The sequence below is a fragment of the Photorhabdus asymbiotica genome, from assembly GCF_003634575.1.
In the GTDB taxonomy this organism is placed as follows: domain Bacteria; phylum Pseudomonadota; class Gammaproteobacteria; order Enterobacterales; family Enterobacteriaceae; genus Photorhabdus; species Photorhabdus asymbiotica.
Genome location: NZ_RBLJ01000004.1, coordinates 57,672 through 173,014, shown reverse-complemented (window position 1 = coordinate 173,014; position 115,343 = coordinate 57,672). Strand labels below are relative to the sequence as shown.

At 40.2% G+C, this 115,343-nt stretch carries 109 protein-coding genes, 7 tRNA genes, 1 pseudogene, 1 riboswitch and 1 other annotated feature (2 of these 119 cut by a window edge); of the genes and pseudogenes, 61 read left to right on the top strand and 56 right to left on the bottom strand.

Features of this window, described 5'->3' with window-relative positions:
- The 5 genes from BDD30_RS16650 to artM all read left to right on the top strand — a co-directional run.
- Nucleotides 1-805, top strand: partial view of a LysO family transporter gene (locus tag BDD30_RS16650; protein ID WP_041382103.1) — the 3' portion only. 95 nt of this gene lie to the left of the window's left edge; only the last 805 of its 900 coding nucleotides appear in the window; its start codon lies off the left edge, out of view; its stop codon occupies nucleotides 803-805.
- A 301-nt stretch (nucleotides 806-1,106) separates the two neighbouring features.
- Entirely contained in the window at nucleotides 1,107-1,835 is a 729-nt protein-coding gene (artP, locus tag BDD30_RS16645; RefSeq protein ID WP_015834986.1) for an arginine ABC transporter ATP-binding protein ArtP, read from the top strand.
- A gap of 19 nt (nucleotides 1,836-1,854) precedes the next feature.
- Complete coding sequence (gene artJ, locus BDD30_RS16640; protein ID WP_015834987.1) at nucleotides 1,855-2,589, top strand: arginine ABC transporter substrate-binding protein; 735 nt, start codon at nucleotides 1,855-1,857, stop codon at nucleotides 2,587-2,589.
- Nucleotides 2,590-2,602: 13 nt separating this feature from the next.
- Entirely contained in the window at nucleotides 2,603-3,319 is a 717-nt protein-coding gene (artQ, locus tag BDD30_RS16635) for an arginine ABC transporter permease ArtQ (protein ID WP_015834988.1), read from the top strand.
- Nucleotides 3,319-3,987: an arginine ABC transporter permease ArtM gene (artM, locus tag BDD30_RS16630; RefSeq protein ID WP_015834989.1), complete on the top strand. Its 669-nt coding sequence runs from the start codon at nucleotides 3,319-3,321 to the stop codon at nucleotides 3,985-3,987. Before artQ ends, artM begins: the two co-directional genes overlap by 1 nt.
- Nucleotides 3,988-4,050: 63 nt before the next feature.
- On the opposite strand, the gene rlmC is transcribed toward artM, so the two are convergent.
- From rlmC to BDD30_RS16615, 3 genes are all read right to left on the bottom strand, one after another.
- A complete protein-coding gene (rlmC, locus tag BDD30_RS16625; protein ID WP_015834990.1) occupies nucleotides 4,051-5,184 on the bottom strand; it encodes a 23S rRNA (uracil(747)-C(5))-methyltransferase RlmC in 1,134 nt (377 codons plus the stop codon).
- 24 nt (nucleotides 5,185-5,208) lie between these two features.
- Nucleotides 5,209-5,721 carry a type III secretion system chaperone family protein gene (locus BDD30_RS16620; RefSeq protein ID WP_015834991.1) on the bottom strand — a complete coding sequence of 171 codons (513 nt, stop codon included), beginning with the start codon at nucleotides 5,719-5,721 and terminating at the stop codon, nucleotides 5,209-5,211.
- 85 nt (nucleotides 5,722-5,806) lie between these two features.
- Nucleotides 5,807-6,121, bottom strand: coding sequence for a YbjC family protein (locus tag BDD30_RS16615; protein ID WP_015834992.1), 315 nt, complete (start codon nucleotides 6,119-6,121; stop codon nucleotides 5,807-5,809).
- A 194-nt stretch (nucleotides 6,122-6,315) separates the two neighbouring features.
- On the opposite strand from BDD30_RS16615, the gene BDD30_RS16610 reads away from it, so the two are divergent.
- The 6 genes from BDD30_RS16610 to BDD30_RS16585 all read left to right on the top strand — a co-directional run bounded on the left by BDD30_RS16610 (nucleotide 6,316) and on the right by BDD30_RS16585 (nucleotide 13,760).
- Nucleotides 6,316-6,576 (top strand): GrxA family glutaredoxin, encoded by a 261-nt coding sequence (locus BDD30_RS16610; protein ID WP_015834993.1) that lies wholly within the window; start codon nucleotides 6,316-6,318, stop codon nucleotides 6,574-6,576.
- Nucleotides 6,577-7,080: 504 nt separating this feature from the next.
- Nucleotides 7,081-7,689: an undecaprenyl-diphosphate phosphatase gene (gene ybjG, locus BDD30_RS16605; RefSeq protein ID WP_041382105.1), complete on the top strand. Its 609-nt coding sequence runs from the start codon at nucleotides 7,081-7,083 to the stop codon at nucleotides 7,687-7,689.
- A gap of 978 nt (nucleotides 7,690-8,667) precedes the next feature.
- Nucleotides 8,668-9,966, top strand: coding sequence for an HAAAP family serine/threonine permease (locus tag BDD30_RS16600; protein WP_041382107.1), 1,299 nt, complete (start codon nucleotides 8,668-8,670; stop codon nucleotides 9,964-9,966).
- A 755-nt stretch (nucleotides 9,967-10,721) separates the two neighbouring features.
- On the top strand, nucleotides 10,722-11,039 hold the full coding sequence (locus BDD30_RS16595; protein ID WP_231849140.1) for a Cro/Cl family transcriptional regulator: 318 nt from the start codon (nucleotides 10,722-10,724) through the stop codon (nucleotides 11,037-11,039).
- 849 nt (nucleotides 11,040-11,888) lie between these two features.
- Nucleotides 11,889-12,227: a hypothetical protein gene (locus tag BDD30_RS16590; RefSeq protein WP_015834997.1), complete on the top strand. Its 339-nt coding sequence runs from the start codon at nucleotides 11,889-11,891 to the stop codon at nucleotides 12,225-12,227.
- Between the two features lie 678 nt (nucleotides 12,228-12,905).
- On the top strand, nucleotides 12,906-13,760 hold the full coding sequence (locus tag BDD30_RS16585) for a hypothetical protein (RefSeq protein ID WP_015834998.1): 855 nt from the start codon (nucleotides 12,906-12,908) through the stop codon (nucleotides 13,758-13,760).
- 73 nt (nucleotides 13,761-13,833) lie between these two features.
- Here the strand turns inward: BDD30_RS16585 and BDD30_RS16580 are convergent, their stop codons facing one another.
- Nucleotides 13,834-15,036, bottom strand: coding sequence for a serine hydrolase (locus tag BDD30_RS16580; protein WP_015834999.1), 1,203 nt, complete (start codon nucleotides 15,034-15,036; stop codon nucleotides 13,834-13,836).
- Between the two features lie 307 nt (nucleotides 15,037-15,343).
- Between BDD30_RS16580 and BDD30_RS16570 the strand changes: the two genes are divergently transcribed.
- Complete coding sequence (locus tag BDD30_RS16570) at nucleotides 15,344-15,964, top strand: glutathione S-transferase family protein (protein ID WP_015835000.1); 621 nt, start codon at nucleotides 15,344-15,346, stop codon at nucleotides 15,962-15,964.
- 6 nt (nucleotides 15,965-15,970) lie between these two features.
- Here BDD30_RS16570 and BDD30_RS16565 read toward each other — a convergent pair whose 3' ends face one another.
- Complete coding sequence (locus BDD30_RS16565; protein WP_015835001.1) at nucleotides 15,971-16,798, bottom strand: SDR family oxidoreductase; 828 nt, start codon at nucleotides 16,796-16,798, stop codon at nucleotides 15,971-15,973.
- Between the two features lie 321 nt (nucleotides 16,799-17,119).
- Nucleotides 17,120-17,243 (top strand) — a sequence feature (His leader region).
- Nucleotides 17,244-17,269: 26 nt separating this feature from the next.
- Here BDD30_RS16565 and hisG point away from each other — a divergent pair.
- Genes hisG through hisIE form a run of 8 tightly spaced genes read left to right on the top strand, consistent with a single transcriptional unit; the run spans nucleotide 17,270 to nucleotide 24,355 of the window.
- Nucleotides 17,270-18,169: an ATP phosphoribosyltransferase gene (gene hisG, locus BDD30_RS16560; RefSeq protein ID WP_041382112.1), complete on the top strand. Its 900-nt coding sequence runs from the start codon at nucleotides 17,270-17,272 to the stop codon at nucleotides 18,167-18,169.
- A gap of 6 nt (nucleotides 18,170-18,175) precedes the next feature.
- Nucleotides 18,176-19,492 (top strand): histidinol dehydrogenase, encoded by a 1,317-nt coding sequence (gene hisD / locus BDD30_RS16555; protein ID WP_015835003.1) that lies wholly within the window; start codon nucleotides 18,176-18,178, stop codon nucleotides 19,490-19,492.
- 2 nt (nucleotides 19,493-19,494) lie between these two features.
- Nucleotides 19,495-20,598 carry a histidinol-phosphate transaminase gene (gene hisC, locus BDD30_RS16550; RefSeq protein ID WP_041382114.1) on the top strand — a complete coding sequence of 368 codons (1,104 nt, stop codon included), beginning with the start codon at nucleotides 19,495-19,497 and terminating at the stop codon, nucleotides 20,596-20,598.
- Complete coding sequence (gene hisB / locus BDD30_RS16545; protein WP_015835005.1) at nucleotides 20,598-21,665, top strand: bifunctional histidinol-phosphatase/imidazoleglycerol-phosphate dehydratase HisB; 1,068 nt, start codon at nucleotides 20,598-20,600, stop codon at nucleotides 21,663-21,665. Before hisC ends, hisB begins: the two co-directional genes overlap by 1 nt.
- Nucleotides 21,665-22,255: an imidazole glycerol phosphate synthase subunit HisH gene (gene hisH / locus BDD30_RS16540; RefSeq protein ID WP_041382116.1), complete on the top strand. Its 591-nt coding sequence runs from the start codon at nucleotides 21,665-21,667 to the stop codon at nucleotides 22,253-22,255. Before hisB ends, hisH begins: the two co-directional genes overlap by 1 nt.
- A 5-nt stretch (nucleotides 22,256-22,260) precedes the next feature.
- Nucleotides 22,261-22,998 (top strand): 1-(5-phosphoribosyl)-5-[(5-phosphoribosylamino)methylideneamino]imidazole-4-carboxamide isomerase, encoded by a 738-nt coding sequence (gene hisA / locus BDD30_RS16535; RefSeq protein ID WP_015835007.1) that lies wholly within the window; start codon nucleotides 22,261-22,263, stop codon nucleotides 22,996-22,998.
- Nucleotides 22,980-23,756, top strand: coding sequence for an imidazole glycerol phosphate synthase subunit HisF (gene hisF / locus BDD30_RS16530; RefSeq protein WP_015835008.1), 777 nt, complete (start codon nucleotides 22,980-22,982; stop codon nucleotides 23,754-23,756). Before hisA ends, hisF begins: the two co-directional genes overlap by 19 nt.
- Nucleotides 23,750-24,355 (top strand): bifunctional phosphoribosyl-AMP cyclohydrolase/phosphoribosyl-ATP diphosphatase HisIE, encoded by a 606-nt coding sequence (gene hisIE, locus BDD30_RS16525; RefSeq protein WP_015835009.1) that lies wholly within the window; start codon nucleotides 23,750-23,752, stop codon nucleotides 24,353-24,355. The genes hisF and hisIE overlap by 7 nt, the downstream gene beginning before the upstream one ends.
- A 155-nt stretch (nucleotides 24,356-24,510) precedes the next feature.
- Here the strand turns inward: hisIE and yiaY are convergent, their stop codons facing one another.
- On the bottom strand, nucleotides 24,511-25,662 hold the full coding sequence (gene yiaY / locus BDD30_RS16520; RefSeq protein ID WP_041382118.1) for an L-threonine dehydrogenase: 1,152 nt from the start codon (nucleotides 25,660-25,662) through the stop codon (nucleotides 24,511-24,513).
- Between the two features lie 301 nt (nucleotides 25,663-25,963).
- Here yiaY and BDD30_RS16515 point away from each other — a divergent pair, with 301 nt between their 5' ends.
- From BDD30_RS16515 to BDD30_RS16505, 3 genes are all read left to right on the top strand, one after another.
- Nucleotides 25,964-26,455, top strand: coding sequence for a YbaK/prolyl-tRNA synthetase associated domain-containing protein (locus tag BDD30_RS16515; protein WP_015835011.1), 492 nt, complete (start codon nucleotides 25,964-25,966; stop codon nucleotides 26,453-26,455).
- A gap of 715 nt (nucleotides 26,456-27,170) precedes the next feature.
- The gene (locus BDD30_RS16510) at nucleotides 27,171-27,791 is read left to right on the top strand and encodes a beta/gamma crystallin domain-containing protein (RefSeq protein WP_015835012.1); all 621 of its coding nucleotides are present in this window, start codon (nucleotides 27,171-27,173) and stop codon (nucleotides 27,789-27,791) included.
- 925 nt (nucleotides 27,792-28,716) lie between these two features.
- Nucleotides 28,717-29,346 carry a beta/gamma crystallin domain-containing protein gene (locus BDD30_RS16505; protein ID WP_041382120.1) on the top strand — a complete coding sequence of 210 codons (630 nt, stop codon included), beginning with the start codon at nucleotides 28,717-28,719 and terminating at the stop codon, nucleotides 29,344-29,346.
- A gap of 197 nt (nucleotides 29,347-29,543) precedes the next feature.
- On the opposite strand, the gene gndA is transcribed toward BDD30_RS16505, so the two are convergent.
- Nucleotides 29,544-30,950, bottom strand: coding sequence for an NADP-dependent phosphogluconate dehydrogenase (gndA, locus tag BDD30_RS16500; protein ID WP_041382122.1), 1,407 nt, complete (start codon nucleotides 30,948-30,950; stop codon nucleotides 29,544-29,546).
- A 249-nt stretch (nucleotides 30,951-31,199) separates the two neighbouring features.
- Between gndA and BDD30_RS16495 the strand changes: the two genes are divergently transcribed.
- The 3 genes from BDD30_RS16495 (at nucleotide 31,200) to BDD30_RS16490 (ending at nucleotide 33,620) form a co-directional block, all read left to right on the top strand.
- Nucleotides 31,200-32,771, top strand: a complete 1,572-nt coding sequence (locus BDD30_RS16495; protein WP_015835015.1) for a TerC family protein — start codon at nucleotides 31,200-31,202, stop codon at nucleotides 32,769-32,771.
- 199 nt (nucleotides 32,772-32,970) lie between these two features.
- Nucleotides 32,971-33,141: a hypothetical protein gene (locus BDD30_RS23725; RefSeq protein ID WP_158307073.1), complete on the top strand. Its 171-nt coding sequence runs from the start codon at nucleotides 32,971-32,973 to the stop codon at nucleotides 33,139-33,141.
- Nucleotides 33,142-33,182: 41 nt separating this feature from the next.
- Entirely contained in the window at nucleotides 33,183-33,620 is a 438-nt protein-coding gene (locus tag BDD30_RS16490) for a GNAT family N-acetyltransferase (protein WP_015835016.1), read from the top strand.
- A 112-nt stretch (nucleotides 33,621-33,732) separates the two neighbouring features.
- Here BDD30_RS16490 and BDD30_RS24760 read toward each other — a convergent pair whose 3' ends face one another.
- From BDD30_RS24760 to apbC, 5 genes are all read right to left on the bottom strand, one after another.
- Entirely contained in the window at nucleotides 33,733-33,855 is a 123-nt protein-coding gene (locus BDD30_RS24760) for a hypothetical protein (RefSeq protein ID WP_282958049.1), read from the bottom strand.
- 153 nt (nucleotides 33,856-34,008) lie between these two features.
- Nucleotides 34,009-35,841 (bottom strand): outer membrane assembly protein AsmA, encoded by a 1,833-nt coding sequence (asmA, locus tag BDD30_RS16485; protein ID WP_015835017.1) that lies wholly within the window; start codon nucleotides 35,839-35,841, stop codon nucleotides 34,009-34,011.
- Nucleotides 35,842-35,896: 55 nt separating this feature from the next.
- The gene (dcd, locus tag BDD30_RS16480) at nucleotides 35,897-36,478 is read right to left on the bottom strand and encodes a dCTP deaminase (RefSeq protein WP_041382125.1); all 582 of its coding nucleotides are present in this window, start codon (nucleotides 36,476-36,478) and stop codon (nucleotides 35,897-35,899) included.
- A 54-nt stretch (nucleotides 36,479-36,532) separates the two neighbouring features.
- A complete protein-coding gene (gene udk / locus BDD30_RS16475; RefSeq protein ID WP_015835019.1) occupies nucleotides 36,533-37,174 on the bottom strand; it encodes a uridine kinase in 642 nt (213 codons plus the stop codon).
- A gap of 326 nt (nucleotides 37,175-37,500) precedes the next feature.
- Nucleotides 37,501-38,613: an iron-sulfur cluster carrier protein ApbC gene (apbC, locus tag BDD30_RS16470; protein WP_015835020.1), complete on the bottom strand. Its 1,113-nt coding sequence runs from the start codon at nucleotides 38,611-38,613 to the stop codon at nucleotides 37,501-37,503.
- 220 nt (nucleotides 38,614-38,833) lie between these two features.
- Between apbC and metG the strand changes: the two genes are divergently transcribed.
- The 6 genes from metG to sanA all read left to right on the top strand — a co-directional run bounded on the left by metG (nucleotide 38,834) and on the right by sanA (nucleotide 46,003).
- Nucleotides 38,834-40,861 carry a methionine--tRNA ligase gene (metG, locus tag BDD30_RS16465; protein ID WP_015835021.1) on the top strand — a complete coding sequence of 676 codons (2,028 nt, stop codon included), beginning with the start codon at nucleotides 38,834-38,836 and terminating at the stop codon, nucleotides 40,859-40,861.
- 202 nt (nucleotides 40,862-41,063) lie between these two features.
- Nucleotides 41,064-41,492 (top strand): CidA/LrgA family protein, encoded by a 429-nt coding sequence (locus BDD30_RS16460; protein WP_041382127.1) that lies wholly within the window; start codon nucleotides 41,064-41,066, stop codon nucleotides 41,490-41,492.
- A 2-nt stretch (nucleotides 41,493-41,494) separates the two neighbouring features.
- A complete protein-coding gene (locus tag BDD30_RS16455; RefSeq protein ID WP_015835023.1) occupies nucleotides 41,495-42,190 on the top strand; it encodes a CidB/LrgB family autolysis modulator in 696 nt (231 codons plus the stop codon).
- A gap of 147 nt (nucleotides 42,191-42,337) precedes the next feature.
- Nucleotides 42,338-43,222, top strand: a complete 885-nt coding sequence (gene cdd / locus BDD30_RS16450; protein ID WP_015835024.1) for a cytidine deaminase — start codon at nucleotides 42,338-42,340, stop codon at nucleotides 43,220-43,222.
- Nucleotides 43,223-43,428: 206 nt separating this feature from the next.
- A complete protein-coding gene (locus BDD30_RS16445) occupies nucleotides 43,429-45,126 on the top strand; it encodes an NAD-dependent malic enzyme (protein ID WP_015835025.1) in 1,698 nt (565 codons plus the stop codon).
- Nucleotides 45,127-45,262: 136 nt separating this feature from the next.
- Nucleotides 45,263-46,003 carry an outer membrane permeability protein SanA gene (sanA, locus tag BDD30_RS16440; protein ID WP_041382129.1) on the top strand — a complete coding sequence of 247 codons (741 nt, stop codon included), beginning with the start codon at nucleotides 45,263-45,265 and terminating at the stop codon, nucleotides 46,001-46,003.
- Here sanA and yeiB read toward each other — a convergent pair.
- The 3 genes from yeiB to BDD30_RS16425 all read right to left on the bottom strand — a co-directional run bounded on the left by yeiB (nucleotide 45,975) and on the right by BDD30_RS16425 (nucleotide 49,158).
- Nucleotides 45,975-47,120: a DUF418 domain-containing protein YeiB gene (gene yeiB, locus BDD30_RS16435; protein WP_015835027.1), complete on the bottom strand. Its 1,146-nt coding sequence runs from the start codon at nucleotides 47,118-47,120 to the stop codon at nucleotides 45,975-45,977. The genes sanA and yeiB overlap by 29 nt on opposite strands.
- Nucleotides 47,121-47,144: 24 nt before the next feature.
- On the bottom strand, nucleotides 47,145-47,801 hold the full coding sequence (folE, locus tag BDD30_RS16430) for a GTP cyclohydrolase I FolE (RefSeq protein ID WP_041382131.1): 657 nt from the start codon (nucleotides 47,799-47,801) through the stop codon (nucleotides 47,145-47,147).
- Between the two features lie 169 nt (nucleotides 47,802-47,970).
- Entirely contained in the window at nucleotides 47,971-49,158 is a 1,188-nt protein-coding gene (locus BDD30_RS16425) for a YbfB/YjiJ family MFS transporter (RefSeq protein WP_015835029.1), read from the bottom strand.
- Nucleotides 49,159-49,741: 583 nt separating this feature from the next.
- Here BDD30_RS16425 and BDD30_RS16420 point away from each other — a divergent pair.
- The 3 genes from BDD30_RS16420 (at nucleotide 49,742) to moeB (ending at nucleotide 52,836) form a co-directional block, all read left to right on the top strand.
- Complete coding sequence (locus BDD30_RS16420) at nucleotides 49,742-50,488, top strand: SDR family NAD(P)-dependent oxidoreductase (protein WP_015835030.1); 747 nt, start codon at nucleotides 49,742-49,744, stop codon at nucleotides 50,486-50,488.
- 354 nt (nucleotides 50,489-50,842) lie between these two features.
- Nucleotides 50,843-52,084, top strand: a complete 1,242-nt coding sequence (moeA, locus tag BDD30_RS16415) for a molybdopterin molybdotransferase MoeA (protein ID WP_041382133.1) — start codon at nucleotides 50,843-50,845, stop codon at nucleotides 52,082-52,084.
- Nucleotides 52,084-52,836, top strand: coding sequence for a molybdopterin-synthase adenylyltransferase MoeB (gene moeB, locus BDD30_RS16410; protein WP_015835032.1), 753 nt, complete (start codon nucleotides 52,084-52,086; stop codon nucleotides 52,834-52,836). The genes moeA and moeB overlap by 1 nt, the downstream gene beginning before the upstream one ends.
- A 66-nt stretch (nucleotides 52,837-52,902) precedes the next feature.
- Here the strand turns inward: moeB and BDD30_RS16405 are convergent, their stop codons facing one another.
- The 6 genes from BDD30_RS16405 to BDD30_RS16385 all read right to left on the bottom strand — a co-directional run bounded on the left by BDD30_RS16405 (nucleotide 52,903) and on the right by BDD30_RS16385 (nucleotide 58,083).
- Nucleotides 52,903-54,498, bottom strand: a complete 1,596-nt coding sequence (locus BDD30_RS16405) for an ABC-F family ATPase (RefSeq protein ID WP_041382135.1) — start codon at nucleotides 54,496-54,498, stop codon at nucleotides 52,903-52,905.
- 225 nt (nucleotides 54,499-54,723) lie between these two features.
- Entirely contained in the window at nucleotides 54,724-54,954 is a 231-nt protein-coding gene (locus BDD30_RS24310; RefSeq protein WP_071823731.1) for a GNAT family N-acetyltransferase, read from the bottom strand.
- A 276-nt stretch (nucleotides 54,955-55,230) separates the two neighbouring features.
- Nucleotides 55,231-56,388, bottom strand: coding sequence for an iron-containing alcohol dehydrogenase (locus BDD30_RS16395; RefSeq protein ID WP_015835035.1), 1,158 nt, complete (start codon nucleotides 56,386-56,388; stop codon nucleotides 55,231-55,233).
- A gap of 52 nt (nucleotides 56,389-56,440) precedes the next feature.
- The gene (locus BDD30_RS16390; RefSeq protein ID WP_015835036.1) at nucleotides 56,441-57,478 is read right to left on the bottom strand and encodes an NADP-dependent oxidoreductase; all 1,038 of its coding nucleotides are present in this window, start codon (nucleotides 57,476-57,478) and stop codon (nucleotides 56,441-56,443) included.
- Nucleotides 57,479-57,600: 122 nt separating this feature from the next.
- Complete coding sequence (locus tag BDD30_RS23720) at nucleotides 57,601-57,777, bottom strand: hypothetical protein (RefSeq protein ID WP_015835037.1); 177 nt, start codon at nucleotides 57,775-57,777, stop codon at nucleotides 57,601-57,603.
- Nucleotides 57,778-57,813: 36 nt separating this feature from the next.
- The gene (locus BDD30_RS16385; RefSeq protein WP_015835038.1) at nucleotides 57,814-58,083 is read right to left on the bottom strand and encodes a TetR/AcrR family transcriptional regulator; all 270 of its coding nucleotides are present in this window, start codon (nucleotides 58,081-58,083) and stop codon (nucleotides 57,814-57,816) included.
- A gap of 1,088 nt (nucleotides 58,084-59,171) precedes the next feature.
- Between BDD30_RS16385 and BDD30_RS16380 the strand changes: the two genes are divergently transcribed.
- Complete coding sequence (locus tag BDD30_RS16380; RefSeq protein ID WP_015835039.1) at nucleotides 59,172-59,582, top strand: hypothetical protein; 411 nt, start codon at nucleotides 59,172-59,174, stop codon at nucleotides 59,580-59,582.
- 218 nt (nucleotides 59,583-59,800) lie between these two features.
- Here BDD30_RS16380 and BDD30_RS16375 read toward each other — a convergent pair whose 3' ends face one another.
- A complete protein-coding gene (locus BDD30_RS16375) occupies nucleotides 59,801-60,364 on the bottom strand; it encodes an LOG family protein (RefSeq protein ID WP_015835040.1) in 564 nt (187 codons plus the stop codon).
- A 330-nt stretch (nucleotides 60,365-60,694) separates the two neighbouring features.
- On the opposite strand from BDD30_RS16375, the gene rhtA reads away from it, so the two are divergent.
- The 3 genes from rhtA to BDD30_RS16360 all read left to right on the top strand — a co-directional run bounded on the left by rhtA (nucleotide 60,695) and on the right by BDD30_RS16360 (nucleotide 62,805).
- A complete protein-coding gene (gene rhtA, locus BDD30_RS16370; RefSeq protein ID WP_015835041.1) occupies nucleotides 60,695-61,588 on the top strand; it encodes a threonine/homoserine exporter RhtA in 894 nt (297 codons plus the stop codon).
- A 283-nt stretch (nucleotides 61,589-61,871) separates the two neighbouring features.
- Entirely contained in the window at nucleotides 61,872-62,378 is a 507-nt protein-coding gene (gene dps, locus BDD30_RS16365) for a DNA starvation/stationary phase protection protein Dps (RefSeq protein WP_015835042.1), read from the top strand.
- A gap of 205 nt (nucleotides 62,379-62,583) precedes the next feature.
- Nucleotides 62,584-62,805, top strand: coding sequence for an alkylphosphonate utilization protein (locus BDD30_RS16360; protein ID WP_015835043.1), 222 nt, complete (start codon nucleotides 62,584-62,586; stop codon nucleotides 62,803-62,805).
- Between the two features lie 60 nt (nucleotides 62,806-62,865).
- Here the strand turns inward: BDD30_RS16360 and dinG are convergent, their stop codons facing one another.
- Nucleotides 62,866-64,995 carry an ATP-dependent DNA helicase DinG gene (dinG, locus tag BDD30_RS16355; RefSeq protein WP_015835044.1) on the bottom strand — a complete coding sequence of 710 codons (2,130 nt, stop codon included), beginning with the start codon at nucleotides 64,993-64,995 and terminating at the stop codon, nucleotides 62,866-62,868.
- A 282-nt stretch (nucleotides 64,996-65,277) separates the two neighbouring features.
- Between dinG and BDD30_RS23715 the strand changes: the two genes are divergently transcribed.
- The 6 genes from BDD30_RS23715 to BDD30_RS16320 all read left to right on the top strand — a co-directional run bounded on the left by BDD30_RS23715 (nucleotide 65,278) and on the right by BDD30_RS16320 (nucleotide 72,697).
- Complete coding sequence (locus BDD30_RS23715; protein ID WP_167319321.1) at nucleotides 65,278-65,439, top strand: hypothetical protein; 162 nt, start codon at nucleotides 65,278-65,280, stop codon at nucleotides 65,437-65,439.
- Between the two features lie 47 nt (nucleotides 65,440-65,486).
- On the top strand, nucleotides 65,487-66,323 hold the full coding sequence (sseA, locus tag BDD30_RS16350) for a 3-mercaptopyruvate sulfurtransferase (protein WP_015835045.1): 837 nt from the start codon (nucleotides 65,487-65,489) through the stop codon (nucleotides 66,321-66,323).
- A 599-nt stretch (nucleotides 66,324-66,922) separates the two neighbouring features.
- Complete coding sequence (locus BDD30_RS16340; RefSeq protein WP_015835046.1) at nucleotides 66,923-68,053, top strand: lipase family protein; 1,131 nt, start codon at nucleotides 66,923-66,925, stop codon at nucleotides 68,051-68,053.
- Between the two features lie 523 nt (nucleotides 68,054-68,576).
- Nucleotides 68,577-69,692 (top strand): lipase family protein, encoded by a 1,116-nt coding sequence (locus BDD30_RS16330; RefSeq protein WP_015835047.1) that lies wholly within the window; start codon nucleotides 68,577-68,579, stop codon nucleotides 69,690-69,692.
- 346 nt (nucleotides 69,693-70,038) lie between these two features.
- Nucleotides 70,039-71,115 carry a lipase family protein gene (locus BDD30_RS16325; protein ID WP_041382138.1) on the top strand — a complete coding sequence of 359 codons (1,077 nt, stop codon included), beginning with the start codon at nucleotides 70,039-70,041 and terminating at the stop codon, nucleotides 71,113-71,115.
- A 469-nt stretch (nucleotides 71,116-71,584) separates the two neighbouring features.
- Nucleotides 71,585-72,697 carry a lipase family protein gene (locus BDD30_RS16320; protein ID WP_015835049.1) on the top strand — a complete coding sequence of 371 codons (1,113 nt, stop codon included), beginning with the start codon at nucleotides 71,585-71,587 and terminating at the stop codon, nucleotides 72,695-72,697.
- An 85-nt stretch (nucleotides 72,698-72,782) separates the two neighbouring features.
- On the opposite strand, the gene dusC is transcribed toward BDD30_RS16320, so the two are convergent.
- A complete protein-coding gene (gene dusC, locus BDD30_RS16315) occupies nucleotides 72,783-73,715 on the bottom strand; it encodes a tRNA dihydrouridine(16) synthase DusC (RefSeq protein ID WP_015835050.1) in 933 nt (310 codons plus the stop codon).
- An 83-nt stretch (nucleotides 73,716-73,798) separates the two neighbouring features.
- The gene (gene rhlE, locus BDD30_RS16310) at nucleotides 73,799-75,133 is read right to left on the bottom strand and encodes an ATP-dependent RNA helicase RhlE (protein WP_015835051.1); all 1,335 of its coding nucleotides are present in this window, start codon (nucleotides 75,131-75,133) and stop codon (nucleotides 73,799-73,801) included.
- Nucleotides 75,134-75,436: 303 nt separating this feature from the next.
- Between rhlE and BDD30_RS16305 the strand changes: the two genes are divergently transcribed.
- From BDD30_RS16305 to BDD30_RS16285, 5 genes are read left to right on the top strand one after another with little or no spacing between them, the layout of a single operon-like run.
- Nucleotides 75,437-76,123, top strand: coding sequence for a transcriptional regulator (locus tag BDD30_RS16305; protein ID WP_015835052.1), 687 nt, complete (start codon nucleotides 75,437-75,439; stop codon nucleotides 76,121-76,123).
- A gap of 16 nt (nucleotides 76,124-76,139) precedes the next feature.
- Nucleotides 76,140-77,132, top strand: a complete 993-nt coding sequence (gene hlyD / locus BDD30_RS16300; RefSeq protein WP_015835053.1) for a secretion protein HlyD — start codon at nucleotides 76,140-76,142, stop codon at nucleotides 77,130-77,132.
- 9 nt (nucleotides 77,133-77,141) lie between these two features.
- Entirely contained in the window at nucleotides 77,142-78,878 is a 1,737-nt protein-coding gene (locus tag BDD30_RS16295) for an ATP-binding cassette domain-containing protein (protein ID WP_015835054.1), read from the top strand.
- A complete protein-coding gene (locus BDD30_RS16290; protein ID WP_015835055.1) occupies nucleotides 78,875-80,032 on the top strand; it encodes an ABC transporter permease in 1,158 nt (385 codons plus the stop codon). Before BDD30_RS16295 ends, BDD30_RS16290 begins: the two co-directional genes overlap by 4 nt.
- A gap of 12 nt (nucleotides 80,033-80,044) precedes the next feature.
- The gene (locus BDD30_RS16285) at nucleotides 80,045-81,151 is read left to right on the top strand and encodes an ABC transporter permease (protein WP_015835056.1); all 1,107 of its coding nucleotides are present in this window, start codon (nucleotides 80,045-80,047) and stop codon (nucleotides 81,149-81,151) included.
- On the opposite strand, the gene BDD30_RS23710 is transcribed toward BDD30_RS16285, so the two are convergent.
- The 9 genes from BDD30_RS23710 to moaA all read right to left on the bottom strand — a co-directional run bounded on the left by BDD30_RS23710 (nucleotide 81,128) and on the right by moaA (nucleotide 87,727).
- The gene (locus tag BDD30_RS23710; protein WP_170152967.1) at nucleotides 81,128-81,289 is read right to left on the bottom strand and encodes a hypothetical protein; all 162 of its coding nucleotides are present in this window, start codon (nucleotides 81,287-81,289) and stop codon (nucleotides 81,128-81,130) included. The genes BDD30_RS16285 and BDD30_RS23710 overlap by 24 nt on opposite strands.
- 8 nt (nucleotides 81,290-81,297) lie before the next feature.
- Nucleotides 81,298-81,420, bottom strand: a complete 123-nt coding sequence (locus tag BDD30_RS24755; RefSeq protein ID WP_282958048.1) for a hypothetical protein — start codon at nucleotides 81,418-81,420, stop codon at nucleotides 81,298-81,300.
- Between the two features lie 75 nt (nucleotides 81,421-81,495).
- Nucleotides 81,496-82,650, bottom strand: coding sequence for an MFS transporter (locus BDD30_RS16280; protein ID WP_015835057.1), 1,155 nt, complete (start codon nucleotides 82,648-82,650; stop codon nucleotides 81,496-81,498).
- A 109-nt stretch (nucleotides 82,651-82,759) separates the two neighbouring features.
- Nucleotides 82,760-84,007, bottom strand: a complete 1,248-nt coding sequence (locus BDD30_RS16275; RefSeq protein ID WP_049795210.1) for an 8-amino-7-oxononanoate synthase family protein — start codon at nucleotides 84,005-84,007, stop codon at nucleotides 82,760-82,762.
- Nucleotides 84,008-84,637: 630 nt separating this feature from the next.
- A complete protein-coding gene (locus tag BDD30_RS16270) occupies nucleotides 84,638-85,348 on the bottom strand; it encodes a Bax inhibitor-1/YccA family protein (RefSeq protein ID WP_015835059.1) in 711 nt (236 codons plus the stop codon).
- 180 nt (nucleotides 85,349-85,528) lie between these two features.
- Nucleotides 85,529-85,984, bottom strand: coding sequence for a molybdopterin synthase catalytic subunit MoaE (gene moaE, locus BDD30_RS16265; RefSeq protein ID WP_015835060.1), 456 nt, complete (start codon nucleotides 85,982-85,984; stop codon nucleotides 85,529-85,531).
- 3 nt (nucleotides 85,985-85,987) lie between these two features.
- On the bottom strand, nucleotides 85,988-86,233 hold the full coding sequence (moaD, locus tag BDD30_RS16260) for a molybdopterin synthase sulfur carrier subunit (RefSeq protein WP_015835061.1): 246 nt from the start codon (nucleotides 86,231-86,233) through the stop codon (nucleotides 85,988-85,990).
- Nucleotides 86,233-86,709 carry a cyclic pyranopterin monophosphate synthase MoaC gene (gene moaC, locus BDD30_RS16255; protein ID WP_015835062.1) on the bottom strand — a complete coding sequence of 159 codons (477 nt, stop codon included), beginning with the start codon at nucleotides 86,707-86,709 and terminating at the stop codon, nucleotides 86,233-86,235. The genes moaD and moaC overlap by 1 nt, the downstream gene beginning before the upstream one ends.
- Nucleotides 86,710-86,746: 37 nt before the next feature.
- Entirely contained in the window at nucleotides 86,747-87,727 is a 981-nt protein-coding gene (gene moaA / locus BDD30_RS16250) for a GTP 3',8-cyclase MoaA (protein ID WP_015835063.1), read from the bottom strand.
- A riboswitch (molybdenum cofactor riboswitch) is annotated at nucleotides 87,717-87,862 on the bottom strand. It overlaps the preceding gene by 11 nt.
- A 272-nt stretch (nucleotides 87,863-88,134) precedes the next feature.
- On the opposite strand from moaA, the gene yvcK reads away from it, so the two are divergent.
- Complete coding sequence (yvcK, locus tag BDD30_RS16245; RefSeq protein ID WP_015835064.1) at nucleotides 88,135-89,043, top strand: uridine diphosphate-N-acetylglucosamine-binding protein YvcK; 909 nt, start codon at nucleotides 88,135-88,137, stop codon at nucleotides 89,041-89,043.
- On the opposite strand, the gene uvrB is transcribed toward yvcK, so the two are convergent.
- The 5 genes from uvrB to bioB form a co-directional block, all read right to left on the bottom strand.
- Nucleotides 89,044-91,053: an excinuclease ABC subunit UvrB gene (gene uvrB / locus BDD30_RS16240; protein ID WP_041382142.1), complete on the bottom strand. Its 2,010-nt coding sequence runs from the start codon at nucleotides 91,051-91,053 to the stop codon at nucleotides 89,044-89,046.
- Nucleotides 91,054-91,809: 756 nt separating this feature from the next.
- Entirely contained in the window at nucleotides 91,810-92,490 is a 681-nt protein-coding gene (gene bioD, locus BDD30_RS16235) for a dethiobiotin synthase (protein WP_015835066.1), read from the bottom strand.
- A complete protein-coding gene (gene bioC, locus BDD30_RS16230; RefSeq protein WP_015835067.1) occupies nucleotides 92,483-93,250 on the bottom strand; it encodes a malonyl-ACP O-methyltransferase BioC in 768 nt (255 codons plus the stop codon). The genes bioD and bioC overlap by 8 nt, the downstream gene beginning before the upstream one ends.
- Entirely contained in the window at nucleotides 93,234-94,385 is a 1,152-nt protein-coding gene (gene bioF / locus BDD30_RS16225; protein ID WP_041382144.1) for an 8-amino-7-oxononanoate synthase, read from the bottom strand. The genes bioC and bioF overlap by 17 nt, the downstream gene beginning before the upstream one ends.
- Nucleotides 94,385-95,422, bottom strand: a complete 1,038-nt coding sequence (bioB, locus tag BDD30_RS16220) for a biotin synthase BioB (RefSeq protein ID WP_015835069.1) — start codon at nucleotides 95,420-95,422, stop codon at nucleotides 94,385-94,387. Before bioB ends, bioF begins: the two co-directional genes overlap by 1 nt.
- A 95-nt stretch (nucleotides 95,423-95,517) precedes the next feature.
- Here bioB and bioA point away from each other — a divergent pair, with 95 nt between their 5' ends.
- Nucleotides 95,518-96,789, top strand: coding sequence for an adenosylmethionine--8-amino-7-oxononanoate transaminase (gene bioA, locus BDD30_RS16215; protein WP_015835070.1), 1,272 nt, complete (start codon nucleotides 95,518-95,520; stop codon nucleotides 96,787-96,789).
- A gap of 236 nt (nucleotides 96,790-97,025) precedes the next feature.
- Here the strand turns inward: bioA and pgl are convergent, their stop codons facing one another.
- Complete coding sequence (pgl, locus tag BDD30_RS16205; RefSeq protein WP_015835071.1) at nucleotides 97,026-98,015, bottom strand: 6-phosphogluconolactonase; 990 nt, start codon at nucleotides 98,013-98,015, stop codon at nucleotides 97,026-97,028.
- A gap of 146 nt (nucleotides 98,016-98,161) precedes the next feature.
- On the opposite strand from pgl, the gene BDD30_RS16200 reads away from it, so the two are divergent.
- Nucleotides 98,162-98,980, top strand: coding sequence for a pyridoxal phosphatase (locus BDD30_RS16200; RefSeq protein WP_015835072.1), 819 nt, complete (start codon nucleotides 98,162-98,164; stop codon nucleotides 98,978-98,980).
- Between the two features lie 120 nt (nucleotides 98,981-99,100).
- Here BDD30_RS16200 and modC read toward each other — a convergent pair whose 3' ends face one another.
- From modC to BDD30_RS16180, 4 genes are all read right to left on the bottom strand, one after another.
- Complete coding sequence (gene modC / locus BDD30_RS16195; protein WP_015835073.1) at nucleotides 99,101-100,165, bottom strand: molybdenum ABC transporter ATP-binding protein ModC; 1,065 nt, start codon at nucleotides 100,163-100,165, stop codon at nucleotides 99,101-99,103.
- The gene (modB, locus tag BDD30_RS16190) at nucleotides 100,159-100,854 is read right to left on the bottom strand and encodes a molybdate ABC transporter permease subunit (protein WP_041382146.1); all 696 of its coding nucleotides are present in this window, start codon (nucleotides 100,852-100,854) and stop codon (nucleotides 100,159-100,161) included. Before modB ends, modC begins: the two co-directional genes overlap by 7 nt.
- 17 nt (nucleotides 100,855-100,871) lie before the next feature.
- Complete coding sequence (gene modA, locus BDD30_RS16185) at nucleotides 100,872-101,642, bottom strand: molybdate ABC transporter substrate-binding protein (protein WP_015835075.1); 771 nt, start codon at nucleotides 101,640-101,642, stop codon at nucleotides 100,872-100,874.
- A gap of 248 nt (nucleotides 101,643-101,890) precedes the next feature.
- Complete coding sequence (locus BDD30_RS16180) at nucleotides 101,891-102,025, bottom strand: AcrZ family multidrug efflux pump-associated protein (protein WP_071823733.1); 135 nt, start codon at nucleotides 102,023-102,025, stop codon at nucleotides 101,891-101,893.
- Nucleotides 102,026-102,208: 183 nt separating this feature from the next.
- Between BDD30_RS16180 and modE the strand changes: the two genes are divergently transcribed.
- From modE to gpmA, 4 genes are all read left to right on the top strand, one after another.
- Nucleotides 102,209-103,000 (top strand): molybdenum-dependent transcriptional regulator, encoded by a 792-nt coding sequence (gene modE, locus BDD30_RS16175; RefSeq protein ID WP_041382148.1) that lies wholly within the window; start codon nucleotides 102,209-102,211, stop codon nucleotides 102,998-103,000.
- A gap of 91 nt (nucleotides 103,001-103,091) precedes the next feature.
- Complete coding sequence (modF, locus tag BDD30_RS16170; protein ID WP_015835077.1) at nucleotides 103,092-104,567, top strand: molybdate ABC transporter ATP-binding protein ModF; 1,476 nt, start codon at nucleotides 103,092-103,094, stop codon at nucleotides 104,565-104,567.
- 174 nt (nucleotides 104,568-104,741) lie between these two features.
- Nucleotides 104,742-105,569, top strand: coding sequence for a CPBP family intramembrane glutamic endopeptidase (locus tag BDD30_RS16165; RefSeq protein ID WP_015835078.1), 828 nt, complete (start codon nucleotides 104,742-104,744; stop codon nucleotides 105,567-105,569).
- A gap of 172 nt (nucleotides 105,570-105,741) precedes the next feature.
- Nucleotides 105,742-106,494 (top strand): 2,3-diphosphoglycerate-dependent phosphoglycerate mutase, encoded by a 753-nt coding sequence (gene gpmA / locus BDD30_RS16160; RefSeq protein ID WP_015835079.1) that lies wholly within the window; start codon nucleotides 105,742-105,744, stop codon nucleotides 106,492-106,494.
- Between the two features lie 80 nt (nucleotides 106,495-106,574).
- On the opposite strand, the gene aroG is transcribed toward gpmA, so the two are convergent.
- From aroG to nadA, 3 genes are all read right to left on the bottom strand, one after another.
- Nucleotides 106,575-107,627: a 3-deoxy-7-phosphoheptulonate synthase AroG gene (gene aroG / locus BDD30_RS16155; RefSeq protein WP_041382150.1), complete on the bottom strand. Its 1,053-nt coding sequence runs from the start codon at nucleotides 107,625-107,627 to the stop codon at nucleotides 106,575-106,577.
- Nucleotides 107,628-107,887: 260 nt separating this feature from the next.
- The gene (gene pnuC, locus BDD30_RS16150) at nucleotides 107,888-108,613 is read right to left on the bottom strand and encodes a nicotinamide riboside transporter PnuC (RefSeq protein WP_015835081.1); all 726 of its coding nucleotides are present in this window, start codon (nucleotides 108,611-108,613) and stop codon (nucleotides 107,888-107,890) included.
- 189 nt (nucleotides 108,614-108,802) lie between these two features.
- Nucleotides 108,803-109,834 (bottom strand): quinolinate synthase NadA, encoded by a 1,032-nt coding sequence (gene nadA / locus BDD30_RS16145; RefSeq protein ID WP_015835082.1) that lies wholly within the window; start codon nucleotides 109,832-109,834, stop codon nucleotides 108,803-108,805.
- Between the two features lie 254 nt (nucleotides 109,835-110,088).
- Here nadA and BDD30_RS23705 point away from each other — a divergent pair, with 254 nt between their 5' ends.
- Nucleotides 110,089-110,238, top strand: coding sequence for a hypothetical protein (locus tag BDD30_RS23705; protein WP_158307075.1), 150 nt, complete (start codon nucleotides 110,089-110,091; stop codon nucleotides 110,236-110,238).
- 388 nt (nucleotides 110,239-110,626) lie between these two features.
- Nucleotides 110,627-110,800 (top strand): hypothetical protein, encoded by a 174-nt coding sequence (locus BDD30_RS23700; protein WP_158307076.1) that lies wholly within the window; start codon nucleotides 110,627-110,629, stop codon nucleotides 110,798-110,800.
- A 268-nt stretch (nucleotides 110,801-111,068) separates the two neighbouring features.
- On the opposite strand, the gene BDD30_RS16135 is transcribed toward BDD30_RS23700, so the two are convergent.
- Nucleotides 111,069-111,941 carry a phage tail protein gene (locus BDD30_RS16135; RefSeq protein WP_041382153.1) on the bottom strand — a complete coding sequence of 291 codons (873 nt, stop codon included), beginning with the start codon at nucleotides 111,939-111,941 and terminating at the stop codon, nucleotides 111,069-111,071.
- Between the two features lie 535 nt (nucleotides 111,942-112,476).
- Nucleotides 112,477-112,794, bottom strand: a complete 318-nt coding sequence (locus tag BDD30_RS16130) for a hypothetical protein (protein WP_015835084.1) — start codon at nucleotides 112,792-112,794, stop codon at nucleotides 112,477-112,479.
- A gap of 638 nt (nucleotides 112,795-113,432) precedes the next feature.
- Between BDD30_RS16130 and BDD30_RS16125 the strand changes: the two are divergent.
- A pseudogene (locus BDD30_RS16125) lies at nucleotides 113,433-113,561 on the top strand (type II toxin-antitoxin system HicA family toxin); the annotation flags it as partial.
- A gap of 72 nt (nucleotides 113,562-113,633) precedes the next feature.
- Nucleotides 113,634-114,041, top strand: a complete 408-nt coding sequence (locus BDD30_RS16120) for a type II toxin-antitoxin system HicB family antitoxin (RefSeq protein ID WP_041382157.1) — start codon at nucleotides 113,634-113,636, stop codon at nucleotides 114,039-114,041.
- Nucleotides 114,042-114,178: 137 nt separating this feature from the next.
- Here BDD30_RS16120 and BDD30_RS23695 read toward each other — a convergent pair.
- From BDD30_RS23695 to BDD30_RS23665, 7 genes are all read right to left on the bottom strand, one after another.
- Nucleotides 114,179-114,318, bottom strand: a tRNA-Lys gene (locus BDD30_RS23695).
- 36 nt (nucleotides 114,319-114,354) lie between these two features.
- A tRNA-Lys gene (locus tag BDD30_RS23690) sits at nucleotides 114,355-114,494 on the bottom strand.
- A 36-nt stretch (nucleotides 114,495-114,530) separates the two neighbouring features.
- Nucleotides 114,531-114,670 (bottom strand) — tRNA-Lys (locus BDD30_RS23685).
- Nucleotides 114,671-114,706: 36 nt separating this feature from the next.
- Nucleotides 114,707-114,846: transfer RNA gene (locus BDD30_RS23680), tRNA-Lys, on the bottom strand.
- Between the two features lie 36 nt (nucleotides 114,847-114,882).
- Nucleotides 114,883-115,022, bottom strand: a tRNA-Lys gene (locus BDD30_RS23675).
- 36 nt (nucleotides 115,023-115,058) lie between these two features.
- Nucleotides 115,059-115,198 (bottom strand) — tRNA-Lys (locus BDD30_RS23670).
- Nucleotides 115,199-115,234: 36 nt separating this feature from the next.
- A tRNA-Lys gene (locus tag BDD30_RS23665) sits at nucleotides 115,235-115,343 on the bottom strand (it continues 31 nt past the right edge of the window).

Genomic DNA, 115,343 nt, shown 5'->3' with positions numbered 1-115,343 from the left:
CCTCAACGCGATGGTATATGTTATTCTGTTTGTCATGGGGGTAAGCCTTGCTTTACTGGAAGATTTAGGCCGTAACCTCTTCTCTATTTTTCAGTATGCAACTGTATTCTTCCTATGTATTTTTGCCGCCAATATGCTGGCATTATTCCTTCTTGAAAAACGTGATCCATGGATTACCGGCCCACATAAACAGGAAAAACCCCCTTCCCGCTTACATATGGTTTTTGAATCACTGAGATTATGTGGCGTTCTGATTTTGGGTTTCCTACTTGGACTAACCGGCTGGTCATGGCTATATTTCGCCAGTCGTGCCAATGAAATTGCTCTGGTTATTTTACTGTTACTAGTAGGTATTCAATTACGTAACAGCGGTATGAACCTGAAACAAATATTGCTGAACCGCCGAGGTATGATTATTGCAATTATTGTCGCAATCAGTGCGCTTGCTGGTGGTGCAGTCGCGGCATTGATCCTTGGACTGCCAGTGAAAACAGGTTTAGCACTTGCTTCCGGTTATGGCTGGTATTCCCTCTCCGGTATCTTGCTTTCTGATGCTTATGGGCCTGTAATCGGCAGTGCCGCATTCTTTAATGACCTCGCGCGTGAGCTGGCAGCCATTATGTTAATTCCGGCTTTGGTTAATCGATATCGCTCAGGTGCAATAGGGTTAAGTGGTGCGACTTCTATGGATTTCACCCTGCCAGTATTACAACGATGTGGTGGTGTCAGTATCGTTCCGGCAGCTATTGTTCACGGTTTTGTCTTAAGTTTACTCGCTCCTTTACTGATAGCATTCTTTACTTAACCAGAATTTCAACCACAATAATATTTGACGTCATAAATTACGATTTGAGGGCTTGATCGCTCAGTAGTAAACAATAACTATTCACCTTAATTGCTTATTAATTGGCGTCCTACTCAATCTCCTCAGTATGAAAACAGCATAAATAAGCTTTTGTTAAAGGACTGTGTAAATAGCGAATAGAACTAGTTAATCAGATATGTAATTGAAATATCAATTAGAAATATTATCTGTATAAAATATTGCATAATTATGCCAACGGGTTTAGCATCACACTAAATCACTGACTATTCAGAAATAAAGCATGAGTATTCAATTAAAAAGCATTGATTGCTATTACGGTGTACATCAAGCACTGTTTGACATTAATCTTAAGTGTTCTCCAGGGGAAACAGTGGTTTTGCTAGGACCGAGTGGCGCTGGTAAAAGCACTTTATTACGGGTATTAAACTTGCTGGAAATACCGCGTTCCGGCCAGTTGAATATCGCTAATCATCAATTCAATTTTGAACAAACACCCGGACCAAAAGAGATTCGTTCTCTACGTCAGAATGTAGGTATGGTTTTTCAGCAATATAACTTGTGGCCCCACCTAACTGTTATGAATAATCTAATCGAAGCGCCTTGCCGTGTACTCGGTTTATCCAAACAACAGGCTCTGGCAAAAGCGGATAAAATACTTTCCCGCTTGCGCTTAAATGATTTTGCTGGCCGCTTCCCACAACATTTATCCGGAGGGCAACAACAACGGGTTGCTATTGCCCGAGCCTTGATGATGGAACCACAGATTTTACTATTTGATGAGCCCACTGCCGCATTAGACCCAGAAATTACCGCGCAGGTTGTGAATATTATCCGTGAATTATCCGAAACGGGTATTACACAGATTATCGTCACTCATGAAGTGGAAATTGCCCGTAAAGCCGCAAACCGTGTCGTATATATGGAAAACGGTCGCATTATAGAACAAGGTGATACCAGCCATTTTACTCAACCACAAACTAAAGCCTTTGCTAATTATCTGTCACACTAACTATTAATAGGATATAGCGATGAAAAAATTACTTTTTGCAACCCTCTTGGGTACAGTGACTTTATCTGCAACCGCCACGGAAAAAGAGACCATTCGTTTTGCTACGGAAGCCACTTATCCCCCGTTTGAATTCATTGACGCAAACAATCAAATTCAAGGTTTTGATATAGATCTGGCGAATGCCCTCTGTACGAAAATTAATGCCACATGCACTTTCACTAACCAATCATTTGATAGTCTAATTCCAAGCCTGAAATTTCGTCGCTTTGATGCTTTAGCCGCTGGAATGGACATCACACCTGAGCGTCAGAAGCAGGTTGATTTTACTGATACGTATTATGATAACTCAGCGGTATTTATCGCAATTAAAGGCAAAATTTCCAGCGTTGCAGAACTGAAAGGCAAACAAGTGGGTATCCAGAACGGAACAACTCACCAAAAATACTTAATTGAACAACAGAAAGAGATTAAAACTGTTCCTTATGATAGTTATCAGAATGCAATTCTGGATCTGAAAAACGGTCGTCTGGATGCTATCTTCGGTGACACTGCCGCTATAAATGAGTGGCTGAAAAAGAATGACAACTTAGAGACAGTGGGTAATAAAGTCACTGATCCAAATTACTTTGGCATCGGCTTAGGCTTTGCGGTTCGTAAAGGCAATAAAGAGCTACAGAATAAGCTGAACAAAGCATTAACTGATATCAAACAAGATGGCACTTATGCCATCATCTATAAAAAATGGTTTGAATGATAACTAAATCTCAATGAATGAATTTCAATCTCTAATCAGCGCCGCCGGTATTACCGTCGGCCTTGCCATTTCTGCATTAGTGCTTGGCCTAATTTTGGCAATGATCTTCGCTGCCTGGGAATCAGCACGCTGGAAACCCTTCGCCGCGCTTGGCACCTGCTGGGTTACTCTGTTCAGAGGATTACCGGAAATTTTGGTTGTGCTGTTCGTCTACTCCGGCGTATCACAATTCCTGATAATGTTAGCTGATGGCTTTGATGTTTATCTCATTTTCTGGCATCCCAGGATTCAGATAGACATTCAAGATTTTTCTGTCAACCCATTCCTTTGTGGCGTCATTGCACTTTCCCTGCTCTATTCTGCCTATGCATCCCAGACACTGAGAGGCGCAATAAAAGCAATTCCTGCCGGCCAATGGGAAGCAGGGCTGGCATTGGGTCTTGGTCGCGCTGAAATATTTTTCCGCCTGATAATGCCCCAAATGTGGCGACATGCTCTACCCGGACTTAGCAATCAATGGTTAGTTTTACTGAAAGATACCGCGTTAGTATCGCTTATCAGCGTTAATGATCTGATGTTACAAACCAAAAGTATTGCAACACGAACTCAGGAACCCTTTACCTGGTATATGATTGTGGCGCTTATCTATCTGGCTATCACCCTGATCAGTCAATTTATTCTGAAGAAAATCGAGATGCATACTACTCGCTTTGATCGGAGTGCTTCCTGATGCTTGAGTATATTCAACAAATTTTGCCCGGGCTGCAAATCAGCCTGAGTTTAACTATTGCGGCTCTTTTTGTCGCTTTCACGCTATCCCTGCTGTTCACTATAATTTTGACCATGAAATTGCCAGTACTGACACAACTGGTAAAAACCTACATTACTCTATTTACCGGTACACCTTTGCTGGTGCAATTCTTTCTGGTTTATTACGGACCAGGACAATTTCCATCCATAAAAGAGTATCCGTTGTTTTGGCAGCTACTGTCTGAACCCTGGTTCTGTGCAATGGTGACGCTAGCGCTTAATAGTGCTGCCTATTCTACTCAGCTATTTTACGGTGCAGTAAAAGCAATCCCTGCTGGTCAGTGGCACTCCTGCCAAGCGTTGGGCATGTCTAAAGCACAATCTATGCGGATTCTGCTGCCATATGCCTTCAAACGGGCGTTGTCTTCCTATTCCAACGAAGTCGTATTAATTTTCAAAAGTACGTCTCTTGCAAGCACCATTACTCTGCTGGAAGTGATGGGATACAGCCGAATCTTGTTTGGCCGTAATTATGATGCAATGGCTTTCGTTGCCGCAGGTGTGATTTATCTGTGCGTTAACGGTATCTTGACTTTACTGATGAGGATGATTGAGCGCCGCGCACTGGCTTTTGAGCATCGCAATTAAATGTTTGGCTATCACGGGGATGGAGCATTTCTACAGCCTCATCCCCTTCTTCACAATATAAAATCAGCCACGATTTAACACCAATAATGTTAAAACTTCATAGTGCTCAGTATGAGGGAACATATCAAATAACTGTATCTTTTCTACACGATAATTAGCCAACGCAGCGATATCTTTCGCCATCGTCTGAGCATTGCAGCTTGAATAAAGAATATAACCAGGCACCATTCTGCTGAGATAATCACACAATTCTTTACCAATTCCCCGACGAGGTGGATTTACCAAAACCAACTCCGGTATCTGCTCTTTTGCTATAGCAAAACGTGTTGAATCCAAAGCCTGAAATTCGATATTTTCCAAACCCAGTGTTTTGGCCGAATCACGGGCACAATCAATCGCTTCAGGACTGATTTCTATTCCAGTTAAACGCGTGTTTTTATCTGCACAATGCAGCCCAAAACCACCAACGCCACAAAACAGATCCCACATGCTATTAATTTTTAGCTCACGGGCCCAACGCCCTGCTGTCGCATATAATTCAGCAGCGATTTTCGGGTTAGTCTGGAAAAAGCTGTGTGGGCGAATGTAAAGAGGGATACCATTAAATTCTTCTTTCAGTACTTTCTGCTCGGTAAAAAGGATCTCCTTTTCACCTTCCAAAATCGCCATATGGATTGGCTGAATATTGGCGGAGATAACAGTAAGCTGTGGCAATTGCGCTCTCAATTGGGGCAAAGCACGTTTCAATTGAGCGATTTTCGTTTCAGAACGCAGTACAAAGCGCAGCATCATTTCACCGCTATTACGGCTTTCTGTCAGTAACAAGTATTTTAGTTCACCCCGTTTACGGGCAACGTTATACGGCGTTAATCCAGCACAGGCAATGAAAGATTTAACAACATCGAATACATGCTGAAAATGCGGTGGATAAAGGGGACAGTTACACAGATCAACCGCGATTCCATCGCGATGCAACATACCTAACAATGGACGTTCCACGCTGCCACTAACGACCATTTTAGCTTTATTGCGAAAAGTACTTTGTTCACTGGCAATCGGGGACAACCATTGGCCAACGATGGTTTGGGCCAATAACTGTTTTAAATTCCGCTGCTTATCTTCTAACTGCTGAAAATAGGGTTTTTCAAGCCACTGACAGGAGTGACAATGCCCTGAGGAATACTGTGCACATTGCATTATTGAATGACCGTGTTGGAAATATTAGTGCAAAGTAAAAGTCGGTGCTTTAGTAGAAACCTGTGATTCTTCGTCCTCTTCAATGTCACCTTCAACTTCAATATCACGGTTAATGTACAACAGGTTATTACTGTGAATTTCAAAAATCACACCCGCAATTTGCTCTTCACTTTGTTGTAAGAAATGAGAAAACTGAGAAAAGGTGAGTCCGGCAGAAACCAAAAAAGACTGACATACGACTAATTTCGGTAAATTTTCATCCTGAATATCAAGAAAAGCCTTAATAGTCAGTGAACTTGCGTTAATCTGACTTAGATTAGCCATTAGGGGAATAATTGCTGTTGGCTTAACCTCAGCCAAAGCAGAAAACAAGATGACATTATCGAGTAAATCAATTTTAGCATCGAATAAGCCATCAATATTCTGCATATGAGGTAGATGCAATGCTTGGCACGAATCACACTCAAAGTAGGAAATTTTGAGCTGATCCAACCACTCACGCAATACTGGTAAGTCAGGAATGACAAGTGAACCCATCTAACAACCCCATACACCGGAAAATGAAAAAGCGCTATAGCTTACGAAATAATTCTTTACCGCGCTATCACCAATAACTGATAAATTATTTTTCTTTACCGTTATCGATACCTTTCGACTTATTTTTACTCTCTTTTTTATGATCAATTCCCAGAAAAGAGAGACCATACACTGCACGCCAGATGATGTTGACCGCAGCAGGAATCAAACAACCAATTCCTACGAAAATCATAACAATATGTGCTTCTGGAGTCATTAGTAGATCTGTTAAGATAACAACATCATTGATAGTCAAATATGCCAGGAGCAACCACCCAATGCCAATAACCTCCAGCAGGATAACCTGTTTTGGCATATCTGCCAACGAACTCATACGACGCTGTCGATTACTTTTCTTCATTAGTATCTCACTTACACTTACAACCTTGGTGTAGCATTATACTATCGTAAATCAATTGCCAACATCGGTATGATTAATTAAAACAAAAGGCAATTCCTGCTTTTTTTTACCGATCTATGCAGGCATAGTGACTATCAATGAACATGAGCAACACATCAATCAAGATTATTTTAATATAACTAAGAGGAGTTTATATGTTTACTGTGATTTTCGGCCGTCCTGGCTGCCCGTATTGCGTCCGCGCGAAAGAACTGGCTGAAAGACTGAAAGAACAGCGTGATGATTTTGACTTCAACTATGTTGATATCCACGCAGAAGGTATCACTAAGGCTGATCTAGAAAAAACTGTTGGTAAACCCGTGGAAACTGTTCCACAGATTTTCGTTGATGAGCAACACATTGGTGGCTGTACAGATTTCGAAGCATATGTAAAAGAACATCATTTATTACAATAACCGAACTTCGCACTTTGCTTTTTCGCTGTGAAAACAGCCACTGATTAACGACAACTTACTGAGTTGATTTGTGCAAAAAATGCTATTTTCATCAAACTGAAAAAGATTCGTATTTTTTTCTTAATTGCGAAGAACTTTCTTGCCAAATCGTAGTCTGAGTTAATGCCACTGCTTTTCTTTGATATCCCCATATTGAGGAACCCGATAGCTCATCCATTTTGGTTCAAGGCTATCGGGTTTTTTTATCACCTGAAGAATCTGACTTTCACAAACATATAACCCATTCCTCAAATTAAGCCGAACAAGGACATATTCATATAAATATCAACACGTTAACTAATTTCATCATTACTACTACCCAACATTTTCCTGGTGGAAATATAAACCAAAAATAAATAACACCAAATAATTATGACAATTACTCTTTACTCATACAGTTACCAACTTTACTCTTTCACGCCCAATTGTCGTTATGCACACACGTGACTGGATGTGAGGCCCGATTTGTTAGAGCAAATAAACCATAATCTGTTTACTTTTTTCAATGCCACACCTGAATCATCATCAATAGTGATTGCAATAGCGGTTTTTGTTGCGAAATATCTGGTTCTGATTTTTCCTCTGATATTGGCAGGCTTTTGGTTCTGGGGTTCAGAACGTGCCCTTCCCCATCACCGGGTTATCGTCAGTAAAACCACCATTGCTTTTTGTTTTGCTATGCTAACCTCATTCTGTATCGGTTTACTCTGCCCTCACGACCGCCCTTTTGCAGAAAGTTTCGGTTATAACTTTCTTCTCCACGCACCGACAACCTCATTCCCGAGTAATCACGGAACAGCTGCCTTTACGTTCGCTTTATCTTTTCTGTTCTGGTATAGGATCTTGCCAGGTTTGTGTTTGATGGCAATTACGTTGTCTATCGCATGGTCCAGAGTCTATTTAGGTGTCCACTGGCCGATGGATATGGTTGGCGCATTTCTCGTCAGTCTGATGGCATGTGCTGTTACACAAATGATCTGGCTTTGGTCTGGTGAAAATTTACAAAGAACATTGAATAACCTGTACCAACGCTGCTGCGCTTTCCCTATCCGTAAAGGCTGGATAAAAAATTAATGCATACTACCAACTTGAGCTCACGAAAGTACTAATAAAGTACTAATATTGATACATAATTGTATTCTTTATCAGCAACACAAATGCGAATTAATTATTCCGAACTAGCAAACTCTACTCCAATCAGGACCTTTTTATTAGAAGTTATTGGTTCATTTTACCCTCGAAAATGTACATTCGTTAAACAACAGAATAATATTGTGGACCATATTTAACATCTATCCGCCCTTAAAATTCAGCCTAAATCTTTTCATCAGTCAAGAAATCTGTACTAAGCCACTATATAACTAGATATATAACGATAGGGGTTATTAATACTTGATCGAAAAATCAATCGCTCATATTTTACGCTCATTATTAACGCTATCAATCTGTATTCTGACTTTATATATATTTTTCACAAAGATACAAATATGGCATATAAGATATAAATATTTTTATATCCAGTAACAAATTGATATTTATCAATTTATTAATTCTTACTTCTATTTTTCATTTCTATTCATTAAAATGTAAACAAAAGATAAAGAAATAGCAAAAACATAAGAAAATAATGAGAGTTGAGTAACAACTCAATTCAGGTTATAATTTGACCTCATTAAAACTAGTAATATTCAGGCAACAATTACACTAAATCTCGTAACATTATGACTATACGAGATTTATTCGGCGTTTGAGACTATGATCACAGTACTATTCACTAAAAATCGCTATCTTGCCATCATCAAAAGTCTGGAGTTAAAATTTTCAGACTTTCTTTCAAAAAAGAAAGTAAAGCGAAAATTTTGGTTTGCTAATTTAAAGTTTAATTTTCGACCAATATGCCAATGTGGTAATAAAAACGAATAAATAAAAACCAGACATATTTGGAGAATTTATTCTTTATAAAGAAAAAGTTAAACCACATGCATTTATTGAATGCTTGTGGTGCTGAAATTTTGTTTTTTAATTTACCGCGTTATTCTCGGAGATATAATTATGGATATGACTCAAACAGGTACGATCGCACCGAAGGCTGCCAGCCCAAGCGATTATAAAACCTGGCGTAAATCAGATACAGTATGGATGCTTGGTTTATATGGTACTGCGATTGGTGCCGGTGTATTGTTCTTACCAATCAACGCAGGTATTGGTGGCCTGCTGCCTCTGCTGGTGATGGCATTACTGGCTTTCCCAATGACATTCTTTGCTCACCGCGGGATGTGCCGTTTCGTTCTGTCCGGTAAAAATCCAGGTGAAGATATTACTGAAGTGGTAGAAGAGCACTTTGGCAACCTGGCAGGTAAACTCATCACCCTGCTCTACTTCTTCGCCATCTACCCGATACTACTGGTTTACAGTGTAGCTATTACTAACACCGTAGATAGCTTTATTGTTCACCAATTACATCTGCCCTCTCCGCCCCGTGCCCTATTGGCTCTGATTCTAATTGTTGGTGTAATGACCATCGTTCGTTTCGGTGAACAAGCTATCGTTAAGGCAATGAGCGTACTCGTATTCCCCTTTGTTGCCGTTCTGATGTTACTGGCATTTTATCTGATCCCTAACTGGAACACCGCAATCTTCGAAAACATCTCTGTTTCTGCCACGGGCACAGGCCATGGGCTGCTGGTTACTCTGTGGCTGGCAATTCCGGTAATGGTGTTCTCCTTTAACCACTCACCAATCATCTCTGCATTTGCAGTAGCAAAACGTGAAGAATACGGCGAAAACGCTGAGAAAAAATGCTCCCGCATCCTGTCATATGCTCACATCATGATGGTTGTAACAGTTATGTTCTTCGTATTCAGTTGTGTACTAAGCCTGTCTCCAGAAAACCTAGCAGAAGCTAAAGCACAGAACATCTCTATTCTGTCTTATTTGGCTAATCACTTTAATACCCCAGTGATTGCCTACATTGCTCCGTTTATTGCATTCATAGCGATCACCAAATCTTTCCTTGGTCATTATCTGGGTGCTCGTGAAGGCTTTAACGGTATGGTGGTCAAGACACTACGTGACCAAGGTAAAACCATTGAACCAAATAAACTGAACCGTATCACATCCATTTTCATGTTAGTAACAACTTGGATAGTTGCTACCCTGAACCCAAGTATCTTGGAAATGATCGAAAGATTAGGCGGCCCAGTTATCGCAATGCTGCTGTTCATCATGCCAATGTATGCAATCCGCAAAGTTCCTGCCATGCGCAAATATAGCGGCAAACTGAGCAACATATTTGTTGTCTTTATGGGTTTGGTAGCTATTTCCGCTGTTCTCTACTCTCTCTTTGCATAATAAATTTCCGGTTGCTGTTCTCTTCAGCGGACAGCAACCGCCGTAGATCTACTACGCATAGAATCAAGAGACTTATAGATGTATGACTCTTGGAATATTAAATAAATATTTATATTATCAATAACATTAATTAATATCAGATTCTCCTGATATAACTGTTCCTCATATTAAAACAACCAATGATAACTCTATTTATGCTCTAGTAAGCTTTTTACAGAACAGACGAATAATTATCATAGAAAAGTTTCCTTGTAAAAAAGACACATAACAACTCATTCATATTGATAATTATAGAAATTTGAAAAAAATAAAAAAATATCATTTCACACAGATAAAAATGTAATTACATTTTAATTATCACACTAATCATTCCAATATAAATATATTATCAACAGCATCTTAATTCCATCTAATTATACAGAATGTAAGAAATTACAACTATTTCACATTTACAGTTTATTTCCTTTTTGTGGCAATATAATTATATTTATCAATTAATTAAATTATTTTCTTAAATTTAATTGACAACCTACAAATGGCACCTATAGTTATATGTGTCAGACAAAATGTTATATGCCAATTAAAAATGTCAACTGTCCTATATTTTTAGTGCAAAAAATATTTCTTATGTAGATTGCTTTTTATAGTAGCAGTACCAACCATCTTATATTTCTCAAGCTAACGGTTTTCCGTTCTTTTTTTGAGAAAATATAAGTTTATTTATCAATAAATTACAATATATTATGGAGTTTATTATGATGATTAACGATATGCACCCTTCTTTGGTCAAAGATAAAGATATGATGAATGATATGGTCTTACGTAGCTGTAAAGTTATTAGCATGAAAGTTATGCCTGATAATGTCATGCAAGTCATGGTAACTGTATTACTCCTTGATGGCGGCTCTGAAGAGATGCTTTTAAAATGGAATCTTATGGACAACAGAGGTATGGCTATTTATAAGATTCTGATGGAAGCTCTTTGTGCTAAGAAAGATGTAAAAATAGGAACCGTAGGAAAAGTAGGACCTCTCGATCGTGATTATATCAATTACGTAGAATTATCTATGTAAAATAACTATCCGTTATTAAATGTCTGTGCCAAATAGTAGATTCCTAATAAAAACTTAATCTGATTTCAGGTAAACTGGTTCGTCGTAAAATACAGTACAGTTATAAACAGGAATCAGGCACAACATTTCTCTGGTAGAATAAAGCTAATTTTCATAAAGATGCTTTCCTACCAGATTTAGGGCAGAACGTAATCTCAACGTTCTGCCCGTCATTATTGTATTCAATGTTATTTAAAAAACAAGATAGGATAATATCCACCTTTTACACATCATTAATATTTCATAATGAAAAAATAACTTTAATGATATATTAACACCATTAAGAAAATAAAATTATTTTATTTGATATAATTATCCATGAAACATATCATAACTATTAATCACCAAACTTATAATTATATAAGCACCTAAAACATAAACAACTTCCTAATATCTGAACAAAATATACTCTAAGAAATACAGATTAAAGAGACAAATAAAATAATTTCTCATGTACTTCAATTCCTATATGGTGTTTAGGTCTACGACTTATTAAACAGTAATGCCCCGCAATAATAACGCCTATGGGAATAGATTATTAATTCTCCCTTTCAGATAAACAGCGGTAAATATCAATGTTATTTTTTGATTATCACTATGCATTTGATTATTACATATCTAACTCTTTAGGGGAAATATATTATTGGCAACATTTTAATAGCATCAATAATTATATAACACAGATAAACTTTTAATATAGATTACAATTACCAATTATCTTATATTTCTTCGGCGGACAATTTATTGCTCCGCATTTCTAAGTAATAAAAATTTATTTTTTCAACTACATTAAATTATAGGATTAATACAATGAACTATGCACATCCTTCTTCAAACGGTGAAGTGGCAACAGAAACTAAAACCGAAACTACTCAGGCTCCTAATTACTATTTCGCAGTCGGTACAGTAAGTTCAGTCCAAGCTGCACCTGATCAAAACCAATTGCAGATTACTGTTACTATGCAATTCCCTAACGGCAAATTTAACTATCTCTTATGGTGGAATGCTCAGGACTACAGAGGTGCAGCTCTGTATCATCTTCTTCTGAACGCTTGTAGTAATAACAAACGTGTAAATATAACTTCTTCATCAGCAGTTTCTCCTGGTGGATACAATTATATCTACAACGCAACTCTGTTGGCTTCTTAAGATAATAAATAGCTACGTCAAATACAGTATTGTTACAATATATACCCAATAGATTTCGAGTTGCAGCGCGGCGGCAAGTGAACGAATCCCCAGGAGCATAGATAACTATGTGACTGGGGTGAGTGAAAGCAGCCAACAAAGCAGCAACTTGAAGGATGAAGGGTATAAATTTGGCATAGTATTTCCTTGGTAGAATGAGGCTGATGTTTATTACAAGCTAAAAGACAATTTCTATCAGACACTATTCTCTCCAGGCAGAACTGTAATATCATAGTTCTGCCTGTTTTGACAGAATCTTTCCAAATTCAATACCATAAACAATACCTTATTTTCAATAATAAAAATCTTTATTGCATAAATTCATATGTAATTAAATAAATATCCATTTAAATAAAAACACCAAAAGTAATAGAAAAACCAATTGCAATATATTTATATAAAACATACTTAATAACCTAAAAACAATATAATAAAATAATTAAATCAGTTCTATTTACAACTCTTAGACATTAACTCCTTATGAATTGACCTTCTATTAAACATTACCTATAAAATGGTAAAAAAATCCAATCCAGGCCCATTTTCTTGACAAATATCAATAACGCTTACTACTATTTTTAATGTTTTTAAATGTCTATTTTATTCCACCCATCAATCTTTATAATAATAGGTGATTAAATGTCAGAAAAAAATCGATGTATTGAAAAACCATCCTCAGGTTACGCTACAGATCATTTTTATGATGGAGCATGGCACCGAGCCGTCAAATTCGTTGAGGGAAATGTTGAATTTTTTGATATTTACGATTTAATTTTTGAGGGAATTACTTATCAATCCCCCCCTGTATTACCTTCAGAAAATATGATTATCGTTCCCATAGCAAAAGACGAAATCTCCTGGAACAGTAAAATAGAAATATATGGTGCCGTCGGCATCGGGGAAAGTGAGAAAATTTTTACTGATGGTGATGCTGTACGACCTTATGCCGGTGAATTTGACCTCTCAAATCCTCAAGAACCATTTATCATTTTCGGAGGAGGCAATGTCAACCGTTTTTCCAATTATGTAGCAAACATCAATGGGATTGAGTATGAGAGCTTGATTATAGACCCACAGAAAAATTCAATATCATTATTACGCCCCCTTAAAGCTGGGAAACTTATCGTATTTGGTAAAACTGAAACAGGTAAAAATGTCATTGTTTTTGAAAAAGAAACTGAAGGTGAAAATAAACCGCTTAACGGCTGGGTAGAATTCCACGACGTAGCAACCTGTATTCTATTCAGAAGTGGTGATTTGACAGGATTCGCGACTAGTTATGAATTCAGGTACGAAGGGACATCAACCCGAGCTTATCAAGGTTTATCGCCTACGCATATTCGATATGAGAATATCGGCCACCATGTTAACACTGAAGTCGAATTATGGGCTTATTGGGAAGATCAGCCTAATGGCGTTCTGTTATTCAAAGGTCGGTATCATGGCTCTTCTGTAAAAAGTAGTGGACATTGTTCTCTGGACAGAAAAAGATAGCACAAGGCGAGCGCGGCAAAAATGCCGCGCACCAGACCAGAAGCCTTACCTTTCCACATAAAATTACGTTAAATCAATCAAAAATTGCATTAAACCAACTGCTAACTTTCATGACGATAAAATCCCAAATACGGCTGAAAAAACCACCTTCTTCAACAGTTTCTTTAACAACTAAGGGGCGATGTCCAATAACTTTATCCCCCAATTGAAAATTAATCACACCTACAACCTGATTTTTTGCCAAAGGTGCTTCTAATGGTGTCTGATTCAGCGTGTAACTGGCTTTCAAGTTTTTCAGTTGACCTCGGGGAATAGTGATTGCTGCATCTTTTTCCACCCCAAGAACAACATCTGAGCGATCACCATACCAAACTTTTTCTGAAACAAATGATTCACTGGCTTTAATTGGTGTCACCGTTTCATAAAAACGGAATCCCCATGAAAGTAATTTTTCGCTCTCTGCGAAACGAACCCGATCACTTGGCGCACCCAGCACAACAGAAATAAGTCTCATTGGTCCTTCTGTCGCTGAAGCAACCAGATTATAACCAGCACCACTGGTATATCCTGTTTTCACCCCATCCACATTGATACTTTTATTCCATAGCAACCGATTACGATTAGGCTGTTGGATTTTATTGAAAGTGAACGCCTTCTCTTTATGAAGAACATACTCATCAGGAACATCACGGATCATCGCCTGGCTTAATACCGCCATATCACGGGCAGTACTGAATTGCCCTTCAGCATCCAATCCATGAACCGTTTGAAAATGGGTGTTAGTCAACCCAAGTGATTTTACATAATTATTCATCAGACTAACAAACGTATCCTGACTACCTGCCACATAATCAGCTAAAGCAATGCTAGCATCATTACCGGACTGAATAACAATGCCACGATTCAGGTCAATCACTTTTACCTGGTCACCCGGCTTCAGAAACATCAGAGAAGAGCCTTTCAATACCGGATTACCCGTTGCCCAAGCATCCTTTCCCACGGTAACAACATCTTCCGGTGTGATTTTTCCTGCTTTTATCGCTTGACCAATCACATAGCTGGTCATGATTTTTGTCAGACTTGCTGGATCAAGCCGTTCATCAGGATTATTGGAAGCCAGAATTTTACCGCTGTCATAATCCATCAACACATAAGCTTTAGCATCCACCGAAGGAACCAGCGGTTCATCCGATGCATAAGCATGAGTATTTGCGACTAATATCACCGCCAGTACAGCAGTAACACATTTCACCGTCATAGCCAGATTTTTCTTCATTAACGTTCCTCCCTTCTGCTTGCAAGAACAATGTCAAATTTCTATTAATATATACCCAATAGATTTCAAGTTGCAGCGCGGCGACAAGTGAACACATCCCCAAGAGCATAGATAACTCTGTGATTGGGGTAAGTGAAAACAGCCAACAAAGCAGCAATTTGAAGGATGAAAGGTATATGATGTTGTACGATAAGAACCCCCTTTAACAGTGTAAATATTGTTCTTACCATCAGTTTTAATTTAAACTGATGATAAATGGTAGATAACAATAAATAACTGCCTAATATTCCCATTCAAGGAGAAACCAATGCTGACCGTTTGGGGCCGTAAAAACTCTTCTAATGTAAAAAAAGTACTCTGGTGCCTAAAAGAGCTTAATGTACCGTACAACCAGATAGATATTGGCAGTAAATTTGGCAAGCTGGATGATCCACAATATCTGAAAATGAATCCAAATAAACAAATTCCCTGTTTACAAGAAGGTGATTTTATTCTGTGGGAATCTAACGCGATCGTCCGCTATCTGGCGGCGAAATTTGGTGAGAATATTCTTTATCCGCAAAACTTACAAGAGAGAGCAAATGCAGATAAATGGATGGATTGGGTCGGTTCACATTTATTTCCTCATATCAAACAACTAATGATCGGTTTTATTCGCACACCTGAAGCAGAGCGGAATCAAAAACAAATAGAACAAACACTCACTGAAATCGAAAAACTGATGGAAATAGTAGATAACACTTTAGCAGAACAAGAATATCTTTCTGGCGATAAGTTTGGCATGGCTGATATTGCATTAGGGCCGATGATTTATCCTTGGTTTAATGCCCATATCAAACGCCCATCTCTGCCAAATATTGAACGCTGGTATCACCTGATGACAGAAAGACCAGCGTTCAGAGAAATTGTCATGATTGAGTTAAGTTAATAAAAATCAACTCATTGGCATCCATCTTGGATCGGGATATTGATATTTAAATCCTAGCTCCTTACAAATACGGCTACCATCAACAATCTTACTCTCCACCTGAGTTTCTTCCCTGGCAAATTCAGGTGGAATTAAATTAAGCTGACCACTGACCTTAGGATAAAATTCCGCTTTGGTTGGATGAATAGGCGCACATAAATTATAAATATGCCCGCCTCTTGGCCTTTGAAGTAATAAATTAATCGCTGAAATAACATCATCCTGATGAACCAAATTTACAGGCTGATCACCACCTTTAACTTCTTTCTTCCCTGCCAAAAAACGCCCAGCATGACGACCACTTCCCACCAACCCCGACAAACGCAGAATATCAACGGAAATATTTGGCAATTTATGCAACCAGTTTTCCAATTCAACCAATGCCTGAGCTGATAGTGTTTCAGGGCAAAAAGGAGCATCTTCATTGAGTTTACCGGCAACAAGTCCATAAACAGAAGTGGAACTGGTGAAAATAACCCTCGGCACAGAGTATGACAAGGCTGTATCAACAATTAACTGAACCGCCTTGACATAGTTATAACTGCCACCAGCAGTACGACTTGCCGGTAAAGTGATAATCAGCACATCAGCTGTCATCAGTTGTTCCAAATCATCAGAAGCACAATTAATCTGAGGTTCCAGTTGTAACAGATAACATTCAATACCACACATACGTGCTGCTTCTACGCCATCTGGCGTTGTTTTACTACCAACAACCTGCATACCGTTACAACTCAATGCCTTGGCTAATGGCATCCCCAACCAACCCAGACCGATAATGGAAACTTTTTTCATCACCACTCCTTCATATGCCTGATATTGCCTTGATTATGCTAACAATATAAACATTAAGCTACTGTTATTATTGATCCTGTATTTTTCTCATGGAAAACAATATCTCAAGTAAAAACAAGATATTATTAAAATATAAATTTCTTTTAAAAAAATAGATTGCTTTTAACCTGCCAAATCGTATAGGTTGAATAGCAAGCAAAAAATTTAACCCATGCTGGCCAACCGCAAAACAGCCGGCAACAAACAGTAACTAATAGAAATACATAACAGTTAATAAAATTAATAGAAAAGAGAAGCCATTATGATCCGCATTCAGTTCAACCATCATCACCATCATCCTGATTAGTCTTTCAGGCTGTTGTGTACTGGAAGACGTTTAGCGGGTCTTCCGGTGGCATGAATGCGATAAAAACCCTCGGAAGAATCCTTCCGAGGGTTTTTTTATGTTTCCAATTTTCAATGGGGATAAAAATGTTAGATAAATCACGTTTACGTATAGCAATGCAAAAATCTGGCCGGTTGAGTGAAGATTCCCGTGAGTTGTTATCTCGCTGTGGTATTAAAATCAATCTGCAACAACAGCGCCTAATTGCATTCTCAGAAAATATGCCAATCGATATCCTACGGGTACGTGATGATGACATTCCAGGGTTGGTCATGGACGGCGTCGTTGATCTGGGCATTATTGGTGAAAACGTCCTGGAAGAAGAATTATTAAATCGTCGTGCTCAGGGAGAAGATCCACAATATTTCACTTTACGCCGTCTCGATTTCGGCACTTGTCGTCTTTCACTGGCTACCCCACTGGATCACAACTATACCGGTGTCGAATGTCTGCAAGATACTCGTATCGCCACTTCTTATCCTCACCTGTTAAAACGTTATCTCGACCAGAAAAAAATCCGCTTTAAATCTTGTCTGCTAAATGGCTCAGTAGAAGTAGCACCTCGTGCCGGATTAGCAGATGCCATCTGTGATCTCGTTTCAACGGGGGCAACACTGGAAGCAAATGGTCTGAGGGAAGTGGAAGTTATCTACCGTTCAAAAGCCTGTCTTATTCAACGTGATGGCGAAATGCCCGCCGAGAAACAGCAATTGATTAATAAACTGATGACTCGCATTCAAGGGGTCATTCAGGCCCGTGAATCCAAATACATTATGTTGCACGCACCCAGTGAGAAACTCGAAGAGGTGATTTCTCTGCTACCCGGAGCAGAACATCCAACGATTCTACCGCTGGCTGGTGATCAGAACCGCATTGCCATGCACATGGTGAGCAGTGAAACGCTGTTCTGGGAAACGATGGAGAAACTTAAATCCCTTGGCGCAAGTTCCATTTTGGTTCTGCCAATTGAAAAAATGATGGAGTAAATAAAGATGATTACTCGTTTCAAGACCCCAATTCGTTGGCAGGAATATAATGGTAAACAACAACAAGCTTTACTGACACGCCCTGCTGTTGTTGCTTCTGAAGAAATTTCCCACACAGTGGAACAGATTCTAGACGCGGTAAAAGAACGTGGCGATGACACCCTGCGAGAACTTAGTCTACATTTCGACAAAACCGTTATTGAAAACATCCGTATTTCACCAGAAGAAATAGCAGCCGCTGATAACCGCCTCAATAACGATATTAAACAAGCGATGCAGCAAGCAATGCATAATATCCGCACTTTCCATGAAGCTCAGAAACCGGTAAAAATTGAAGTAGAAACTCAGCCAGGAGTTTATTGCCAGCAAGTAACACGGCCTATCGATTCTGTCGGGTTGTATATTCCCGGAGGTTCAGCACCATTACCGTCTACAGTTTTAATGCTCGGAACGCCTGCCAAAATAGCAGGTTGCCGCAAAATTGTGCTTTGTTCTCCGCCCCCTATTGCAGATGAAATTCTCTATGCTGCCAAATTATGCGGAATTACAGAAATATTCCAGATTGGCGGTGCCCAGGCCATTGCAGCTATGGCGTTCGGAACAGAATCCGTACCTAAAATAGATAAAGTTTTCGGCCCTGGTAATGCTTATGTTACTGAAGCTAAAAGCCAAATTAGTCAACGAATAGATGGTGCTGCTATTGATATGCCAGCAGGCCCGTCAGAAGTGCTTATTATTGCCGATAAGGATGCAAATCCAGTATTTGCTGCCGCCGATTTACTTTCACAAGCAGAACATGGCCCAGATTCACAAGTCATATTGATAACGCCTGATGAAAAATTAGCCAAAGCAGTTATAAAGGAAATCGAAAAACAACTATCCCAGCTCCCCCGTAATCTGATAGCGGTTAAGGCATTAGAACATAGCCGGATTATCGTGACAGAAAGCCTGCAACAATGTGTGGAAATCAGTAACTTCTATGGCCCTGAGCACCTGATTATTCAGACTCGTCAGCCAGAACAACTGGTTGAAAAAATCACCAATGCGGGGTCTGTTTTCCTCGGTGACTGGTCGCCAGAATCTGCGGGAGATTACGCTTCAGGAACCAACCACGTCTTGCCAACCTATGGCTACACCTCAACTTATTCTAGCCTTGGTCTGGCTGATTTCCTGAAACGTATGACTATTCAGCAACTGACTCCGAAAGGGCTATTAAATCTATCTCAGACCATCGAAACACTGGCACAGGCAGAACAACTCACCGCTCACAAAAACGCAGTGACTTTACGTGTAGCTGCTCTGAATATTGCAGACAAGGAGTGAACATGGATAATATTTTTGATGTCAATCTATTAGCACGGGAAAAAGTCCGCAAATTAATACCTTATATGTCTGCCCGCCGCCTTGGCGGTAATGGCGATGTTTGGTTGAATGCCAACGAATATCCACTGGCCCCTGATTTCCAGTTCACAGAACAAACATTAAACCGCTATCCTGACTGCCAGCCGGTATCTGTCATCCACCACTATGCTGCCTATGCAGGTTTACAACCTGAACAAGTACTTGCCTGTCGTGGTGCCGATGAATCCATTGAACTCCTGATCCGCGTCTTTTGTGAACCTGGACAAGATGCTGTTTTGTTCTGCCCTCCAACTTATGGTATGTACAGTGTCAGCGCTGAAGCTTTTGGTGTCGAACAAAAGAAAATTGCCACTCAGGAAAATTGGCAACTGGATATCAAAGAAATTGAAAATAACCTCGACCGAGTAAAACTAATCTACATTTGTAGCCCTAATAACCCAACAGGGAATCCCATTAATCCGGCTTCACTGCGCAAAATTTTGGAACTAACCACCAACCGCGCAATCGTCGCGATTGATGAAGCCTATATTGAATTCTGCCCGGAAAATAGTATCGCAAGCTGGCTAAAAAACTATCCGAATTTAGTGATTTTGCGAACCCTCTCGAAAGCTTTTGCTTTGGCTGGTTTGCGCTGTGGATTTACTCTCGCCTCTGTGGATATCATCGCCCTGTTATTAAAAGTCATTGCGCCTTATCCGCTTTCTACTCCTGTTGCACATATTGCAGCACAAGCACTGACAGCAGAAGGTATCGCCATTATGAAAAAACGGGTTATTGAAATTAAGGAGAACCGTGACTACTTGCAACAGGCCCTGAATAAATTGGCAATCGTTGAAAAGATATGCCCCAGTGAAACCAATTACATACTCGTGAAATTCTATGATGCTGAGACAGTTTTCAGAACATTATGGCATAAGGGGATTATCCTGCGTGACCAACGCAAACAGCCTGGTTTGGATGGTTGCCTGCGGATCACTATAGGCACTCGTAAAGAGTGTGAACAGGTGGTTGAAGCCATTAGCGCCCTTTCCACTAAAAACAAACAACCAAAGGAAATAGAAAGCTGATGAACCAGAAACTACTTTTTATTGACCGCGATGGCACACTGATTACTGAACCACCAACAGATTTTCAAGTTGATCGCCTGGACAAATTAGCACTGGAAGCTAACGTTATTCCCGCATTGCTTGCCCTGCAAAAATCAGGTTTCAAGCTGATTATGATCACCAATCAGGATGGCCTTGGTACAGAAAGCTTTCCATTGGCAGGGTTTGAACCCCCACACAACCTGATGATGCAAATTTTTAACTCTCAAGGGATCAATTTCGATGAAGTTTTAATCTGCCCTCACAAACCCGCAGACAACTGCAATTGCCGTAAGCCAAAAACAAAACTGGTTGAAAAATATCTGGCAGAGGGTTTGATGGATACGGCTAACAGTTATGTCATTGGTGATCGGGAAACCGATCTGCAACTAGCTGAAAATATGGGTATTCAGGGGTTGCACTATCAGCCGGAAAATCTTAGTTGGTCAGCCATAAGCGAACAACTGACTTGTCAAGATCGCCATGCTCACATTCAACGTGTCACCAAAGAAACATCCATCGACATTGAAGTTTGGCTAGATCGCGAAGGTGGCAGCAAAATCAATACTGGTGTTGGTTTTTTTGATCATATGCTGGATCAGATTGCAACCCATGGCGGTTTCCGTATGAACATTCAGGTTAGAGGCGATCTCTGTATTGATGATCATCACACCGTTGAGGACACCGGACTAGCACTCGGAGAAGCGTTAAAACTAGCTTTGGGAGATAAACGAGGCATCTCCCGTTTTGGTTTTGTATTACCAATGGATGAATGCCTTGCTCACTGCGCTCTCGATATCTCCGGTCGCCCACATCTTGAATATAAAGCTGAATTTAAATATCAACGAGTCGGTGATCTGAGTACTGAAATGATCGAGCACTTCTTCCGCTCACTCTCTTATACCATGGCCTGCACACTGCACTTGAAAACAAAAGGCAATAATGATCACCACAGAGCAGAAAGCCTGTTTAAAGTCTTTGGCCGGACATTACGTCAGGCAATTCGGATAGAAGGCGATACACTGCCAAGTTCCAAAGGGGTTTTGTGATGAAAGTCGTCATTCTTGACACTGGCTGCGCCAACTTATCATCTGTGGCTTATGCCATCCGCAGATTAGGTTATGAACCAGAAATCAGCCGAGAAACAGCAACGATCCTGGCAGCAGATAAATTACTTTTACCCGGCGTTGGTACTGCCGGGGCAGCAATGGATCAACTAGAGCAACGGGAACTTATACCGTTGATTAAAGTACTGAACCAACCTGTGTTAGGTATTTGCCTTGGAATGCAGTTATTCGCTACCACCAGCGAAGAAAGCAATAATGTAACGATGCTTGAACTTATTGATTCACCCGTCAAAAAGATGGCTACCGATCGGCTTCCGTTACCACATATGGGCTGGAATCAGGTATTACCCAAAGCGGGACATCCGCTATTTCGGGGCATTGGAGACTATGCCTACTTTTACTTTGTTCATAGTTACGCGATTCCAGTCAATGCACACACCATTGCTCAAACCGAATACAGCAATACTTTCAGTAGCGCAATCGCCAAAGACAATTTCTTTGGTGTGCAATTTCACCCTGAACGTTCGGGCACCGCTGGAGCCAAGTTATTAAAGAACTTTTTGGAGATGTAAACGCAATGATTATACCGGCATTAGATTTGATTGATGGCAAAGTAGTTCGGTTACATCAGGGAGATTATTGTCAACAACGGGACTATGGAGATGATCCCCTGTCCTCTTTTCAACAATATGAACAACAAGGAGCAAAATTGCTCCATCTGGTCGATCTGACGGGCGCTAAAGAACCGTCAGCTCGTCAAATTCCTTTACTCGGTAAGTTACTTTCAGCTGTTTCTATTCCTGTTCAGGTCGGTGGCGGCATTCGTACAGAAGAAGATATAAAAGCACTACTTGATGCCGGCGCTAAACGGGTTGTTATCGGTTCCACCGCAATAAAACAGCCCGCATTGGTTACCCAATGGTTTCAACATTATGGTTCAGAAACCATTGTGCTGGCACTGGATGTTCGCATCGATGATGCAGGTATGAAGCAAGTCGCTATCAATGGCTGGCAAGAAAATTCAGCAGTCACTTTGGAACAAGTTATTGAACAATATCTACCTTTTGGATTGAAACATGTACTCTGTACCGACATTTCCCGCGATGGTACCTTGAATGGCCCAAACATTGCATTATATCGAGAAATTTACCAACGCTATCCACAGATTGCATTTCAGGCTTCCGGTGGTATTGGAACATTAAATGATATCGCATCTCTACCTACCAGCGGTGTAGCCGGAGCTATTATTGGCCGTGCATTACTTGATGGAAAATTTACACTGACGGAGGCAATCCAATGCTGGCAAAGCGCATAATTCCTTGTCTCGACGTCCGTGATGGACAAGTAGTTAAAGGTGTTCAATTCCGTAATCACGAAATCATCGGCGATATTGTTCCTCTCGCTCAGCGCTATATGAAAGAAGGCGCAGACGAATTAGTTTTCTACGACATCACCGCCTCATCGGATGGACGAGTGGTAGATAAAAGTTGGGTATCCAGAGTTGCAGAAGTAATTGATATTCCTTTCTGCGTTGCTGGTGGTATTAAGACTATCGAAGATGCAGGACAAATTCTCTCATTTGGTGCAGATAAAATCTCCATCAACTCCCCTGCACTTACTGATCCAACTTTGATTACACGCTTAGCAGATCGCTACGGCGTTCAATGCATAGTCGTCGGGATTGATACTTGGTTTGATGAAACTACTGGCTGCTATCAGGTGTATCAATTCACTGGCGATGAGAAACGTACAACAGCCACTCAATGGCAAACTTTTGATTGGGTAAAAGAAGTACAACGCTGTGGTGCAGGTGAAATCGTGTTAAATATGATGAATCAAGATGGTGTACGCAATGGCTACGATCTGGCTCAGCTAAAACAAGTACGCGACATCTGCCATGTTCCTCTCATCGCCTCTGGCGGTGCAGGAGCACCAGAACACTTCCTTGACGCCTTTAAACAAACAAATGTCGATGGTGCACTAGCCGCATCGGTATTCCACAAACACATTATTAATATTAGTGAATTAAAACAGTACCTTTCACAACAAGGCGTGGAGATAAGAACTTGCTAACCACACAAAAAATCGAAAAACTGGATTGGGAAAAAGTCTCCTACATGATGCCGGTTATCGTGCAACATGCTGTATCCGGGGATGTCCTAATGATGGGCTATATGAATAAAGAAGCACTGGATGTCACTATCAGTTCAGGCAAAATCACTTTCTTTTCCCGCAGTAAACAACGTCTGTGGACCAAAGGTGAAAGCTCCGGCCATTTTCTTAATTTGGTCAACATCTATCCTGATTGTGACAATGACGCTCTGTTAGCACTCGCTGATCCAATCGGTCCTACCTGCCATTTTGGTACACACAGTTGCTTCTCTCCGGCACAAACCGACTCGGGTTTTCTCTTTCAACTTGAGAAATTGCTAGCTAGCCGTAAAACAGCCGACCCAAACAACTCATACACGGCAAAGTTATATGCCAGCGGCACTAAACGAATCGCGCAGAAAGTCGGTGAAGAAGGTGTAGAAACTGCTCTGGCAGCTACGGTTAATAACAAGGAAGAACTAACGAATGAAGCAGCTGACCTGATGTACCACTTGATGGTTCTGCTGCAAGATCAAGATCTGGATCTCAGTTGTATTATTCGCCGATTAAAGGAAAGATAAGCCAGAAGCCAAGCAGAACCGGTAACTTTGCTCCAGATGGGAACGCGAGGTCAGATATTAGGACAGCAGAGAAACTGACCCAGTTATCCACAAATACTCTGGGTCAGTTTGACGATCTGTAGATAATTACGTCCTATGAAATGAAGATTTACAGATCACATGGCAGCTTTGAAAATGGCAACGATTTCTTCGTGGGTAGCCTGAGCGGGGTTAGTCAAACAACATATATCTTTCAAGGCATTATTTGCCAACATTGGCAAATCTTCCAATTTGACATTCAACTCCGCCAAACCAGCCGGAATGCCAATATCTTTTAGCAATTTACGAATTTCATCAATACACGCTGCCGCCCCTTGCTGATCATCCATGGCTCTTACATCTACCCCCATTGCCGCAGCAATATCTTTCAAGCGACCAGCAGATACTTTGGCATTAAATTCCTGAACATGTGGCAATAAAACCGCATTACATATACCGTGTGGTAAATCATAGAAACCACCCAATTGATGAGACATGGCATGAACATATCCCAGTAATGCACTATTAAACGCCATACCCGCCAAAAATTGGGCATAGGCCATGTTTTTACGCGCTTCGAGATTACTTCCATCTGCTACTGCTTGACGTAAGGATTGGCTGATCATAGTGATCGCTTTCAATGCACAAGCATCCGTTATTGGATTGGACTCTTTAGAGAGATAAGCTTCAACCGCATGGGTCATTGCATCCATTCCCGTCGCGGCAGTTAAACTTTTCGGCATTCCTACCATCAATTCTGGATCATTCACAGACAAAACAGGTGTTATATTTTTATCAGCGATAACCATTTTAATATGGTGCTCAGCATCAGTAATGACAGAGAAACGTGTCATTTCTGACGCAGTACCCGCAGTAGTATTAATGGCAATTAACGGCAAGTGTGGTTTAGATGAACGATCAATACCGACATAATCCCGAATATCTCCGCCATTAGCTGCTAGCAATACAATGGCTTTTGCACAATCATGCGGTGAACCACCACCTAATGAAATAACGCAATCACTATTATTCTGACGCAATATAGCCAGACCTTCAGAAACGTTAACCGTCGTCGGATTAGGGTTTGTACCATCGTAAATCGCACTTTCGATACCCGCATTAGCCAGCAAAGATTGAATTTTTGCTACTATTCCAAGTTCATTTAAAATACGGTCAGTCACAATCAATGCTTGCTTGTAACCATAACCTTTCATCGAATTTACCGCTTCAACCAGACAGCCCTCTCCAATCATATTTACTAATGGCATAAAAAATTTAGTCGTCATCATTGGCAATTCCTTAATATTAAATAGTTCTAATATGTAAATATATAAAAAAAACACAAAACTAAAAATTCACCTCATAGGACTATAAATATTTTTCTTGAAGCAAATATAAATAATAGCTCTATTTAAACCATATATCTCAAAAAACTATAAATATGTATTTCAGTAAGATCAGATGATATCCATTCAGATACATATCTTATAATCTTTTTATTTGGTAATATGTCTGGATGAAAATATAATTAATACAATAATTATGAAAACTCATAGATCAATTCATTACATTATTACTTAGGAGTTTATTTTGTCCTCTAACGAAATATTTAGCAATCTAACTACATTACTGGATGAGAATCACGCCTGTTATAGAGTCATTGAACATCCAACCGCAGGACGCTCTGAAGAAGTTGCAAAAATCCGTGGCACACATCTTGGACAAGGAGCAAAAGGACTGGTTTGCCATGTCAAAGGAAAAGGGTTCCGTCAATATGTGCTCGCTGTCCTTCCTGCGGATCAACAAGCTGATCTCGCTTTACTGGCAAAACAGATTGGAGGTACTCGTGCATCACTGGCAAGCCCCAAAGAAGTCTCTGAACTGACCCAATGTGTATTTGGCGCCATTCCACCGTTCAGTTTCCATCCGGATCTGAAACTGGTTGCTGATCCTTTACTGTTTGAACGTTTTGATGAACTGGCTTTTAATGCGGGAAGCCTTGAATGCTCGGTGATTCTCAACACCAAAGATTATCTCAGGATTGCACAACCTAAACTGGTGAATTTTCGTCAGGTAGAATAAACATTATTGAAAAAAGTTAAAATAGTAATAGACAGGGAACAAAGACATCATAAATTAATTCCATTTCTAACTTGAAATAAATACATGATCATCTAACTCAATTAATCAAAAGCTAATGAAATAGCCTATAAAAATAGGCTATTTGAGATATTATCCTAAGTATATACTCAATAGATTTCGAGTTGCAGCGTGGCGGCAAGTGAACGCATCCCCAGGAGCATAGATAACTATGTGACTGGGGTAAGTGAAAGCAGCCAACAAAGCAGCAGCTTGAAAGATGAAGAGTATATTCATTTAAAATGTTAACTATCCTACTTCCCTGTAAATTTATATCATGAGGTAGGGTAAATATATTATTACAAACACGTTATATACACGTTAAATGCATAGATATAGTTATCAAATACTACGAATATCTAATTATTCAATATTTATCCATATATTCAAAAGCATCAATTACATTTCGGAATAATTTTCCATTCGAAGAAAAGTGTTTTTTGATAATAATTCTCAATTACGTTAATCTCGGCGATTTTATTTTAAATATCGGCACGAAATGATTTATCAATTATATTAATGTTATATTGCCAATAATTTAATATATCTGCTCGTTATATTTTATTAATACAAAATTCTCATAATCATTGTATTCTAAAACCGCTTTCAGAAAGAAAGATTATACTTTTTTAAAATAAAATTTAAGGAACAGAAAAATATGACACATAAGCTAGTGACAGGTGCAACTTTCTTCGATAGAAAATATTTTCTGGGCGAGGCGCATCATTATCCAGAAAACGATAGCATTATTCCACTTCCCTATGATCTCAATGATAGATTTCGTTCAGTAAGAATCGGAACACTATCAAAAGTTTACGCATGGCGTCACCTTAGCGATTGGGAACCTGGTCAACGCTATCGTGAATGGGAATTTGATCACCCAGATATTGATAGAGAAATTAAAGGATTATCTAAGTTTAAAGTAGCATCAAAAGATACATGCCTGGTTGCATTAAGAGTCATTGACGATACCTACTCAGGCATAAAATTCTCCATGTACACGAATACCCATTGCGTAGGTCCGGTTGAAACGACAACTGATGATGATTATGCACTTGTTGGCATACTCCCATTTAATACAGAATTAGTCACTGCCATCGCAATAAGAAATACCAGTACTGGAGTATATATTAATAACGGCTCATTCTATTTTTATCGTGATTCAAATGGTGTTGTTACTATTGATGAGAAAGCTAATTTCCCTAAAAATCTGAGAATAGTCAATGTAGGTAATAATCGCTTTGACATTCATATTATTAGCACCGAGTATTCTAACTAATCCGGGCATAATATAACGATAATTAACCATCGTTTTCAGACAGGCTACGTTCTGAAAATTTAAGCTGCACCGTTGCGGCATAGTATCAAGAACCGCAACGGTGTATTCTATTATTCTTGGGTTTTTTCGATACTACAAATAATCTTTTATTTATCACAATGTAAGGAAATAAGGGATTATGAATAATCCCAAAAAATAGAAAAACTAGGTTTTTAATAATCATTCAACAATTGCTATTAATTACTTTCTAATAAAAATAAAGTGGCTCACCTGTTTAATATCTTCAAATAAGAAATACTAAAAATAATTATCATGACCTATTTCCTTTCAGATAGATATTTTTCTAACAATTAATTCCATAAATTATATAAAAACTCAACCATTCAATCACTAAATGTTTTTCTCAAGGTATTTTCGCAATATTATCAACAAATAACAATTTGATAATCTCTGATAGAAATACCGAGCATGAAAAACATTCATAATTGGATTATAACATAAGCGACAAATCAAAAAATCATCAAAAATATCAAATTTTCATATTATAAACCGTGCATTGTATTAGCATGATTAGAAAGACATTATTCATTGTTTTTTTGACTAACTTTACTTTATACATTTTTGTGCTATTTTTAATATAACTTAATTGAATATCATTATTTTTAAAATGGGAATTGAACCTCTAAAGATGAGGAATGAATGTATTATCAGAGATAAATATCACATCAATAAACACAAATTAATTCGTATAAACACTAGGAAAAAGTAAATATTATAAATTTAACATAACCAGGTATGCTTTCAAGAAAGTATTTCAAAGTGACTTAATAATTATAATATTGTTTTTTTGATAAATTATATATACCCAATAGATTTCAAGTTGCAACGCGGTATATTGCTAAAATCAACTTTGAGGAGTAGAAAGATGGTAAAAGAGTTAATTACAGGTGTAACCTTCTTCGAAGGAAAAAACTATCAAGGTAAATCACATGATTACCAAGAGCTAGATAAAATTATATCGCTTCCTTCCCACCTTAACGATAAATTCCTTTCAATGAAAGTTGGAAAATTATCTAAAGTTCAAGCCTGGCGTCACTATAACGATCCAGAGAATAGATATTATGAATGGGTAGTCGACACCCCAGATATTGATAAAGAAATTAGAGGATTATCTAAATTCAGAGTCATGCAGAAAGATATCAGACTGATTGCTCTAAGAATCATTGACGATACTCATTCAGATATCAAATTCTCCCTAACTACTAAAATATACAATGGAGAAGGACAAGACAAAATTGAAGTTAATACTACGACAGGTGAAAATTATGCTGTCATAGATGAACTTCTTGTACAGGAAAAGTTAGTAACTTCAATTTACGTAAGAAATGTCAACACCGGAGAATATATTGGTAACGGGTCATTCTATTTTTCTTATGATATACATGGTATCGCAACCATTGATGAAGGTCTCAATTTCCCAAGAAACCTGAAACTGGTCCATGTCGGTAAAAACCGTTTTGATTTCCATATCATCAATACCACTCCCATTGCTTAATGGGATAACACAATGATCTACTGTCTCTTTTGGGTTGGTCATATTCAAATTTAAGCCACACCGTTGCGGTAAATGTTTGCTATAACCGCAACAGTGTGTTTCTAAATTATTACCGAGGGCAATGCTAGCTACACTATCTCTGAAGGAGTGCTACAATCTCCTTGCCCATTACCTCATTTTAAATGTGATAACCTAGCTCACTCCATCCATTCAGTATGAAAAACACCTTCTTTATCAGTTCGCTTGTAAGTATGAGCACCAAAGTAATCACGCTGTGCCTGAATCAGATTTGCTGGCAATACAGCAGAACGATAGCTGTCGTAGTAAGAAATAGCAGCGGAAAAAGTGGGGGTCGGGATACCATTCTGCACACCATAAGACACAACATCACGCAATGCCTGTTGATATTCATCAGCAATTTTCTTGAAATAAGGTGCCAGCAATAGGTTAGCGATATCTGCATTTTCACTATATGCATCAGTAATTTTTTGCAAAAACTGAGCACGAATAATACAACCTGCCCGGAAAATCCCGGCGATTTCACCATAATTCAATGCCCACTGATATTCATCAGATGCCGCTTTCAACTGCTGGAAACCCTGTGCATAAGAAACAATTTTACCCAGATATAACGCACGACGTACTTTCTCAATAAATTCAGCTTTATCACCTTTGAATGGTTGTGCTACCGGCCCGCTCAAAACTTTCGCAGCAGCAACACGCTGATCTTTCAAAGAAGAAATATAACGTGCAAATACGGATTCAGTGATCAAAGTAACTGGAATGCCTAAATCGAGAGAACTCTGACTAGTCCATTTACCTGTGCCTTTGTTTGCCGCTTCGTCCAAGATAACATCAACCAAATATTGGCCTTCTTCATCCTTCTTACGGAAAATGTCAGCCGTAATTTCAATCAAATAGCTGCTCAGTTCACCGTTATTCCAGTCGGTGAAAATCTCGGATAGTCCTTCATTACTCAGGTCCAGAGAATTTTTCAATAAAGAATAGGCTTCAGCAATGAGCTGCATATCACCATATTCAATCCCATTATGGACCATTTTCACATAATGCCCGGCACCATCCGGACCAATATATGCCACACAAGGCTTACCTTCAGCCTTAGCCGCTATCTCTTGCAAAATTGGAGCAACTAAATCATATGCCTCTTTCTGGCCACCAGGCATAATTGATGGGCCTTTCAATGCGCCCTCTTCGCCTCCGGAAACCCCAGTACCGATAAAATTAAAACCCTGAGCAGAAAGTTCCCGGTTACGGCGGATAGTATCCTGAAAATAAGTATTACCACCATCAATTAAAATGTCACCTTTATCCAGATGTGGTGTCAATGAAGCAATAGTTTTATCAGTTGCTTCACCAGCTTTAACCATTAGCAGAATACGACGCGGCTTTTCCAGTGAATCGACAAATTCTTCGATAGTGTAATTTGGAACTAATTTTTTCCCTGGATTCTCGGCAATGACTTCGTCAGTTTTATCACTGGAACGATTAAATATAGATACGGAATAACCACGGCTCTCAATATTCAGTGCCAGGTTACGCCCCATTACCGCCATACCGACAACACCAATCTGCTGCTTGGACATGAATAACTCCTGTCTGATGATGATACTGCCTACCAATAATAATTATTAGTGGGCAATCTGTTAATGTGATCACATGTTAACTCAGGATTAGGCTAAGTGGATAGTTCATTGGTGCAATCGATACCGTAGTACCTCATTTTTCGAAAAAAACTTCATCAGATGAAAAATCAACTATTGAAATTTTATGAGTCAACACCCATTATTCATAGTTCGGCATAAGCCGTCATATTAAAAGGTAAAACAAACTGTATGGAATGGATCGCTGATCCAACGATATGGGCCGGACTGGCCACACTTATCGTTCTAGAAATTGTCCTTGGAATTGACAACTTAGTCTTTATTGCCATTCTGGCAGATAAACTTCCTGAAAAAGAGAGAGATAAAGCACGTATTACAGGGCTAACCTGCGCGCTGCTGATGCGCGTCGTACTACTTTTTAGTCTCTCCTGGCTGATAACACTCACTAATCCATTAATTACGCTTTGGGAACATCCATTCAGTGCCCGTGACCTGATTATGTTAGTGGGTGGCCTTTTCCTGCTATTCAAAGCCACTATGGAGTTGAATGAACGGCTGGAAGGGAAGGATGCGCACTCAGGACAACAACACAAAACTTCTAAATTTTGGACGGTTGTCGTTCAAATAATTGTGCTTGATGCCGTATTCTCACTGGATTCAGTGATTACCGCCGTCGGTATAGTGGATAATATCGGTGTCATGATCGCGGCAGTAACCATTGCGATGTTCCTGATGATACTGGCAAGCAAGCCGCTAACAACCTTTGTCAATGCCCATCCGACAATCGTGATTCTCTGTCTAAGTTTCTTACTGATGATTGGTTTCAGTCTGGTAGCAGAAGGCTTTGGTTATCACATACCAAAAGGTTACTTGTATGCTGCTATCGGCTTCTCAATTATGATTGAAGCACTAAACCAATTCGCTCAGTTTAACCGCCGCAGATTTCTTACTGCTTCCCGCTCACTACGTGAAAGAACCGCAGAAGCCGTTTTACGTATCCTTAGCGGTAAACATGAAAATGCAGAATTGGATAATCACACATCCAATCTAATTTGTGACAATCAAGAAGTGTTTGATCCACAAGAACGCCAAATGATTGCCAGAGTGCTGGGTATGGCTCAGAGGAATGTCAACAGTATCATGACCTCCCGCCACGATGTGGAGTATCTTGATATTAATGCCCCAGCAGAAAACCTGGCGCAAATACTGAGTAAAAGTCCTCACACACGCATTGTCGTAACAGATGAAAATACCAGTGATGAACCACTAGGTGTTGTCCATGTTATTGATCTACTCAACCAACAACTTAACCAACAGCCTTTTGATTTACAGTCGCTAATAAAACAACCTCTGATTTTCCCAGAGCATCTTTCACTTCTTCAAGCATTGGAGCAGTTCCGCCGGGCACAAACTCATTTTGCATTTGTCGTTGACGAATTTGGTTCTGTGGAAGGCGTGGTTACTCTGACAGACGTCATGGAAACTATCGCGGGTAATTTGCCGGTAGATGGTGAAGAAACGGATGCCCGCCATGATATACAAGCTACTGAAAATGGTTGCTGGATTGCCAATGGTTATATGCCACTGGATGATTTGATCCTTTATGTTCCTTTGCAACTGGATGAAAAGCGTGAATATCAAACTCTGGCAGGTTTATTAATGGAACATTCACAACATATTCCACAACAAGGTGAAAAATTACAGATTGGTAATTACTTGTTTGAACCACTGGAAGTTACCAGCCACCGGATTAATAAGGTGAAAATTACACCTCTCATTTCAGAGGAAGAAAATAAAGAATAATTCAGTGCTATTGCTCACTAAGCGTATTTCCCACCACTGAATTTTTCCTCTCAGGCAAAATAAAACCCGGTCAGTTTAAACTGTACCGGGGTATTTTTAGCTTTTGTTATCAACACCATACTATTGGGTATATACCCAATAGATTTCGAGTTGCAGCGCAGCGGCAAGTGAATGAATCCCCAGGAGCATAGATAACTATGTGACTGGGGTGAGTGAACGCAGCCAACAAAGCAGCAACTTGAAGGATGAAGGGTATAGTTCATCTCATAACAACTTGACTCAAGTACTCAATATTAAGCAACCTGCAATTGTAGGCATGGAAAAAGCAGCCCGTGAATTATCACTTCGCAATTCAGCAAACTTCATATAGACTACCGAATAATATTATTAGTTGATTCAAAAGGATATGACATGAATATCGTCCTTACAGATGTAGATAAAGACAATTATGAAGATGTCTGTGACTTAACTGTAACCGAAGACCAGGAGGAATATGTTGCAGATAATACATGGTCACTGGTTGAATCAAAATTCAACCCATCATATCAAACACGCGCAATTTGCTTAAACGGCAAATCTGTTGGATTTTTCATGTGGGTACCTGAAACAGACAGAAGAATATCGATTTGGCGTTTTATGGTAGATAAACACCATCAAAACAAAGGTATTGGACGCAAAGCAATGCAGTTAGCCCTTAATGAAATTAAGCAGACAGACGGATTGGAAGAAATCGAAATCTGTTACAACCCAAATAATCTTGTCGCGAAAGACTTTTATGCCAGTTTTGGTTTCGTTGAAGTCGGCATGGATGAAAACAATGAAGAAATGCTAGCAATTATTAAAATGTAAACTGGCAACTCCCATTGGCAAATTGGCTCTTCAGGCAACCATAAGAATATATTTTAGGCGTCCAGCTAAGCTGAGTAGTTAACTGTCATATATGAACTCCACTCACAGCTTCTTAGCGATACACTAAAGCAAGCATATACCCTTCATCCTTCAAGTTGCTGCTTTGTTGGCTGCTTTCACTTACCCCAGTCACATAGTTATCTATGCTCCTAGGGATGCGTTCATTTGCTACCACGCTACAATTCGAAATCTATTGGGTATAACCCGTTATCTTTCAAGTTGCCTCTTTGTTGGCTGCACTCGCTCACCCCGGTCACATAGTTTGCTATGCTCCCGGGGATTTACTCCCTTGCCGTCGCGATGCATCTTGAAATCCATAGGGTATAGGCTAATTGTTATTACGTTCAACCCAATTGGAAATTGCCTGTTTTGCTTTATTTTCCAACTCATTACGTAGTAATTGCTCAATATCAAGATTATATTGCAAATTACTCCAATTACCGTAAATCCTTAATGGTACTTTCAACTGTCTCAGCCGGCGAACCAGCTCATTATCCGCGCCCCACTCTTGGGTTATCTGTACTTTTAAGGCGACATCAACATTTTGTTTAAGCAAATTCGCTTTACCCTGACCGTTAATATTCAACAAATCAGATACAGCATAAAGCTGATTGATTTTTATATCACCCCGGTTAAGCACAGTTTTAACATCAAGCTTTTTAGCACTAGTAAAATTACCCATATTATCCGGAATATTTACTTTATTCGTTACACGGGCAACAGATTGCTGGATTAATTGTGGAATATTCAGCCCATGCATTTTGGCATCAACTAAACTAAAATTAAGATCACCCTGCCAAATATGTGAAATAGCATAATCATCGTATCCTTTACCAGAAAGATCACCGTTTAGATTGAATTTACCACTAAATACCAGTGGTAAAGAGAATGCTTTTAGTACGGGTTCCAATTCTATATTTTGCAGTAAAGGCTTTGTGTGCAATCTAAGCTGATCACCTGTTGCATCCAGAGTAGTTGGAATAGAGAAATGACCACCAAACAATTTCCCACTCAGGGAAGAAATTTCAGCAATACCCTTATTACTGGCCGCCTTAAATATCAGGTTATCGATCTCCATTCCCCGATAAATAAATTTATCTGCATCAATGGTAACATTGGCGTTAAAATTATTCAGAAATTTAGCGCCATAATCGGGCTGCTCAAGGCTTGAAACTGCAATCACCGGTTTGGCTGAATTATTTTCTATCCGATAATGGCGTTTAACTTCCGCATCATTTTTAGCAAGCAGATCCCATCCCACCAGATTATCTAAATTCAGCTTCTTAGAAGATAAATTGATTTGATAATCAGGATATGTCGTCAACATTGCCTTTATGCTGCCATACAACTCACTTTCATTAGCAGTGAAATTAAGCGCTTGTAAGGAGATTGTTTGTGGCTCATCGATGGTTTCTTCCTGATAAACTGCATTAACTTTTCCTGAACCACTGATCCCTCCCGTAGGTATACCAACCCCCTGAAGTTGATAATCAAAAGAATCAATATTACCGGCAACACGATGGGGATAATCAGAAATATCTACGTTCGCACTTAGATTAAAAGCCAGTTCTTGCTGATTCTTATTAACCTTACTACTCAACTCCACACTGATATAATTTTGGTTATTCCGTTCCATTAGCAGATTAATATCGCGGACATTTAACTGGGAATGATCATCATCCTGCCAGATAAGCAAACTATCAGCGATCTTAATTCTGTCAATATCCAGTTTCCAGCGTTCACCTTTAGCTACGGGATTTACTGCCTTCCCTTTCGGTGCAACAGGCACATTCTCTTTTTTCTGAGACTTGCTCTCCGGGGTTAATTGCAACACCGCCCCTTTCAGCATGACTTCTTTAACCGCAAGCTGATGCGAAAGAAGTGGCCACAACTCAACATCCAAACGCATATTTTCTGCCGTCACCGTTGGCTGCGTCGCATCTGGCGCAGTCAATGACATACGTCCGGTAATAATGCTAAGTTTTGGCCAGACATGCCAGCGCATACTATCTTGCATGACAAGATGGTAACCACTCTTCTTTTGCACTTGTTTGACCATATAAGCACGAAAGTCATTCGGGTTTACTAACATGACTAATGCTGCCAAACCGGCAATAATCACAACCAGCAAAATAACTAGTGTCGTTAGTAATCTCTTCATGACTTCCTCAGCTGATGTCAAAGCGGTAAATGTAACTCAGTAACCATTCGAAGTATTAATCTTTATCAATACGGCTACCTACCGCGCCTTGCTGGTTTTTATACTTTGCATCCTGACGACGGTTATATGGACGATCAGCCGGGCCAGACAACGGTTCAAAACTCAAAGCCCCAATCACCATACCCGGGCGTAACGCCAGAGGCAACTTACCAGAGTTATAGAATTCGAGAACAATCTGACCATGCCAACCCGGATCGATCCGATGTGCCGTCACATGTACCATTAATCCAAGGCGGGCAAGAGAAGAACGTCCATCGAGCCAACCTACTAAATCATCGGGCAAAGTAACAGATTCCAGAGTGACAGCCAGTGCCAACTCTCCAGGATGAAGGAAAAAAACCTCATTATCAGGCAAAATAATTTCATCGCTCATCACGCGATCAAGAGCAGCACTGACTTCATCTTTTGGGCCACTCAAATCAATATATGCGGCAGTATGACCCCGGAAAACACGAAACTGATTTCCAAGACGAACATCAGCAGTTGCCCCGTTAATTCGCTCAATCGGCGGACGTGGAGAAATGACCAGTTTACCTTCATCAAGCCATTTAATAATGTCGCGATCACAGAGTCGCATTATTTCCCTCTCAAATACGATGATGCTTATCAATGCCTGACAAGCAAAGTTTTATTATTCGCAGAACTGACCAATTTTGGCTTTCAACACATCAATCGCTACTCGATTTTTACCCCCGCGCGGCACAATAATATCTGCATATTGTTTTGATGGCTCAATAAATTGCAGGAACATTGGACGCACAGTTTTATGATATTGCTCAATAACAGAATCCAAAGAACGTCCCCGTTCATTAACATCCCGTTTAATCCGGCGCATAAGACAAATATCCAACGGCGTATCAATAAAAATAGAGAAGTCCATCTCCTGGCGCAAGCGCTTATCTGTCAATAACAGAATACCTTCCAGAATGATAACTCTTTTTGGGGCAAAATGAACTGCCTCTGGTTTGCGAGTATGAGAAACATAATCGTATTGTGGTAATTCAATTGATTTACCGGCTTTCAAAGCTTGCAGGTGAGAAAAGAGCAAATTGTGATCCATTGAGCTTGGATGGTCATAATTGGTCTTATAACGCTCTTCCATTGATAGATCGCTTTGATCTTTATAGTAGCAATCTTCCGGTATAATACCGATATTGTGATCACCTACCTGAGCGCGTAATTCACGGTAAAGCGTATTAGCTATGAGACTTTTACCTGAGGCAGATGCACCGGAAATTCCTACAATTGTGCACTGGTGTGCTTCGTCAGCCATAATAGAGATAACCTGATTCTAGAAAAAATGGGGAACAAAGCACCTATGGGTGCTGAGTCGGGCGAGATTATAGGGAGTTAATTGTATCTGTTCCAGTGTAAACAAGATTAAGTCTCATTTTTTTCGAAGCGTTTCGCATAAAAACCATGTAACAAGTACAATTTGAAAAGAATTCTTATCTCCATCACACAAAAAACGGGCAATGAAAAGACCAATTACCCGTTGCTATCAGCCAAATACGACTATCCCTTCATCTTTCAAGTTGCTGCTTTGTTGGCTGCTTTCACTTGCCGCCCCGCGCTGCAACTTGAAATCTATTGGGTATATCAAACTGCGCGGAATGAAATCTCCGTCGGTATCTTCTCTCCCTGCCAATACATCTGTGCAGAAATATTTGCTGCAATTTCACGGTAAATATCCGTGAATTCACTATCAGGATCACTAATAACAGTCGGCTGACCACGGTCTAGATCTTCACGTAACGAAATATGTAGGGGAATTTGTCCCAGCAATTTGCAGTTATATTTAGCGGCTAATTTTTCCGCTCCTCCCGTACCAAAGATAGGCTCCAGGTGACCACAGTTACTGCAAATATGCGCACTCATGTTTTCAACAATGCCCAATACAGGAACCTTCACTTTCTGGAACATCACAATACCTTTCATCGCATCAATTAATGCAATATCTTGCGGTGTTGTTATCACTATTGCACCTGTTACCGGGATATTTTGTGACAAAGTAAGCTGAATATCACCGGTTCCGGGAGGCATATCAATAACCAGATAATCAAGATCCGGCCATAATGTATCTTGCAGCATCTGCATCAATGCCTTACTGGCCATCGGGCCACGCCATACCATCGCATTGTCATCTGTCACCAAATAACCAATGGAGTTAGTGGCAAGACCGTGAGTCATGATAGGTGCCATATGTTGCCCATCCGGGGAAGTTGGGCGCTCTTTAGTAGTTCCCAACATACTCGGAACAGAAGGACCATAGATATCTGCATCTAAGATACCGACTTTTGCCCCTTCCTGAGCCAATGCCAACGCCAGGTTTACGGCAGTACTGGATTTACCCACCCCACCTTTACCTGAACTGACCGCTAAAATATTACGGACACCATTAATTCCTGGCAAATCGTTAGCACGGCGTAACGTGCTGATATCATGAATTAATTTCCATACAACAGATTTCGCTCCAGTTGCCGCTTGCAATTTTTGGGTTGTCGCCTGTTTCAACGTTTCAAAACCACGTTGCCAAACAAACGGCATGACCAATTCAATATGTAGAACACCATCAAGCATCGTACAGCGATGCAGTGCTTTTAAAGTGATCAGATCGTGTTCCAATGTCAGGTGTGTAAAGGCAGCAAGTATTTTTGTTACCTGAGATTTCAGCAGGTCAGGATTGGTCTGCTCGGGGGATTGTGAGTTCATCCCGGCTCCTTTGATTATCGTTATTACCTAAAAACCATCTTTTCATCATAACAGAACCCAATGAGTTCGGATAAGATCAGGCGCAAAAACTCATTTCCAGTTCACTGATTCGATTTTTATTCAATAAAATCCGCTTAGATTAAACACTACCCTAGCGACAATTTTTTTGATCGGGTAACATCGAATTCCCTTTTTCACTTATGGAAGTCAAATCCTTATTATGTCTCAAGTCGCAAACAAATTATTGGTGACATGTGCGTTACCATATGCTAACGGTCCAATCCATCTCGGTCACATGCTGGAACATATCCAAGCAGATATTTGGGTCCGTTTTCAGCGAATGCGCGGCAAAGAGGTTCACTTTATCTGCGCCGACGATGCTCATGGAACACCAGTCATGCTGAAAGCTCAGCAAATGGGTATTGCTCCTGAAGAGATGATCGCCGCCGTGAACCAAGAGCATCATCAGGATTTTATTGGCTTTTCAGTTAGCTATGATAACTATCACTCCACGCACAGCAAAGAGAACCAAGAGTTATCAACTAAGATTTATTTGGCGCTGAAAAAGAACGGTCATATTAAGAGCCGTACTATTTCTCAGTTATATGATCCTGAGAAAGGTATGTTTCTGCCAGATCGCTTTGTAAAAGGCAGTTGCCCGAAATGCAAGGCAGAAGATCAATATGGCGATAACTGCGAAGTTTGCGGTTCAACTTACAGTCCGACTGAGCTGCTTAACCCACGTTCTGCTGTCTCCGGTGCGACACCAGAAATGCGTGAAACAGAACACTTTTTCTTCGATCTGCCCGCATTCAGTAACATGTTACAAGCATGGACCCGCTCCGGTGCGTTACAGGAACAAGTTGCTAACAAAATGCAGGAATGGTTTGAGTCCGGTTTACAACAGTGGGATATCACCCGTGATGCCCCCTATTTCGGTTTTGAAATTCCTGATGCACCGGGCAAATATTTCTATGTCTGGCTGGATGCCCCTATCGGCTATATGGGGTCTTTTCAAAACCTATGTGACAAACGCGGAAATCTGAGCTTTGATGATTTCTGGGCAAAAGATTCTACCGCCGATCTTTATCACTTTATCGGTAAAGATATTGTCTATTTCCACAGCCTATTCTGGCCTGCCATGCTAGAAGGCAGTGGTTACCGTAAGCCAACAAATGTATTTGTTCACGGTTATGTCACCGTCAACGGTGCAAAAATGTCCAAATCCCGCGGTACTTTTATTAAGGCCAGCACTTACTTGGATCATCTGGATGCAGACTGCCTGCGTTATTACTATGCAGCCAAACTCTCTTCCCGCATCGATGATATTGACCTGAATCTGGAAGATTTTGTCCAGCGTGTTAACAGCGATATCGTTAACAAAGTTGTCAACCTGGCATCTCGTAACGCAGGTTTCATTAATAAACGTTTTAGTGGCAAGCTGGCGGATAAACTGGCTGATCCAGCGCTTTACCAGAAGTTTATTGATGGTGCGAAAGTTATCGAAGAAGAGTTCAATAACCGCGAATTCAGTAAAGCAATCCGTGAAATCATGACTCTGGCTGATTTGGCAAACCGTTATGTGGATGAACAAGCTCCATGGGTTGTGGCAAAAGAAGAAGGTCGTGATGCAGATCTTCAAGCGATATGTTCGATGGGAATCAACCTGTTCCGTGTTCTAATGACGTTCCTAAAACCTGTTTTGCCAAATCTGGCAGAACGTGCCGAAGCGTTCCTGAACACAGAATTAACCTGGGGTAACATCGAACAACCGCTATTGAAGCATCAGATTTGCGCCTTTAAAGCACTATTCAACCGTATTGATATGGACAAAGTGAATACTATGGTTGCTGCATCTAAAGAAAACATCAGCACACCACAAAAAGTCAGCGGCCCACTGGCAGAAACTCCTATTCAGGACACTATCACCTTTGATGATTTCGACAAAATCGATATGCGCGTTGCTCTTATCAAACAAGCTGATTTTGTCGAAGGCTCAGATAAGTTGCTGAAATTGATACTGGATCTTGGTGGCGAAATCCGTCAAGTATTTTCTGGTATCCGCTCCAGTTATCCTGATCCAAAAGCACTGGAAGGCCGTTTGACCATCATGGTTGCTAACCTGGCGCCACGTAAAATGCGCTTTGGTGTTTCTGAGGGCATGGTAATGGCAGCTGGACCTGGCGGAAAAGACATTTTCCTACTCAGCCCTGACAGTGGCGCACAACCGGGTATGCAGGTGAAATAACAGTAAATTCATCTCTCTGATATATCTACAAGCAGGGAGCAGCAATGGTCCCTGCTTTTTTTAACAAGCCTACGCAATCCCCCCCCCACCTAAATTCTAATTGAGAGCGAAACGAACTTTTAGGGTAAGTCATCTGTGATTTATGGCACATTTTCAGCGTTAATTGTATGATGAATACCTCACTGGAATTAGGAATTTTGTTATGTCATTTCGTGAAGTACTGATTATAGGTTGGCAGTACCTGCGAGCATTTATATTGATTTATCTATGTCTGCTGGCCGGCAATGCTATCTCTGCCCTGCTCCCTATCTCTATCCCCGGCAGTATCATCGGTATGTTGATATTGTTCGTCTTACTCGCTTTCCAGCTCATCCCCGCACACTGGGCAAAACCAGGTTGTAGTCTGTTACTGAAAAATATGACTCTGCTGTTTCTGCCTATCGGTGTAGGTATTATGAATTACTACGATCAGATCAACCAACAGCTACTACCGATTGTCCTTTCATGCCTAATCAGCACCGCCGTTGTTATGATTATCGTCGCTTACAGCTCCCATTATGTTCATCGTGAACGCCCGATTATTGGCTCCGTATCAAAGGTTAAGACTAAGCAACAGAAACAAGAGAAATAAAAATGTTAAGTCATATTTGGTGGTCACTACCACTGACATTGTTTGTATTCACCGCCGCAAGAAAACTCTCACTACGGTTCAAAATTCCTCTTCTCAATCCTTTATTGGTTTCTATCACGGCACTTATTCCAATATTGTTAATAACCAATACTCCCTATGATCACTATTTCGCTGGTAGCCGAATTCTGAATGATCTGCTCCAGCCCGCAGTGGTTGCTCTGGCATTTCCTTTATATGAACAGCTACACCAAATTCGGGCCCAATGGAAATCCATTATCAGTATCTGTTTTATCGGCAGTATCGTTGCCATGGTGACAGGTACCGCCATTGCACTGTGGACAGGTGCCACGCCTGAAATGGCAGCTTCTATACTGCCTAAATCAGTCACGACACCTATCGCAATGGCCGTAGCAGATGCTATCGGTGGTATTCCTGCAATTAGCGCGGCTTGTGTCATTTTTGTCGGTATTCTTGGCGCCGTATTTGGTCATAACCTGTTCGATATTTTGCAGGTGAAAACCAAAGCATCCCGCGGTTTAGCAATGGGAACAGCATCGCATGCTTTAGGTACCGCTCGTTGTGCAGAAGTTAATTTTGTTGAAGGAGCATACAGCTCATTGGCACTGATGACCTGCGGTATCATTACTTCACTGACTGCCCCTTTTGTGTTCCCAGTGCTGTTATACTTATTTGGCTAGCTTATAGTAAAAGTAAAAAAAATTTGACGCAGATCTCCCATTTAGTGGCATTAATTACAAGAATTTCATCAGCTATATGATATTACTCACATTAAAAGCCTAACCAGACAGCCTAGAATGATCTTAAATTAATTTGGAGATCATTCTATGCAAGCTCGTTTTCATTCTGTCTGGATGCAATTGCCATCTAAACTACAAGATGCACTTTTACCCCATGTAGGAAATGATGATTTTCCTGCCATGCTTACTGCTGAACAAGCCAAATCAGTTAAGAAAGCTTGCGGCTTTGACGATAACACATTGGCTATTTCTCTTCTGCCATTAGCAGCAGCATGTTCCCTCACGCCGATATCGCATTTTAATGTCGGCGCAATTGCCCATGGAGAAAGTGGAAACCTCTACTTTGGTGCCAATATGGAATTTGCCGACGTGCCGTTACAGCAAACAATTCATGCTGAACAATGTGCTATTACTCACGCTTGGTTGCGGGGTGAGAAAAAACTGACATCTATTACCGTGAATTATTCTCCATGCGGACACTGCCGTCAGTTTATGAATGAACTTAATAGTGGCACACAATTAGAGATTCATATGCCACAGCAGACACCTTTAACATTAGGTTATTATCTACCAGACTCCTTTGGCCCAAACACTCTAGGCATGACCACCTTGTTAATGGACCCAGTTCATCACGGTTATCAATTAGACTCCACGGATAAGCTAGTCCTGACTGCATTAGATGCAGCAAACCAGAGCCACGCTCCATATAGTCATTCATACAGTGGCACCGCTCTTCTAGGAAAAGATGGAAAAATCTATCCTGGACGTTATGCAGAAAATGCCGCATTTAACCCAAGCTTACCCCCATTACAAGCAGCGCTGATTCTGATGAATATTTCTGGTGGTGATTGTCTGACTATCGAAAGAGCCGTGTTGGTTGAAGGAAAACACAGCAAAGTATCCCAGCGGAATTCAACTCAATCTACACTTGCTACATTGGGTTGCAGTAAATTTGAGTACTACACTTTTTGAATTCAGAGAGCTTTTCCCTCTATTCAGATAGAGGGTTTTCCTCTATTAAAACAGTTAACGTAACATTTTATTAGCTAAATTTGGATGTTATCTCTCATTTTTACTCATAATACCTCTAACTAAGTAACATTTACTGTACATATTTTTCCTATCTCTTAGGATCTGTAGCTGACCTTATTATCCATTTAGTTCAAAGAGTAAGATTCATGGAACTGGAACACGAAAGTAAACGTCCATTATATATTCCCTATGCCGGCCCAATTCTGTTGGAATTCCCCCTGCTGAATAAAGGCAGTGCTTTTACTAAAGAAGAACGCAGCAATTTTAACCTTTATGGTTTATTACCTGAAGCTGTCGAAACTATCGAAGAACAAGCTGAACGCGCCTATCGACAGTATCTTGATTTCGAAAATGATGCCGACAAACACATTTATCTGCGCAATATTCAGGACACTAACGAAACGCTGTTCTACCGCCTGCTGGACGCACATTTGAACGAAATGATGCCAATCATCTACACCCCAACAGTAGGTGAAGCCTGTGAACACTTTTCCGATATTTATCGTCGCGCTCGGGGCTTGTTCATCTCATACCCAAATAAAGAACATATTGATGACATGCTGCAAAATGCGACTAAACAAAATGTAAAAGTTATCGTTGTCACCGATGGCGAACGTATTCTTGGCTTAGGTGATCAAGGTATCGGCGGAATGGGTATTCCTATCGGTAAACTCTCCCTGTATACCGCCTGTGGTGGCATTAGCCCGGCCTATACGCTGCCAGTCGTACTTGATGTGGGAACGAATAACCCACAACGCCTAAATGACCCACTATATATGGGCTGGCGCCATCCGCGCATTACTGGTCAAGAATATGATGAATTCGTCGATGAATTTATTCAGGCCGTTAAACGACGCTGGCCAAACGTATTGTTGCAATTTGAGGATTTTGCGCAAAAAAATGCCATGCCGTTACTCAACCGCTATCGTCATGAAATTTGCTGTTTTAATGATGATATCCAGGGAACGGCTGCTGTTACTCTGGGTAGCCTGATTGCAGCCAGCCGCGCTGCTGGTCGTCAATTGAAAGATCAAACTGTGACTTTCCTGGGAGCCGGTTCCGCCGGTTGTGGTATCGCAGAACAGATCGTTGCCCAGATGAAATCTGAAGGTTTAAGTGAAGAACAGGCTCGCGCCCGTATTTTTATGGTCGACCGCTTTGGTTTACTGACAGATAAGCTGCCAAATCTATTGGATTTTCAGAACAAACTGGTACAAAAAAGTGATCCATTGGCTGAATGGGATGTGAACAGCGATTCAATCTCCCTACTCGACGTTGTTCGTAACGCCAAGCCAACTGTCTTGATTGGCGTTTCAGGTCAGTCAGGTTTGTTTACCGAAGAGATCATTCGTGAGATGCACAAACGCTGCGAACGTCCAATCATAATGCCACTATCTAACCCGACTTCCCGTGTTGAAGCCCGCCCCGAAGATATTATCAGCTGGACCGATGGTGCCGCCTTGGTTGCAACAGGAAGCCCGTTCCATCCGGTAAAATATAAAGGTCAGGAATATCCAATCGCTCAATGTAACAACTCCTATATCTTCCCTGGAATTGGCCTGGGCGTTATTGCATCAGGAGCCAAACTCGTCACTGATGGTATGTTAATGGCGGCAAGTCGAACACTGGCTGATTGTTCACCATTGGCTCAGAAAGGTGAAGGTCCATTACTACCACTAATTGATGATATTCAGGCAGTTTCACGCAAAATTGCTAAACAAGTTGCAAAAGAAGCACAAATACAAGGTGTTGCAACTGTTACATCAGATGGTGCGCTGGATGAAGCTATTGAACGCAATTTCTGGAAACCTGAATATCGCGTGTATAAACGCACTTCATTCTGATTTTCAGTATTAAAAATACCTAACAAGCCTGTCAGTCTTACTGTCAGGCTTTTTTCTATCGAGAAAACTTGCTTCGGCATTTCAGGTAAAGTAGCCTCTATTGGATTCAATCATTGATGTATATAAAGGCAAAAGCATGTGGAAGCGCCTGATAATTGGTCTGTTATTCATCACCGGGATGCTGATATTGACAGCCATTGTACTTGATCGCTGGATTAGTTGGAAAACGGCCCCCTATATCTTTGATGACCTCAAACAACTTCCTGAGCGTGAAGTAGGTATGGTGCTTGGTACTTCTAAATATTACCTCTCTGGGGCACCCAATCAGTATTATATGTACCGTATTCAGGGAGCTGTGAATGCTTATAACAGTGACAAAATCAAATATCTGTTGCTAAGTGGTGACAATGCTCAACAAAGTTATAACGAACCGATAACTATGCGCAGGGATTTGGTAAGAGCGGGTATTCCTGCTACAAACATCGTTTTGGATTTCGCTGGTTTCAGAACACTTGATTCAATCGTCAGAACCCGTAAGGTTTTTGATACCAATGATTTCACGATTATCACTCAACGATTTCATTGCGAACGTGCCCTGTTTATCGCTATGCATATGGGAATTACCGCTCAGTGCTATGCAGTTTCTACACCTAAGAATATGATCACTGTTCGGTTACGCGAAATAATTGCTCGACTTGGTGCCTTAACTGATCTTTATATTCTAAAACGTGAACCTCGTTTCCTGGGTCCTTTGATCCCAATCCCCTCCCCACATAAAGTACCGGAAGGTATAACGGGTTATCCAGCAGTGTCCCCACAAGAGTTAAGCGAAATGGATAAAGCCCAGCCTAAGAAAACCGGGCCAACACAGCCGTAACATCACGCCAGCACCGTTCTAACGGTCCTTGTTGGTGACGACGTAACCACCAGCATGAAAAAAGAATATTCACCGCCCAAATGATCGGAATAAATGCAAGTAATTCCAAGCGACTAAATTGACCAAATAGCTTAAAGTGATAAAACAGTGCTGTGCAAATTAAGGTTTGCAACAAATAATTACTCATAGCCATTCGCCCAACCTGCCTGAGCCAATAATTAATTCGCCAACCTGAAATCACCGACCAAAAACCATATATTAAAGCCATATAACCCAGTGCCTGGAAAGGTACTACCAACTCGGAAAGAATATAGCCGACAATACCTGATCCAAAGTAATCCCAGCCATACACATATTGGATCACTACAGAGAGTATCTGAATGGCTACACTAAGTGGTATTAGCAATAACGCTACATTTCGGTAATGGTTCACTGAAAACTCACCTTTTAGCCAACCATTACGCACTAATCCAGCCCCACATAACATAATGCCGATAAGCTGCCAGCCATACTGAGCAAACATCATGATCATCATCGATATAACTTGATTGAAACGTTCTTCTATTGCCAGCCAGCCACCACTTATTTTCCAGAATGTTTCGTATAGCATATGGAATTCCGTCGGCTGCCAGTTGTCATTAGGTTCGCCTCTAGATAAAAACCCAAGAATAAATAACAGCGCTAATCCAACCAAATAAAAAATAGCGCCTTTCATAAACAACCTGTTGCTAGAGTTATTTTGGCTAATCAGATAAAAACTGAAAAAACCCGTCAAACTGTAAGAGAGCAAGATATCGCCATCCCACAGTAAAATACCATGCAACACTCCAATCAAAGCAAGTATGGTCAATCGCGGATAGTTCCAGATTTTGCCCCTTGGCAATAGTAACTCCAATGTTGCGCCAAATAAAAAGGCAAAAATACACAGGAATTTTCCCTGAGCAAAAACGCTGAGCACAGACCAAATCAGCAAATCAGATGAGGAAGCCGAGCCATTATATTCCGGGTTCAAATAAGCAGCAGATGGCAAAGCAAAACCGGAGATATTGAGTAGCAATATTCCCAGAACCGCCAGACCACGAATACTATCCAGTGTATCAATTCTCTGGCGAGTCATTCTGATATCCCTATGTAGAAATCACTAATGGCGAGTCGTGCGTAAAAACTCCTGACGGGTATTCTGACTGGATTTAAACAACCCTCCCAGAGATGTCGTTGTCGTGGTACTGGTTGCATCACGGATGCCTCGAGCCTTCACACAATAATGGACCGCATCAATAGATACTGCGACATTATTGGTACCAAGCAGCGTCTGTAATGCAATCAGGATCTGTTGTGTCAAGCGTTCTTGTACCTGCGGACGCTGTGAAAAAAACTGCACGATACGGTTAATCTTAGATAACCCAATGACTTTATCTTTTGGGATATAGGCAACAGTAGCTTTACCATCAATAGTCACAAAATGGTGTTCGCAGGTGCTGGTTAACGTGATATCACGTACGGTCACCATTTCATCCACTTTCATTTTGTTTTCTATTAAGGTGATTTTCGGGAAATTGCTGTAATCCAACCCTGAAAAAATTTCGTCAACATACATTTTCGCAATACGACCGGGGGTATCCGCCAAACTGTCATCACTCAGGTCAAGATTCAACAGTTTCATAATTTCCGTCATATGCTCTTCAATGCGTACTTTGCGTACTTCCGGTGCCAGTGTCTGACCACGTAAAGGAGTCTCAAGGCCACGAGCTTCCAGCGCTGAATGCACAAGCTCAGCTTCTTTACTTAGAGATGACATTATTTTCTCCAAAGATATTACTTTCCATTATCTGGCGGGTAGTAAAGTTGATGTTTGAGTCATGAATCCCATAACCAGGTAATCATGATTCATTGGTAACTATTGCATACACTGTAAATGAGCACGTGGTGATTATCCAGTGATTGCTTTTCATTATTATGTGAATTTTTTACACATGCTCTTCACCGGTCAGTTTATTCTTGTTGCAAACCAATAACCCAGCAATAACCAAGGTAATTAATGCGACATACAACGCAGGTTCCAATTTTCCGGTTATCGCAGTTGAAACCGCTGACAACATTGGTCCAACAAGCTGACCGATAGCATATCCGGTAGTTAATAACCCAGCCATATAACGGCTATGTTCTGGTGCTAATTCACGTCCATACTGAAACGCCATTTGCACCACGCACATAAAACCACCACCAACCAATAAAGAGCCCAACGCCAGACCACCTATTCCCGGCACAATCTCAGACAAAAGAATACCTATTGCCTGAATCCATAAAGTGATCGCCAGCCGGATCTGAGTTGTTAGCATATGACGAGTCAAAATAGCGAAACCAATACCGATTACCGCAGCAGCACCAAATATCGGCCAGACAAACTGAGCAAACAAACTGCCAGGGAAACGCTCACTTGCCATTTGCGAAAGAAAAGTGGCAGGTAAAATATAACCAAATCCGGCTAAACTGTAGCTCCATACCACTCGTTTAATAGCAGGTGTCAAAATCAGTTTTTTCACCTCAGTCTGAGAACGGTGTAGTTCACCGCTACGAGGCAAATGCTGACTAACATAAACACTCAGAATCAGCGCCAAAATGCCATACAGTATCCATGCTTCCGCAGCATTCAATTGCCATGCTTGAATACCTACCGCAAAGATACCACTGATAAATATCCCCACGCCGGGTCCTGCAAATACAGCAACCCCCAACGTAGAACGATTTAATCTAGCTAACTGCTCATTAGCCCATGCAGCCGCCAACACTAACGTCCAACCACTTGCCCAGCCGATAAAAAAACGGGCAATACTGTGTAATACTGGCCCATCTAACAGCGCAGAAAACAACGTGATAATCACCGCGCCCCATAATCCTGTCCAGAGTCGGTATTCAATAAATCGACTCGCGCGCATCGCGTCATAAGACCCCGCCAAGTAGCCTAAATAGTTAAAGGCCGCGACGATCCCCGCCTCGGTCAGACTTAATTGGGATTCTGCAATCATTAAAGGAACTTGAGGCGTGAAGGTAAAGCGCCCGATCCCCATAGCGACAACTAGTGCTAAAAACCCACTCATTGCGATATGGAAAGCCTGACGGCTGCGGTCCAGCTGAGAAGAAATTGGATTGTTCATAGTGATGGAAACATTATTTTTAATTTATTTTCCATAAGCTATAACAAAAATCAAAAACAATAGACACTTTGAACTAACAAAATTCCCCTTAAAAAACGTAAATTATTTCTGCCTACAATTTAAAGAGCAAGTAAGCTATGAATTACAGCACCGGAAAGAACAGAGTATAAATAGATTTCGAGTTGCAGCGCGACGGCAAGTGAACGAATCCCCAGGAGCATAGATTATGTGACTGGGGTGAGTGAAAGCAGCCAACAAAGCAGCAACTTGAAGGATGAAAGGTATATATTATTTCTCATGTTATGCATCACGAATTCTCCTAATTAAATTAAATCCACATAAAATCACATTAAGCTTTTAAACATAATATTAACTAGACCTCAGGAGCATAGATAACTATGTGACCGGGGTGAGTGAGTGAAGCCAACAAAGAGGCAACTTGAAAGATAACAGGTATATATGACTGGGGTAAGTGAAAGCAGCCAACGAAGCAGTAACTTGAAGGATGAAAGGTATGGCAAACCTGTCTATAGGAGAGGTATGATTCGTCAAGCTACGTACTAATATTATTGAGGAGATTTTTATGCATAAAGAATTCCAAGGTAAGACAGCAATTATTACTGGCGGTGGGACTGGTATCGGACGAGCTATCAGTATTATGCTAGCAAAGCAAGGTGCGGCAGTAGCAGTGATCTATTCACAAAGTGAACTTGAAGCGTTGGAGACAACCGAATCTATTATTAGGGACGGGGGACAAGCCATAGCAATAAAAGCAGATGTTGCCGACGAATCAGCAGTAAAAGCCATGATAAACACTGTCGTGGAAAAGTTTAACGGAATTGACTATCTAGTTAATAACGCAGGGACAACAAGGCAACTTCAATTTGAAGATCTTGAGGCTATATCTGACGATATTTGGGATGCCATTATCGATGTTAATGTGAAAGGCACATTTCATTGCTGCCGGCATGCAGCCCCCTATCTTAAAGCAAAGGCAGGGAGTGCTATCGTGAATGTCGGGAGTATCGCTGGCGAAACTGGCCTTGGTTCTTCTATTCCCTATGCAGTTTCCAAATCAGCGGTTCACGGACTAACAAAATCCTTGGCTCGAGCACTGGCTCCATCAGTAAGGGTTAACTGCGTGGCCCCTGGAGCAGTCGAAACAAGGTGGTGGAAAGGAAGAGAGGAGAAAATGCAGACGCTCTGTACTCATTTGCCTTTAGAACGCATCGCAACACCAGAGGATGTTGCAGAAGTCACTTTGATGTTATTAAAAGCAGAAGCAATGACAGGACAGATCATAAAGGTTGAATGCGGCCAAACTTTATAAAACCTCGCCTGTTTTTTTAACCTGACTATTACAACCGCAAACTCCAAGATACCAGGTTAATCGCAATATTTTATACCCTATGGATTTCAAGATGCATCGCGACGGCAAGGGAGTGAATCCCCGGGAACATAGATAACTATGTGACCGGGGTGAGCGAGTGCAGCCAACAAAGAGGCAACTTGAAAGATAACGGGTATATATATTTGCCACATGTTGCGGCGTTTTGAGTAACCAATACCAATATCGCCGCGTTTATGGAGCAAATGAAACCTCACCAAAGTTAAATATCGCTAACACATACGATGATCTCTGCCATAATGATGCAATTACAAAATGCTATCTGGGAGTATCATTATGGATCACTGTCGTACCTCTGAATTGATCTCTTTGCAACAGGCGCTAGAAAAACTGCTGACGCAAACCACATCACTGACTGACACAGAAACTGTCAGCCTTACCCAATCATCAGGGCGTGTTACTGCTACAGATATTATTTCTCCTATTAATGTTCCACCTTTTGCTAACTCAGCAATGGATGGTTATGCAGTACGCTATGCCGATTTAAACGGTAATAAGCCACTGCCTATGGCAGGAAAAGCCCTGGCAGGAGCACCTTTTCAGGGAGAGTGGCCTACAGCAACCTGCATCCGAATTATGACCGGTGCACCTATTCCCTCAGGTGCTGATACTGTCATTATGCAGGAGCACGCAGAAATTGCTGGTGATGGTGTCGTTTTCACTCAACCGGTAAAACAGAGCCAGAATATCCGTTTAGCCGGCGAAGATATTACTAAAGGTGCCGTGGTACTGCCGGCAGGCAATAAATTATCCACGGCTCAATTGCCACTACTTGCATCTTTGGGGATCGCCAAAGTCGAAGTAGTCCGCAAATTAAAAGTTGCTATTTTCTCTACCGGAGATGAATTGCAAGCTATCGGTCAACCGCTTAAAGAAGGCCAAATTTATGACACCAATCGTTTTGCCATTCGCTTAATGCTGGAAAAACTGGATTGCGACATCATTGATTTAGGTGTTATTGCAGATACCCCTGAAGCATTGCGCAATACTTTTGAAATAGCGGATCAAGAAGCTGATTTAGTTATCAGCAGTGGAGGAGTTTCTGTCGGTGAAGCAGACTACACCAAACAAATTCTGGATGAATCGGGCGAAATCAGTTTCTGGAAATTGGCAATAAAACCGGGCAAACCTTTTGCTTTTGGTAAACTAAAAAATTCCTGGTTCTGTGGCTTACCCGGTAATCCAGTTTCAGCCGTCCTCACCTTCTACCAATTGGTTCAACCTTTAATCGCTAACCTGTCTGGTTTTACTGCATGGCAACCGTCAATGCGTATGCGTGCTAAGGTCACTACACCATTGAAAAAGACACCAGGGAGAATGGATTTTCAACGTGGTATTGCTTCGGTGAATCAACAAGGTGAACTAGAAGTTCGTACAACAGGACATCAAGGCTCTCATATATTCAGCTCATTTAGCTTGGGTAACTGCTTTATCGTTCTGGAGCGCGAACGTGGACGAGTAGAAATTGGCGAAAATGTCGAGATCGAATTGTTCAATCACTTACTGAAAAACGAATAATGACCATTGAACTGACAGACGAAGAAACCCTGCGCTATAACCGTCAGATTATCCTACGCGGGTTTGATTTTGACGGCCAAGAAAAGCTGAAATCATCGAAAATACTGATAGTCGGTGCCGGTGGCTTAGGTTGCGCAGCATCCCAGTATTTAACCGCAGCAGGCGTAGGAACAATAACACTGCTAGATTTTGATACTGTCTCTCTCTCAAACTTACAACGGCAGATTCTACATCGAGACGAGCGCATCGGGATGGCCAAAGTCCAGTCGGCGCAAATAACTCTTCAAGCAATAAACCCACACGCCACAATCAAAACTGTTAATGCGTTACTGGAAGATCAAGCGCTGGCGGAACTTATCGGCCAGAATGATGTTGTATTGGATTGCTCTGATAATGTGACGATCCGCGAACAACTAAACCGTCTGTGTCTCGTAAAAAAAATACCGCTGGTTTCCGGGGCAGCCATTCGTATGGAAGGACAGCTGACTACATTTACTTATCAACCAGATTCCCCTTGCTACCGCTGCTTGAGCCGGTTGTTTGGTGAAAACAATCTAACGTGTGTAGAAACGGGCGTTATGGCACCACTGGTAGGTACCATCGGTACATTACAGGCAATGGAAACTATCAAACTCCTTACCGGATACGGCAAGATAGGCAGCGGAAAGGTTTTACTGTTTGACGCCATGACTATGCAATTTCGCGATATTAAATTACTTAAAGATCCAAATTGCGAAATATGTAGTTGTTGATCCATCTGTTAATGGAAATAACGTGCCCCAATTACTTAAACCGGGGCATGTTATTTAACAAAGATATTACCCAATAATTCCCTGACTTCTCAGATACTCATCATAAGTACCTTTAAAATCAATGACTTTATCAGATTTGATTTCCAGAACACGGCTCGCTAATGAACTGACAAATTCCCGATCATGAGAAACAAATATCAAAGTCCCTTTATACAATTCAAGAGCAAGGTTCAGGGATTCAATGGATTCCATATCTAGGTGGTTTGTTGGTTCATCCATTATCAGAATATTTGGCTGTTGCATCATCAGCTTGCCAAATAGCATCCGGCCCTTTTCACCCCCAGATAATACTTTAACTTTCTTCTTAATATCATCCTGACCGAACAATAAACGCCCTAATACACTGCGAACAGATTGTTCATCATCACCTTCTTTCTTCCACTGGCTCATCCAGTCAAAAACCGTCAGGTCGCAATCAAAATCGCTGGCATGATCCTGAGCATAGTAACCAATGCTGCTATTTTCAGACCACTTAACCGTACCATTGTTGGGTTCTGTTTCACCAACCAAGCTTTTTAGGAAAGTCGTTTTACCTATGCCGTTAGCGCCAATAACTGCCATTTTCTCGCCAACTTCTAACAAAAGGCTGAGATTTTTAAACAAAGGACCATTGTCATAGCCTTTAGTCAAACCCTCTAATTCCAGAGCATTACGGAACAATTTCTTATCCTGCTCAAAGCGAATATACGGATTTTGACGGCTGGAGGCTTTCACTTCTTCCAATTGGATTTTATCAATCTGGCGGGCACGAGAAGTCGCCTGTTTTGATTTGGAAGCATTAGCACTGAAACGGCTGACAAAAGACTGCAACTCTGCAATTTGTGCTTTCTTCTTCGCATTATCAGCTATCAAACGTTCACGCGCCTGAGTGGCAGCAACCATATATTCATCATAATTACCGGGGAACAGACGTAATTCACCGTAATCAAGATCTGCCATGTGAGTACAGACTGTATTCAGGAAATGACGATCATGGGAAATAATGATCATGGTACTGTCTCTATCATTCAACACCTGCTCCAACCAACGAATAGTATCAATATCCAGGTTGTTAGTTGGTTCATCCAACAATAGAACATCAGGATTAGAAAACAGTGCCTGAGCCAGCAATACACGCAATTTCCAGCCCGGGGCCACTTCGCTCATTAAGCCGTAATGCTGTTCTACCGGAATACCAACACCCAACAGCAACTCTCCGGCCCGCGCTTCGGCACTATAACCATCCATCTCACCATAGGCGACTTCCAAATCCGCAACACGATAGCCATCTTCTTCACTCATTTCTGCCATCGCATAAATACGGTCACGTTCCTGCTTTACCTGCCACAACTCCGTGTGCCCCATAATCACAGTATCCAATACAGTGAACTCTTCGAAGGCAAATTGATCCTGACGTAGTTTACCAATACGCTCATTGGGGTCCATGCTGACATTACCTAAAGTTGGTGTCAGATCGCCACCAAGAATTTTCATAAAGGTGGACTTACCAGAACCATTAGCACCAATCAGACCATAACGGTTACCGCTACCAAACTTGACAGAAATATTTTCAAACAGGGGCTTACTGCCAAATTGCATGGTGATGTTGTTTGTACTTAACACAGCATTCGCTCTTAAATTTAGAAACAAAAGGGAAATCGGAAAAATCGATAGCGGCGCATTATGCCACAACAATAATGAGAGGTCGCGGGAAGTTTTGAACATTCTTTAAACTAAAGAAGGCGTAACATAAGGTTATGTTGTGAATGTAAGAAACATAATGCACATATCACACAGCGTAGTACAAATCAGTATTTCCATTAATTTAATAACCAGATTCGCACCACCCTATTTATCTCTATTTAATTGACTTCCTGAAAAAACTACCCGCTCAGTTTCCATAAATCCAAGTGATAAATGAAGATTCTGTGATTCTTCATTATTGATATCGGTATCAGATGCCATTTCAGTACATCCACGATCATTAGCCCAACTATTAATACATGTAACAAGTCGAGCCACCAAACCTTTCCTTCTTAATTCTGGGATAATATATACCCAATAGATTTCAAGATGCATCGCGACGGCAAGGGAGCGAATCCCCGGGAGCATAGATAACTCTGTGACCGGGGTGAGTGAGTGCAGCCAACAAAGAGGCAACTTGAAAGATAACAGGTATATACCCTTCATCCTTCAAGTTGCTGCTATATCTTAGAGACACTTTATCAAGATTATTTTCGATATCTATTCATTTATAAATTTTTAGGGGATAGCACTGCCAGATACTACGCGGAGACTTCAATTTCTTATTTTATTGTAGATAAGCCCCGGGCCAACCCGAGGCATTCTTTCAGCTCAAAGACTTTCTTGTAAGATACGACGGCTAATGTCCAACGTAATATCTCTATTTTCGCCCAATTGGGTCATTCCATGTGCTTCCAGCTGTTTCACTACACGATCAATGTCATCAATACTGAGGTTGTAATCCGACAAGTGAGTCTGAATCCCCAGATTTTCGAAGAAACTGCGGGTATGTGCAATAGCCTGATCAATACGCTGTTCTTCATTTCCGCTGGTGATACCCCAAACACGTTCACTATATTGGAGCAATTTGTCACGTTTATTTTCCCGGCAAACTTGCAAAGTCGCAGGTAAAATGACAGCAAGTGTTCGTGCATGATCAATATCGTAAAGCACGGTTAATTCATGACCGATAAAATGTGTGGACCAATCATGCGGTACTGCTACACCAATCAAGCCATTGAGAGCCATGGTAGTCACCCACATCAGATTAGCCCGGATATCGTAGTTATCGGGGGAACTTATCGCCTGCGGACCAATTTCAATTAATATCCGTAATAATCCTTCAGCAAACCGGTCCTGTACCATGCCATTAGCAGGGTAAGTCAGGTACTGCTCCATTACATGTACAAAGGCATCAACCACTCCGTTAGCCACCTGACGTAACGGGAGAGTATAGGTCTTTGTTGGGTCCATAATTGAAAATTGAGGAAAAACATACGGGCTCATAAAGTCCAGCTTAACTTGTTTCGCCTTATTGGTAATAACTGAACCATCGTTCATCTCTGAACCCGCTGCCGGCAAAGTTAAAACTGTACCAAACCGGAGCGCACTCCGAATAATAGCTCCTCCCTCTTCTAAAATACGCCAAGGTTCCCCTTCAAAATTCACAGCAGCCGCCACGAATTTAGTGCCATCAATCACAGAACCGCCACCGACAGCAAGTAGGAAATCCACTTCACTATTTCGTATCAATTCAACAGCTTTCATCAACGTTTCGTAGGTCGGGTTAGGCTCAATACCGCCAAACTCCTGGATAGTTCGGCCAGCCAATGCACCCCTGACCTCATCCAATGTCCCGGTTTTCTCAGCACTGCCACCACCGTAGAGAATCAGAACCCGCGCATCCTGAGGAACCAAGTCGTCAAGACGGCTAATAGTCTCTTTACCAAAAACTATTTTAGTTGGGTTGTAATACTCAAAATTTTGCATAATTATCTCGCTAAATTAGTCGGATATAATCTTTTAATATTCCCCACAGAATTTAATTATCAGGACCAACACGGACAACTAACTTGCCGAAATTATGACCTTGCAACAGACCAATAAACGCTTCCGGAGCATTTTCCAAACCTGTCACTATTTCTTCACGATATTTGATCCGCCCTTCAGCGCACCAAGTGGACATATCGCGCCAGAATTCATCAAAACGCCGAGCATAATGATCAGAAATAATGAACCCCTCCATTCGAATTCGCTTCTGTAGCAATTGCCCCATTAATAAAGGCACACGATCTGGCCCTTTCGGAATACGAGTCGCGTTATAGAACGACACCATTCCACAAACCGGAACACGAGCAAAGATATTTAGCAACGGCAAAACTGCGTTAAATACCTTCCCTCCTACATTTTCAAAATAAATATCGATACCTTTAGGACAAGCACGGCGCAATTGGTCAGCAAAGTCTGGATCATGGTGGTCAAGACAAACATCAAATCCCAACACATCAACAGCATAACGGCATTTTTCTGCACCACCAGCAACGCCAACGACGTAACAGCCTTTAAGCTTACCGATTTGCCCAACCGTAGCCCCCACCGGACCCATTGCAGCAGCAACAACCAATATCTCCCCCGCTTTAGGTTGACCAATATCTAATAGACCCATATAAGCGGTAAAGCCAGGCATACCCAGCACGCCTAATGTATAGGACGGGTAAGAAGGCGATTGTCCTAAATTGGTAAGAGCACCACCGTCGGAAACGGCATAATCCTGCCAACCACTATCCGCCAGTACCCAATCACCGACCTGATATCCCGAATGGTTAGAAGATACTACTCGGCTTACCGTTGAACCAACCATAACATTATCAAGCTCTACCGATGGAGCATAAGAGGCTTCATCATTCATCCGTCCACGCATGTAAGGGTCCAGGGAAAGAAAAACACTGCGTAACAGAATTTCGCCTTCTCTGAGCTCTGGAATAGGTTGCTGTTCTAAACGAAAATTAGATGGTGTAGGAAAACCGTGCGGACGTGAAGCTAATACAATACGGCGATTTATTTGTTGTGTTTGAGACATTTATATTTTCCTTCAACATAAAGTTAGTATCATTGAATTACCTAAAAAGCAGACCAGTCGTCTAACTCTTAGGTATAAGAAACACTCATAAATAGTGGTATCTCCAACAGAATTTTTATCTTTTATGCATCCAGTATGCATCCAGCAAACGCTTCGTAAGTCACCAAAGCACTCTGTAATGGTGCACTACTCTGCGTGATCTTTGCCATCAAACTGGCGCCTAACCCAATCTGGTATAGCGTTTCAGCCAATGGAAAAGTTTCTTCAGCAGTACAATCCACCTTCAGGGGCAACACCATCTCCCAAAGGTTCCAACCAACCCTGCCAGTACTGCATTAGGTTTTCCTTCGAAGTCCACTCTTCACGCGCCATGATGTTGTCCATCTTTGCGAGAGAAAATACGTAAAGTAATCTTCAAGCATAGCGGTACCAAATATCCCTCTTGACGCAAGATAATAATAAAATAAACCTTTTGGCACTTCTGCCACTTTCCAAATTTCATTAAGTCCGACCGCTGCAAGACCTTTACACCCAATAATTTTTTGAACGATTTCTAGAATATGCTGACGGATATCTTGGGACTGTTTACTCATTTGTATAAACATAGCCTACACATTATTAGACCCATCGTCTATGATCAGGCTAAAATTTTACTGCCTATAAATAAAAATATAAAATTACATTCTAATTTAACTTATTACCATATTACCACTGATTTATAACTTCATTCTGAAATATAATTACTGTTTAAAATTCCATTAATAAATTAATTCGTTAACAACGGAAGATTTTGATTTTTACTTTTAACATAATAGCGGGCAGTTCCTTGCTTATTAATATCGTAAATTATAAACAATAAAAAACAAATAGGGCACATTATCCTATTTCAAAAATATTAAATACTAATGACACTATGTTTACATTAATTTCCATTTTTCTAAAATTTTTATCAAATATGCAACAATACCTACAGTTAATATAATTTGGCATTATTATTCAAACTTCTTTGAATCAATAAATTTATAATCAATAACCAATCCTTATCAAATTAATATATATGATTATCGTTGCGCCTAATAAATACAATTATTGCCCAGTTATACTCATCCAACATCACAATGCATTAACATTTCACCCGTAAAATTGCAAACCAATGTTCGATGTATAATAAAATTATTATTAATTAACCATAAACTTAAAAACCTACATTTATTTGCCATTACAATCGTTCTATATATTATTTATTAAAAACATAGATATATTTTATCATCTATATTTATGTTTTTAATTATAAACATATAATTAATCTCTTATTATTTTATAATAAAACTCAAAGGGCAAAAAAATTGACATTCATCTCAAAGAAAAGGTATCTTTTGAAAACACCGAAATTATAGAAATTTTTATTTGCATAGTTAATAGATAGTTTATTTTAGTTTTTTAAATTAGATAAGAATTATCACTAACTATAATTAAGATGGCTACAACAGTGAGCAGGAAACCCCAAATAAAAATAAATTAAGTTTAAGGAAGAATTATGAAATGGAATTCCAATAAAGCAGTAAAAAATTAGCCATAAAATATGATCTAGAAGGTCGGTTCCACTCAAGATATTTAGTTAACCCAATGGGTTAGATTTTAATCTTGGCATTTATTAAACACATTTTTAAAATTAATCATAAGAGGTAATACCATGTCAGAGATCGAAGCTATTACATTAAAAGCACCAATCAGCGTTATTGCAAAAGTAACTAATAAATCAGTATATAAACTCAAACTTATCCAAGACTCTATTCGCTTGGATCAAGGTGAGTGGACAACTCTTCCTCCTCAAGTAATTAATAGAAGCAATGATAACACTCCAGGAAAAGCTATTTGGAGAAGTGACTCAAATAGTATTCTGAGTGGTGTTGCAGGACGTTGTACTTATGTATTTGTAGATAGCAAAGGCGAAATCTATAGCATTTATATTACATGGAGTAACCCTCTGATTGGAAGCAGCAGCTACTCAATATCAACAGACTATGAAGGTGATGATTTACATCTGTCCTACACAGCAGACGTTGGTAATAACCCAGTAGTAGAATATACTATTGTAACCTAATATTTAATAATTTATATTAACAACCATTCCTGTAAAGAATATTTAACATTTATTCTACAGGAATGGTTTATTTATTTTAAAATATTCCCTATTTCAATCAAAAACTAATTTACATTATTCTATCCGTTGCTAAATGATGCCTTATTTCACAAGCGGGTTCTATTTATATTATTTCCCTATAACCCCATCAATACCACTTTTTTATTATTGAATTGTCATCAATAGGTTTTTACAGATGGTGCCTGGTAAGTGTTAAAACGATTAAGTAAGATGACTGGATCTTGTTCGATTATTGCCATATGACGATATTTTTCATGTAAAAATTGTTCATCAGCCATTCTATTAATCATAGCAACCAGTGGATCGTAAAAATTATTAATATTCAGAATACCACAAGGCTTAGTGTGCAACCCAATTTGGCTCCAAGTAAATACTTCACTAAACTCCTCTAACGTACCAAAACCACCAGGTAAAGCAACAAAAGCATCCGCGAGTTCAATCATCTTATTTTTACGCTGATGCATAGTTTCAACAATGTACAATTCCGTCAGGTTCTTGTGTGATATTTCCCGCTTTTCCAACAATGTTGGAATAACACCAATAACCTTACCGCCCTCTTTTAGAACAGTATCAGCAACAGTTCCCATAATGCCCACACTGGCCCCACCATAAATTAAAGTCATATCTCGCTTAACTAATTCCTTCGCAAAGATAATGGCATTTTCTTTATAGATTTCAGATGCACCAAGACTTGAGCCACAATAAACAGCAATACTTTTCATTATCTAAGTTCCTGTTACTTTGTATTTACTATAAAAAGCACAATTATACATTGTCATAACTATTATACAACTCATTTATGTATAGATATAATATAACTTAAAAAATTAATTATTAGTCATTGATGAATTATCAATATTTCATAATACAATTTAATTTTTTATAGAATGATCCCCTAATACTGAAAAATAATTTTACTATTTGATATAACATAATATAATGAATGAAAAATATTTATTTAAAATTATATTCTTCAAACCTATTGAGTTATCTGCGTTTCACTGAGAAGATTATCAACCAGATCATTTGATTTTAATTGAGGTTTTGCCCGGATGTCTTCTTCCAAGCTCCAAAGGAATGCTTTTCCGTTAATACCTGTAATATTGTTATTATTCTCCATGGCATCAATTCAGAGTGGTGCTTCCCTTGCCAAAACTCTATTTCCAGTCATCGGTGCACCTGGCGTTACTGCTTTGCGACTGAGTCTTGGGACTATCATTCTATTTCTTATTTTTAAACCTTGGCGCCTACATTTTCGCCGAGACTCAATGATGCCACTGCTAACCTATGGTATTGCTCTCGGGGCAATGAATTATACGTTTTATATGGCACTGACGACGATTCCCTTAGGTATTGCCGTTGCTCTTGAGTTTACTGGTCCACTGGCAGTAGCCATGTTCTCATCACGCCGACCAATAGATTTTCTCTGGGTTGCGTTAGTTATTGCTGGTCTGGCTTTCCTATTACCCATTGGTAATAATATTGATAGGTTGGACCCTGTAGGGATTATCTATGCACTCAGTGCTGGTGTTTGCTGGGCACTGTATATTATTTTCGGTCAACGCGCGGGGGCAGGTTACGGAGCGGCAACAGTTTCTATCGGATCATTTATCGCTGCCCTGATATTTTTCCCCGTCGGGTTAATACAAACAGGACCAGAACTGCTATTTGATATGTCAATTATGCCTCTGGCACTTGCAATCGCTATTCTGTCTACTGCGTTCCCATACACACTGGAAATGATTGCTCTGACCCGTTTACCCGCACAAACATTTGGTACTTTGATGAGTCTTGAACCAGCCCTTGGCGCTTTATCTGGTATTGTTTTTCTCAATGAACATCTAACTACAGCTCAATGGTTGGCCCTATTTTGTATTATTTTTGCCTCTATCGGTTCTACGTCAACCATTAAAGGGAAACCAAAAATCGTAGAAGTCGACAAATAATTTCATTTAGTCGAAGTAAAATGAAAACCGGAGCAATTTAAGATAATTCTCCGGTTACTTATATATCCTTCATCTTTCAAGTTGCTGCTTTGTTGGTAGCTTTCTCTCACCCCAGTCACATGGTTTCATTGTTAATATGTGAGTTATAATTCTTACTGACAATTTGTTTATAAGAATGATCTATTAATTTAATAGGAATAAGCTATGTGATTCAATATTAATATCAAGTTATATTCATTCTCACAAATGAGAAACTCATTATTAATACTAAGGGAAAACTATTATGGATACAGCCAAATTAATTAAAACAAAATCATCAACACTACTTTATTCTCGTAATGATGTTGACGATGATATTAAGCAGGAAACAATTGAAATTCTGAACCATATGGTGATCCATTTTATTGATCTTTCCCTGCTCACCAAACAAGCACATTGGAACATGCGCGGTAGAAATTTTATTGCTATCCACGAAATGCTGGATAACTTCCATACTACTATTACTGAACATATAGATACTTTCGCAGAAAGAGTTGTACAATTTGGTGGAGTAACACTCGGAACTGTACAAGCAGTCAATAAACATACTTCACTGAAAAGCTACCCAACAAATATCCATAACGTACAAGATCATTTAAAAGCACTGGCTGATCGTTATGCCATTGTTGCTAATGACATCCGCACAACTATTGATGAAATTGAGGACGAAAACACCGCAGATATGCTTACTGCTGCCTCTCGTGACCTCGACAAATTCTTATGGTTTATTGAAGCAAACATTGAGCAATAAAATTAAGAGGCCATCATATAAGAGCCCTACGTCACCCACAGGACCAGCTAACAACGTGGTCCTGTTTATCCACTCAAGACTCCAGCATTGCAAAACATCATAAAATTCCCGTCATACAGACAAATTTCGTTATATCCTTTAAAAATAAACACAAATTGTCTATAATCTATGCTTATTTTCATAAGTAACTTGAGGAAATAATAAAATGGATGCCGAAGTAAAAGACAGTAATGGTACTGTGCTCAATGATGGTGATTCTGTACAAATCATCAAGGATTTGAAAGTAAAAGGTACATCAGTGACTTTAAAACGCGGTACTGTGATTAAAAATATCCGCCTAAATCATCGTGAAGATGAAATCGAATGTAACGCAGACAAAATCAAAGGGTTGGTATTGAAAACCTGCTTTCTAAAAAAAGTAGGATAAACCGCCCCTTCTGTCGATTTTATAAAGGATAAATAACTTGCAAATTTTCGTGCAAGTTATTTATCCTTTCATTTGTCTGATTTCAGCTTCCGAAAGAATTTTCGGTTGTTCAATAGGGAAAACCGGCAGAGCATTTAGCAACCTCAGCCCATATTTTTTACTCAGCAAACGCCGGTCATAGATAATCACATCACCATAACATTCGTGGCTGCGAATAAGCCTTCCTACCTGCTGAATAAGACTGAAAGAAGCACTTGGCAAACTTTGTACTTCAAAGGGGTAACGTCTAAGCGATTTCAACCACTCACCTTCAGTAATAATGACCGGATTGTTAACTGGGGGAAATGTGATTTTATGAATGTGAACCTGAGACAGATAATCACCCTTTAAATCCAGACCTTCAGCAAAAGATTGCAACCCAACTAACACACTACATTGCCCTTCATTTATACGCTGACAATGTGTTTCAACTAATCGGTAACGCGGCTGATCCCCTTGAACAAGTAGCATCAAACGTAAATCCATCACATAAGTGAGAAAGGTATCCATCGCCCTCTGACTACTGAACAGAATCAACATTCCTTTATGCTGCTGACTCAACAATTGCGTTCTGAAATAACGAGCCATCTCTTCCAAGTGAGCAGTTTCATTGTCAATTGTCGGCTCCAGCGACATTTGGGGAATAACCAGTTTTCCCTGCCGCACATGATCAAAAGGTGATGATAACGTGACAAAACGATCACCTGCTTTTTCAGTTAATCCAGTCAATTCCTGAATACGGGAAAAACTGTTCAGAGAACGAAGCGTTGCTGATGTCACAACCACATGGGGAATATTACGCCAAAGCAGTTGATTGAGCTGTTCACTGACTCTGATACCCGCGCAATAGAAATAGAGGTGTGACTGGTTTTTTCCATAGCGGCGTCTCAACCATTTTGAGACCGGTGCACCAGATGACTCTTCCAATGAAGCCAACCGCCATAATTTGGTCATATTTTCAAAGTATCCAAGCGTGCGACTCGTATGCAAAATAGACCGATGCAAGCTGCCAATATCCTGTTTAGCTGTTCGCTCAGTCAAATCATTAAGTATCGTTTCTGCCAACCCACGTAAACCATCAGTCAATTTGAACAATTGCTGACAGCAAAGTAGCAAGTTATCCGGTAACTTACCCATCTCAAACAAATACTCATCTATTTCACTTTTTTCAGGTAAAAGTGTCTGAGTGACAGTAGCAAGCTCTTTAAAATATTCCCTTATTTTTTCACTATGTTCATTAAGACGACTAGCATTAGCCAGACGCGGAGGCTTTGCTGGATGGAATTGCACCAGATATTGCTCAACATGGCGAATAAAAGTATCCAACTGACCATTAAGCTGAAACAGAGTAATTTCCCCTTCAACTTCCAGCGCATCTCGCGCAACATCAGGTATATGATGGCCTTCATCAAGTACTAATAACAAATTCCTGGCATCGGGTAGTACCGATTCATTCTCCAGTGCCGCCATCACCAACGCATGGTTAGCGACCACCACATCCACATTTTCGATCTCACGGCGAGCAATAAAAAATGGGCAACGATGATAATATTGACAATTACGACCAAGACAGTTTGCTTTATCTGTGCTCACTTTCGACCACAAAACATCAGACAAAGCCAGTTTATGGTGATCACGCAATCCATCCCAAGCAAAAGTTGTGTAGTCACTGTGCAATCTGCGGCACAGTTCCTTTTCTTCACTATTAGCAAGTTCTGTTTTGTCCTCAACCAAAAACATTAAATCTATCTGTTCACCATTGTGTGCACAGATGGCTTCAAGATTACGTGGACAAACATAACGCCCACGCCCAAACGCACCTGTAAATTTCAAATCAGGAATAATTTTGCGCAATAAAGGAAGATCTTTACTGTAAATCTGATCCTGTAAAGCGACATTAGCGGTACTAATGACCAAAGGCTTGCTTTCTGCTCTGCTAACCGCAATGCCGGGGATCAAATAGGAAAGGGTTTTACCAATTCCGGTCGGCGCTTCAATAATTAAATGGCGCCCTTCCTGACCAGCAAGGTTTTTTGCAACTTCAGCAATCATCTGCCTTTGTGGAGCACGGGAAATAAAGCCATCAATATGTTGAGGCAACGCCTTATACCACTGGCTTATCTGATTTTTTATTGAACTAGAAAGTGCCATTGAATTCTGCTGTCATAAAACCGATGCGCCATTTTCCCACAGAGCAGAAATGAAATCAGCTCAATATCGAGATTATAAGATCTAGTGAATAACTAGATACCAAATTCAGTAAATTATCATGCCAATAAGAGCCTGACTAAATGCTCTGACAGTATAGGATAATGATATTAATTTCATCGATTCAAAGCGTTACTCATTATCCATAAAGTAAATTGGTTATTGCCTTGTCAGCTATTCAGAACCCTATATACTTCCTATTTTCTAGATCACCAGAGAATAATAATGAAAAAACCACTTATCACGTTCATCGCTATCCTTTTTGCATTTGGTTCAATTGGCGGCGTATTCTTAGCGGGCCTCAACATGTATACCCGCTCAACGACACCGATAGAACCACCAACCAATCAACAGCAAGAGACAACCACAGCGCCGGTACAGCAATAATAACGGACCGCGATACTATTTTAACTTTTGTATAAATGAGGACTCCCATGAATAATTCACACTTCGTTAGTGCTCAATGGCTAAAAGATCATCTTGATGATGAGAATCTCGTCATCATTGATGCAACGGCACCACCGCCACCTCAACAAATCGATTGTCGTCAGCTCTGGCTAGATACACACATTCCCGGTGCCCAATTTTTTGATTTGGATAAAATTGCAGATCATCAAAACGGATTGCCTCATATGTTGCCAGATCCGCAAACGTTTAGTCAGTCTGTTGGGGCAATGGGTATTAGCGAAAACCATTTAGTCGTCATTTATGACCAAGGTAATATGTTCTCCGCCCCTCGCGCATGGTGGACATTTAAGGTATTAGGCAGCCACAACGTTCGTATTCTTGACGGAGGTCTACAGAGCTGGCAGCAAGCGGGATTTCCAACAGAATCAGGTGAAGTGACTCGCAGTCCTCAAACTTTTCATACCAATTTCGATGCCAGCCGGGTGAAATCACTGGAACAAATTCTGGCTTCACTCAATGATCCACGAATTCAAATCGTGGATGCCAGAGCAGCAGACCGTTTTCAGGCTAAAGCACCTGAACCACGCCCTGGATTAAGAATGGGCCATATTCCTGGTAGTAAAAATGTTCCGTGGACTATGCTGGTAGCAAATGGTCATTTTAAATCAGCAACCGAAATTGCAGATATTTTCCTCCAGCAACACGTTGATTTAAACAAACCTATTATTACTAGTTGTGGCTCAGGTATGACAGCCGCTGTTTTAGTACTGGGTTTAGATATAATCGGTAAAAAAGATGTTTATTTATATGACGGTTCGTGGGCTGAATGGGGAGCAGATGATATCCTGCCACTGGAGAAATAATTAACACCAAAGGGCATATTTACCTTATGCCCTAGAATAAATAAACGGCAGGACATTAGCTTTAGAAATAGTATAACCACTATTTAGCACAAACATTCTGATATGCATTTTTGGCAATCAATAACATCCTATCCAATAATTTCCATATCGTTATTATTCAATCTATTAATTAGTGTTATTTTTATCAAACAAAGTTACATAAAATAATTAAACAAGTATATTTGTAAATTTAAATATTATTATCATTAACTTAAAATTCAACTCTATATTTTATTTAAAAATAATATTAAGCTATTACTCCAACAAGAGTTATTGTTGCAAGACATTCTTGTTAATGAGTCATAGGTATGGACAGCAGGTAGAAACAAAAATAACAAATAAAATATCCTAGTGAAATAGGTTATACCCAATAGATTTCGAGTTGCAGCGCGGCGGCAAGTGAACGAATCCCCAGGAGCATAGATAACTATGTGACTGGGGTGAGTGAAAGCAGCCAACAAAGCAGCAACTTGAAGGATGAAGGGTATAAGAGAGTTGAATATTAATGTTTTAACCAGGACATAATATCATTATTTATATCATAAAAATGGAGAATGAAAATGACTATTTCCCTTCAAGATCAAAGAATAAATCTTGCGCTAAGCTTTATTAGTGGATCAGGAAGTATAATCACCGAGCAATCAGAACCAACTCTCGTTGCAGAAAATATTAAAGAATCATTGGAAAAGAGTATAATTACAGCTAATAGATTCTCTATCGTTTGGGGACCTGCTGTTTTTCGTATTGATAATGGAAAAAATACTAAGGATAACAAGGACGACCACGTTTTATTTATTGTAAAAAACCGTAGATTTCCATATGACTATCGAATCGTTATTCGCGGATCATGGTCTGATGTTAATTGGCAAATTGAAAACTTTGCTGTACACGAAACGGTAAACTGGTCACTTTGGGACTCCAATATTCCCGCAGATTTCAAAGACGCTAAGATTTCTTATGGAACACACTTAGCATTAGACTACATTGTTAATCAAGCAAAAAGTAATAATACCCCTGGCTATGGGGAATCACTGATTGATGCAATTGATAAAATTTCCCAAGAAAAGGGAATACATAATATTACTATTACAGGTCATAGTTTAGGGGGTGTACTGGCTTCTACCCTTGGATTATACCTAAAGCGGTTGTACCTTAATAAAGGAAAAAATAATATCCGTATTAATGTCTGTGCTTTTGCCAGCCCAATTACTGGCAATAATGTTTTTTCGTCCTACGTTAAATATATTTTTAATTCCATATCTATAAAAAGTTATAAAAGTCATTTTTTACGGATCTATAATCGCAAAGATATTATTTCTTTAATCTGGCATCTCGATGGATTAGCACAAATTCCTACTATCTATGAACCATTGATTAAAATTGATGAAGAATTAATGAATAAATTTCAAAAAATTGTCCTTATTGTAAAAGATAAAGATTATACAAAACTTACTCCAGATTTACCTTTTACTGCACCGCTGTTAGAATCATCCCCAGATTTAAATAATCAGGTGGTTTTTCAACATATTAAAGCATATGCTAATCAATATGGTATGAATTTAGTTGAAGTTAATGACGGAACTAAACCACCTATTGATGATATTGTTGTTATTAATGGTAATTTATCTCAAGATATTATCGCCTATTTATCACGTATACCTCTACCTGGCGACAATACCAATATTGCATAATTTAGTTTATATTTATACTCAATAGATTTCGAGTTGCAGCGCGGCGGCAAGTGAACGAATCCCCAGGAGCATAGATAACTATGTGACTGGGGTGAGTGAAAGCAGCCAACAAAGCAGCAGCTTGAAAGATGAAGGGTATATTTGTTATCCGAAAAAATGGAGCTTTTATTAACGGCTCCATTAAATACGATAATATTTACTTAAATATAATAATAAAATCATTCCCCTCCAAATAACACCAATTCATTATCATTTATTTAGATATCCATAATAATATCTACGTGTAATTATTCAACATATAGTCATTATTATTTGATTTTAATTTCAATATAAATAATTTATATTTCATCAAATAAAATAATATCGAAAATTCCCACACGTTTATTTGACAGATTTAAAAGATATTATTAACTTTAAGTTTAATACTACTTTTTACCTGAATAGAAGATTAAAAACATTGATTCTTGATATTTAAACCTAAGCATCGACTTAACATTTATCATATAAAAAATAGGGAGTAAAAATGACTATCTCTCGTGAAGACCAAAAAGTAAATCTTGCGCTAAGCTTCATTATTAACTCTGGAGGTATAAAAACTGTCAAACCAGAACCCGGCATCGTTTCAGAAAATATTCAAAAATCATTGGAAAGCAGTAAAGCTACAGCGAATAAATTCTCTATCGTTTGGGGTCCTGCTGTATTCCGTGTTGACAGTATTGACCGGAAAAAAAGTATTATAGATAAAAAAGATGATCATGTTTTATTCATTGTGCAAAATCGCCATGACCCAAGTGACTACCGCGTTGTCATTCGAGGATCGTGGTCTGATATTAACTGGCTTAACGAAGATGTTATCGTCTGTAAAACTAAAGACTGGATACTATGGGATTCAAACTCACCCAAAGAGGCGAAGATTGCTTATGGAACAAACATGGCATTGGATTACATTATCAATCAAATGAAAAGCAACAACCCTCCGGGTTATGGAGAATCGCTCACTGATGCAATTGATAAAATTGCTCAGAAAGAAGGAATACAAAACATTACTATCACAGGTCACAGTTTGGGAGGAGTACTGTCTGCTACCATTGGTTTATATCTAAAGAGGCGGTATCTTGATAAAGGAAACAATAATATTCGTATTAATGTTTGTGCTTTTGCAGGTCCAACTGCTGGTAATGAGACTTTCGCATCCTACTCTGAATCTATTTTCAATGAAATATCAGTAGCCGGTTATAAAAGTCATTTTCTGAGAATTCATAATAGCATCGATGTTGTTCCCCTGGCCTGGCATATAAAAGGTTTGGAGGAAATTAAAGCTATCTATCCCGTATTAACTGTAACAGTTAATGGACTTATCATTTCTGTCCTTGATAAGAATTACACTCAAATTTTCCCGGATTTCCCTATTCATTCACAGATTCCAATATTACCAATAGCGTCGTTTGATGATTTACTGGTTAATATTGGAAATCAACATACTAAAGCCTATACCAAAGAGTATGGCATGAGTTTCATCACTATTGATGATAATTCAAAGATACCGACTGATTACGACATTGTTGTAGTTAATGATAGCCTATCCGAAAGTATTATTGATCTCTTCAAGTTTTTAACCAAGGGTAAAATAGTATTATAACCAATAGATTTAGAAATGGGGCCTTTATTAAAGGTTCCATTCTATTGTAATAAATTACTTAAACAATCACTATATAACCTCCCAAATATGTAATGGTATTTTTGTGAAATTATTTTACACATCATTTTTATCACTTATCTTTAATTTTAAAATAAATAATTTACATATTGTCAAATAAAACAATATTAAAAAATCCTTTGTATACATTTGACAGATACAAAATTCATTATTAAATTTAAACTTAACTGTACTTTTTATTTAAAAAAAATGCAAAAGACTAAGCCGTGATGTTTGAACCTAAACGCAAAATCAACATTTATCATATGAAAAATTTTTGGGGGTAAAAATGGCTATATCTTGTGAAGATCAAAAACTAAATCTCGCATTAAGCCTTATTATTAATTCTGGAGAAACCGATAAACCGGACAAAAAAAGCACCATCAAGACAGATATTTATACATCACTTAACAATAGTAAGGCAACAGCAGGGAAATTCTCTATCTGTTGGGGACCTGCTATATTCCAAGCTGATAAAAAATCCCATGATAAAAGATATGACCATGTTTTAATGATTGTGAAAAATTGCAATGATTCAAGTGATTATCGCCTTGTCATTCGGGGAACGTGGTCTAATATTAACGCGTTTGATGAAGATCTTAATGTATTAGAAACTGTAGATTGGTTAAAATGGGACCCAAAAGCACCTAATAATGCTAAAATTTCTAAGGGAACAGACAAAGCATTAAACTATATTCTCAGCCAAACAAAAGATGACTGTGGAGAATTGATAACTGATGCAATTGACAAAATTGCCCAGCAAAAAGGAATTCAGAATATTACCGTCACAGGACACAGTCTGGGTGGTGTAATGGCTTCTACCCTTAGTTTATATCTTAAAAGGTACTACATCAATAATAAAAATATACGTATTCACGCTTGTACCTTTGCAGGCCCAACTGCTGGCAATGATATTTTTGCATCCTATTCTGACTCTTTTTTTAAAGGAACATTAGACTCTGATTCTTATAAAAGTAATTTTCTAAGAATTCATAATATCAATGATATCGTTCCATTGGCATGGGCTAAAAATGATTTAAAGACAATTGAGAAACTCTATCCAAATCTAGCAGTCATAATTGGTGTTAAGTTCTACATCCATAAAACCCGCCATATACACTATACTCAACTCTCCCCAGAGTTATCTTTTTCAAAGAAGTTAGATAAATCTCTAAACATCCCTGAAAGTATCATGGACCAACATATTAAGGCATATCCCCACTGTTATAACATGTCCTACAAAGAAATTAAGGATAACTCAAAGGTACCTACTGATTGCGATATTGTTGTAGTTGACAGTGACTTATCTAAACATATTCCTAACTGTTGCACATCTCTAATTAAAGATGAGAGCGATGTGACATAACTTTACCATGTCATATATATTTTTTTAATTCATCATAAACGGAACCTTTATTAAAGGTTCCATTCTATTGCAATAAATTGCGTTTAAATAGAATAAGTAAATTATTTATTCCTGTATATCACTAAAATTACGCCAATTCACTATCACTCGCTTTTGTAGATACCAATTTAAATTATTTTCCATAGAAAATATCACCTACGCTTTCTCCACATTATCATTACTAAGAATTAACATAATCTTACAAAAGCATAGCGTAATTTTTATCGCTTATTTTAAAGCTCATAATAGATAATTTATTTTGTTAAACAAATTAACATTAAAATACTCTATACTCCAATGTAGCTAAATTAAAGGTTTTTACAAACTTTAATTTTGTTTTTAACTTTGATTGAAAACAAAAAATTGGTTATTAATCTCCAAACCTAAACATTAAATTAACATTTGTCATATAAAAAAGTTGGAAATAAAAATGACTATTTCTATTGAAGATCAAAAGATAAATCTCGCATTAAGCTTTATTAGTAGCTCAGGAAGTATATTAACGTACAATCCAGAACCCACTATTGTTGCGGAAAATATTAAAAAGTCATTAGAAAGTAGTAAGATAACAGCAAATAAGTTCTCCATCGTTTGGGGACCTGCTGTTTTCCGTGTCGGTAGTGTTGATGTTAATAAGAAAAAAAGTGTTATAGATAAAAAAGATGATCATGTTTTATTCATTGTGAAAAACCTCAAAACCCCAAATGATTATCGAATTGTTATTCGAGGATCATGGTCCGATGTGAACTGGCGTGATGAAAACTTTAATGTAGGTACAACTGAGAACTGGTCAATTTGGGATACCAAGGCCCCTAAAGATGCTAAAATTTCGAAAGGAACCCACATTGCTTTAGACTATGTTATTAATCAAATAAAAAGTAATAACACACTTGGCTATGGAGAATCACTGATTGATGCAATTGATAAAATTGCTCTGGAAGAGGGAGTAACAAATATTACTCTTACAGGACACAGTTTAGGTGGTGTCTTAGCCTATACTGTTGGCCTGTATTTAAAGAGGCGGTACATTGATAAAGGAAATAATAATATCCGTATTCATGTTTGCACTTCTGCTAACCCAGCTACTGGTAACGATATTTTCGCATCCTATGCTGAATCTGTTTTTAACGGAACATTGGTACCGAGTTATAAAAGTGATTTTCTAAGGATACATAATCGTAAGGATGTCGTTACTTTAGCCTGGCACGTAAAAGGGTTAGAAGAAATTAAGGCTCTTTATCCAATATCATTTTTAGCAGTTAACGGTTTTATCTATCTTGTGAAGGATAAAAATTATACCCACCTTACTCCAGATTTACCTTTTACTGAACCTAATTCAAAACCTTCTCTAGGCTTAATTGACCAGCTCATATTTCAACATATTCATGCCTATGCTAATCAGTATGGTATGGGCTTAGTTTCAGTGAATGATCTTTCTAATCCACCAACTGATCATGATATTGTTGTAATTAATGATGGCCTTTCTCGTAATGTTCGTGAGCTGTTCTCATTTATAGCCCAAGATAGTAACGATACTAAATAAATTTATCGTATTGTCCTTCCACTAATTAAGTCAAGATGGAACCTTATTAAAGGTTCCATTGCAATAATCAGTTCTTACTCAACAATCACGCTAAAGAAATCGCATGTGCTATATCAGCAGATGTTTTCAGTTTCCTTATCTCTTCAAACAGTGTTGCCGCTTCTTTATATTCTTTCCGTAAATAACCAAGCCACTGTTTAATACGGGCAACATGATATTGTCCGGTATCGCCTTGCTTTTCCAATCGAACATATTTTTGCAACAATTGAACAACTTCTTGCCAGTGCATTCTGGGCTCGTTATATTTTACTACCCTGCTCAAATTGGGAACATTAAGCGCTCCGCGTCCAATCATGACAGCATTACAGCCTGTGACATCCATACAATCTTGCGCACTTTGCCAATCCCAAATCTCACCATTGGCAATAACCGGAATAGAAAGACGCCGACGAATTTCACCAATCGCTTGCCAGTTAATGCGTTCCGCTTTATAACCATCCTCTTTAGTCCGCCCATGAATAGTAATTTCTGTTGCACCCGCTTGTTGCACTGCATCAGCAATTTCAAATTGCCGTTCACTACTATCCCAACCCAGGCGAACTTTGACTGTCACAGGCAAATGAGAAGGTACAGCTTCACGCATTGCTTTTGCCCCCTGATAAATCAGTTCCGGATCTTTTAGTAACGTCGCTCCACCGCCGCTACCATTGACCATTTTCGATGGACAACCGCAATTTAAATCAACTCCATAGGACCCTAATTCAACTGCTCGCGCCGCGTTTTCTGCTAGCCATTGTGGATATTGGCCCAAGAGTTGAATCCGTACCAAAGTACCGGATAGTGTCCGACTTTGATTATGTAATTCAGGACAAAGCTTATAAAAAGATTTTACCGGCAACAGGCTATCAACAACCCGCAAGAATTCCGTAATGCACAAATCATATTCATTGATTTCACTCAGGAGTTCTCTGACTAAAGAATCCAACACACCTTCCATCGGAGCCAGTAAAACCCGCATTAATTAACCTCTGATGTTATACCTGTTATCTTTCAAGTTGCCTCTTTGTTGGCTGCACTCACTCACCCCGGTCACATAGTTATCTATGCTCCCGGGGATTCGCTCCCTTGCCGTCGCGATGCACCTTGAAATCTATTGGGTATAGATGCTTTATTTGATACATCGGCACGATTGTGGCTACGCTGACGCGAAGGTGCTCCAGAACGACGATGGCTATTTTTCTGACGATTATCACCACGAGCCTGGCGGCCATTCTGAATAGGTTCAGCTTTGATAGTTGGATCGGGGTCATATCCGGGAATTGCCACACGGGGAATCTCTCGTTTCAACAGACGTTCAATATCTTTCAACAACTTGTGCTCATCAACACATACCAGAGAAAGTGCTTGCCCTGTCGCATCTGCCCGTCCAGTACGACCGATACGGTGAACATAATCCTCAGATACATTAGGCAATTCAAAGTTCACTACATAAGGCAGTTGATCAATATCCAGACCACGAGCAGCGATATCTGTCGCTACCAACACTCTGATCCGACCCTCTTTAAAATCAGCCAGAGCACGAGTTCTTGCTCCCTGACTTTTGTTACCATGAATAGCTGAAGCTGTTACGCCATCCTTATTCAACTGTTCTGCTAAACGGTTCGCTCCGTGTTTGGTACGAGTAAAGACCAAAACCTGCTGCCAATTACGACTGCCAATCAGGAAAGAAAGCAACTCGCCTTTACGCTTTTTATCGACAAAATGGACAAATTGTTCAATCTGTTCAGAAGCAGAGTTACGGCGGGCAACTTCAACACTGACAGGATTATGCAGTAATTTACTCGCTAAGTTTTTGATCTCGTCAGAGAAGGTGGCAGAAAACAGTAAATTTTGCCGTTTCGGTGGTAACTTATTCAATACCCGGCGGATATCATGAATAAAACCCATGTCCAGCATACGATCGGCTTCATCCAATACCAAAATTTCTACCCGCGATAAATCAACCGCATTCTGATGTTCAAGATCCAGTAAACGACCCGGCGTTGCGACCAAAATATCCACACCACCACGCAATTTCATCATCTGAGGATTGATACTAACTCCCCCAAAGACAACCAGAGAACGCAGTCTAAGATATTTGCTGTAATTACGTACATTTTCGCCAACCTGAGCCGCTAGCTCACGGGTTGGTGTCAGAATTAATGCTCTGACTGGCCGGCGTCCTTTCGTTTGAACAGGGGAATTATTTAGCAATTGCAACATCGGTAATGTAAAACCTGCGGTTTTACCCGTGCCTGTTTGAGCGCTAGCTAATAAATCTTTACCTGCTAATACGACAGGGATTGCCTGCTGTTGGATTGGCGTTGGCGCTGAATAACCTTGTTCTTCAATGGCGCACAAGATATCAGCATCTAAGCCGAGTGATTCAAAACTCATAAATAAGAAATACTCCAGACTTCACCATTCCTGAACTACATTCAGGGGCAGTTTTATGGGAAGAAAATCAGACGCGGTAAATACCACAAAGGAAATAACACAAACTGCAATGCACCATATCTGAACTATTATATCAGATATATTTTCTGATGATGCAACTAAAACTACAGGTATTCACCCGGCAGTTTTCATGATCCGTGACATTTTTCTGTAATTTACATTGATTTACTATAAGTATAAGGTTAACCATATGATTGATATTTTGTTTAAGTCTTTTGATTATTTGCAATAGGGCCCATATCCATGTCAGTCAACAACACTCAAACCCCCAGAGGCGAACAGGCAAAACAACAGCTACTTAAAGCAGCTCTTGAGATTTTCGGTAAATCCGGACTTGTTGGAGCAACAACTAGGGAAATAGCATTCCGTGCTCAACAAAACATTTCCTCTATAGCTTATTATTTTGGCTCTAAAGAAGGACTTTATCAGGCGGTGGCCCAATATATTACTGACACAATAAAGACCGAATTTACTGATCTTTTTAAAGAAATTGATGATTTTTTTTCATCATCAACTCCTTATTCACCAGAAAATATACTGAGGCTCATTCATGAAGGATTTCTTGGAATTAATCGTCTGATGATTGAAAAAGAGAGTATCAACATCAGCCTAATAATGGCCAGAGAACAGTTGGCACCAACCGATGCCTATACATTGATCCATGAGCAGGCACTGGCTCCTCTCCACAATAGATTAAATAAATTAATTGCTAATTATATCGGCGCTGATGAACATCAGCTTTCTACTATGCTCCATACACACGCTTTGATGGGTGAAATTCTCTCTTTCCGAATGGCACGGGAAACCTTATTACGCCAGACAAGCTGGAATAATATCGGGCCAGACGAGTACAAACTGATTGATCAAATCCTCATTCAACATATTGACTTATTATTAAACGGACTTAAAAAATACAATTCATACAATTAGAACAATAAGGCATATCATGTACAGCAAAAAACTGGCACTAATAATATTGGTAGTCGCTGTTATTCTTGGCACTATTTTAGGAAGTTACTATTATCAGAGTAAAAGTGATAATACGTTAACACTCTACGGTAATGTAGATATACGCACAGTTAATCTTAGCTTCCGAGTTGGTGGTAAACTTTCCAACCTACACGTTGATGAAGGCGATACTATCACCGCTAATCAGGTGATTGGCCAATTGGACAATATGCCATTCATTAACGCTCTCAATAAAGCAAAAGCCACACGAGACAGTGCTAAAGCGCATCTGGCAATGATGGAATATGGCTATCGTACTGAAGAGATTGCACAAGTGCGCTCGGAAGTTGCACAACGTGAAGCCGCCTGGCGTTTTGCTGATAATTTCCTCAAACGTCAACAAGGTTTATGGCAAAGTAAAGTTATTTCAGCCAACGAATTAGAAGATGCCAAGACTAACCGCAATCAAGCACTAGCCGCTTTACAAGCGGCAAAAGATAAACTGAATCAGTTCCAAGCCGGCTATCGTAAAGAAGAAATTGCAGAAGCCAAAGGCCAACTTGCTCAAGCCGAGGCGGCTGTTGCTCAGGCTGAATTGGACTTACAAGATACTCACCTGACCTCCCCCTCTCCCGGTACCATCCTAACCCGTGCAATTGAGCCAGGAACGATGCTGTCAGCTGGCAATACCGTGTTTACCCTTTCTCTGACTAATCCAGTTTGGGTAAGAGCTTATATCAGTGAAAGCCATCTTGGGCAGGCAACTCCTGGACGTGAAATCTTACTCTACACTGACAGCCGTAAAGATAAACCTTATCACGGTAAAATTGGTTTTATTTCGCCAACGGCTGAATTTACGCCAAAAAATGTCGAGACACCCGATCTGCGAACCGATCTGGTCTATCGGTTACGCATTATTGTTACCGACCCAGATGATGCTCTGCGTCAAGGTATGCCAATTACCTTGCATTTTCCTGACTCAGACAAATAAGGCGCTGTCATGAACAGCTCTGCATATACGATAACGTTGGAAAAAGTAGAGAAAACTTTTCCCGGCCTGAATAATCCTGCGGTATCCAGCCTGACGGCCGAGATTTACGGTGGCTCTGTCACCGGACTCGTAGGACCCGATGGCGCGGGCAAAACCACACTGATACGTATGCTAGCTGGCCTATTAAAGCCAGATAGCGGTTCTATTGAAATAATGGGACTTGATCCGATTAAAAATGGCGTAGAAGTACGATTTGAATTGGGTTATATGCCACAGAAATTTGGCCTGTATGAAGATCTGACCGTATTAGAAAACCTGAATTTGTACGCAGACCTACGCGGGGTACTGGGTAACGAGCGTAAAGAAACCTACGAGCAATTGCTCGCTTTCACTGACCTTACCCGTTTTACAGAACGGCTGGCCGGGAAGCTTTCAGGAGGTATGAAGCAAAAATTGGGGCTAGCCTGCACACTACTTGGTAAACCCAAAGTGCTACTATTGGACGAACCCGGAGTTGGCGTTGATCCGATAGCCCGCCGCGAACTCTGGAGAATGGTTCACGAACTGGCAGATGATGGCATGCTGATCCTCTGGAGTACTTCCTATTTGGATGAAGCTGAGCGATGCCGTGATGTCCTGTTACTCAATCAAGGAAAATTGCTCTATAGTGGGCAACCGCAGAAATTAACCCAAAAGATGTCCGGGCGTTCTTTCTTGCTCGGTACTAAACAGGACTCCCGCCGAAAAACACTGCAACACGCCCTTACCCTACCACTGGTAACAGATGGTGTGATTCAGGGCAAATATGTGCGTCTTATCCTTAAACCTGATGCTTCCCCACAAGTGCTGCTTAGCCAGCTTGAGCTACCTGATGCTGAAATTATTAAAACTGCTCCCCGCTTTGAAGATGCTTTTATAGACTTACTCGGTGGCGGCCCTGCCCGCTACTCAGAACTGGCAGAAATCATGCCGCAGATTGACGTCAACCCTACAGAAACAGTAATTGAAGCACAGGATTTAACCAAAAAATTTGGCGATTTTGCTGCTACTGACCACGTCGATTTTCAAGTAAAACGTGGAGAAATCTTTGGCCTGCTTGGTCCGAACGGCGCGGGTAAATCCACTACGTTTAAGATGATGTGCGGGCTCATGGTACCGACTGGCGGTAAAGCGCTGGTATTAGGAATGGATCTGAAGATCAGTTTCGGGAAAGCCCGTCAACATCTGGGTTACATGGCGCAGAAATTTTCACTATATGGCAACCTGACCGTTGAACAAAACCTAAAATTCTTTTCAGGCATTTATGGCTTACGTGGACGTAAACAAAAAGAAAAAATTGATGGTATGGTCGATGCTTTCAATCTCAAATCAGTTTTACATCAGACGACCGACGAATTGCCACTGGGGTATAAACAACGCCTTGCCCTATCCTGTGCACTCATGCATGAGCCAGATATTTTATTTCTGGATGAACCAACTTCGGGTGTTGATCCGCAGATACGGCGTGAATTCTGGTTGCACATCAACGGCATGGTAGATAAAGGCGTTACCGTTATGGTTACCACTCACTTTATGGACGAAGCAGAATATTGTGACCGAATAGGGCTAATATTCCGCGGTAAACTGATTGCCGCCGGAACGCCAGATGATTTGAAACAGCAAGTCGCTACTGACGAAAACCCTGACCCATCAATGGAACAAGCATTTATTGATCTGGTCATTAATTATGATGAGGAGCCGCAATGAACCTAAAGCAGCATACTCCACAAAAAGCGGTTCACTTCTCCTGGCGGCGATTAAAAGCACTCTGTGTAAAAGAAACCAAACAGATCTTACGTGATCCCACCAGCGGGTTAATTTCTATTGTCATTCCACTGATTCTGCTATTTATCTTCGGATACGGTATTAATCTCGACTCCAGTACAGTTCGTATTGGTATTCTGGTGGAACAGCAAAGTAAAGATGCCCGTGAGCTAATACATGCTTTTGCCGGTTCACCATACATTGAACCCAAAATCAGCGATAATCGTCAGCAATTAATTAATATGATGCAATCAGGAGAAATACGCGGACTAATTGTTATTCCGGTGAATTTCGATGCTCAACTTGCCCGCCCTGATGGTAAAGCACAAATCCAAGTCATTACTGATGGTAGTGAACCCAATACCGCAAGCTTTGTACAAAGTTATGCCAAAGGAATATGGCAGATTTGGCTGCAACAAAAGGGGCAGGATCAGGGAAACTCTGCGACTCCATTAATTGATATGCAAGTCCGTTATTGGTTTAACCCAGCAACAGTCAGCCAGCATTTCATTATTCCCGGCGCAATAACCATTATCATCACCGTCATTGGAGCAATCCTGACGTCATTAGTCGTTGCGCGGGAATGGGAACGCGGCACAATGGAAGCTCTGCTCTCCACTCAAATTACCCGCACCGAACTACTACTTTCCAAACTCTTGCCTTACCAAGTACTGGGATCTCTCGCCATGGTGCTCTGTATGCTAGTGTCAGTATTCATATTGGGCGTACCATTCCGAGGCTCACTGTGGATATTGTCTGCAATTACCAGCCTCTATCTGGCTACTGCGCTTGGTATCGGGCTGTTAATCTCCACCATTACACGTAATCAGTTTAATGCGGCAATGATCGCGTTGAATGTCGCTTTTCTGCCTGCCATTATGCTTTCTGGCTTTATTTTCGAAATAAACAGCATGCCTGCATTTATTCAAGTAGTAACCTATTTCATCCCTGCTCGTTATTTTGTCAGCAGCCTGCATACCCTCTTTCTGGCTGGAAATATCAGCACGGTGTTGATGATAAACCTGCTACTACTCATTGCCTCTGCGGTGTTATTTATTGGTCTGACTGCATGGAAAACTCGACGTCGTTTGGATTAGAAAGGAACTGTCATGTTTTATCGTCTTTACACACTGATTATTAAAGAATTACAGTCTCTGCTCAGAGATCCTCAGACACGAGCTATATTGGTTATGCCGGTTATCTTTCAGATGATCCTATTCCCACTATCAGCAACGCTTGATGTAACTAACGCGACTATTGCTATTTTTGATGAAGACAAAGGCAAAGCTGCCATTGAACTCACTCAGCGGTTAGCAAAATCCAAAGCATTTCCTGATGTGATATTGCTGACTCACTCACAAGAAATACAGTCAGTCATCGATCACCAAAAAGCCTTATTAGTGGTACATTTCCCTCAAGATTTCAGCTCTAAGATTGCCAGCCATGACCCTGTTTCTCTCCAGGTATTGCTAGATGGGCGTAACTCAAACAGCGCTCAAATTGCTGCAAGTTATATCCAGGAAATTGTCATGCACTATCAACAAGAGCTAACGGGTAATATACCAAAAGCCAATAATAGTGAGTTGGTGATCCGCAACTGGTATAACCCTAATCTCGATTATAAATGGTTCGTCGTACCGTCTTTAGTTGCACTGATTACCACGGTCGGGATATTAACTGTCACTGCATTGTCAATTGCTCGTGAAAGAGAACAGGGGACATTGGATCAATTGCTGGTTTCACCAATGACCACTTGGCAAATTTTTATTGGTAAAGCTGTTCCTGCTGTAGTTGTGGCTACTTTTCAGGCAACCTTAGTTTTGGCTATTGGTATCTTCTGCTATCAAATTCCATTTTCTGGCTCCCTATCGCTGTTTTACTGCTCTATGCTGATATACAGTTTATCGCTGGTGGGATTTGGCCTACTAATATCTTCTCTTTGTTACACTCAGCAACAAGCGTTTATTGGCGTATTTGTCTTTATCATGCCTGCTATTTTAATCTCCGGTTATATTTCCCCGGTTGAAAATATGCCTGGATGGTTACAAGATCTCACCTGGATTAATCCTATCTGGCATTTTAATGACATAACCAAGCAAATTTATCTCAAAGACGCCAATTTTACTGTTATCTGGAGAAGTCTATGGCCTCTCCTTGCACTCACTGCCACAACTGGCAACCTCGCCTATTGGTTATTTCGACGGAAAATTGCCTAAGTCAAAAAATAGAAATGAAATATGTAACCTACCACCAAAATATCGGTGGTAGACACCTGTAACATTACGAACAATCAGAGTATACCCGTCATCTTTCAAGTTGCCTCTTTGTTGGCTGCACTCGCTCACCCCGGTCACATAGTTATCTATGCTCCCGGGGATTCACTCCCTTGCCGTCGCGATGCATCTTGAAATCCATAGGGTATATTTTTATACCCTTCATCCTTCAAGTTGCTGCTTTGTTGGCTGCTTTCACTCACCCCAGTCACATAGTTATCTATGCTCCTGGGGATTCGTTCACTTGCCGTCGCGCTGCAACTCGAAATCTATTGGGTATATAATGATCATTTCTCAGATTTTTTATTAATTTTATAAAACAGAAATAGTGAAAATGATGATAATACTATTATCGTTAAAGGAAGCAGATAAGATTCTTTATATGAAAAAAGACCGGTTATACCACCAACAAACGCGGCTATGATTTGATGAATAAAACCAATTAATGCCATCACAGAAGAACCTGTTATAAAGGTTTTATCTGAGGCAATAGATAAACTGATCGGGTAGTTTATTGCTTGCCCAAGAACAACTAAGAAATAAGCACTATATAGTATTATCTCCAGAATTCCCCCCACAATACTCCCAACAAACATAACTACACCACCAATAAGAATTAAAATTACTCCTATTTTCATCAGATTAGATCTACCGCAATATACTATGTATCGATTTAAAATTATCGTTCCAAGTAAATAAGATATACTGATTGGAATTCCTATAATACCATATTGGCTTTCTGACCAACCAAAATTAAACTTAAAAATCAATGGAGCCATAATATTAAATGATATAATTGCACCATAGCCAATTCCACCAATGAAAACTGCATAGATATAATGTTTATTTTTTAACAGATTGATATAGTTATATACTGAATTTTCTTCATTTTTACTATGATTATATTTTTTTGTTGGCAACAATAACATTGACATTAATGATCCCAAAGCCAAAATATAAAATATATATTTCCATCCCAAAATGGTCAGTATAACAGAACCTATTGATTGCCCAATTCCCAAAGAAATGACAAATGCTATCGATAAGTAAGATAATGCTTTTGCCAACTCATCTCCTCTAAAATTATCACGCAAAATTGATCGGGCAATAACAGAAACTCCACCGGCTCCAACTCCCTGAAAAAATCTAATTAAAATCAAAGAATAAATATTAGTTGATAGCGTTACACCAACACTACATGCAAATAATATAATAAGAGCAAAAAACATTGATTTCTTTTCCCCAAAAAAATCATATATTCCGCCCCACACCAGCATTAATGAAGCCATTCCAATTAAGTATGATGAAAGCATCCATGAAATATGGTTTATATTTAAGTGTAAGTCTGATGCGATTTCAGGTACAGCAGGGAGATATATGGTCATACCAAGTTGGGCTATAAAAATGGATATACATGGTATTAATAATAAACTTTTTTTCATTTTTATTAACCGATGATTGTATTATACACTTGGGAAAATAATTTTAATGAGAAGACTTAATATGGGGTATGAGATCGTTATCCCTTCCCCCACAACAAAATTATCTTCTTTACGCTACACTTATTGGGGAATTTAAAGTGGCACTCTCTTGATATAAAGATTCTCTTAAGAAATCAGTGATTAAATAACAAAATCGTTTAATTAAATCACTATCCATGTCAGCTCTGAGAGTCACTCTAATTGCAGCCCGCCCTTGAGGAACGACAGGGAAAAAAACCGATGATGTAAAAAAGCCATTTTCAGCTAAAAATGCAGCCGTTTTATTTGCCAACGAAGCATCACCACATTGAATTAATCGTATTGCAGTCAAACTGCCAAGTTGATCTGTAGTTATTAAACTGTCAAATAATTGTATATTTTTTTTCAATTTTTCCTGAAGCTCTTTAAACTCAGGCTTGTAATGTATCCTAATTGAAGCTCTTCCAGCCCCTATTGCTGCTGAATTTAAGCTCTGAGACCAATTACTCGGGCCACCATAACGATGAATAAGTTTCTTTTGATTACGGCTCCCCAACATAACTAAACCACCACTGGCTGCAAATGATTTAGCCAAAGAAGCAACGATAATGCTGGTCTCATCCAGATCCTTAATATATGACCTGATATATCCACAACCTTTATCTCCTATAGCAGATAAAGCATGTGAATCATCCAAGTAGGTGAATAACCCATACCGTTCTTTTAAATACATTATTGAACTTATGTCAGCAACACCTCCCATACTGTATAGACCATCTGCCACATAAACTACTTTCTTATGTCTTTTACATATATCTTCAAGATAACCCATATCATTATGTGGGATTGTTATCACATCTGTTTCATCAGCGCATGACGGTTTTAAATGATTCATAGAATAATGAGAATATTTGTCAAATACCATAACCGGGTTTACGTTGCCAGTGAAAACACCCGATGCAAGTAAAGGCAATATACCTGAACTTGCAGAACTACATGATAATGTACTTAAACATTCGGCATTAAATAACGCTGACAATTCCTGTTCATAATTTTCCAAAATGGAAAGTTTACATCTATTCTTCGAGTTAGGTATACGAAGTGACCCTGTTTCTTTTATCGCGTCTATAGCACCATTTAATATATCGTTATGATAATCCAGACCAAGATATGATGTAGTACAGAAATGATGAAAATCTCGACCATATTGGTCTGTCATATAATTTATACCAGATACTTTCACATCTAAGCCTGATATCTTATTATTTTCTGCATTTTCCCAATCATTTTCTGAGATGCTAATAACTTTCTTATAATTTATAAATTTATTATTATTCATGTAATAAACCCCATTGAATTCCCTTGTGAGAATATCGGAATCATGACTTCTATGTAACAAAATTTACCTTTGCAGCAATTTATATTCTCATGAAAAAAATCAGAAATCAATTAATCACAAATAATTTATATGAAAAAATATATTAACCATTGCAATTACATTACTTATTTAATAATAACAAAACATTATTATACTTGCAGTAATGATACCTCAGTAAATATGAATTATGTGGAGTGAATCCACCTTAAAAATATGCTTCATAAACGTTTATCACCATCGATAACTAAATGAATTTAAGAGAATCACTAAGCATAAATAATAACTAGTCTTGTTATTCAGATATTATTAATTCAATAAATACTCTTTTTGATATAACGTCAGCACAATTCACAAAAATATAATCGTGAATTTTTAGACCAATAAAGCGATATAATTCTTCGTTATTAGAAAATAAATCTATACTCTTCATCTTTCAAGCTGCTGCTTTGTTGGCTGCGTTCACTTACCCCAGTCACATAGTTATCTATGCTCCTGGGGATGCGTTCACTTGCCGCCGCGCTGCAACTTGAAATCCATAGGGTATAAAACTCAGTGTAATTAAAGTTATTTTAACTACACTGAAGATATTAATTAACGGCGATCGCCAAAAATACGCAGCAGCATTAAGAACATATTAATGAAGTCGAGATACAGGGTCAGTGCGCCAACAATAGAGAATTTACGCAAATTCTCTTTATCATTCACATCCAGATCTTCACCCATCTCTTTCAGTTTCTGAGTGTCGTAAGCAGTCAAACCCGCAAAAATAACTACACCAATATAGGTTACAGCCCACATCAACGCTTCACTCTTTAACCAGAAGTTAATCAGAGAAGCCAAAATAATGCCGCTCAACCCCATAAATAAGAAGCTACCAAGGCCACTCAGGCTACGTTTGGTGGTATAGCCGTAAAAACTCAGCGCACCAAACATCCCCGCAGTCACGACAAAAGTACTAGCAATGGAGCCGGTAGTATAGACAACGAAAATACTGGAAAGCGTTAAGCCAGTCAGGGCTGAATAGAGCATAAACAACCCTGTGGCTAACGAAGCTCCCATGCGATTAATCATACCTGAGAGGACGAAAACCAAGCCAAACTGAGCAATAATCAACCCATAGAATAATATTGAGTTTGAAAAAATATATAAAACAACTGCCTGATTTTGTGACACATACCAAGCCACAAACGCCGTTAATAACAGACCACAAGTCATCCAACCATAAACCTGGGCCATATAAGCTTGCAGTCCGGTTCCCGCCTGTTGGATTATCGAACCATTTGAGCGTGGATATCTATCCATAACGCTTACCTTTTATGACAATGTTTAAAGATTCAGGCTGTTGAATAGCAACAACCCATTCAAGTTTTATACATTATCACAGAATATAATCAAAACAATTAACCATTCAATAATTACTTGTATAGTAGTTTGTTTACCTCATCAGTTTTCGAAGCGTTTCGCAAAAATAGGAATGTAGTTTCATAACCAACGTCTCGCTGCTTCCTGATCGCTTTCACGGGATTCAACCCAACGCTCACCATCCGGCAAGAACTCTTTTTTCCAGAAAGGTGCCTTTGTCTTTAAGTAATCCATAATAAATTCAGCGGCATCAAAAGCCATGCTACGATGCGCACTAGTGACACCAACAAACACAATTTCATCACCAGGATAAAGCGCACCTACCCGATGGATAATACTGATTCGCTGCAATGGCCAGCGACTGCGTGCTTCAACGACAATATTCCGTAGCACTTTTTCCGTCATTCCGGGATAGTGTTCCAGCCTCAATCCACTTACCCTATCCCCCAAATTATGATTACGAACTTTACCCGTGAAAGTGACGATCGCACCGTCTTCATCACATTGAGAAAGCCACTCGTACTCATCCCCTACATTGAAATTTTCCAAACCAACAAAAATACGGGTGTTTTCCATTAATCACCCCCCCGTCACTGGCGGGAAAAAAGCCACTTCATCACCATCCTGCAATGGATGTTCACCATGAACAAAAGATTGATTTACGGCTGACAGCAGTTTTCCATCTTCCAGCGCCAAGGCCCAACGTTCTCCTTTCGATATTAATGCATTCCTTAAACTATCAACGGTTATGTAACTATTATCTAAATCCAGTGAATCAGTACCTACCAGCTCACGTATTTGAGCAAAAAACAGGACCTTTATCATTATTCCACCTTAAAATGGCCTAATTTACCGCCTATTTTCTCGAGCAAACGAACTGGCCCAATAACCATATCTTTCTGTACCGCTTTGCACATATCGTAAATTGTCAAAGCCGCGACTGATGCCGCTGTCAGTGCCTCCATTTCAACGCCAGTTTTCCCCGTCAGACGACAACAGGATTCAATTCTCACCCGGTTATATTCTGTCTGGGCTTCTAGCATGATTTCTACTTTAGTTAGCGATAATGGATGACATAGCGGGATTAATTCCCATGTGCGCTTTGCCGCCTGAATACCCGCAATTCGGGCAGTTGCAAATACATCACCTTTATGGTGACTACCCTCTATAATCATTGCCAATGTTTCTGGCCTCATTTCAACAAAAGCTTCTGCCCGAGCCTCGCGTGACGTTTCCGCTTTCGCAGAAATATCAACCATATGGGCTTCACCGGTAGAATTAATGTGAGTCAATTGGGACATTACTCGCTCCTGAAAAAAACAATATAAAGATAGTCAACTAACCGCCGATGACAGAAAGATTTGGCGTGATACCGCTGTCACCTTGATGAAGAAAATGGGTTTCCCGTTTATAGCGTAACCCGCCCTGAATACGCAATTTCAGATCATCCAGTTGTTCTTCACTCGATAACAAATCACGCAGTGGTATTCCTTGTTCACCAAACAGGCATAAGTGAAGATTACCTATTGCGGAAACACGTAGGCGATTACAGCTTTGGCAGAAATTTTTTTCATAAGGCATAATCAGACCAATTTCCCCCTGATAATCAGGATGGCTGAAAACCTGAGCCGGACCATCACTACGTGAGCGTTGAAGTTGATACCAGCCATTGTGTAACAAACGCTCACGAATTGTTTCACCCGAAATATGGTATTTTCGAAATACTTCACCACCATCACCGGTTTCCATCAATTCGATAAACCGCAATTGAATTGGGCGATCTTTTATCCAATGCAAGAAAGCTGGCAGACTGATGTCATTAACATTTTTCATCAGCACCACATTGACTTTCACCTTACTGAAACCCGCTTCAAATGCTGCATCAATTCCGCCCATCACCTGAAAAAATTTATCCTGTCCGGTAATCGCATGAAACTGGCGAGGATCAAGTGAATCCATACTGACATTCACCGCAGTTAAGCCAGCCTCTTTCCACTTAGCAACATCCCGTTCCATCCGGTAACCGTTAGTCGTTACAGCAAGAGTTTTAATCAACTCATTTTCACGTATAACAGAAATAATATCGGTAAAATCACGGCGCATGGTCGGTTCGCCCCCCGTCAAACGGATTTTCTCTGTACCAAGAGCAGCAAACGCCCGGCCAACCAGACGGATTTCAGATAATGTCAAAAAGGAGTGATGTCCACGGGGTTTATAACCTTCCGGCAGGCAATAAGTGCACCGGAAATTACATACATCGGTAATTGATAGCCTCAAATAGTAAAATTTGCGGGCAAAAGTATCTATGAGTTGTTCCACAATAACACCTTTCCAAACATGGGAGACGCAGGCATTTCTGCCTCACATCTTGGTGACTCAGTGGTCACGGCCAAAGCATCATATCGCTGTGCAAAACGGTGACTTAGATGCAGAGGCTAGGAGTTAAATTTCAACACCTATGATTTAGCGTAAAACGGCATTCCAATACAAATTCTAGCGCTTAAAAAAGGAAAACGCGAATATCCACATTCGTTATATAATTTACTATACAATGACTTAGCAAACATAAGAACAAATAATGGACAACCATCTGGTCATTGATAAAAACATTATATTTAATAAAAACATTGTGTTAAATCACGACACAGATTCAGTTAATCGTGTTTTATAATAAATTACGCTAAAATTATTCGATAAATATAAGTTCAGTCAGCAGCAGGAATTCTATGCGAAACCGCACATTAGCCGATTTAGATCGGGTAGTTGCCCTAGGCGGAGGTCATGGCCTTGGGCGTGTCATGTCCTCTCTTTCATCACTCGGTTCCCGCCTCACGGGCATCGTTACCACGACAGATAATGGTGGCTCTACTGGAAGAATCCGACGTTCTGAAGGTGGTATTGCCTGGGGAGATACCCGCAATTGTTTAAATCAGCTTATTACCGAACCCAGCGTTGCATCAGCAATGTTTGAGTATCGTTTCGGTGGTAATGGAGAATTGGCAGGACATAACCTGGGTAATCTGATGCTTAAAGCATTAGATCATTTAAGTATCAGACCGCTTGAAGCGATTAATTTAATCCGCAGTTTATTAAAAGTTAATGCTCATCTTATTCCAATGTCTGAGCAGCCGGTTGACCTGATGGCAATAGATGATCAAGGCAATACTATTTATGGCGAAGTTAATGTTGATCAATTGAATTGTATCCCTCAGGAGTTGATGCTTTATCCTCCTGCGACAGCAACAAAAGAAGCACTGGATGCGATTACTCAAGCAGATCTGATTATTATCGGTCCCGGTAGCTTCTTTACCAGTCTGATGCCATTACTATTACTTGAAGATTTAACTCAAGCACTGCGCCGCAGTAACGCCAATATGATTTATATCGGTAATCTCGGGAAAGAATTGAGTATTGCCGCAGCCAAGCTAACACTGAAAGATAAGCTAGAAATAATGGAACATAAAATTGGCTGCCGGATGATTGATGCGGTCATTGTCGGTCCTTGTACAGATACGAGTGAGCTCAGCGACCGAATTGTTACTCAGCAAATACTGGAAGCACAGGATATCCCCTACCGCCACGACCGTGAATTACTGCATCAGGCGTTGGAAAATACCCTGCAAAACCTTGGCTAGTCATGAATTAGCAATAAACTGCTCCCGCAATATTTGCACCTGATCGCGAACATTGGCCGCCAATTCGAACTCAAGATCCTGCGCATGCTGGTACATTTTCGCCTCCAGCTCGCGGATTTTGTTTTCCAACTCTTTGGCGGATAGCTTGCTAAATGCTTCTGTTGTGGCAACCGCTTTGCCTTTGGTTTTCCCTTTACCGCCAGCAGGCTGTCCAATTTGCAAAATATCACCGATCTTCTTATTCAGACCTTTTGGAACAATACCGCGTTCTGCATTAAATATTTGCTGCTTGGTACGACGGCGTTCCGTTTCACCAATCGCTTTCGCCATTGAATCTGTGATTTTATCGCCATAAAGAATCGCTTTACCGTGCAGGTTACGAGCGGCACGTCCAATAGTTTGAATTAATGAACGTTCAGAACGCAGAAAACCTTCTTTGTCAGCATCAAGAATTGCCACCAGAGAGACTTCTGGCATATCCAACCCTTCCCTCAGCAAGTTAATGCCTACCAATACATCAAACTCACCTAAACGAAGGTCCCGGATAATTTCCACCCGTTCAACGGTATCAATATCTGAGTGCAAATAACGAACACGCTCACCGTGTTCTTCCAAATACTCAGTTAAATCCTCTGCCATTCTCTTAGTCAGAGTCGTGACTAACACCCGCTCATTTTTCACCGCCCGAATGCGAATTTCAGATAATAGATCATCAACCTGAGTTGTTACCGGGCGAACCTCCACTTCAGGATCAAGTAAACCAGTAGGACGCACCACTTGCTCCACCACATCACCCCCAGATTTTTCTAGTTCATATTTACCTGGTGTCGCAGAAACATAAATTGTCTGTGGAGCTAGTGCTTCAAATTCTTCAAATCGTAATGGTCGGTTATCCAGTGCGGAAGGCATACGGAAACCATATTCCACTAACGTTTCTTTACGGGAACGATCTCCTCGGTACATCCCACCGATTTGCGGGATAGTAACATGCGATTCATCCACCACCAGCAAACCATCAGCTGGGAGGTAATCAAACAATGTTGGAGGTGGTTCTCCTTCGGTACGACCAGAAAGGTAACGGGAATAGTTTTCAATACCAGAGCAATAACCCAGTTCATTCATCATTTCCAAATCAAACTGAGTACGCTGAGTAATACGCTGTTCTTCCAGTAACTTACCATTTGCCAGCAATACTTTTCGTCGCTGTTCAAGCTCAATTTTAATTTGTTCCATCGCCTGAATAATACGCTCACGCGGAGTAACATAGTGAGTTTTTGGATAAACAGTATACCGGGGAACATTGTATTGAACCTGTCCTGTCAATGGATCAAACAGTGACAACCGTTCCACTTCATCATCAAACAATTCAACACGCAGGGCATGCTCATCAGATTCAGCTGGAAAGATATCAATTACCTCACCACGTACTCTGAATGTACCCCGCTGAAATACCTGATCATTACGGGTATATTGCAGTTCGGCCAAACGTCGCAGAATTGAACGCTGATCAATGATCATACCATTGGTCAAGTGGAGCATCATTTTTAAGTAACTATCCGGATCACCCAAACCGTAAATAGCCGATACAGATGCAACCACTATCACATCCCGTCGCTCCAACAAAGCCTTAGTAGCAGATAAGCGCATTTGTTCGATATGCTCGTTTACCGAGGCATCTTTTTCTATAAAAGTATCAGAACTCGGGACATAAGCCTCAGGCTGGTAATAATCGTAGTAGGAAACAAAATATTCTACCGCATTCTCGGGGAAGAAATCCTTCATTTCACTGTAAAGCTGAGCCGCCAGTGTCTTGTTTGGAGCAAGTACCATGGTTGGTCGGTTTAAATTAGCTATCACATTAGCAATAGTGAATGTTTTACCTGACCCTGTTACTCCTAGTAGAGTCTGATGGGCAAGCCCGTCCTCTAACCCTTCCTGCAATTGGCAAATGGCCTCTGGTTGATCACCACCAGGCTCGAAGTCAGAATGTAATTTGAACACCTTACTCATTAGGTATCTCACTTTTCCAAAACTAATCCATCTATAATACTGGATAAAAAACCAGCTTCAAGCCAGTTTTACAAAAACATACTCAATTCAGATAACTCCTCTATTAATTAGTTCATTAACATCAAAATAAATACGACTTTATCCCCAAAATCATCTTGATTTTTTCATTTTTTATCTGATCAACTGAAAGGTGACAACACGAGACATCATTACCGGACCACAAGGCTTGATTTTAGTTAACTTATTGATATAAAACAGAATTAAAACAAAGACGAGAATAACATCAACCTTGATGAAAGCCGCGTATTTTCTTGCGTTGCGCAACTTTTCTAAGTCTAATACACAAGGTTATCCACAGGAATAGTGGATAACTCGACAAACCCTATTAACAATACGAAGTTGCAACATCATCCCACAAAAGAGGTAATCTCTATCAGTAAAAGTTTTTACTATTCTTTTAATCTTTAATCCTAATTATTCACTACAGGAAAATGAATACGTCAGCTAAAAGAATAAGAATTTTCTTATTGCAATTTGTTGCAAAATGAACTAGAGCTGTTTGGTTCTATCAGCATAAGGGGATATTGTGGCAAATTGATCTGACTGTCTTAAACAATAAACAATGCTAATTTCAAGGCAAAACTTTTAATAATGCAAGATATAGCAGTGCCATCTTTGTTAAACGATAGAAAACTTACTGAAAAATATGATCTTTTATGCCGGAAAATGTTTCCGGCATTTAACTATAATAATAATTCAATTAATCAGTAATTTTAAATCTATATACTCACCTAAATGATTAAAATAATCTCCCGTCAAATGAGGAATAACTCCTAATAAAGGAGCAGGTAATATATGTTCTAATGTCACCAAATATTCTTTCTGACGTTTACCCGCAGGTTCAACTTCATTGGCTATCCAACCTGCAAGATGTAATCCTGAAAGTTTAATCGCTTCTGCGGTAAGTATCGCGTGATTAATACAACCTAGTTTTACACCCACTGTCAGAATAACGGGTAATTGCTCTTTAACTACCCAGTCAGCAAAAGTCGCCGATTCTGATAAAGGAGTATACCAACCACCAGCACCTTCTACTAAAACCCAATCCGCTTTATTTTCTAACCAGCGCAATCCTTCAGACATAACAGAAAAATCAATCGGTCGACCTAAATCAGCACTGACAATATGAGGTGATGTCGCTTCAACAAATACCAATGGATTAACTTCATCATATTGCAAGGGTACAGAACTATTTGCCATTAATGCCAATGCATCCGAATTACGAATTCCTTCCGGCGTTATTTCACTCCCCGAAGCCACTGGCTTATAACCCGCTGTCTTATATCCCGATTTATTCGCAGCTTGTAGCAAAGCACAACTTACAACTGTTTTACCCACTTCAGTATCTGTACCCGTTAAAAACCAGCCCTTAGTCACGATAAATAACTCCAAAAATAACCTGATAACTGAGAGGTAAGTGTTTATTTTCTCGCGGATAAGCCTGTTCCAAAGCAGTTAATCGTCCTCGGGTCATCAGTCCCTGCTGGCGCCCACAATGAAGATGAGTCGCGCCAATCCCTTTCAGGGAGGCCAATAGAGGAAGGATATTAGGATATTGCTGACGATAGACCTGACTAATCAAGCGATGTCGGAAACCTTGGCAAGCATCTTTAATCGTCTGTTGTGGCAGAAAATGATTAATATGCTGATAATTATCAACTGCACTCCAGGCTTGCTTCAATTCATATAACGAACCTTGTGCCAACGTGGAAAACAGAATCAATCCGCCAGAACGGGTTACTCGGTAAAGCTCTTTTAAAGCGCTGGATAAATTATCACACCATTGAACGGCCAGATTACTAAAACAGATATCAACACTGCCATCAGCAAGCCCTAAACATTCAATATCCCCTTGTAGGTAATAATCAGCAACTCGTTGTTGACGAGCATGATCCAACATACCTGATGCCAAATCCAGTGCAATCACCTGCTTCCCCTGCTGCCGCCAACGGTGACTGAAGAAACCGGTACCACAGCCAGCATCCAATACTAATTTTCCAGGATGCCCATCTACTTGTTGCATGAGAAATTCACCCGTTTGCTGCTGCAATTTTGCCACAACATCATAATTGGCAGCAGCTCGCCCAAATGCTCCGGCAATCGCCCGTTTATTAACAGATTCAGCAACGGAACTCATACAACGCCTCCATCAGCCTATCAATATCCTGCTGCGTATGACTGGCAGTCAGTGTAATACGTAGTCTGGCACTACCCGAAGGTACTGTTGGTGGACGAATAGCTTTGACCCAAATACCTTTTTGTTGCAGATATTGGGATAAAGATAGACTTAGTTCATTATCGCCAATAATCAATGGCTGGATCGCCATCTCTGAATCTATCAGGGTAAATGGCAGTTTCTGTGCTTGCTGGCGGAAATAATCAATATTCTGTTGTAATTGTTGACGCAATTCATCACCAGCTTGTATCTGCCGGACCGCTTCAGAGATAGCCTGTGCTTGCGCCGGAGGCATAGAAGTACTGTAGATAAGATGACGGGAGGATTGAATCAGATATTCTGCTGTCTGCTCATCACAAAGCACCGCAGCACCACTCAGCCCAAATGCTTTGCCAAAAGTCACAATCAGGATTTCTGGTTTTACTTTCTGTTGCCAGCAACTTCCTCTACCCTGTTCACCACAGACACCAATACCATGAGCATCATCCACCATTAACCAGTTTCCAGCAGCGTTGGTTTGCTGATAAATATCAGACAATGGTGCCCGGTCACCATCCATACTGAACACGCCTTCCGTCACTACCAACGTTTTTCCAACACAAGGTTTTGCCAGTAAATCCTTAAGTGATTCAGGTTGATTATGCAGAAAACGCTGTAGTTGAGCGGGGGAATGCATGGCGGCTTCTATTAATGAGGCATGACTCAGACGATCTGCAATAATTCGATCCTGTTTCGTCATTAACGCCGCAATTACCCCCTGGTTAGCGGAATATCCTGAAATAAACAGTAATGCTTTTGAATAACCCAACCAATCAGCCAATTGTTGTTCCAGCACCTGATGAGCTGTTGTATAACCGATAATATGGCCGGAACCACCACTTCCGACACCATATTGTTCCGCGCCTTGCTGCCATGCGGAAATGACCGCGGAATTTGTACTTAACCCAAGATAATCATTACTGGAAAAATTGAGATATTTACCCTCAGTGGTATATAAAAATCGCCCGTTTGATTTCTGATTAACCTGTCGCTGCCGCCATAAAGAAGAGTCCCGGAGCTGAGACAATTGTCGGGAAAAATAAGCTGACCAATTCATCATAATGCCGCATTATAAAATTGTTCGTTATCTGCATTAATGATGGCTTCAGCCAAATACTGTTGCTGCTGATTATCACCGAATGCCGTCTGCGTCTGCTGAGGATTAATACCCAATTTGCGGAATAGTTGTAAATCCTTATCTTCAGCCGGATTAGGTGTAGTCAATAATTTACAGCCATAAAAAATAGAATTGGCGCCAGCCATAAAACACATTGCCTGCGTCTGCTCATTCATCTGTTCACGGCCTGCGGATAACCGAACATGAGAAGCCGGCATCATAATCCTGGCAACGGCAATTGTGCGGATAAAATCAAAAGGGTCGACATCTTCATTATCAGCCAGTGGAGTGCCTTTGACTTTCACCAGCATATTGATTGGTACACTTTCCGGCGGTTTTGGCAAATTCGCCAGTTGCACCAGCAAAGCGGCCCGATCACGAATTTCTTCGCCCAAGCCAACAATACCCCCAGAACAGACTTTTATTCCTGCATCCCGAACGTTATCGAGAGTATCCAGCCTGTCCTGATAGGTCCGGGTAGTAATAATGTTGCCATAAAATTCTGGCGAGGTATCAAGGTTGTGGTTGTAATAATCTAATCCCGCGTCCGCCAATCGCTGAGCTTGTGAACCATTGAGCATGCCAAGCGTCATGCAAGTTTCCATCCCTAATGCTTTGACTTCCTTAACCATTTTTTCCAGATAGGGCATATCCCGCTCATGAGGATTTTTCCACGCCGCCCCCATACAAAAACGAGTAGAACCCGCATTCTTAGCTTTACGAGCAGAATCAATTACCTGCTCCACTTCCATCAACCGTTCTTTTTCAAGCCCAGTTTTATAACGGGAACTTTGTGGGCAATATTTACAATCTTCCGGACAAGCGCCCGTTTTGATGGAAAGTAATGTACTAACCTGTACCTGTTGTGGGTCAAAATGCATGCGGTGAACCTGCTGTGCTTGAAATAATAATTCAAAAAAAGGCTTACCGAACAGTTCTTGTGCCTGCTTAATTGTCCATTGCTTGCGTTCAATCACAATGACATCTCCAATGTGAAAAAAGTCTCGTCAGTTTAAATAATGCCGTTATACTGTCAACCAATTTCAAATAAATTAGTTTACATGTAGCTATTATGATTTCTTCCGATATTGAATTTGATCTGCGCCATATCTGGCATCCTTATACCTCCATGACCAAACCGCTCCCGGTTTACCCTGTTATTAGCGCTTCTGGAGTGGAACTAGAACTCGCTGATGGCTGTAAGCTGATAGATGGCATGTCTTCGTGGTGGTCTGCCATTCATGGATATAACCATCCGGTACTGAATCAAGCAGCTAAGGCTCAGATTGATAAGATGTCTCATGTGATGTTTGGTGGAATAACTCACCCATCTGCGGTCGCACTGTGCAGACAGTTGGTGGCTATCTCTGCACCAACGCTCGAATGCGTATTTCTGGCTGATTCAGGTTCTGTTGCGGTGGAAGTGGCGTTGAAAATGGCGTTGCAATATTGGCAAGCAAAGGGTGAAAAACGTCAGCGCATTTTGACATTACGTCATGGTTATCATGGTGACACGTTCGGCGCAATGTCTGTCTGTGATCCCGACAATTCGATGCACAATCTTTACAAAGGCTATCTACCACCACATCTGTTTGCCGCATCACCTCAGTGTGGATTTCATTCTCAATGGGATGAACAGGATATCGCCCCATTCCGTGCTTTACTGGAGCAGTATTCCCATGAGATTGCTGCTGTGATCCTGGAACCTGTTGTACAAGGTGCTGGGGGAATGCGGATTTATCATCCCGAATATCTACGCCAGGTCAGAGCGCTCTGTGATCAACATCAGATTCTGCTAATTGCGGATGAAATTGCCACCGGTTTTGGTCGCACAGGAAAATTGTTCGCCTGTGAACACGCTGAAATTGAGCCGGACATTTTATGTGTAGGAAAAGCACTGACAGGCGGCTATATGACGCTATCAGCAACGCTGACAACACGTAAAGTAGCCGATACTATCAGCAACGGTGAGGCAGGCTGTTTTATGCATGGCCCAACATTCATGGGAAACCCATTAGCGTGCGCTGTAGCAGAAGCCAGTTTAAAATTGTTATTACAAAGCCCCTGGCAACAACGAATTAAATCAATTGAAAACCAATTAAATACTGAGCTGATGCCACTAAAATCCCATGAAAAAGTCGCTGATGTCCGGGTATTAGGTGCTATTGGGGTGGTAGAGATGAAACAACCGGTGAATATGGCAGTATTACAACACCATTTTGTTGCTCAAGGTGTCTGGATTAGGCCATTTGGCAAGCTGATTTATCTGATGCCACCTTATATTATTCAACCAGAGCAGCTTACATGTCTGACAAGAGCGGTCTCCAGCGCAATTAATTTGTGATTTTCTATTTTCCTGAAATTACAGATAACGCATAAATTTATGCCAGTGATAATGGAACAAAGATGAAGGGTATATACCCAATAAATTTCGAGTTGCAGCGCGGCGGCAAGTGAACGAATTCCCAGGAGCATAGATAACTATGTGACTGGGGTGAGTGAAAGCAGCCAACAAAGCAGCAACTTGAAGGATAAAGGGTATATAACGTATTGGCTATCCGTTCCATTATCACCAACACATTAATCTATCGCCAGCACCGTTACCCACATCGGACCTTTACCAACGGGATAACGGGTTAATTCAGTCAATTTACCGGTATATTTATCGATAGAAGAAACTGAGATATGGTCAGACTTCTGGCCGGATACAATCAGATATTTGCCACTATGATCGATAGCAAAACCGCGGGGCTGGGTTTCAGTTTTATAATGTCCAGCCAAAGTCAGATTGAAACCATCCGGTGAAATAATAAAATGGCTAATCAGGCTTGAAGTACGTTCGCTGGTATAAAGGTGACGACCATCCGGTGTAATATGAATATCCGCGGACCAACGAACACCCGCTAAATCCTTCGGCAATGAATCAATAGTCTGAACAATTCGGTATTTCTCCCACTTGCGATAAACATCAACAGTAGAGTCCAATTCATTAATACAATAAATCACCTGTTGATTTGGGTGGAAAGCCATATGACGAGGACCCGCGCCCATTGCAGTAGTCACTTCCTCCGCCCGCTTTTCGACCAAAAAACCCTCTGCTACCATCTCAAAAATACGCGTGTGGTCTTCTTTCAGACAAGGAACCAATAACTGTTTATTATCCCAATCAATATTGGCTGAATGCGGAGCTTGCAAGTCTTCAATGACCTGAACAGGCGCGCCGACAATACCTTGATCATCAATTGGGTTAACACTCAGATTGTTATAACTATAGGAAACAGAAAACAAAAAACGACCTTGCTTATCAGTAGAAATGTGCGTCGGGCTGCCAGGTATTGGTGAAATTCCTTGCTGCACTAACTCTCCATTAGAACCAATCTGGTAAGTGACAATACAGAATTGTGGACGGACTCCAACATAAAGATGCTTACGATCCGGACTAACCACCATGGGCTGCACTTCTCCCGGCACATCAACTACCTGAATCAACGATAATTCACCCGCATTATTCATGTTCCAAACATGAATTTGGCGACTGTTTGGGCTCGCTGTATAAACCACCTGTTTCATCTTCACTCCTCAATTATCCGTTACTATTTATTGACCTGTAGCGACGCTTTATTAATTTTATCAGTTAAACTCATCGCACAATTGGCTTAACTTCATTCAATTACAGTGTAATATTGTTACATTATATATAGTTATGAGGCTAATCTATGACATATCGCGTTATTGCATTGGATCTTGATGGTACATTACTGGCTCCTCAAAAAAATATCTTGCCAGAATCACTTATTGCCGTGAATGAAGCCCGTAAAGCAGGTGTTAAGGTGCTGATTGTTACTGGCCGGCATCACGTCACTATCCACCCCTTTTATCAAGCTTTGCAGCTTGATACTCCTGCTATCTGCTGTAATGGTGCTTATCTGTATGATTACCATGAAAAGAAAGTATTAGCCTCAGATCCGCTATCATCTCAGGAAGCTATAAAAGTTCTCACATACTTGCAAGGTACTGATATTCACCGTCTGATGTATGTGGATGATGCCATGTTATATGAAGAACTGCATGACACAATTGCCCGTACCATGAAATGGTCTGAAACTCTGCCTGAATCTCAACGCCCAACTATGCAGCATGTCAGTAGTTTTCAGCATGCGATTAGTAAAGTGCAATTCATCTGGAAATTTGCCACCTGTTCCCCTGATTTAGTAAAACTGCGAGAAATTACTGAACAGATCGAAAATGATATCGGTCTGGAATGTGAATGGTCATGGTTTGATCAAGTCGATATCGCTAAGAAAGGCAACAGTAAAGGGATGCGTTTGAAACAGTGGGTCGAATCACAGGGAATGAGCATGAAAGATGTTATCGCTTTCGGTGATAATTTTAATGATCTGAGCATGCTGGAAACCGCCGGACTGGGGGTTGCCATGGGTAATAGTGTGAATGCAGTCAAAGAGCGTGCTGATCTGGTAACGCTAGATAACACGCAGCCCGGTATTGCCGAAGTTATCCGCAAATATATTCTTTAACTGCTGATAACGATACCCACAAGACTATACTCAGGAACATTCTCAAAGGGGCCCACAATAGCGTCAGTAGGTGTCCCCTTCGGAGAAACAGACGGCAAATTTTCCTCTTAAGGACAAATATTACAGTTGCCGGTTCAGAGAAACACTTTTTATCTGGGCATAAAGCCACTGCCCTGGCCGCAAATTAAGTTCATCCCTTGCCCACGGAGTAATTCTTGCCCATAAGTAATGACCTCTCAACGTCAATTTAACATCTACCTGCCCATCATCATCAAAAAATTCAACCACTTTCGCCGCCAAAATATTACGAATACTGCTACCACGCGGCGGTTCCAATACTAATGAAACATCTGAAGCATCTATTCTGATACGCAAATCGGTTCCCGGTTGAGCATCAATTTTCGGCAACCACAAAGCCTGATCAGCTAGCGCTACCGCTGTCATTGCATAACGAGTATGATGTTCCACCATTGAAACATTCAGAATGCTACTTAGCGTCTCTTTTTGTAACCAAAGGCGTAGCGCATCGCTGGACCAAACTTCTTCCAATTTCCCGACAGCTCTGACCTTACCGTTATCCATTACGATCACATTTTCAGCCAGGCGAAGAATTTCATCCAGATGGTGGCTGACATACAAGATCGGAATTTTGACATCCTCAGAAAGCCTTTCAAGATAAGGCAACAATTCCCGTTTACGGGGAAGATCTAAAGATGCTAGTGGCTCATCCATTAAAAGCAGTTCAGGGGCAGTCAACAAAGCACGACCGATAGCAACCCGCTGTTTTTCACCGCCGGACAATGTCATAGGAAAACGAGATAATAAATGCTCAATCCCCAGCAAACTAATAATGCTATCAAATTCCGGCTTCATCACTGAAGACATGCCGTATTGAAGATTACCTTTTATCCGATAATGGGGAAAAAGCCGGGCATCCTGAAAAACATAACCTATACGGCGCTGCTCTGGTGGCAGGCAGATACCTTTTTCAATATCCACCAATGTATGATCATTGAGGATAACCCGCCCTTTATGTGGACGTACCAAGCCAGCAATAGCATTTATCAGTGAAGTTTTCCCAGCGCCTGAAAGACCAAAAACAGCCGTGATACCTGCTGTTGGCAATTGCGTGTTAACCTGCAAATGCAGATCACCAAGTTGTTTTTCAAAATCTAACACTAACATGTTGTTGCCCCCAGACGTTTCCTGCCCCAACGGGTTAACCACTCAGAAATCATCAGTGACACCAACGCAAGAATAATCGCAATGACACATAAACGAGCCGCAGCAATTTCTGCTCCGGGCGTTTCAATCAGGGTATACATTGCCAAAGGGATTGTTCGTGTTTCACCTGGAATATTAGATACAAAGGTGATAGTTGCCCCAAATTCACCTAATGAACGAGCAAACGCCAGAATAGTACCAACAATGACACCAGGCAAAGAAAGAGGAAGTGTAATGGTAAAAAATACTCTAAACGGATTCGCCCCTAGAGTGCGGGCAGCCTGTTCCAAACGTCGATCGACACCTTCCAACGCCAGACGTATTGCCCTGACCATCAGCGGGAAAGCCACAACAGCAGAAGCCAGGGCAGCACCACACCAACTGAATGCAAAACTTATCCCAAACCAATCATATAACCATTCACCAATAAATCCACGACGCCCCATACTGATCAACAGTAAATATCCCACTACCACTGGCGGTAATACCAGCGGTAAGTGGATGATACTGTCAAGTAAGGATTTACCGGGAAACCGGAAACGAACAAGAATCCACGCCATCAAAATTCCAAATGGTAGACTGAATAACACCGCCACACCTGAAACTTTCAGACTCAAGACAATGGCTTGCCATTCGTATTCACTCAACATCTCCAAAAGATTTATTCCTAAAGTGGTCGAAAACCGTAACGTTTGAAAATTGCTGCGGCTTCAGGAGTTTTCAAATATTCATAAAAACTGAGGACTACCGGATTACTATGATCTTTGATAATTGCCATTGGATATTCAATAGGTTTGTGGCTTTCTTCCGGGAAAATCCCCACAACTTTAACTTTATCACTGGCAACTGCATCTGAACCATAAACAATCCCCAATGGTACTTCAGCACGTTCCACCAATGCCATACCACTGCGTACATTACTGGTACGAGCCAACAGAGGATTAACCATCTCCCACCCCCCCAAATACTGCAACGATTCTTTGGCATAGATACCAACTGGAACATGATCCGGATCTCCGACCGCAAGGCGACCACCGTTCAGCAAAGATTTCCATTTTGTCTCTTTATTAATCTCAAGTTGATCGAATTTGCTGTCTTGCGGTGCAATCAGAACCAATTGATTTCCCAGAATAGTAAAGCGGGTTTTATTAATGATCAGTTTCTTTCCAGCAACATAATCCATCCACTGCTGATCCGCAGAAATAAAAATATCTGCCGGAGCGCCTTGTTCAATCTGACGAGCCAAAGTAGAAGATGATGCATAAGAAACCACCACATCCCCTTTTTTCTCTTGTTTATATTGTCTCGAAATATCATCAAGTGCATTGGTCAGTGAGGCAGCAGCGAATACTGTTACTTTTTCCGTAGCCCACACCTGCCACACCAAAGAAAAAGAAAAAACAACTCCCATCAATAGCTTGCTAAAACTCTTTTTCATCTGTTTTCACCTGTTTATCACCAATTAGTTCGCTGTATATAACAAGATATAGCGTTAAATGGAAGACTATCTCAATATTAATCGGCAAGTTGTGAGCAACTTTCACTATCTGATTTAATTTGAATTAATATGCTATAATAATAAAATCATGAGAGTAAAAATGAATGAGTTGCAGTGAGCTAAAACAAATTACCCGACGAACCGTCGGGCAATTAAAATCGCATCTGGTGTGCAAAGAAATATTAATTTTACTTCTCAGAATGGCCAATACGGGAAATCATATTAAACAGTTCCCCAAAGCCATAAATTAAACATAAAATTCCGGCTGTCACTACTGGTACCATGACCAGTGCGAAAGCCATACTTTTAATCAATTCAAACATAATAGCCTCACATAATGGCTCATAAAATGAGCCGACAACATAACATACTTTTAACCATAGCAAGTAATAGCGCTATAATTGGTATCATTCTAAACAAAGACAAACAACTATAACCGGCTAAACGTGCGTTTTTGCGAGTTAACCAATAAAAATTTACAATTTTATTTCCTGAAAAAAACTATCATGCAAGCAGAAATTCTATTAACACTGAAATTACAACAACGGTTATTCGCAGATCCGCGGCGAATATTATTACTAAAACAGATTAAAATAACAGGTTCTATCAGTCAGGGAGCAAAACTGGCTGGCATCAGTTATAAAAGCGCTTGGGATGCCATCAACGAAATGAATCAACTAGCAGATGAAATATTGGTAGACCGAGCTACCGGTGGTAAAGGCGGCGGCGGAGCAAATCTGACTATTTATGGTGAACGTCTGTTACAACTTTATGATTTACTGGCACAAATTCAACAAAAAGCCTTTGATGTGCTGAAAGATGACAAACTTCCCCTCGATAGCTTATTAGCTGCGATTTCCCGTTTTTCCCTGCAAACCAGTGCCCGTAATCAATTTTTTGGCACCATTACTGACCGTAACCACAATCAGGTACAGCAACATATCCGCATATTGTTGGCAGATGGTCAAACATCACTGAATGCAGCCCTGACAGAGCAAAGTGCTAACCACCTTAGTCTGGTAAAAGGTAAGGAAGTATTGGTCCTGATTAAAGCGCCTTGGGTGAAACTCACCAAAGAGCAATTCCCAGTCAGCCATTTTGATAATGCCCTGACAGGCCAAATCAGCCAAATCGAAACCGGAGAAGAGAGCACAGAAGTCATCGTCGTTCTTGATGGTGGTGAAACCCTTTGTTCTACTCTATCTAATCAAGAAGCTGACAACTTAAAACTACACCCTAAAGATAAAATCACGGCGCTTTTCAATGCCGATCAGATAATTATTGCCACTCTTTGCTGAAATGTTAATTAAAAGTGAATATTGACATTCAGCGTCAATTCCGCTTATTTGTGAGAACATATTTGCATTGCTTAAATAAGGAATAATAAAGATGTCTGAATTGCAAATAACGCAAGGCTGTTTCCGTTTAAGTGATATCCGTACCTTACAATTACCATCACTGAAAATCACCTCTGGAGAAAGTTGGGCTTTTGTTGGTGCTAACGGCAGCGGAAAATCATCATTAGCTCGCGCGCTTTCAAATGAATTAGTCCAACTTTCTGGTGAACGAGATTGCTCATTTCATACATGTACCCGAGTCTCTTCTGAACAATTACAAAAACTGATTGAAGAAGAATGGCAACGCAACAACACTGATCTATTGAGTGATGATGAAGATGACACCGGTCATACCGCAGCAGAAATTATTCAACTTCATCATAAAGATAATGAACTCTGTCTTGAACTGGCAAAACAGTTCGGCATTATGGATTTACTTTCCCGCCGTTTTAAATATCTTTCTACCGGTGAAACGCGAAAAACAGTACTTTGCCAGGCACTGATGACTTCACCTGATTTACTTATCCTTGATGAACCTTTTGATGGTCTTGATGCATTTGCCCGTGGTCAATTTGCTGAATTATTAGAAACATTGTCATCAAAAGGAATCGTTTTAGTACTCATTCTTAACCGATTCAGTGAAATCCCAGATTTCGTTAATCAAATTGGTGTACTAGCAGATTGCCATTTGACATCTATTGGCTCGAAAGAAAAAGTGATGGCAGATTCACTGGTTGCTCAACTCATACACAGTGAAAAACTTGGTGGCGTTCATTTACCAGAAGTGGATGAACTCCGCATAGATGATCGATTAGCATCTGATCAGCCGTTGATTATTCTACGTAATGGTGTCGTTCAGTATAATGACCGGCCCATTTTATATGGCCTGAACTGGCAGGTAAATCCGGGCGAAAACTGGCAAATTATTGGGCAAAACGGGGCTGGAAAATCAACGCTTCTCAGCCTGATCACAGGCGATCACCCTCAAGGCTACAGTAATGAACTCATTCTTTTTGGCCGTCAACGTGGCAGCGGTGAAACCATTTGGGATATCAAACGCCATATTGGCTATCTCAGTAACAGCATGCATCTGGAATACCGTATTAGTATCAGTGTGCGTAATGTCATTCTGTCCGGCTTCTTCGATTCAATTGGTCTTTATCAGGCGGTATCAGATCGCCAGCAACAACTTGCTAATGAATGGCTAGCCTTACTGGGGCTATCAGGCCAGGTTGCTAACAGCTCATTTCATAGCCTTTCATGGGGACAACAACGACTGGTTCTGATAGCTCGCGCATTGGTTAAACATCCTGCTTTATTGATCCTTGACGAACCTCTTCAAGGGCTTGATCCACTAAACCGTCAGCTAGTATTACGTTTCATCGATATCATGATCGCTGACGGTGATACTCAACTCCTGTTTGTTTCTCATCATCAGGAGGACGCCCCACAATGTATCACTCACCGGCTGATATTTATTCCTAATGGTGATATATACCACTACAAAACTGAGAAAACTGCTGATTGACTGCTGATAATTACCCGTTGTTATCAACGGGACTACTTATCCGACCAGTGAAAAAAGCATCGCAATTTAACCGTCATACATTATTATTTTTTGCTCACTAATAACATCCATCATCAATTTTTGATCTGCTTTTCTGCTTTTTTCTTTTAACTTATTAAAAATAAAGGGAAACATATGATTTGGGGTTTACTTGCCATATCACTGGCGTTATTAGCCATACACCGCACTGCTGCACTTATTGTTCTACTCGCCGCTGTTATTACCGGATTTATCACGCAAACTGTGATTTATCCGGCGATTGCCACTATTGCCATTATTTTTGTATTAGGTGCGCTACGTATCTATTTTCAGCAAAATAGCGTCATTAAAATAACCACTGAGCTGCTATTACTTACTTTTGGTGTCGCATTATTCCTGCATCTGATTCCAGGCTTTAATAACCTGAAATATCTCGATAAAGTTCAGGCTGGTCCTCATAGTGCGCCATTTTCAATGTATTTCAACTTTGATAAGGCGCTCATTCCTTTCCTGCTGTTATGTTGCATGCCTGGATTGTTCACAACAAAACCTCTGGCAAAAGTTCGGCCTTATGCATGGATAATCTTAGCTATTGCTATTCCTGTACTATTAAGCATAGCAACGGCTCTCGGAGGACTTGCCGTTGAACTACATATGCCACAATGGTTACCAGCATTTATTCTGGCAAATATTTTCTTCGTCTCTCTGGCAGAAGAAGCTTTATTCCGTGGTTATATCCAACAAAGGCTGAGTCAGTGGATTCATCCATATTTTGCACTGATTATCACTGCCTTAATTTTTGGGGGAGTTCACTTCGCTGGTGGTCCATTGTTAGTGATTTTCGCTACACTCGCAGGATTAATATACGGGCTGGCCTGGATGTGGAGTGGTCGCTTGTGGGTAGCTGTTGGGTTCCACTTCACACTTAATTTGGTTCATTTGTTGTTCTTCACTTACCCAATCAAATTGGTGACAGCGTTGTAACACATCAAATTTACCCGATATATATTTACCATCTGTAAAAAATTAAGGTTTTCAAGCAAATAAAGTTATCGAACAAGACTATTGATTGCTGTTGTAGTGTATAGGGCAATATAATGCGCTCAGTTATCATTTAAGTTCGGTTTTTAAAAAGTATTGATAGGAGTTTAAGCTAATGGCTGTAACTAAACTGGTTCTGGTAAGACATGGCGAAAGCGAGTGGAACAAAGAAAACCGTTTTACTGGCTGGACTGACGTTGCTTTATCTGAAAAAGGTCGTGCCGAAGCTCAACAAGCAGGCCAACTGTTGAAAGAAGCAGGTTTCGTTTTTGATTTTGCATACACCTCTGTTCTGAAACGGGCTATCCACACTTTATGGAATATTTTGGACCAAGTTGATCAACAATGGTTACCTGTTGAAAAAAGCTGGAAGCTAAATGAACGTCATTATGGTGCCCTGCAAGGTCTGGACAAATCAGAAACTGCCGCTAAATATGGCGATGATCAAGTTAAACTGTGGCGTCGTGGTTTTGCTATCACTCCTCCAGATTTAACTAAAGACGATGAACGCTTTCCAGGTCACGACCCACGTTACTCAAATCTGGCCCCAGAAGAATTACCTGTGACTGAAAGCCTGGCGACCACTATCGAACGGGTTATTCCTTACTGGGAAGACGTCATTAAACCTCGTGTTGCTAAAGGTGAGAAAGTGATTATTGCTGCTCATGGCAACTCTTTGCGTGCTCTGGTTAAATATCTGGACAACATGAGTGAAGAAACCATTCTTGAACTGAATATCCCAACAGCCGTACCTTTGGTTTATGAATTCGACGAAAACATGAAACCTATCAAACATTACTATCTGGGTAACGCTGATGAAATTGCAGCGAAAGCAGCCGCGGTAGCAAACCAGGGCAAAGCGAAATAATGCATTGCCTATAAAAACTGACTTTGTTCAGTAAATGTAAAAACCGGAACAACTCCGGTTTTTACATTCGAAAAACACTATCAGCCACGACGTGCTTTCACCGCCAACGACAATTGACGTAATAAAATTTCCGTATCAGCCCAACCAATACAAGCATCAGTAATGCTTTTACCGTATACCAATGGTTGATCACTCTCCGGGTCCTGATTTCCTTCCTCTAAATGGCTTTCCACCATGACACCAATAATCGCCTTCTCGCCTGCCGCGATCTGCTCACTGACATTTGCACTCACATCCATCTGCTTTTTAAATTGTTTGCAACTATTAGCATGACTGAAATCAATCATAATTCTTGCGGGCAAACCTGCTCTTTCCAAGCCTTGTTTCACAGCGGCAACATGTTCAGAACTATAATTCGGTTCTCTACCACCACGCAGAATAATATGGCAATCGCAGTTTCCACTGGTATTCACAATCGCAGAATGTCCCCACTTAGTTACAGAAAGGAAACAGTGAGGTGTACTCGCTGCATTGATAGCATCAATTGCAACTTTGATCGCACCATCAGTACCATTCTTAAAACCAACCGGGCAAGAAAGACCAGAAGCTAGTTCACGATGGACCTGAGATTCCGTTGTACGCGCGCCGATTGCTCCCCAGCTCATCAGATCTGCCAAATACTGTGGAGAAATCATATCCAGATATTCACCCGCAGCCGGTAACCCCATGTCATTGATATCCCGTAACAATTGACGAGCCAAACGCAAACCATCATTAATATCAAAACTATGATTCATATGAGGGTCATTAATTAATCCTTTCCAACCAATCGTTGTACGTGGTTTTTCAAAATAAACCCGCATGACAATTTCCAAATCATCTTTTAGTTCTTCACGCAATTTATTCAATCGTTCAGCATATTCCATTGCCGCTTTAGGATCATGAATAGAACATGGCCCAATCACAACTAACAAACGATCATCTTCACCTACCAAGATCTGATGAATAGTCTTGCGAGCCTTACGTACTGTAGATGCAGCCTCTTCAGTTGCTGGAAATTTTTCAAGTAGTGCTACAGGAGGTAATAATTCTTTTATTTCTCTAATCCTTATATCGTCATTCTGATAATTCATAACCCTCTCATCCAATATCGCTGTGTTTTTATCTAAAATAATCTTGAGATTTTAATCTAACTGTTAGAAGCCAAACTGTAAATATTCTTTGTAGATAATAAATAAACCAATATCTAACATAGAGCATGGAAAAATATAGCCAAATGTGGTCATAGCTATTTTTATTAGTTAAAGCATCTTCAGAAGCGATAATTATCAAAGTAAATATCTAAAAATATGCCAGAGATCGATAAAACAACTCTCTGGCATGATTAAAAAATTTATTCCGCGCGAGATAATGGCTGCGAATGGTTTTTCTTCGCTGCCTGAATCCACAAACGAGAGCCATTAAGCGCAATGCCGGTGAGAACCACATACTGCAACGACATTGCTAAAACTCCCTGATGGAAATAGATAACAACACTTATCACGTTGATAACAACCCATACCAGCCAATTTTCAACATATTTGCGGGTCATCAGAATCATTGCCACAATAGACAGCACCGTCATTACCGAATCCCAGAATGGGAACGCATCAAGCTCTAATACCGGCATTTGAACATTAAAGCCAAACTCCTGCATAATCGTAATAGTAACCTGAGTCAAATAACCAAATATCTGATCGATATTAAAAGTCATAATGGCAATCAATAGCACAGAAATAAGACCCATTATTATCGTCTTATTTCGACTTAACCAGCGTATTTTAAGTTCAATCTGCTGCTGATCATTAATCCGGCTCCAAGCATACCAACCATAAATATTGGCAGAAAAGAAAAACAATTGCAGTAGTAAGCTAGCATATAGTTGAATCTGGAAAAAAATCACGGCAAATAACGTAACATTAATCAATCCAAACAAATAGTTAATTATCTTTTCCTGACTGGCAAACCAAATACATAACAAACCAGCAATCGTACCCACTGCTTCAATCCATGATAAATCATAACCATTTTTACCTAATGGTATATTGACTAATATATTGTTAATACTGAAAAAATTCATCTGTTATATCCCAATTATTATCTATACCCGTCATCTTTCAAGTTGCCTCTTTGTTGGCTGCACTCACGCACCCCAGTCACAGAGTTATCTATGCTCCTGGGGATGCGTTCATTTGCCGCCGCGCTGCAAATTGAAATCTATTGGGTATATAGCAAAGTATTGTACTTACTATTTGTTTCTCCATTTTAACTAAGTTACAAAATCGAGCATCCTGTTTAAAGGAATAATCGCCTTTTCACGTAATTCTTTTTTAACAAATATTTCATGCTGACTTCCCGCCTGCTCCAATCCCCGCACGATAGACTGTAAGCTATTCATTGCCATCCACGGGCAATGAGCACAACTACGGCAGCTTGCCCCTTCTCCAGCGGTAGGCGCAGCAAATAATTGCTTCTCAGGACATGCCTGCTGCATTTTATAGAAAATACCTTTATCTGTTGCCACAATCAGTTTCTGATGCGGCAAAGATTGCGCTGATTTAATTAACTGACTGGTTGAACCAACCGCATCAGCCAGCTCAATAACTGCTTGTGGTGATTCAGGATGAACCAATACCGCAGCATCGGGATGTAGACCTTGCATCCTAATCAAAGCCTGAGTTTTAAATTCATCATGGACAATACAAGCCCCCTGCCAACAAAGAATATCCGCTCCTGTTTGCTTACGGACATAATTTCCCAAATGTCGATCTGGTGCCCAAATTATCTTTTCTCCTTGACTGTCTAAATGCTCTATTAGCTCAACAGCGATACTTGAAGTCACAACCCAATCAGCCCGGGCCTTAACCGCAGCTGATGTATTTGCATAAACCACCACGGTACGATCAGGATTATTATCACAAAACTCAGAGAACTCTTTTTCAGGACAACCCAGATCCAGTGAACACTCAGCTTCTAGCGTTGGCATTAAAACACGCTTTTCAGGATTGAGAATTTTGGCAGTTTCTCCCATAAATCGCACGCCAGCTACTAATAAAGTAGAAGCTGGGTGATTATTGCCAAACCGCGCCATTTCCAGCGAATCTGCCACACATCCTCCGGTCTCTTCAGCCAAAGCTTGAATCTCTGGATCGGTGTAATAGTGCGCAACCATAACTGCATCCTGCTGTTTCAGAAGGCGTTTAATTTTTTCGCGACAATATTTTTTTTCGTCCTGACTGAGAAAAGCAGGTTTGGGTGGGAATGGATAAATGGTTGAATTAAAATCAATATACTCACTCATTACTTTAGTCTCTGTTTAGTATATGGTTCCAAAATTGATGATCTTGGTTTTAACCCCGAAAATCTTCCCAATTTTGTTTAATATACTAAACAAAATAATCAATTTATAGTCATTTATCGCGGAATATTTTATCTGTTCATGATTAATTTAAAGGTCTGTTCACATTAAGCGGGGTGTTTAATGCCATAATAATCTTTCCATATTCATGTGAGTTATTGTTTTTCATACCATTTGGGAAAAAGGGCGAGCATATCATGAAAAAAACAGGTAAAACTTTAATCCTTAAAAGTAAAACTCGAAAATCCAAGTATCAGTTTAATGAAAATGAGAAATTAAATATGGAGCAAAAAACGGAAAAAACAATTAAATTTATAAAAAACTCCCCATTAAAAACAGATTTTTAAAAGACATTAAGTGACTAAAAACCGCCTATTCGTTGTCATGTTTAATCCATTTACCAACGCTATTATCCTTTGTTTATTTTACACATTTACCTAACTTATTATTACGCTTTAAAATCTCGAATACAAATACTATACCTAATAGATTTCGAGTTGCAGCGCGGCGGCAAGTGAACAAATCCCCAGGAGCATAGATAACTCTGTGACCGGGGTGAGTAAGTGCCGCTAAAAAAGAGGCAATTTGCAAGATGACCGGGTAAAAAGGTATATTTATATCACCAGTCTATTTACTGACTGATTTATGCGGATAAATTAAAGAGTAATAACTTTATAAAAACCGCTCAGTATTACTAGTAAAACAGCGCCAGTAAAATAAAAACGAATATGATTAATGTCTTTTAAACCCAAAGCAAAATATACCATAATGATTAATCGCAATAAAATGCAGACGAAAAAAGCGGTAAAAACAACGGTTACAACCTGTCCATTATTAAAACCATCAGTAAAAAATAAGAAAAAAACTGACTTTATTCATGCTTATGTACCATGGGAAAAAGACAAATAAAGATATTAATAATTTAATCAGAAAATATATTAAAAAAACAAATGACTTTAATAAAGTTTTCAACTTTTTCATAAAACAATTAAATCATCAAGCATGAAAAATCCAAATAACAAAATACTCAGATAAATGATTTAATAGAATACGAATCAGCATTTACAAAGTTAAAAATGGGATATAATGACACATTACCTTTTCTCTATTTTAATAATAAAAAATAAAGCCGGGCTAACCAGCTTTATTCTTACTCCACGATACTCCACCACTAGAATTATGCCGCCCTTACAATGTAGTTAAATGCGATGTTACGGGGTCTATTTTCGTTAGCAGTTGGGACTTGTCTTGATGCATCAATGTCAAAAAATGTAAGATCAGTACTACTGCCGCCATTTGCTGAACGTGTTTCTGGCGTACCATATCGTGACGATGCCATAACGCCATTCACAACAGGCGTCTGGGGAGCACCGCCCATCTGGGCATGTATAACTTGAGTTGACCCGGTAATATTTCTGATTGCATCTCCCTGCCAAGACAAAAGCCCACGACCACTGTCAACACCTCGATTATCATCCCATCCGCGGATAAATTCTCCTCTTAAATCCGGTAATCTACCGCTAGGATAAGCCTCCGCCAACTTCGGATATTGTAATTTATTAAAAGGTGAACCATTACAAACGAAATAACCGAAAGGTGGACTGAGTAACGGCCAGGGAATAGGAGAACCTACAGGTATATTAATTTCTTCACGTAATGAATTTATTACTACCTGAACAAGCTTTTGTGTAGCCGCCAACGTGTCGCTATTACCAATCACATTTGTCAGCTGAACAACCCCTTTTTGTGTTAATGAAGCATTAGGAATATCTGTTGTAATTTTCTGTTCTATCGCTTTATTTAATTGAGCGGTAAGTTTGGCTACATTACCATCATCCAGAACATCATTGCCAGATTGTGTCGCGATAAAATCAGCGACGACAGATGATATAGTTGATGACTGACGTAACACCTTATTTAACAAATGTGTGGGAACATTCTCCGGAGAAAATCCTGTCTGCAAACCCTGGTTTTCTTCATATTTTTCTTGACTAATTACATTTGCATTATTACTAATAGAAAAAGCCTTAAAATCATTTTTAGGACTCATATACACCTCTTGAACTAAATAATATTATTTCATAATAAACATATAGAATTACTGTAAAGACGATTTCTCGTAATTCACATAAATAACAGTCTAGTTCAGAAAAATAACAACAGAGTGTCCTTATTACTTATAGGGTTAACTGTTTTTGTATTATTGGAATAAATAAACAGTTCAATATTTTAGAATCTAAAATATCCCCCCAATTTATATTTAATATTTGGAAATTATTTTTCTCTTATTTATTATAACATTCTAAAACATTCGCTCATTGTTCTCATTGATATATACCTTTCATTGAAAAACGGTCTGGTAAGTGAAAATGATTTTGATATCACACTGAAAATAAAGGATTACATCTGAGATATCAGACATCTTAAATCCAAACGGATTCTCACATATCTGACATTAGCAGAGAATATCCTACGACACTCTCCGCTAATTTTAATAAAAGTTTTACTATTCTGCGCATCAAAGTTTAATTAGACTGAGCCAAGCCTTTTTATACGGTTAACTCTTAAGCCTCATTTGGATGTAGTTACAAGAAAGGATTATTATTCGCTCCAACCTCCACTTCAATTTCTGCGTTTAAATAACTGGCAAGATTGGTGGCTGTAACTTTATAGTAGTAAATAAGATTAGGAGGCGGTACAAGTATTCCACTTTTGCCGGGGTAGATCTCTATAGAATTATACAGAGTATAATCTCCAACTAAGGATGCCCAGTAGCCACTCACTTTAACTAGCGCTAAACTAACGTTTTTTATCGTTATATGAGGTTGATGAGCAGGAACTAATATACTGCCATTCTTATAAATATCAAGAGTCTGATTAGGGTTTATATATACTCGTGCCATTTTATTTTTTCCTTATTATTACGGTTATTTGATTGTCTACATGCATATGACCTTATCGGTGAAATTTAACTTAGCATTTACTCCGAGCAGTTAAATATTGAACTTTATCAGTGATGCAAAAATAATAAGATAATCTCATACTCATATCAGTATTAAATGATTAGTCAGCAGAATATTTTCTGAAATATATTAAATATCAAAATTAAAATTAGTCAAATTAATTATAAGCTATAAATGAGTATACTTTGGGAAATAAAATAATGGTGAATATTATTTAAATAAAATTTCAAAATTGTAGATCACTTGAAAGGAACTCAGTCCGATTTTTGCGATCTGATTAGTCGCCAAATCAAAACAAATCACTAACCGACTGAGTAATGCCATCATTACACCAATATCGCGAAATGAACACCGCCAGAACCTCTTGCGCCGTGTGCGATTCAACCAATCATTGGATAAACGGGTTTACGTTTGTCATGTTTCACTCCTATAAAAAGTAGGCACAACACCTACAAATATATTGATAACGGAATTAATGTATGGGTACTATACCCATATATTAACCAAATGGAGGATTGATGAGTAGTGCAGAGCTAATAAAACTCCTAATAGCTGGCGGATAGGTTAAGGCTAGACAAGACGGTAGCCATATCACTCTAACTAAACCCGGTGTTGTGAAAATAATCACAATACCACACCCAAGAAAAGATTCATCAAAAGGTGTCATCCAGCAGGCGCAAAATATTTCAGGGCTGAAATTACTATGATAACGGGCATAACAGGTGCAGTTATATCGCCCTTTATTTACAAAGCTCATTATCAAATTAAGAGGTAATACTATGATTTATCCACTCTTTATATTTAAAACAGAAGATGGGTTTGACGGTTACTTCCCCGATGTCGAAGGCTGTTTTTTTGCTGGCAACACTTTAGAAAATGCTATCCGTGATGCAGAAAAAGCATTTGGGCAGCACATGACTGTTTTAACCGAACACGGCGGCTATGTCCCTGCACCTAAAGACTCATCCGATTACATTGGTGATCCTCGTTTGTCTGAGGATGGAGGGGTTATTGCTCTTATCGAGTTAGATCCAGCAAAATATGAGTCAAAAGCCATCAAATTCAATTTAACCATGCCTGGCAATCTATTAACTGCTATAGATCGCTACATTGAGAAAAACGGACACTATAAAAACCGTTCTGCCTTTCTAGCTGAATTAGCCAGAAAAGAAATAGCTCACCACTAACAGGTTTAGGGTAGGAAACTGCCCTAAGCAAAATTCTGCTCGGCTCGAACCTGCAACCCATTGATTAAGAGTCAACTGTTCTACCGACTGAGCTAACGACTATCTAAGAAAATGTGTTTTCGAACGAAGCTTTAAGATGGTGGGTCGTGCAGGATGACTCGGCCTGCGGCCTCTCCCTTCGGGCCAGCGCTCATGCGCTGTTGTCTCGCTTCGCTCGGCTCGAACCTGCGACCCATTGATTAAAAGTCAACTGCTCTACCGACTGAGCTAACGACCCATCTAAGGAAATGTGTTTTTGACCGAAGCTTTAAGATGGTGGGTCGTGCAGGATGACTCGGGCTAGGCCCTCGCCCTTCGGGCCAGAGCTAAAGCGCTGTTGTCTCGCTTCGCTCGGCTCGAACCTGCGACCCATTGATTAAAAGTCAACTGCTCTACCGACTGAGCTAACGACTCATCTAAGGAAATGTGTTTTCGACCGAAGCTTTAAGATGGTGGGTCGTGCAGGATGACTCGGCCTGCGGCCTCTCCCTTCGGGCCAGCGCTCATGCGCTGTTGTCTCGCTTCGCTCGGCTCGAACCTGCGACCCATTGATTAAAAGTCAACTGCTCTACCGACTGAGCTAACGACCCATCTAAGGAAATGTGTTTTTGACCGAAGCTTTAAGATGGTGGGTCGTGCAGGATGACTCGGGCTAGGCCCTCGCCCTTCGGGCCAGCGCTAAAGCGCTGTTGTCTCGCTTCGCTCGGCTCGAACCTGCGACCCATTGATTAAAAGTCAACTGCTCTACCGACTGAGCTAACGACTCATCTAAGGAAATGTGTTTTCGACCGAAGCTTTAAGATGGTGGGTCGTGCAGGATGACTCGGCCTGCGGCCTCTCCCTTCGGGCCAGCGCTCATGCGCTGTTGTCTCGCTTCGCTCGGCTCGAACCTGCGACCCATTGATTAAAAGTCAACTGCTCTACCGACTGAGCTAACGACCCATCTAAGGAAATGTGTTTTCGACCGAAGCTTTAAGATGGTGGGTCGTGCAGGATGACTCGGCCTGCGGCCTCTCCCTTCGGGCCAGCGCTCATGCGCTGTTGTCTCGCTTCGCTCGGCTCGAACCTGCGACCCATTGATTAAAAGTCAACTGCTCTACCGACTGAGCTAACGACCCATCTAAGGAAATGTGTTTTTGACCGAAGCTTTAAGATGGTGGGTCGTGCAGGATGACTCGGGCTAGGCCCTCGCCCTTCGGGCCAGCGCTAAAGCGCTGTTGTCTCGCTTCGCTCGGCTCGAACCTGCGACCCATTGATTAAAAG

What these genes read in the sequence shown, in the direction of transcription:
- BDD30_RS16380 (WP_015835039.1), top strand. Translation starts at nt 59,172, where the DNA reads ATGTCAGAGATCGAAGCTATTACATTAAAAGCACCAATCAGCGTTATT.
- dinG (WP_015835044.1), bottom strand. Translation starts at nt 64,995, where the DNA reads ATGGCACTTTCTAGTTCAATAAAAAATCAGATAAGCCAGTGGTATAAG.
- BDD30_RS16615 (WP_015834992.1), bottom strand. Translation starts at nt 6,121, where the DNA reads ATGAAGAAAAGTAATCGACAGCGTCGTATGAGTTCGTTGGCAGATATG.
- artP (WP_015834986.1), top strand. Translation starts at nt 1,107, where the DNA reads ATGAGTATTCAATTAAAAAGCATTGATTGCTATTACGGTGTACATCAA.
- moeB (WP_015835032.1), top strand. Translation starts at nt 52,084, where the DNA reads ATGACCATTGAACTGACAGACGAAGAAACCCTGCGCTATAACCGTCAG.
- BDD30_RS16495 (WP_015835015.1), top strand. Translation starts at nt 31,200, where the DNA reads ATGGAATGGATCGCTGATCCAACGATATGGGCCGGACTGGCCACACTT.
- BDD30_RS23700 (WP_158307076.1), top strand. Translation starts at nt 110,627, where the DNA reads ATGTCTTTTAAACCCAAAGCAAAATATACCATAATGATTAATCGCAAT.
- folE (WP_041382131.1), bottom strand. Translation starts at nt 47,801, where the DNA reads ATGTCATCTCTAAGTAAAGAAGCTGAGCTTGTGCATTCAGCGCTGGAA.
- BDD30_RS16180 (WP_071823733.1), bottom strand. Translation starts at nt 102,025, where the DNA reads ATGTTTGAATTGATTAAAAGTATGGCTTTCGCACTGGTCATGGTACCA.
- moaE (WP_015835060.1), bottom strand. Translation starts at nt 85,984, where the DNA reads ATGGAAAACACCCGTATTTTTGTTGGTTTGGAAAATTTCAATGTAGGG.
- BDD30_RS23715 (WP_167319321.1), top strand. Translation starts at nt 65,278, where the DNA reads ATGAAAAAACCACTTATCACGTTCATCGCTATCCTTTTTGCATTTGGT.
- rlmC (WP_015834990.1), bottom strand. Translation starts at nt 5,184, where the DNA reads ATGCAATGTGCACAGTATTCCTCAGGGCATTGTCACTCCTGTCAGTGG.
- BDD30_RS24310 (WP_071823731.1), bottom strand. Translation starts at nt 54,954, where the DNA reads ATGCATCTTGAAATCTATTGGGTATATATTATCCCAGAATTAAGAAGG.
- asmA (WP_015835017.1), bottom strand. Translation starts at nt 35,841, where the DNA reads ATGAAGAGATTACTAACGACACTAGTTATTTTGCTGGTTGTGATTATT.
- BDD30_RS16200 (WP_015835072.1), top strand. Translation starts at nt 98,162, where the DNA reads ATGACATATCGCGTTATTGCATTGGATCTTGATGGTACATTACTGGCT.
- BDD30_RS16620 (WP_015834991.1), bottom strand. Translation starts at nt 5,721, where the DNA reads ATGGGTTCACTTGTCATTCCTGACTTACCAGTATTGCGTGAGTGGTTG.
- BDD30_RS16330 (WP_015835047.1), top strand. Translation starts at nt 68,577, where the DNA reads ATGACTATCTCTCGTGAAGACCAAAAAGTAAATCTTGCGCTAAGCTTC.
- BDD30_RS16395 (WP_015835035.1), bottom strand. Translation starts at nt 56,388, where the DNA reads ATGCAAAATTTTGAGTATTACAACCCAACTAAAATAGTTTTTGGTAAA.
- modC (WP_015835073.1), bottom strand. Translation starts at nt 100,165, where the DNA reads ATGTTAGTGTTAGATTTTGAAAAACAACTTGGTGATCTGCATTTGCAG.
- yiaY (WP_041382118.1), bottom strand. Translation starts at nt 25,662, where the DNA reads ATGATGACGACTAAATTTTTTATGCCATTAGTAAATATGATTGGAGAG.
- modB (WP_041382146.1), bottom strand. Translation starts at nt 100,854, where the DNA reads ATGTTGAGTGAATACGAATGGCAAGCCATTGTCTTGAGTCTGAAAGTT.
- sanA (WP_041382129.1), top strand. Translation starts at nt 45,263, where the DNA reads ATGTGGAAGCGCCTGATAATTGGTCTGTTATTCATCACCGGGATGCTG.
- bioC (WP_015835067.1), bottom strand. Translation starts at nt 93,250, where the DNA reads ATGAGTTCCGTTGCTGAATCTGTTAATAAACGGGCGATTGCCGGAGCA.
- moaD (WP_015835061.1), bottom strand. Translation starts at nt 86,233, where the DNA reads ATGATAAAGGTCCTGTTTTTTGCTCAAATACGTGAGCTGGTAGGTACT.
- BDD30_RS16570 (WP_015835000.1), top strand. Translation starts at nt 15,344, where the DNA reads ATGCTGACCGTTTGGGGCCGTAAAAACTCTTCTAATGTAAAAAAAGTA.
- udk (WP_015835019.1), bottom strand. Translation starts at nt 37,174, where the DNA reads ATGGCTGACGAAGCACACCAGTGCACAATTGTAGGAATTTCCGGTGCA.
- modE (WP_041382148.1), top strand. Translation starts at nt 102,209, where the DNA reads ATGCAAGCAGAAATTCTATTAACACTGAAATTACAACAACGGTTATTC.
- BDD30_RS23720 (WP_015835037.1), bottom strand. Translation starts at nt 57,777, where the DNA reads ATGGTGTTGCCCCTGAAGGTGGATTGTACTGCTGAAGAAACTTTTCCA.
- BDD30_RS16580 (WP_015834999.1), bottom strand. Translation starts at nt 15,036, where the DNA reads ATGAAGAAAAATCTGGCTATGACGGTGAAATGTGTTACTGCTGTACTG.
- BDD30_RS16135 (WP_041382153.1), bottom strand. Translation starts at nt 111,941, where the DNA reads ATGAGTCCTAAAAATGATTTTAAGGCTTTTTCTATTAGTAATAATGCA.
- BDD30_RS16510 (WP_015835012.1), top strand. Translation starts at nt 27,171, where the DNA reads ATGACACATAAGCTAGTGACAGGTGCAACTTTCTTCGATAGAAAATAT.
- BDD30_RS16455 (WP_015835023.1), top strand. Translation starts at nt 41,495, where the DNA reads ATGTTAAGTCATATTTGGTGGTCACTACCACTGACATTGTTTGTATTC.
- hisF (WP_015835008.1), top strand. Translation starts at nt 22,980, where the DNA reads ATGCTGGCAAAGCGCATAATTCCTTGTCTCGACGTCCGTGATGGACAA.
- bioA (WP_015835070.1), top strand. Translation starts at nt 95,518, where the DNA reads ATGATTTCTTCCGATATTGAATTTGATCTGCGCCATATCTGGCATCCT.
- nadA (WP_015835082.1), bottom strand. Translation starts at nt 109,834, where the DNA reads ATGAGTGAGTATATTGATTTTAATTCAACCATTTATCCATTCCCACCC.
- hisB (WP_015835005.1), top strand. Translation starts at nt 20,598, where the DNA reads ATGAACCAGAAACTACTTTTTATTGACCGCGATGGCACACTGATTACT.
- BDD30_RS16305 (WP_015835052.1), top strand. Translation starts at nt 75,437, where the DNA reads ATGTCAGTCAACAACACTCAAACCCCCAGAGGCGAACAGGCAAAACAA.
- BDD30_RS16120 (WP_041382157.1), top strand. Translation starts at nt 113,634, where the DNA reads ATGATTTATCCACTCTTTATATTTAAAACAGAAGATGGGTTTGACGGT.
- yvcK (WP_015835064.1), top strand. Translation starts at nt 88,135, where the DNA reads ATGCGAAACCGCACATTAGCCGATTTAGATCGGGTAGTTGCCCTAGGC.
- cdd (WP_015835024.1), top strand. Translation starts at nt 42,338, where the DNA reads ATGCAAGCTCGTTTTCATTCTGTCTGGATGCAATTGCCATCTAAACTA.
- artQ (WP_015834988.1), top strand. Translation starts at nt 2,603, where the DNA reads ATGAATGAATTTCAATCTCTAATCAGCGCCGCCGGTATTACCGTCGGC.
- BDD30_RS16585 (WP_015834998.1), top strand. Translation starts at nt 12,906, where the DNA reads ATGTCAGAAAAAAATCGATGTATTGAAAAACCATCCTCAGGTTACGCT.
- BDD30_RS16385 (WP_015835038.1), bottom strand. Translation starts at nt 58,083, where the DNA reads ATGTTTATACAAATGAGTAAACAGTCCCAAGATATCCGTCAGCATATT.
- bioF (WP_041382144.1), bottom strand. Translation starts at nt 94,385, where the DNA reads ATGAATTGGTCAGCTTATTTTTCCCGACAATTGTCTCAGCTCCGGGAC.
- apbC (WP_015835020.1), bottom strand. Translation starts at nt 38,613, where the DNA reads ATGAACTCACAATCCCCCGAGCAGACCAATCCTGACCTGCTGAAATCT.
- moeA (WP_041382133.1), top strand. Translation starts at nt 50,843, where the DNA reads ATGGATCACTGTCGTACCTCTGAATTGATCTCTTTGCAACAGGCGCTA.
- yeiB (WP_015835027.1), bottom strand. Translation starts at nt 47,120, where the DNA reads ATGACTCGCCAGAGAATTGATACACTGGATAGTATTCGTGGTCTGGCG.
- BDD30_RS16490 (WP_015835016.1), top strand. Translation starts at nt 33,183, where the DNA reads ATGAATATCGTCCTTACAGATGTAGATAAAGACAATTATGAAGATGTC.
- BDD30_RS16460 (WP_041382127.1), top strand. Translation starts at nt 41,064, where the DNA reads ATGTCATTTCGTGAAGTACTGATTATAGGTTGGCAGTACCTGCGAGCA.
- pnuC (WP_015835081.1), bottom strand. Translation starts at nt 108,613, where the DNA reads ATGAATTTTTTCAGTATTAACAATATATTAGTCAATATACCATTAGGT.
- BDD30_RS16165 (WP_015835078.1), top strand. Translation starts at nt 104,742, where the DNA reads ATGATTTGGGGTTTACTTGCCATATCACTGGCGTTATTAGCCATACAC.
- modA (WP_015835075.1), bottom strand. Translation starts at nt 101,642, where the DNA reads ATGAAAAAGAGTTTTAGCAAGCTATTGATGGGAGTTGTTTTTTCTTTT.
- uvrB (WP_041382142.1), bottom strand. Translation starts at nt 91,053, where the DNA reads ATGAGTAAGGTGTTCAAATTACATTCTGACTTCGAGCCTGGTGGTGAT.
- hisH (WP_041382116.1), top strand. Translation starts at nt 21,665, where the DNA reads ATGAAAGTCGTCATTCTTGACACTGGCTGCGCCAACTTATCATCTGTG.
- BDD30_RS16275 (WP_049795210.1), bottom strand. Translation starts at nt 84,007, where the DNA reads ATGAATAATAATAAATTTATAAATTATAAGAAAGTTATTAGCATCTCA.
- BDD30_RS16445 (WP_015835025.1), top strand. Translation starts at nt 43,429, where the DNA reads ATGGAACTGGAACACGAAAGTAAACGTCCATTATATATTCCCTATGCC.
- BDD30_RS16360 (WP_015835043.1), top strand. Translation starts at nt 62,584, where the DNA reads ATGGATGCCGAAGTAAAAGACAGTAATGGTACTGTGCTCAATGATGGT.
- BDD30_RS16320 (WP_015835049.1), top strand. Translation starts at nt 71,585, where the DNA reads ATGACTATTTCTATTGAAGATCAAAAGATAAATCTCGCATTAAGCTTT.
- hisC (WP_041382114.1), top strand. Translation starts at nt 19,495, where the DNA reads ATGGATAATATTTTTGATGTCAATCTATTAGCACGGGAAAAAGTCCGC.
- moaC (WP_015835062.1), bottom strand. Translation starts at nt 86,709, where the DNA reads ATGTCCCAATTGACTCACATTAATTCTACCGGTGAAGCCCATATGGTT.
- BDD30_RS16390 (WP_015835036.1), bottom strand. Translation starts at nt 57,478, where the DNA reads ATGTCTCAAACACAACAAATAAATCGCCGTATTGTATTAGCTTCACGT.
- sseA (WP_015835045.1), top strand. Translation starts at nt 65,487, where the DNA reads ATGAATAATTCACACTTCGTTAGTGCTCAATGGCTAAAAGATCATCTT.
- rhtA (WP_015835041.1), top strand. Translation starts at nt 60,695, where the DNA reads ATGTCTTCTTCCAAGCTCCAAAGGAATGCTTTTCCGTTAATACCTGTA.
- BDD30_RS16270 (WP_015835059.1), bottom strand. Translation starts at nt 85,348, where the DNA reads ATGGATAGATATCCACGCTCAAATGGTTCGATAATCCAACAGGCGGGA.
- artJ (WP_015834987.1), top strand. Translation starts at nt 1,855, where the DNA reads ATGAAAAAATTACTTTTTGCAACCCTCTTGGGTACAGTGACTTTATCT.
- modF (WP_015835077.1), top strand. Translation starts at nt 103,092, where the DNA reads ATGTCTGAATTGCAAATAACGCAAGGCTGTTTCCGTTTAAGTGATATC.
- BDD30_RS16130 (WP_015835084.1), bottom strand. Translation starts at nt 112,794, where the DNA reads ATGGCACGAGTATATATAAACCCTAATCAGACTCTTGATATTTATAAG.
- artM (WP_015834989.1), top strand. Translation starts at nt 3,319, where the DNA reads ATGCTTGAGTATATTCAACAAATTTTGCCCGGGCTGCAAATCAGCCTG.
- gndA (WP_041382122.1), bottom strand. Translation starts at nt 30,950, where the DNA reads ATGTCCAAGCAGCAGATTGGTGTTGTCGGTATGGCGGTAATGGGGCGT.
- aroG (WP_041382150.1), bottom strand. Translation starts at nt 107,627, where the DNA reads ATGAATTATCAGAATGACGATATAAGGATTAGAGAAATAAAAGAATTA.
- dcd (WP_041382125.1), bottom strand. Translation starts at nt 36,478, where the DNA reads ATGCGACTCTGTGATCGCGACATTATTAAATGGCTTGATGAAGGTAAA.
- BDD30_RS16285 (WP_015835056.1), top strand. Translation starts at nt 80,045, where the DNA reads ATGTTTTATCGTCTTTACACACTGATTATTAAAGAATTACAGTCTCTG.
- hisD (WP_015835003.1), top strand. Translation starts at nt 18,176, where the DNA reads ATGATTACTCGTTTCAAGACCCCAATTCGTTGGCAGGAATATAATGGT.
- dusC (WP_015835050.1), bottom strand. Translation starts at nt 73,715, where the DNA reads ATGCGGGTTTTACTGGCTCCGATGGAAGGTGTGTTGGATTCTTTAGTC.
- BDD30_RS16505 (WP_041382120.1), top strand. Translation starts at nt 28,717, where the DNA reads ATGGTAAAAGAGTTAATTACAGGTGTAACCTTCTTCGAAGGAAAAAAC.
- hisG (WP_041382112.1), top strand. Translation starts at nt 17,270, where the DNA reads ATGTTAGATAAATCACGTTTACGTATAGCAATGCAAAAATCTGGCCGG.
- dps (WP_015835042.1), top strand. Translation starts at nt 61,872, where the DNA reads ATGGATACAGCCAAATTAATTAAAACAAAATCATCAACACTACTTTAT.
- BDD30_RS16595 (WP_231849140.1), top strand. Translation starts at nt 10,722, where the DNA reads ATGATGATTAACGATATGCACCCTTCTTTGGTCAAAGATAAAGATATG.
- pgl (WP_015835071.1), bottom strand. Translation starts at nt 98,015, where the DNA reads ATGAAACAGGTGGTTTATACAGCGAGCCCAAACAGTCGCCAAATTCAT.
- BDD30_RS16565 (WP_015835001.1), bottom strand. Translation starts at nt 16,798, where the DNA reads ATGAAAAAAGTTTCCATTATCGGTCTGGGTTGGTTGGGGATGCCATTA.
- BDD30_RS16325 (WP_041382138.1), top strand. Translation starts at nt 70,039, where the DNA reads ATGGCTATATCTTGTGAAGATCAAAAACTAAATCTCGCATTAAGCCTT.
- BDD30_RS16340 (WP_015835046.1), top strand. Translation starts at nt 66,923, where the DNA reads ATGACTATTTCCCTTCAAGATCAAAGAATAAATCTTGCGCTAAGCTTT.
- hisA (WP_015835007.1), top strand. Translation starts at nt 22,261, where the DNA reads ATGATTATACCGGCATTAGATTTGATTGATGGCAAAGTAGTTCGGTTA.
- BDD30_RS23705 (WP_158307075.1), top strand. Translation starts at nt 110,089, where the DNA reads ATGAAAAAAACAGGTAAAACTTTAATCCTTAAAAGTAAAACTCGAAAA.
- BDD30_RS16290 (WP_015835055.1), top strand. Translation starts at nt 78,875, where the DNA reads ATGAACCTAAAGCAGCATACTCCACAAAAAGCGGTTCACTTCTCCTGG.
- BDD30_RS16420 (WP_015835030.1), top strand. Translation starts at nt 49,742, where the DNA reads ATGCATAAAGAATTCCAAGGTAAGACAGCAATTATTACTGGCGGTGGG.
- gpmA (WP_015835079.1), top strand. Translation starts at nt 105,742, where the DNA reads ATGGCTGTAACTAAACTGGTTCTGGTAAGACATGGCGAAAGCGAGTGG.
- BDD30_RS16590 (WP_015834997.1), top strand. Translation starts at nt 11,889, where the DNA reads ATGAACTATGCACATCCTTCTTCAAACGGTGAAGTGGCAACAGAAACT.
- BDD30_RS16610 (WP_015834993.1), top strand. Translation starts at nt 6,316, where the DNA reads ATGTTTACTGTGATTTTCGGCCGTCCTGGCTGCCCGTATTGCGTCCGC.
- BDD30_RS16375 (WP_015835040.1), bottom strand. Translation starts at nt 60,364, where the DNA reads ATGAAAAGTATTGCTGTTTATTGTGGCTCAAGTCTTGGTGCATCTGAA.
- BDD30_RS16425 (WP_015835029.1), bottom strand. Translation starts at nt 49,158, where the DNA reads ATGAACAATCCAATTTCTTCTCAGCTGGACCGCAGCCGTCAGGCTTTC.
- BDD30_RS16280 (WP_015835057.1), bottom strand. Translation starts at nt 82,650, where the DNA reads ATGAAAAAAAGTTTATTATTAATACCATGTATATCCATTTTTATAGCC.
- BDD30_RS16295 (WP_015835054.1), top strand. Translation starts at nt 77,142, where the DNA reads ATGAACAGCTCTGCATATACGATAACGTTGGAAAAAGTAGAGAAAACT.
- rhlE (WP_015835051.1), bottom strand. Translation starts at nt 75,133, where the DNA reads ATGAGTTTTGAATCACTCGGCTTAGATGCTGATATCTTGTGCGCCATT.
- BDD30_RS16600 (WP_041382107.1), top strand. Translation starts at nt 8,668, where the DNA reads ATGGATATGACTCAAACAGGTACGATCGCACCGAAGGCTGCCAGCCCA.
- hlyD (WP_015835053.1), top strand. Translation starts at nt 76,140, where the DNA reads ATGTACAGCAAAAAACTGGCACTAATAATATTGGTAGTCGCTGTTATT.
- metG (WP_015835021.1), top strand. Translation starts at nt 38,834, where the DNA reads ATGTCTCAAGTCGCAAACAAATTATTGGTGACATGTGCGTTACCATAT.